This window comes from Streptomyces sp. NBC_01233, assembly GCF_035989305.1.
GTDB lineage: Bacteria > Actinomycetota > Actinomycetes > Streptomycetales > Streptomycetaceae > Streptomyces.
The window spans coordinates 6,045,065-6,157,069 of the sequence record NZ_CP108514.1 but is presented as its reverse complement, the minus strand read 5'-3'; the positions used below and the strand labels follow the sequence as shown (position 1 = coordinate 6,157,069).

Here is a 112,005-nt window from a genome sequence, read left to right as displayed (position 1 = left end):
CAGCCGCCCGATCGGGTTGCGGACCACCGGCGCGTAACGGCCGGCCAGCGTCCCGCCCGCGTCCGTCAGCTCCACCTTCGTCGCCCGGGCGTACTCCCACGGCGTGAACTTCTCCATCAGCTCCAGCGTGAGCGCCAGGTGCTCCGCCGGGTCCTTGATCCCGTTGAAGACGTCCAGCGGGCCGCCCGGGAGGCCCTCCCAGAACAGGATGTCCGCCCGGCCCGAGGTGGTCAGGGTCGGCATCACGAACAGCTCGCCCACGCCCGGGACCAGGTTGCAGCGCACGGCCTCCGTGTCCGGGTGCTCGGCGCGCGGCCCGAGCCCGTGCACGTACGAGACGGCCAGCGCGCGCTGCGGGGCGTCGTACGGGGACCGTGCCGCGTCCCGCCCGAACATCGACACCAGCTCGCCCTTGCCTGCGGCGACCAGCACCAGGTCGTACGTACGGGAGAAGTAGTCGAGGTCGGCGACGGACGCCCCGTGGATGACCAGCTGCCCGCCGCGCTGCGCGAAGGTGTCCAGCCAGCCGGCCATCTTCACGCGCTGGTCGACGGACTGCGCGTACCCCTTGAGACGGCCCAGCCAGTCGACGGCGCGGGCCGCGTCGGGGGCGGCGACGGAGACGCCGAGGCCCTCGATCTTCGGGGCCTGCTGCTCCCAGAAGTTGATCTGGAGGTCGCGCTCGTGCTGGAGCGCCGTGTCGAACATGCACTGCGTCGACATGACCCGGCCGGTGCGGATCTCGTCCGCCGTCCGGTTGGACATGAGGGTGACCTCGTACCCCTTCGCCTGGAGGCCGAGGGCGAGCTGGAGACCGGACTGGCCGGCTCCCACGACGAGTATCTTGCGCATCTCACGTTCTCGATTCGGGTCTACGGGGGTACGGGCGTGCGGGCCCACAAACCCGCGGGTGTGCGGGTCTGCGGGTCCGCGGGTCTATTCGGGAGTGGTGTCGAGGGCGTGGCCCACCAGGGCCAGCAAGGACTCGATCACGGTGTGCCGGCGCCTCGCGTCCATGATCACGACGGGCACGTGGGCCGGGACGCTGAGCGCCTCGCGCACGTCCTCGGGCTCGTACGACTGCGAGCCCTCGAAGTGGTTGACGGCGACGGCGTACGGGAGCCCGCAGCTCTCGAAGTAGTCGAGGGCCGGGAAGGAGTCGCGCAGCCTGCGGGTGTCGGCCAGCACGAGCCCGCCGATCGCCCCCCGCACCAGGTCGTCCCACATGAACCAGAACCGCTCCTGGCCCGGGGTCCCGTACACGTAGAGCACGAGGTCGTCGTCGAGGGTGACGCGGCCGAAGTCCATGGCGACGGTGGTGGTGTTCTTGTCCGGGGTGCCGGACAGGTCGTCGGTCGGGACGCTGGCCTGGGTCATCACCGCCTCGGTGCGCAGCGGAGTGATCTCGGAGACGGACGAGACGAAGGTGGTCTTGCCGACGCCGAAGCCACCCGCGACCAGCACCTTGACGGCGACGGGCGCGCGGGAACGGTCGTACTGCCAGGGCTGGACGGGCTCGTCGCCCACGGCCGGCGACACCGGCTGATCAGAGACGGCGAAGACCACTGAGCACCCTTTCGAGCAGCGCGCGTTCGGGACGGCCCGTACCGTGGCCGGTCCCGTAGACCCGTATCCGGCCCTGGTCGGCGAGGTCGCTGACGAGCACGCGGACCACACCGAGCGGCAGTTTCAGCAGCGCGGCTATCTCGGCGATCGTGCGCATGCGACGGCAGACCTCGACGATGGCGGGCATCTCGGGCATGCGGTCGGGCTTCTGCGGCTGCGACACCTTGGTGTCCAGGGTGGCGACGAAGGTCTCGACGTTCAGGACCTGCGTGAACCGGGTGCGGCCGCCCGTGAGGGAGTACGGGCGGACGCGGGCGGGGCGGCGGTCGGCGCCGCGTATCGGCAGCCGGTCGGAGGCCGTACTCCTCACGGGGTGTTCTCCATCGACTGGCGCAGCTCGCTGCGGACTTCGGGGGTCAGGACGTGGCCGGCACGGCCGACGAACAGGGCCATGTGGTAGGCGACGACGCTCATGTCGCAGTCGGGGGTGGCGTGCACGCCCAGCAGTGAGCCATCGCTGATGGCCATGACGAAGACGGAGCCGTGCTCCATCGCGACCATCGTCTGCTTGACGGAGCCGCTGTCCATGAGGGCGGCAGCGCCGGTGGTGAGGCTTCCGAGGCCGGACACGATGGTGGCGAGGTCGGCGGACGCCCCCCGCGGGCCCTTCGGCCTGGCCTTGGTCTGCGGCTCGCCCGCGCCGCCCGTCGCCGGGTCGGAGGACAGGAGCAGCAGCCCGTCCGAGGAGACGACGGCGACGGAGTTGACGCCGGGCACCTCCTCGACCAGGTCGGTCAGCAGCCATTGCAGGTTGCGGGCCTGGGTGCTCAGTCCGTACGTACTGGGCGCGGTCATGTGCGTGCCTCCTGTGCGGTGTCCCCCTGGTCGGTCTTGCTGTGCCCCTGCCCCTGGTCCTGCGCATGGTCCTGGGCGAGCTCGGCGGCGACGACGCGTCGTCCGTCCTGGGCTCCCTGGTAGAAACCGCCGAGCCGGCGCCGGAGTTCGTCGGCGTCGATCCGGCGCGGTGGCTCGGGCGGCCGTACGTCGTCCGCGGGCCCGGCGGTGACGGTGCGCGGGGTCCGCTTCGGCAGGCCCTTGTCGGTGACGGCGTCGTCGGTGTCGGCGGGGTGGCTGCCCTGCCGGGGAAGCCAGTTGCCTTCGGCGGGGGCATGCCTGTGCGGGTCCCCTGCGGGGGGCTCGGCGGTGAAGTCCTGGTCTGCGGGCACCTCCCCTGCCGGGGCCCCTGCGGGGGGCTCGGCAGGGAAGGTCTGCTCCGCCAGGTGCCCTGCCGGGGGCTCGGCCGGGAAAGCCTGGTCCGCAGGCGCGTCCCCTGCCGGGGGCTCCGCCGGGAAGACCTCGTCCGCGGGCACGTCCCCTGCCGGGGGCTCCGCCGGGAAGACCTCGTCCGCGGGCACGTCCCCTGCCGGGGGCTCCGCCGGGAAGACCTCGTCCGCGGGCACGTCCCCTGCCGGAGCCTCGGCCGCGAAGACCTCGTCCGCGGGCACGTCCCCTGCCGGGGGCTCCGCCGGGAAGACCTCGTCCGCGGGCACGTCCCCTGCCGGGGGTGCGGCGGTGAAGATCTGGTCCGCCGGGGGCAGTCCGGCCACGGCGGGCGGCTCGGCCGTGAAGACCTGGTCGGCCGGGGGCAGTCCGGCCTCGGCGGCAGCCGGGACGGAGGCCTCCGCGTCAGCGGTCGGCTCCGCGGCCTCGGCCGGGACGGCGGGGCCGCCGAGGGCCTCGGCCAGCGTCACCGGGGCCACCGTGGTGGTGGGCACGCGGAAGGCGGGCTCCGCCTCTGCGTCGGCCGAAGCCGCGACGGCGGGCTCCGCGGCGCCGTGGGCTGCGGAGGCATCGGCGTCGGAAGCGGGGACCACGGGCTCCGCGGGCGCGGCGGCGGACGCATCGTCCGCAGGGGGGACCACGGGCTCCGCGGGCGAGGCGGCGTCGGTCGGGAGCTCGGGCTCCGTGGCGGCGTCGGTCTCGGAAGCGGCCCGATCCGCGGCATCGGCAGCCGGGACGGCCGGTTCCGCGGCATCCGCCGAAGCCGGGGCAGCCGGTTCCGCGGTATCGGTGGAAGCGGGGGCGGCGGGTTCCGTGGGGTCCGGGGCGGCGTGGGTGCCGCGGCGGCGGGGCGGGAGGGTGTTCTCGTTGGCCTCGGCGATCACGCCCGGCAGGTGCAGCGCGGGCGCGCCCGGCGTGGCCAGGGTGTGGACCGGGGAGACCGGCGGGGTGGGGGGCAGCAGAGCCGCCGGGACGACCACCAGGGCCTCGGTCCCGCCGTGCCGCCCGGCGCGCAGTTCCGCGGTGACCCCGTGCCGCGCCGCGAGCCGCCCGGCCACGTACAGGCCGAGGCCCAGGCCGTGTTCGGCCTCGGGCTCCTCGTCGTACGCATCGGGCGTGGACAGCCGGGAGTTCAGCGATTCCAGCCGGTCCCCGGTGACCCCGATGCCCTCGTCCACGACGGACAGCACCACGTCACCGGAGTCCAGCGTCCAGCCGGACACCTTCACCTTGACGTCCGGCGGCGAGAACGTGGTCGCGTTCTCCAGCAGTTCGGCCAGCACGTGCGAGAGGTCGTCGGCCGCGTGCCCGGCGACCTGGGTGTACGAGGGCAGCGCCGCGAGGTCGACGCGCTCGTAGCGCTCGATCTCGCTGACGGCGGCCCGCAGCACGTCGACCAGCGGGACCGGCAGCACCTGCCCGTGGCCGTGCTCCTGCCCGGCCAGGACCAGCAGGTTCTCGTTGTGGCGGCGCATCACGGTCGCCAGGTGGTCGAGCTTGAACAGGGTCGCGAGCCGGTCCGGGTCCTGCTCCTTGGACTCCAGCTCCTCGATGACCGCGAGCTGGCGCTCGACCAGTCCCAGGGTCCGCAGCGACAGCGAGACGGAGGTCGTCGACATGACGCGGCGGTGCTCCTCCAGCCCCGCCCGCAGCTTCGCCAGCTCCTCGTCCAGCACGTCCCGGCTGGCGGTCAGCGCCTCGTTGCGGCCGATGATCCGGCGGCGGTCGGCGTCGAGCCCGGCGATCCGGGTGTGCAGGGAGACCGTCTGGTCGCGCACCGCGTTCAGGTGGCGCACGACCTCGGCGAACTCGTCGTTGCGGCCGGTGAACCGCACCGGTTCCACCGAGCCCTCCGGCGTCGCCAGCCGCGCCGCGCCGCGCCGCAGGACGGACAGCGGCCGGGTCAGCGAGCGGGCGACGGCCGTCGAGACGCCGACGGCGATCAGGAAGAGCACGCCGAGCAGGGCGACCAGGGTTTCGAGCCGGGTCACGTCGTCGTCGCGCAGGGAGGCCAGGGCGGAGGCCCGCTGGCCCGCGAGGGTGGCCTCCACGGTCCGCATCCGGTCGATCCGGGCGGTGAGCGCGCTGCCGACGGCGGCCCCGTCGGTCTTGCGGTCGGCCGGGGTCAGGGTGGGCCGGTCGGTGAGCCGCTTGAGGAAGTCGTCGGCCGTCTTGACCTCGGGGCCGGTGACGGTGGCGGTGAGGGTCTGGCGCACGTCGGGCCGCGCGGCCCGCGCGAAGTCGTCCAGGGCGGCCAGCTCCCGTACGCGCGAGCGCTGGGCGGCGGTGGTGAGTTCGTCGACCACGGCCGAGCCCGGGAGCTGATCGCCGCGGGGGACGGCCAGCGCGGCGAGCAGCAGTCCGCGGGTGGCCGAGGCCTGTTCCACGGCCTGGCCCAGCGGCGCGAGCGGGCGGGTGGTGGTGAGGGCGGCCTCGGCGCGCGGCGGCGTCAGCTCGGCGAGCCGGTCGCCCGGGGCGAGGAGTTCCGTGATGACGCCGGTGTAGGCCTGGTGGGCGGCAAGGGCGGTGCCCTTGCCGTCGACGGCCTCGGTACGGACGGCCGCGACGCGGGCGAGGGCCCTCGCCAGGGGCTCGTCGACCTCGGTCGCGGCCTCGGCGATCTGCCGGTCGGTGCGCAGGATGCGTTCCTGGAGGGCGCCCCTGGCGGCGCCGGGGCGGCCCTTGGCGGCGTACTCGACCACGGCGTCGCGCTCGTCGGCGAGGACGTGCGCGACGGTGAGGATCTGCCCGGTCTGCTCCGCGAGGGTGACCAGCCGCTGGGAGTCGTTCAGCTCCCTCGCGGCGGTGACGACGGCGGGTGAGCCTGCCGCGAGGACGGTGAGGCCGGCGACGGCGACACCGACGACCAGCCTGCGGCGCACGCGGACGCGACGTCCTGCGGGGGCCGGGCCGTCGGCGGCGGTGCCGTTCTTCCGAGACCGCTTCTTCTGCACCGGTGCTCGCAATCCTGTACGTGTGCTTGTGCTCGTCTACTCGTGTGGCCGAGGTAACGGCCGGTCAACAAGTAAACGCCCCCTGCCCCCTCGTACCGCCTCAGACCTTTGCAGCGTGTTGGGGAGAGAGCCGCACATCGCCCACCCGGCCACTCGAACGAGTGAACATCACGGATGAGTTGGCGACCAACTCGGGCACCCTGCCCCAGAGCGCCGCCGTGGACAGGTGGTTGAAAGATCGATACGGGCTTTGGCAGGATGCCCGCCCACACGTCCGTCCGCTTGCCGGCGCCCTGCCCGGGCCCTCCCGGCCCGGCCCCGGACGGTCCGCGTACGCGCCCGCCCACCTCCTCCCGCTTTGGTACGGACCTGCACGTGCGGCGCGGTCCCCGCCCGGCAGAATGGTGGCATGCGCATCGACCTCGCCTCGGCCCCCGGCAGTGAAGAACGCCCCAATGAGGACTGGGTGTCGGCCGCGATCCCCGCCTCGGGCGGCGGTGTCCTGGTCGCCCTGGACGGGGTCACCCCGCCGAGCGGCGAGGACGGCTGCGTGCACGGAGTTCCGTGGTTCGCGGCCCGACTCGGCGGCCGGTTGACCGAACTGTCCGGTTCGCGGCGGGACATGACGCTGGACCGGATCCTGGCCGAGTCGGTCCGCGCAACAGCCGAGGCCCACCGCGACACCTGTGACCTTTCTCACGTCCGCACGCCGCAGGCGACGGTCGTCGTGGTCCGCTGGGACGAGGCCTACGTGGAGCACCTCGTGCTCTCGGACTCCGTACTGCTCCTCCAGGCGCCCGGGGGCGAGGTGACGGCGGTGCTCGACGACCGGCTGGACCGGGTGCCGCGGGAGGTGCTGCGCTCGGTCGCGGCGACGGACGCGCTGCGGAACGCGGAGGGCGGCTTCTTCACGGCGGCCGCGGACCCGGCGGTGGCGGCGCGGGCGCTGACCGGGCGCACCCCGCGCGGGCAGGTGCGGGCGGTGGCCGCGCTCACGGACGGTGCGAGCCGGTGGACGGACACGTTCGGGGAGGGCGACTGGGCCGAGTGCCTGGCGGTGCTGCGGAAGGAGGGCGCGGAGGGCCTGATCGGCCGGGTCCGCGCCATCGAGTGCGATCCGGCCCGGCCGCCGGCCCGGTACAAGCGGCACGACGACGCGTCGGCGGTCTACGCCGAGCTGTAGGAGCGGGCGCGGGTCGAGCGGGCGCCCCTACTCGGCGCCCGCGTTCAGCTGGTTCAGCAGCCGGGCCAGTTCCGCCACCTCGCCGCGGTCCCAGTCGGCGAGCTTGCGCATGTACTGCTCGCGCCGTGCGCCCCGTACCCGCAGGAACCGCTCGCGACCCTCCACGGTGAGGCCGACCAGGAAGGCCCGGCCGTCGGCGGGGTCCGGCTCGCGGGCCACGAGGCCCAGGACCTCCAGGGCCCGCAGCTGCCGGCTCATGGTGGCCTTGCCGACCCCGAAATAGGCGGCGAGCTCGGTGGCCCGCTGCCGGCCGGCCGCCTCCAGGCGTACGAGGAGCCCGTACGCGGCGGGCTCCAGCTCGGGGTGGAGCTCGCGGGCCATCTCGCCGGAGGAGGCGCGGGCGCGCCGGAGGAAGACGGACAGCTCCCGCTCCAGGGCAAGGAACTCCTGGTCTTCGCTCCCGTGCACGTCCCGCTCCTTCGATGGTGTGTGGCACCTCGGTGGGTGAGGGGCCAGTATTTCGCAGGGCCCGCGCCGACGGCCCGGGACCCCGCCGGAGCGGGGAGCCGGGCCGTGTGGTGGGGCGCGAGGCGGGCGCACGCAGGGCGCGCAGGGGCGCGCTGAGCGTGGAGGGGGCACGCGGCGGGCCGTGCGCCTCCCCGTCACGCCGCGGCGGCGACCTCCATCTCCGCCTGTGCCAGGGCGAGCTCCAGCACCTGGCGCACGTCCGTCACCGGGTGCACCTCCAGCCCCTCCAACACCTCCGCCGGGACGTCGTCCAGGTCGGCCTCGTTCCGCTTCGGGATGATCACGGTGGTCAGCCCGGCCCGGTGCGCGGCCAGCAGCTTCTGCTTGACCCCGCCGATCGGCAGGACCCGCCCGGTCAGCGAGACCTCGCCGGTCATGGCCACGTCGGTGCGCACCTGCCGTCCGGAGAGCAGCGAGGCGAGCGCGGTCGTCATCGTGATGCCGGCGCTCGGGCCGTCCTTGGGCACGGCGCCCGCCGGGAAGTGGATGTGCACGCCACGGTCCTTCAGGTCGGCGACCGGGAGCTCCAGTTCCGCGCCGTGCGAGCGCAGGAAGCTCAGTGCGATCTGCGCCGATTCCTTCATGACGTCGCCGAGCTGGCCGGTGAGGGTCAGGCCGGCCGCGCCCGTCTCCGGATCGGCCAGCGAGGCCTCCACGAACAGCACGTCGCCGCCCGCGCCGGTCACCGCGAGGCCGGTGGCCACGCCGGGGACCGCGGTGCGCCGCTCGGCCGGGTCCTGGGCGGACTCGGGCACGTGGTGCGGGCGTCCGATCAGCCCGCGCAGGTCGTCGGCGCCGATGCTGAAGGGCAGCTCGCGCTCGCCCAGCTCGTGCTGGGAGGCGACCTTGCGCAGCAGGCGTGCGATGGACCGCTCCAGGGTGCGGACGCCCGCCTCCCGGGTGTACTCGCCGGCCAGCCTGCGCAGGGCGTCCTCCTCCAGGACCACCTCGTCGGCGCCGAGGCCGGCGCGCTCCAGCTGGCGCGGGAGCAGGTGGTCGCGGGCGATGACGACCTTCTCGTCCTCGGTGTAGCCGTCGAGGCGGACGAGCTCCATCCGGTCGGCCAGCGCCTCCGGGATGGCCTCCAGGACGTTGGCGGTGGCCAGGAAGACGACGTCGCTCAGGTCGAGCTCCACCTCCAGGTAGTGGTCCCGGAAGGTGTGGTTCTGCGCCGGGTCCAGGACCTCCAGCAGGGCGGCCGCCGGGTCGCCGCGGTAGTCGGAGCCCACCTTGTCGATCTCGTCGAGCAGCACCACCGGGTTCATCGACCCGGCCTCCTTGATCGCCCGGACGATCCGGCCGGGCAGGGCGCCGACGTAGGTCCGGCGGTGGCCGCGGATCTCGGCCTCGTCGCGGACGCCGCCGAGGGCGACGCGCACGAACTTGCGGCCCATGGCGTGGGCGACCGACTCCCCGAGGGAGGTCTTGCCGACGCCGGGCGGCCCGACGAGCGCGAGCACGGCTCCGCCGCGGCGGCCGCCGATGACGCCCATGCCGCGTTCGCTGCGCCGCTTCCTGACGGCGAGGTACTCGGTGATGCGGTCCTTCACGTCGCTCAGGCCGGCGTGCTCGGCGTCCAGCACCGCCCGGGCCCCCTGGATGCCGTACCGGTCCTCGGTGCGCTCGTTCCAGGGCAGTTCCAGCACGGTGTCCAGCCAGGTGCGGATCCAGGACCCCTCCGGGCTCTGGTCGCTGGCCCGCTCCAGCTTCTCGACCTCCTTGAGCGCGGCCTCCCGCACCTTCTCGGGGAGGTCGGCGGCCTCGACGCGGGCCCGGTAGTCGTCGGACTCCTCGCCGTCCTTCTCCCCGTTCAGCTCGCGCAGTTCCTTGCGCACGGCCTCCAGCTGCCGCCGGAGCAGGAACTCCCGCTGCTGCTTGTCGACGCCGTCCTGCACGTCCTTGGCGATGGACTCGGCCACGTCCTGCTCGGCGAGGTGGTCGCTGAGCGCCTTGATCGCGAGCTTGAGGCGGGCGACGGGGTCGGCGGTCTCCAGCAGTTCGACCTTCTGGTCGACCGTCAGGAACGGCGAGTACCCGGAGTTGTCCGCCAGCGCGGACACCCCCTCGATCTGCTGGACCCGGTCCACGACCTGCCAGGCGCCGCGCTTCTTGAGCCAGCTGGTGGCGAGCGCCTTGTACTCCTTGACGAGCTCGGCCACGGATCCCGGCAGCGGGTCCGGCACGTGCTCGTCCACGGTCTCGCCCTCGACCCAGAGCGCGGCCCCGGGTCCGGTGGTGCCGGCGCCGATACGGACCCGGCCGCGGCCGCGGATGAGCGCCCCGGGGTCCCCGTCGGAGAGCCGCCCCACCTGTTCGACCGTCCCGAGCACACCCGTCGCGGCGTACTTCCCGTCGATCCGCGGCACGAGCAGCACCTGGGGCTTCCCGCTGCCCGCCGCGGCCTGGGCCGCCTCCACGGCCCCGCGCACCTCGGCGTCGGACAGCTCCAGCGGAACCACCATTCCGGGCAGCACGACCTCGTCGTCGAGCGGCAGCACGGGCAGGGTGAGTGTGACGGACGTCGAAGCCATGATCTTCTCTCCGGCAGTGAAGTTGAGCTATGCCGACTCAATGCATGTGCGCCCCCCAATGTTCCCCAACCCCCGTTCGCCGGGGGCGAACAGGGGTGGGCAGGGCGGGAAGCGCGGGGAGGTCGTTCTCGTGGCGGCCGTCACACGGCGGAGATCCGGACGTCGCCCGAGGTGGTCTTCGCGGAGAGCCGGGAGGGGGCCGAGGGGTCCGCGGGCAGGGTGATGTCGCGGCCGCCGGAGGTGGTGGAGACGTCGACCCGGTAGGGAGCCGTGGGGACCTTCAGCATGACGTCGCCCGAGGTGGTCTCGGCGAGCACCGAGGACGGGGCCGCGGCGAAGTCCATGCGGGCGTCGCCCGATTCCGAGTGGACGTCCGCGCTCGGGCCGGAGAGGCCGGCCGCGGTGATGTCGCCCGAGGAGGTACGGATCTTCAGCGGGCCCGCGATGCGCTCGGCCCGGACCTCGCCGGATTCGGCCTGCACCTCGGCGGCCGCCACGCCCGTGACGGTGATGCGGCCGCTGCTGCTCTCCAGCTTGACCCTGGCCGAGGCCGGGACCTCCAGGCGGTAGTCGATGTAGCAGTTGCCGGAGCAGCCGTTGGAGAAGCTGAGCACGCCCCCGCTGACCTGCTGGCCGGGGGTGGGGACCGTGTCGCCGCGGTAGTGGACGGTGCGGCGGACCGTGACGCCGGGACCCGTCCCCGGGGCGACCTCGATCGAGCCCGCCCGGGCGTCCGTCACCTCGACCGCCGCGACCGCCTCGGTGATCGTGGTGTCGGCGGTCGCCGTCTTCTTCGGTCCGTCCGAGAAGGAGCAGCCGGCCAGCAGGAATCCGGCCCCGAGGACGGCAACCGCGGTGCGGACGAGACGGCGTGACGTGGCGTGAGAGGTCATGGACCGATCCTCGCGCGGCACCGCCGCCCGGCCGATGGGGCCGGTACCCGGACCCGGGTGGGGTTAACCCCCGGTCGGGCCCCGGGGCGGGGTCGCACGAAAGGATGGGACATGTACCGAACAGGTGATCACGGTCGTATTTGGGGTTTTCGCCGGGCTGAATTCCGTTTGGCGCCGTCCGGCGCCCGGCGCGGGGGCCCTGGTACGGCCGTCCCGCGCCCTGCAACGACGGCTCGCACAGGAGGTTGACGGCATGTCCGGATACGCGCGCTCTCCCGAGGAACCCTCCGCAAGCGCACAGAAGGTGGATCAGGCCGCGCAGAACATCAACGGCCTGTTCGCACACCTGCAGGGCTCGGTCCAGGCGATCGGGAACCAGTGGCAGGGCGATGCCGCGAAGGCCTTCCAGAGTCTCGCCGAGCAGATCCACTCCAACGGCACGAAGATCCAGGGCTCCCTCCGGACGGTCGGGGAGAACCTCAAGGAGGCCGGCTGAACCGCGGCCGCCAGGACCGGACCGCCCGGTCCTGCATCCCCTCCCACACCAGCCGGCTCGGCTGACCCGCACCCGCCGACGAGAGATCCAGGGAAACCCGATGACCATCCGAGTCACCTTCGCGCAGCTGCAGTCCACCCGGTCCGACGTCCAGGGCACGGCGACCAGGCTCCGGACCGAACTCGACGACATGAAGTCCCTCGTCGCCAAGCTCGCGGCCGGCTGTGAGGGCGAGGCTTCGGAGTCCTGGCAGCGAGTACAGAAGGACTGGGAGACGAGCACGCAGCAACTGCACCGGATCGTCAGCGCGACCCAGCAGGCGCTCGGGCAGGCGGCGGAGAACTACCAGGCCGCCGAGAAGAAGAACGCCGGTAGGTGGGGCTGATCAGCCCGCAGCCGGGAGGGCCCTGCCCGGGCCGGTCGCGACCGGGCGCAGCGGCGAGGGCATGCCCCACTCGCTCCAGGAGCCGTCGTACACGGCCAGCTCCTCGTATCCGGCGAGGTCGGCGCCGAGGGCCAGCACGCAGGCGGTCACCCCGGAGCCGCAGCTGAAGTAGAGGCGTTCGCGCCCGCCCGCGACCTCCTCGAAGGCCGCGCGGAGCTCCCCGGCCGGGCGCATCAGGCCGTCGGGGTCCTGGAGTTCGCCGAACGGCAGGTTGACCGCGCCGGGCATGTGCCCGCCGCGCAGGCCCGGGCGGGGCTCGGGGGCGGTACCGGCGAAGCGTCCGCGGGTGCGGGCGTCGACGACGGCCGCGGCCGGATCGGCCAGGGCCGCGGCGACGGCCTCGCCGCCGACCAGCAGCCCGGGACGGGGCCGTGCGGTGAAGGAGCCGCGCGGGCCCTCGTAGGCCGGGCCGGTGTCCTCGACGGGCAGGCCGGCGGCGGTCCAGGCGGGCAGTCCACCGTCGAGGACGGCGACCCGGTCGAAGCCCATGGCGCGCAGCATCCACCAGGCGCGGGCACTGGAGTAGATCCCGGCGCCGTCATAGACGACGACGGTGTCCGAGTCGGAGACCCCGAGCGCCCCCATGGCCCCGGCGAACTCCCGGACCCCGGGCATGGTGTGCGGGGCGGGGGCCTCGTGGTCGGACAGGGCGCCGTCGAGGTCGAAGGGCCGAGCCCCCGGAATTCGACGCTCCGCACCCCGGTGGGCACCGACGGACGCATCGAGAACCACCAGCCCGGCCGCCCCGAGCCGCCCGCCCAGCCAGTCCGCCCCGACGAGCGCCCCGGGCAGCGGTTCGGCCTCCGGCCCGGGCAGCAGTCCAACCTCCGGCCCGGCCCATGCCCCGGCCCATGCCCCGGTCCCCGACCCGCGCAGCGCTCCGGCGAGCGGTCCCGCCGGTTCGCCGGCCGCCTGTTCTCCCGGTGCCGGTTCGCCCACCGCTGCGGGCACGGGCTCCTGGGGCGTGGCGTTGTGGGGCGTGGGCATTCGGCACCTCCGGCTGGGCGACGCGGGTCGCCCCATCCTCCTGCGCCGCCCGGAGCGCCGGCCGGGCGGGTCAGCGGCATGCGCCCCGGTGGGCGTAGACCGCGATGCGGGCTCCGCGGACGGCGGTCATCGAGCACAGTTCGAACCGGGTGGCCAGGGTCTCCCGCTTGGCCGCCTCCCGCGGGTACGGGTCCAGGGGCTGACCGGGCGGGTCCAGCAGGGCGATCACCCGCGGTGAGGCGAGCAGGGCCGAGCGGATCCGGTCCGGGGACAGCTCGGTGCCCTGGAGGCTGTGCGAAGCGGCCGGGGTCCGGTCCAGGGCCACGTCGCGCAGTTCCGCGTAGGCCCCGGGCGAGGAGAGCAGCCACTCGCGCCGGCGCGAGGGCATGAACACCACCGCGTCCCCCGGCCGGGCCCGCTCCCGGACCGCGGCGGCCACCGCGAGGACGTCGTCCTTGCGGCTTTCCGGCGTACGGAGCCACACCGACCAGATCCCGAACGGCACGAGCAGCGCCCCGGCCAGCACCCACGGCCACCACCCGCGGGCCGCCGCCAGCCGGGCCCCGGCCAGCAGGGCGGGTCCGGCCAGCGCGTAGAGCACGTACCGGTCGACGTACCAGGGGTGCAGCAGGGAGATCACCATCAGCAGCCCGGGCGGCAGCAGGGTGAGGGGAAGCGCCACCCGAACGAGGTCCTTCGCGGCCCCCCGCGCGAGCAGCAGGGCCGCGCCGCCCACCACCCCGTACGCCGCCCAGTCCTGCCAGCTCGGCCGGCCGAGCCAGCCGAGCTGCTGCTCGGCCTGCCGGGCGCTCACCACGGCCAGCGGCAGCAGCAGGACGACCACGGCCGCGGCGCTCCACCGCCAGCCGCGCGAGCGCCCCGCGGTGAAGGCGTGGGCGAGCAGGGCCAGTACGGCGAACTCGTGCAGCCAGCAGCCGAGCAGCAGCACCACCGTGTACGCCACCCACCGCTCGCGCAGCATCAGGTAGGTCGCCCACACCACGGCGGCCGCGACCAGGGCGTAGGAGCGCCCCTCCTGGGCGTACATCTGCACGGGCGGGAGGACGGCGTACACGCAGCCGGCGATCAGCGCGGCCCGCTCGCCCACCAGCCGGTGGGCGACTGCGGCCACCCCGGCGGCCGCGAGCGCGGTGGCGGCGACGGAGGGCAGCCGCAGCGCCCACAGGCCGCCGTCCCAGAGCTGGAACACGCCGTGCATGAGCAGGTAGTACAGGCCGTGGACGGCGTCGACCCCGCCCAGCAACTCCCGGATCCCGCCGAGCGGCCGGTGGGCCACCTGCCAGGTGACGGACTCGTCGCGCCACATGCTGGCGCTCCGCTCCAGGCCCCAGAGGCCGAGGGCCACGGCGAGCAGCGGCGGCAGCAGTCGCCAGGGGGCGATCCGGCTGATGTCGGCCTCCGTGGGCTGTCGGAACGGGTGTGCGGACTCCATACTCGGGGTTGGACCGGTGTGACTGCGGAGGTGGGTGTGCGCACGTTCCGAGCGGTGGCGGCCTTGGTGCTGGGTGCGGCGCTGCTGACGGGGTGCGGACCGTCCGCCTCCGCGGACAACGACGACACGCCCCCGAAGGCCTCCACGGCGTCGGGCCCGGGCCCGACCGGGAGCGCCCCCGACTCTGGAACGGGCCCCGGCCCCACCGCGAGCCCCACGGCCGGCCGGCTCCCCGCCCCCGGCGAGACCCTGGTCCGCGTCACCCGCAGCGGTGGCTTCGCCGGCCAGACCCACACCCTCATCGTCAAGGGCGACGGCTCCTGGACCCTGCTGGACGCCAAGGCGAAGCAGCAGCGCACCGGCACGATGCCGGAGGCCGGGCTCGCCACCTTGCGCACCGCCCTCCAGGAGGCGGACTTCGCCCACCTGCCCAGGATCGCCACCGGCGGCCCCACGATCTACGACGGGTACCACTACGCGTTCGCACACGGCGGCTACGAGGTGGCGGGCGACCAGGGCTCCCTGCCGCCGGCCCTGACGAAGGTGGTGGACGCGCTGCCCTCCTTCACGGCCGGCTAGGACACCCGGGCCAGGGACAACCGGGGCCTAGGGCGCGGCCGGGGCCGGCAGGCCCGTCCCCGAGGCCGAGAGCTCCCGCAGCAGCCGGTCCAGGAACCCGCGCAGCCGGGCCGGCATGTCCACGTTCCCGGGCGCCAGCACCCACTGGATCTGCAGGCCGTCCATGACGGCGGTGATCTCCCGCCCGGCGGCCTCGCAGTCGGCGTCCGGGCGCAGTTCGCCGCGCGCGACGCCCGCCTCCAGCACGTCGACGGTGTGGCCGATCACCCGGGCGTAGCGCTGCTCGAAGTACGCGTGGGCGGGATGTCCGGGATCGGCGGCCTCGCCGACCAGGGTGTTGAACATCCGGACGATCCCGGGCCGCCGCTCGTTGTCCGCGGCGAGGCCCACGAGGGTGGTGAAGTACGCGGCGACCGACGCGGCGGGTTCGCCGAAGAGGCGCTCCACGTCGTGCCGCTCGCTCTGTGCGAGCACCGACAGCAGCAGGTCCTCCTTGCCGCGGAAGTGGTGCAGCAGCCCGCCCTGGGTGATCCCGCAGCCGGCCGAGATCCGGGCCAGCGAGGAGGCGTGGAAGCCCCACTGTGCGAAGTGCTCGACCGCGGTGTCGAGGATCTTCTGCCGGCGGGCGTCGCCCACGGCGTAGGTCCCGCGCCCGGCGCCCTTCGGAGCCGCTCGCCCCGTGTCCCGTGCCATGCGCACCACCCTAGACGCCGCCCCTCCCGGCCCTCACGGAGGGTGATCCAGGTCACTTTTCAAAAACCTATCGGGCACAAGGTTTTCGGCTCTACCGTGACGCCCACGCCGCCGATCCGCCCGGTCACGCAGTCCAGGAGCCCCGCCGTGAACGCAGTCCCCGAGTACCAGGACGCCTCCCTCCCCGTCGACCGGCGCGTGGCCGATCTGCTCTCCCGGATGACGCTGGAAGAGAAGGCCGGCCAGCTCTTCCACTCGATGCTGATGATGAACGCGGACGGCAGCCCCGTCACCGAGACCGACGGCTCGATGCTCCCCTTCACCACGCCCGAGCTGGTCGAGGACCGCAACCTGTCGCACTTCAACCTGCTCGGCACCTACGGGGCCTTCGAGATGGCCCGGTGGCAGAACGCCGTCCAGGAGATGGCCGCGGCCACCCGCCTCGGCATCCCGGTCACCCTCTCGACCGACCCGCGCCACGCCTTCACCGACAACATCGGCGCATCCTTCAACGCCGGCGCCTTCTCCGCCTGGCCGGAGGCCCTGGGCCTGGCCGCGATCGGTGATCCCGAGCTCGTCCACCGGTTCGCCGACACCGTCCGCCGCGAGTACCTCGCCGTCGGCTTCCGCGTCGCCCTGCACCCGCAGATCGACCTGGCCACCGAGCCCCGCTGGGCCCGCCAGACCGGCACCTTCGGCTCCGACGCCGACCTGACCGGCCGGCTCGTCCAGGCGTACGTACGCGGCCTCCAGGGCCCGGCCCTCGGCCCCGGATCGGTGTCCGCCATGGTCAAGCACTTCCCCGGCGGCGGCCCCCAGAAGGACGGCGAGGACCCTCACTTCGCACACGGCAAGGAGCAGGTCTACCCGGGCGGCATGCGCGAGCACCACCTGGAGCCGTTCAAGGCCGCGATAGCCGCCGGGTGCGCGCAGATGATGCCGTACTACGGCCAGCCGATGGGCACCGACTGGGAGGAGGTCGGCTTCGGCTTCAGCAAGGGCGTGGTCACCGGCCTGCTCCGGGAGGAGCTCGGCTTCGACGGCATCGTCTGCACCGACTGGGGGCTGCTCAACGACGCGACGATCTTCGGGCAGGTGCATCCGGCGCGCGCCTGGGGCGTGGAGCACCTGAGCGTGGCCGAGCGGGCGGCCCGCGCCCTGGAGGCCGGCTGCGACCAGTTCGGCGGCGAGCAGTGCCCGGAGGTCATCGTGGAGCTGGTCCGCTCGGGCCGCGTCGCCGAGTCCCGGATCGACGAGTCCGTACGCCGGCTGCTGCGCGAGAAGTTCACGCTCGGCCTGTTCGAGAACCCGTACGTGGACCCCGACGCGGCGGCCGAGACCGTGGGCCGGGCCGACTTCGCGGCCATGGGCGCCGCGGCCCAGCGCCGCCCCCTGACCGTCCTCACCAATCCGGACGGCCGGCTGCCGCTGAGCGGGCGGCCCAGGCTGTACGTGCGGGGCGTGGACGAGGCGGTGGCCGCCGGGTACGGCGAGGTGGTCGGCGGACCCGCCGACGCGGACCTGGCCGTCCTCCGCCTGCGGACCCCGTACGAGCCCCGGGAGAACCTCTTCGAATCCTTCTTCCACTCGGGCTCGCTGGCCTTCCCCGAGCCGGAGCTGGCCGAGATCCTGGCCCTCCTGGACCGGGTCCCGACCCTGGTCTGCATCAACCTGGAGCGGGCCGCCGTCATCCCGGAGATCGCCGAACGCGCGGCCGCCCTGATCGCCGACTACGGCGCCTCGGACGCCGCCCTGCTGGACGTGGCCTTCGGCCGCGCCGTCCCCGCGGGCCGCCTCCCCTTCGAGCTCCCGCGCTCGATGGAAGCGGTCGCGGCCTCCCGCCCCGATGTGCCGAACGACACCCACGACCCGGTCTTCCCGTACGGGCACGGACTGACCCTGTAGAGGGCCGCAGACGGCGGGGCACCTGACCGGTCCCGCCCGCCGGGTGCCGGGCCCGTGGGGGGTCCGGCACCCGGTACATATCATTCCGCTTACGCTGCTCCAGCACATATGCCATGTCCGAACCCCACGTAGCCGCAGGCCGGTGCCTCCTCTACGCTGCACCCCATTCACGCGGGATCTTCAGGGGCGGAAATGGAACAGACACACACCACACACAACGGCGCCGCGGCGACACCCGGCGCCCAGCGGCGTGTGCTCGTCGTCGAGGACGACCACACCATCGCCGAGGCCATCGCGGCCCGCCTGCGCGCCGAGGGCTTCCAGGTGCAGACGGCTGCGGACGGCCCTGCCGCCGTCGCCGCGGCCGAGAGCTGGCTGCCGGAGCTGCTGGTCCTGGACGTCATGCTGCCCGGCTTCGACGGGCTGGAGGTCTGCCGCCGGGTCCAGGCGCAGCGGCCGGTCCCGGTGCTGATGCTCACCGCGCGGGACGACGAGACCGACCTGCTGGTGGGGCTCGGGGTCGGCGCGGACGACTACATGACGAAGCCGTTCTCGATGCGCGAGCTCGCCGCACGGGTCCACGTGCTGCTGCGCCGCGTGGAGCGGGCCACGATCGCCGCGCACACCCCGCGCGGGGCCACCCTGCGCCTGGGCGATCTGGAGATCGACCACGCGCAGCGCCGGGTCCGGGTGCAGACCGAGGACGTGCACCTGACGCCGACCGAGTTCGACCTGCTGGTGTGCCTGGCCGGTACCCCGCGGGCGGTGCTCTCCCGGGAGCAGCTGCTGGCCGAGGTGTGGGACTGGGCCGACGCGTCCGGGACCCGTACCGTCGACAGCCACATCAAGGCCCTGCGGCGCAAGATCGGCGCGGAGCGGATCCGTACGGTCCACGGCGTCGGGTACGCCCTGGAGACCCCGGCCCAGCCATGAACGGCCCGCCGACCGGACCGAGGCAGCGGCAAAGGCAGCGGCAGCGGCAGCGGCCCGCCGGGGGGCTGCGGCCCTTCTCGCCGTTCTCGATCAAGACCAAGCTGGGCACGCTCGTGGTGGTCTCGGTCTTCATCACGACCGGCCTGCTGCTGGTGGCCCTGCGCACCGACACCGAGCTGCGCTTCATCACGGTCTTCTCGGTGATCGCCTCGATGCTGATCACGCAGTTCGTGGCGCACAGCCTGACGGCCCCGCTGGACGACATGACGACGGTGGCCCGGGCGATATCCCACGGCGACTACACCCGGCGGGTGCGCGGGGCGGGGCGCCGCGACGAGCTGGGCGACCTGGCCTCCACCATCAACCTGATGGCGGACGACCTGGAGGCCGTGGACCGGCACCGCAAGGAGCTGGTCGCCAACGTCTCGCACGAGCTGCGCACGCCGATCGCCGCGCTGCGGGCCGTGCTGGAGAACGTGGTGGACGGGGTCTCGGCCGCCGATCCCGAGACCATGCGCACGATGCTGAAGCAGACCGAGCGCCTCGGCGGGCTCGTGGAGACCCTGCTGGACCTGTCCCGGGTGGACAACGGCGTGGTCCCGCTGCGCGCCCGCCGCTTCGAGGTGTGGCCGTACCTGTCGGGGGTGCTGAAGGAGTCGCGGCTGGCGGCCGCCGGCCGGCCGGGGCTGCTCTCCGGCTCGGGCGGGCACACCCGCAACGACGTGCACCTGCACCTGGACGTCTTCCCGCCCGAGCTGTGGGCGTACGCGGACAACGAGCGCCTGCACCAGGTGGTGGCGAACCTGATCGACAACGCGGTCAAGCACAGCCCCCCGCACGGCCGGGTCACGGTCCGCGCCCGGGCCGGCGACGCGCCCGGTGGCCTGGTCCTGGAGGTACGGGACGAAGGACCCGGCATCCCGGAGGCGGAGCGCCACCGGGTCTTCGAGCGGTTCAACCGGGGCAGCGCCCGCGGGGGCGACGGCGGCACCGGACTGGGGCTGGCGATCGCCCGCTGGGCCGTGGAGCTGCACGGCGGGCGGATCGGAGTGGCCGAATCGTCACGCGGCTGCCGCATCCTCGTCACGCTTCCGGGCAGCTCGCAGGCTCCGTGTTGACGTAGGGTTCGAGTGGGAAGGACATGATCTCGGCCACACGTACCCGGGGTCCGTCAGGGGTGCGAAGCCAAGGGGGCCGCAACCTCGGTGCCCCCTACCCGAACCACACTTGTTTCCCGCCATTCCAGGCGGTGAAACCCGCCGTTCGATGTGACCTGCGCGACGGATGTCCCGCCCGGTCTGCATCTCACGGTCCAGGAGGCGTAGCCTTTATTCCCGCTGTCCATACCTTGTGAAGCGGAAGAGGGCGGTTGCCGCCGTGTCGCCACAGTCCCCCAGTAACTCGAGCACCACGACCGAAGCAGCAGAAGGCGGGAAGAACCCTGCCTCAGGCTTCGGCGCGAATGAGTGGCTCGTCGACGAGATCTATCAGCAGTACCTCCAGGACCCGAATTCGGTCGACCGGGCCTGGTGGGACTTCTTCGCCGACTACAAGCCGGGGGGCGTCGCCGCTCCGGTGAAGTCCGCCGGTGCGGAGAAGCCCACGCCGACGACGGACGGCGCCTCCGCACAGGCCGCCACCACCGTCGCCCAGGCCCCGCAGGTCGCCGACGCCGCCACGGGGGCGGCGAGCGCCGCGCCCGCGACCGCCGCCCCGGCTCCCGCGCCCACGCCTGTGTCAGCTCCTGCCCCTGCTCCTGCCACCCCCTCTGGTGCCCCTGCTGTGACTGTCACCTCCCAGGCCCCGGCCGCCGCACCGGCCGCGCCCGCCCCCTCCGCCGTAGCGCCCCAGAAGCCCGGTGCAGGCACCGGCTCCACTGGAGCGGCTGGCGCCGCGCCCTCTGCTGCCGCCACCGAGGCCCCCGCGGGCCCCGAGCTGGTGACGCTCCGCGGCCCGTCGGCTGCCGTCGCCAAGAACATGAACGCCTCCCTGGAAGTGCCGACGGCCACGTCCGTCCGCGCCGTCCCGGTGAAGCTGCTGTTCGACAACCGCATCGTCATCAACAACCACCTCAAGCGCGCCCGGGGCGGGAAGATCTCCTTCACGCACCTGATCGGCTACGCGATGGTGCAGGCGATCAAGGCCATGCCGGGCATGAACCACTCCTTCGCGGAGAAGGACGGCAAGCCGACCCTGGTCAAGCCGGAGCACATCAACTTCGGCCTCGCGATCGACCTGGTGAAGCCCAACGGCGACCGCCAGCTCGTCGTCGCCGGCATCAAGAAGGCCGAGACCCTCAACTTCTTCGAGTTCTGGCAGGCCTACGAGGACATCGTCCGCCGCGCCCGCGTCGGCAAGCTGACGATGGACGACTTCACCGGTGTGACGGTCTCCCTGACCAACCCCGGCGGCCTGGGCACCGTGCACTCCGTGCCCCGCCTGATGCCCGGACAGTCGGTCATCATGGGCGTCGGCTCCATGGACTACCCCGCCGAGTTCCAGGGCACCTCGCAGGACACCCTGAACAAGCTGGGCATCTCCAAGGTCATGACCCTGACCTCGACCTACGACCACCGGGTCATCCAGGGCGCGGCCTCCGGCGAGTTCCTGCGCATCGTCGCGAACCTGCTGCTCGGCGAGGACGGCTTCTACGACGCCGTCTTCGAGTCGCTGCGCATCCCGTACGAGCCGGTCCGCTGGAACCGTGACATCGACGCCAGCCACGACGACGACGTCACGAAGGCCGCCCGCGTCTTCGAGCTGATCCACTCCTACCGGGTCCGCGGCCACGTCATGGCCGACACCGACCCGCTGGAGTACAAGCAGCGCAAGCACCCCGACCTCGACATCACCGAGCACGGCCTCACCCTGTGGGACCTGGAGCGCGAGTTCGCGGTCGGCGGCTTCTCCGGCAAGTCGATGATGAAGCTCCGCGACATCCTCGGCGTGCTGCGCGACTCGTACTGCCGCACCACCGGCGTCGAGTTCATGCACATCCAGGACCCGAAGCAGCGCCGCTGGATCCAGGACCGCATCGAGCGCCCGCACACCAAGCCGGAGCGCGAGGAGCAGCTGCGCATCCTGCGCCGCCTGAACGCGGCGGAGGCCTTCGAGACCTTCCTGCAGACGAAGTACGTCGGCCAGAAGCGCTTCTCGCTGGAGGGCGGCGAGTCCGTCATCCCGCTGCTCGACGCCGTCATCGACTCGGCCGCCGAGGCCCGCCTCGAAGAGGTCGTCATCGGCATGGCCCACCGCGGCCGCCTGAACGTCCTGGCGAACATCGTCGGCAAGTCGTACGCGCAGATCTTCCGCGAGTTCGAGGGCAACCTCGACCCGAAGTCCATGCACGGCTCCGGCGACGTCAAGTACCACCTGGGCGCCGAGGGCACCTTCACCGGCCTGGACGGCGAGCAGATCAAGGTCTCGCTCGTCGCGAACCCCTCGCACCTGGAGGCGGTCGACCCGGTCCTGGAGGGTGTCGCCCGCGCCAAGCAGGACGTCATCAACAAGGGCGGCACGGACTTCACGGTCCTCCCGCTCGCGCTCCACGGCGACGCGGCCTTCGCCGGCCAGGGCGTCGTCGCCGAGACGCTCAACATGTCGCAGCTGCGCGGCTACCGCACCGGCGGCACCGTGCACGTGGTCATCAACAACCAGGTCGGCTTCACCGCCGCCCCGGAGTCCTCGCGTTCGTCCATGTACGCGACCGACGTGGCCCGCATGATCGAGGCCCCGATCTTCCACGTGAACGGCGACGACCCGGAGGCGGTCGTCCGCATTGCCCGTCTGGCGTTCGAGTTCCGCCAGGCGTTCAACAAGGACGTGGTCATCGACCTCATCTGCTACCGCCGCCGCGGGCACAACGAGTCCGACAACCCGGCCTTCACGCAGCCGCTGATGTACGACCTGATCGACAAGAAGCGCTCGGTGCGCAAGCTCTACACCGAGTCCCTCATCGGTCGCGGCGACATCACCCTGGAAGAGGCCGAGCAAGCGCTCCAGGACTTCCAGGGCCAGCTGGAGAAGGTCTTCGCGGAGGTCCGCGAGGCCGCCACGGCTCCGGCCGCCGGCGCCCCGGTGACGCCCGCGCAGACCGCGCAGGAGTTCCCGGTCGCCGTGAACACCGCGATCTCGCAGGACGTCGTCAAGCGGATCGCCGAGTCCCAGGTCACCATCCCCGAGGGCGTCACCGTCCACCCGCGTCTGCTGCCGCAGCTGCAGCGCCGCGCGACGATGATCGACGAGGGCACCATCGACTGGGGCATGGGCGAGACCCTGGCCTTCGGTTCGCTGCTGATGGAGGGCACCCCGGTCCGGCTGTCCGGCCAGGACTCCCGCCGCGGCACCTTCGGTCAGCGCCACGCGGTCCTCATCGACCGGGAGACGGGCGAGGACTACACCCCGCTGCTCTACCTGTCGGACGACCAGGCCCGCTACAACGTCTACGACTCGCTGCTCTCCGAGTACGCGGCCATGGGCTTCGAGTACGGCTACTCGCTGGCCCGCCCGGACGCGCTGGTCCTCTGGGAGGCCCAGTTCGGTGACTTCGTCAACGGCGCGCAGACCGTCGTCGACGAGTTCATCTCCTCGGCCGAGCAGAAGTGGGGCCAGACCTCCGGCGTCACCCTGCTCCTCCCGCACGGCTACGAGGGCCAGGGCCCGGACCACTCGTCCGCACGTCCCGAGCGCTTCCTCCAGATGTGCGCGCAGGACAACATGACGGTCGCCATGCCGACCCTGCCGTCGAACTACTTCCACCTGCTGCGCTGGCAGGTCCACAACCCGCACCACAAGCCGCTCATCGTCTTCACCCCGAAGTCGATGCTGCGTCTGAAGGCGGCGGCGTCGAAGGCGGAGGAGTTCACGACCGGTTCGTTCCGTCCGGTCATCGGTGACACCACGGTGGACGCGAACGCGGTCCGCAAGGTCGTCTTCTGCGCGGGCAAGGTCTACTACGACCTGGAGGCCGAGCGCGAGAAGCGCGGCATCACCGACACCGCCATCATCCGCATCGAGCGCCTGTACCCGCTGGCGGGTGCGGAGCTCCAGGCGGAGATCGCCAAGTTCCCGAACGCGGCGAAGTACATCTGGGCCCAGGAGGAGCCGGCGAACCAGGGTGCGTGGCCGTTCATCGCGCTGAACCTGATCGACCACCTCGACCTGGCGGTCGGCGCGGACGTCCCGGCGGGCGAGCGCCTGCGGCGCATCTCGCGCCCGCACGGCTCGTCGCCGGCGGTCGGCTCCGCGAAGCGCCACCAGGCGGAGCAGCAGCTCCTGCTGAACGAGGTCTTCGAGGCGTAGTCGCCGCGCGGCTCAGCAGTGGAAGGCCCGGCTCCCCTCACGGGGGCCGGGCCTTCCGGCATCCCGGGCCCGGCTTCCGGCTACCCCGGTTCTCCGCTACGGCTGTGGCTCGAAGTCCCAGTACGGCCTGGTCTGTTGCTTCGCCGAGATCGTGTGGACGTGCTGGGCGCCCAGGGTGCGGGTCAGGCCCTTGATGCCCGCGTCCTCGTGCTTCGCGGCCTCCGCGTGTTCCCGTACGGAACGGAGATCGGCCGCGAGCGCGATCTGCGCGCTCAGCGTCATCGGGTGGTCCGGGCCCAGCACCTGTTCCGCGGTGCGCAGGGTGTCCCGGCTCAGGTCCAGCGCGTCCTCCAGCCGGCCGGTGATGTTGCGGTGGCCGGTGGCGTTCAGGGCGCAGCCGAGGGTCCACGGGTGGCGGTCGCCGAGCGCGCCCCGCATGCCGACGAGGGCCTGCTCCGCCAGGGAGAGGGCCTCCGCGCGCTCGCCCTGGGCGCGGAGCACCAGTCCGAGGTTGCCGACCGTGCCGATGCTGTACGGGTGAGCGAGGCCGAGCTGCGACTGGTAGCCGCGGACCACGTCCTCGGAGATCCGGCGGGCCTCGCCGACGTCCCCGTACTCCCTGAGGTAGGTGGCGTAGTCGGAGGCGACCATCAGGGTCCACGGGTAGTCGACCCCGAAGACCCGCGTCGCCCGCTCCCACACGGTCCGCAGCCGCAGGCCCGCGCCGGGGATGTCCCCGGAACGGCGCAGGCACATGCCGAGGTTGTGCTCGGCGCGCAGGGTCTGCGGATGGCCCAGCCCCAGCACCTGCGTGTTCAGCTTGACCCCCTGTTCCTGCCGGGTCTGCGCCTCCCGGTACCGGCCCATCAGCCGCAGGCCCATGGCGCAGGCGATGCCGGAGGCGAGGGTGGAGATGTGCAGGGGCTTCAGGACCCGCTCGCGGCGGCGCAGGGTGTCCAGGTCGAGGTCGTAGGCGTCCTGGTAGCGGCCGAGCAGCCGGTAGGTGGCGGCGAGGTTGTTCTGGGCGTCCAGGGTGACCGAGTCGTCCTCGCCGAGCAGCTCCCGGTAGGTGCTCAGGCAGTGCTCGAAGATCTCCCGGGCCGGCTCGAACTTCGCGATGCACAGCAGGACGCCGCCGTACGCGCTGGTGGCGCGCAGGCTCTCCAGGTCCCGGTCGCCGCGCTCCTCGGTGAGCCGGCCGGACACGGCCTTGGTGAGGGTCTCGGCGCGCCGGAACAGGCCGAGGTTGCGCAGGGCGTTGCCGTACTGGTAGCTGAGCTCGCGCACCTTGGGGTGGTCCTCGCCGAGCACGGCCCGCCAGATCAGGTCGGTCTCCTCGGAGAGCCGCAGGCAGGTGCGGTACTCCCCGGCGAGGATCAGGTAGCGCAGGCAGCGCAGCAGGAAGTTCTGGATGCGCGGGTTGCCGCTGGTGAGCACCCCGGAGGTGGCCAGGTGCGGGACGAGTTCGGCGTAGCGGGGCCACAGCCTGGAGTCGGAGGGCCCGCCGGGGTCGGCGGCGGCGAGGACCTGCCGGACGGCCCGGGCCAGCGGTTCGGCCTCCTCCTCGGAGAGGTCCTCGCGGACGATGCCGTGGACCATGCGGTGCAGTTGCACGGTCTCCAGCCCGCCGCCGCCCTCCTCCAGGGGCAGGTCGGAGTACTCGAGCCGGACGACGGAGAACTGGACGAGCTTGTTGAGGGCGGCGTTCCACCGGATCTGGTCGTTGATCAGCCCGGCGAGCTCCTCGGGCACGTCGTCGGCGGGGAATTCGCGCAGCAGCCGCAGCGGCACCGGCCCGGGGGCGAAGAAGACGAACAGCCGGAGCAGGGAGAGGGCGTCGGGGAAGTTCTCCCGGACGTTGTTGAGGAGTATGGCGAGGGCGGTGGGGAAGGGCAGCGGGTAGTCCTCGGATACGGTGACGGCCTCGTGGGAGTCCATCCGGCGCTGCAGCAGGGCGAGGTAGTCGCCCACCGGGAGCGGGGAGTCGGCGAGCCAGCCGGCGGTCTGGTCGAGGGCGAGCGGGTAGTCCTCCAGGGCCTCGGCGAGCTGGTCGGCCTCGTCGGCGGTGAGGCGCAGGGCCCGCCGGCGGATGAAGGTGATCGACTCGGGGCGGGCGTAGAGCGGGACCTCGACGAGGCTGGTGTGCCGGGTGGCCCATTCGCGGTTGCGGGAGGTGATGATGACGTCGCCCGCGCCGGAGGGCAGCAGGTCGATGAGGTCGTCGGGGTTGTCGCAGCCGTCGAAGACCATCAGCCAGCGGCCGTACGGGGATCCGCGCCGCAGCGCTTCGAGGACGGCCCGGATCTGCTCGCCGTAACTGCCCGCGCCCCGGGGCAGCCCGAGGGCGGGGGCCAGGTCGGCGAGGCGTTCGCGCAGGGTGGGCCGGTCCTCGGCGGGGACCCACCACACCACGTCGTACTCGGAGGCGAAGCGGTACGCGTACTCGGTGGCCACCTGGGTCTTGCCGACGCCGGAGAGGCCGAGCAGGGTGACGGTGGACGCGCCGGCCGGCGCCTCGGTCAGGGCTTCGCGCAGGGTGCCGATGACGTCGTTGCGGCCGGTGAAGCGCGGGTTGCGGCGCGGGACCCGGCCCCAGATCTCGGGCGGGTCGTTGGGGAAGCGGGGTCCGCGGCGGCCGGTCTCGGTGCCGATCCGGTCGGTGGGCAGCTCCAGCCGGCGCAGCACGCGGTACTCGGCCTCGTACGCGTCCAGGCCCCAGAGGTCGGTCTTCTCCAGTACGGCCACGGCGCTGGGCAGCGGGGCGTCGGTGAGGCAGACGGCCGCGAACCGGTCGGGGTGGCGGTCGGTGACGGCGCGCAGGGCGGTGTTCCACTCCTCGTCGGCGTGGGTGCCGGCGGAGAAGTAACGCTCGCTGAGGACGAGGAGGACCCGGCTGCCGGAGCGGGCGAGGTCGTCGAGGGCCTGGGCGATGCCGGGGCTGTTCTGCGGGTCCCAGCGCTGGAGGGCGACGCGGTGGCCGTGTTCCTCCAGGCGGTGGCCGATCCACACGGCCCAGGGGCGGTTGAACCCGGCGAAGCTGATGACGAAGCGCTGCGGCTGGGCGTGCGGGTACGCGTGCGGGGTGATGCCCTGGTCCTGCCGACTACCGGTGGTCATGCGCCGTCTCCCTGGGCTCCGGGCAGTGGACGGGACTGAAAAGGTACCGCAGCGGTGCCGGTGGGCGCGGCCCCTCAACCGCGGGCGAACGGGGCGAGTTCGGGGTGCGCATCGCACCAGGCGCGGCGCTCCCGGTCGACGGCCCGGCGGGCCGCGGCGTGCTGGTCGCCGGGCGGCGGCAGCTCGTCCATGGCCCGCTCGGCGGCGGCCATCGCCTCGGTGAACTCCCGACCCGCGGCGGTCAGTCGGTCGTGGGCCCGCAGGGCCGGCAGGACGGCGGCCACCTGGGCGCGGATCCGGGCGTGCTGGGCCCAGGCGCCGCGGGCCCCGTAGAGGGCGGCGCGCTGCCAGTACCCGGCCAGGGCCAGGTGGGCGTAGGCGCCGTGCAGGAGTCCCTCCAGCGGGCGGGGGTCGCTGCGCCAGGGGGCCCAGTGGCGGGGCGTGCGGTCCGCGGTGTGCAGGGTCAGGACGTCGGCGAGGGCGGCGAGTTTGCCGTGCTGGACCTCGTGGACGAGGGTGGCGGCCAGGGCGGGCGGGGCCTGCGCGCGGGCCAGGACGGAGCCGGCGGCCGCGGGCAGGGTGGCGCCGTTGGAGCGGGAGCCGCCGGACAGCGGAACGACGGAGCGCAGCAGTTGTGCGGTCTCCTCCGCGCGGACGGTGTCGTACCGCAGGAGCAGGGTGAGTGCGCCGGACCACTGGGTGTCCCAGCGCTTGTGCCCCTTCGGCGTGAGCCGGCGGGCGGGGCGGACGGGCGCGGGCTGCGCGGGGCCGGGCGCCCGGTAGGGGTCGAGGTCGTCGAGGGCGGTCCGGCCCCCGGGCAGGGCGTGCAGGGGCACGGTGGCGGGGTCGTCGGGGTCCCAGGAGCGTTCGGTGAGGGCGAGCGGGCCGGGGCGGTCCGGGCGCAGCAGTCCGAGCGTGGGCAGGACGAGCCGGCCGTGCTGGGGCCGCAGGGTGTGGGTGAAGGCGATGCCGGCGCGCAGGGCGGCGGCGACGGCGAGGGCCCCGAGGTGGCCGAGGTCGGGCGGGGGGCCGTAGCAGGCGTGCAGCCGGCGCAGGGTCTCCTCGGCCCAGACCCCGGTGGCCGGGTAGTGCAGTACGTCGCGCACGGCGCCCGCGTCGCGGCGCTCGGCCTCCTCCAGCAGGGCCCAGTGGTCGGCGGCCTCCCCGGAGGTGCCGTCGGGGGCGGCGTCGAGGACCGCGCGCAGCAGGACGAGGCGTTTGGAGCGGCGCACGTCGCGGACCAGGCGGGTGCCTTCCGCGGAGGGCTCGGTGGAGGCGAGGGCGCGCAGGGTGCGGGAGGAGACGGTGAAGGCGGTGAGGGCGGTCGTCATGAGGCGACCGCCGGCGGGTGGGCGGCGGCCCGGGCGGCTCGCCGGGTGCCGGTCTGGGCGGTCTGGGCGGTCTGGGCGGCTCGCTCGGTGACGGTCTGCGCGGCGCGGTGGACGACGGTCGCGGGCACCGGCGCGGAGCCAGGGACAGCGGTCGCGGGGGGCGGCGCGGAGCCAGGGAGAGCGGTCGCGGGGGGCTGCGCGGCGCGGTGGACGGCGGCGGCGATGTGCCGGATCAGGACCTGGAGGTCGGCGCAGTACACGGACGGCTGCCGGAAGCCCTCGCCGGCGCGGTAGCGGTGCGGGTAGTGCCCGCCGCCGCACACCTCGACCAGCTCGCAGGCGCGGCATCCGGCGGCGAGGGCGTCCCGTCCGAGCTGGCGGGCGGCGAGGCCGGGGTGGTCGAGGAGCTCGTCGAAGCTGTGGGTGTCGAGGCTCATGCCGGTCGCGGCGGCGCCCTCGTACGCGGATTTCAGTGAATCGGCCTGTTCGATGGAGCCGTCGGTCTCGATCACGGCGGTGGCGGCGGGCGCGAGCCCGAGGGTCTCGGTGGCGGCGGGCAGGCCGAGCAGCAGGGCGATGATCTCCTCGAAGAGCCGGATCCGGGTGCGCCGCACACCGTCGTGCCACCAGCGCTCGAAGACGGCGAGCAGCCAGTCGGCGTACGGGGCCAGGCCCGGGTGGTGGCCGGGGGGCGGGGCGCTCCAGTTGGCGAGCGGCAGCAGCAGCCCGACGCTGGGCGGGGCGAAGGCGAGCAGGGACTCGTACGTCTCCACCGGGTCCTGGCCGAGGTCGACGACGCACAGCACCCCGGCGTAGCTGTCCGGATGCCGTGCCAGCAGCCGTAAGCCCCGGGCGGCCGCGCCGAAGCCGGGCTGCCCGGCGTGGTCCACGCGCCGGGCGTTGTGCGCGGGCAGTCCGCCGTCGAGGCTGACGCCGACGCGGATCCCGGCGGCGGCGAGCGCGGCGAGGCGGCCGCGGGTGAGCAGGGTGCCGTTGGTCTGGACGGTGGCGGTGACCCGGGTGCGCGGGGCCGCCCGGGCCACGGCGGCCCGTACGGCCTCGACGGGCCCGGCCAGCGCGGCGGGGGCGGTGAGCAGCGGTTCGCCGCCGTGCAGCACCAGGTCGACGCGGGGCAGGGCGTGGGCGGCGGCGTGTTCGGCGATCCGCTCGGCGGCGCGGGCGGCGGTGGCGGGGGTCATGGCGGGCGGCTGGCCGCGCCAGCCCTGGTCGGCCATCTCGTAGACATAACAATAGGTGCAGGCGAGGTTGCAGCGGCTGCGCGTCTTGAGTACGAACTGCCGGATCGGATGCGGCCGATGGCCCGCGGCCCGCTCCGCGGCCACGTCGAGCCGGGCATAGGGCCAGGGCGCGTACCGGGCGTGGCGCAGCCGCTGCGCCGCGGCGGGGTCCTGCTTCGGCTGGGCGGGGTCCTGGTGCGGGGCGGAGCCGGCGCCGCCGCGCGCGGGCGGCGCGGGCAGCACGGAGTCGCTCGTGACAGCTCGCCTCATCGCCCCGCCTCCCTCCCCCGTGCCTCCGGGAGGCAACCCCCGGCGGACGGTCCATCCCTGCCCTTCGGACGGTCCCGGCTAACGGCGGAAAGTGGTCAACTCGGTTCCAAGGTGGGGCGGATCAGACGCGCGCCGGTCAGGTCACCCCGGAGTCGTAGGCGTTGAGGATCTCGGCCGGATGCGTCACCCGCTCGACCATGCCCTCGATCACCTGGCCCAGCACGGGATGGTCGATCCCGCGCAGCGCGGCCAGGTCCAGCCCGGAGAGGTCGGGCAGACGCCCGGGACACGCCGGGGTCACCGCCTCCGCTTCCTGCCGCTTCGTCACCATGTGCCGCTGCTCCCCCTGTCGCGTCGCGGACCGGACGGTCCACTGCCCTTTCCCTCCGGCCGGTCCGCGGAAACAGCGCGCTCCGCTCGCCGCGCCGCCGTCACAGCCCGGCTTCCAGGGCCCGTACCCGGGCGCGGAGCACCTCCGTCCGCCCTTCGGCCTCGGCACCCGCGCCGGGCCGCGTCCACAGCTCCAGCGCGGAGCGGTAGGCGTCCAGGGCCGCCCGGGGACGGGCGAGGCGCTCCAGCACCTCTCCCCGCGACTCCTGTACGCGGGCCGCCAGTCGGACGGCGGTGCCGGCCGTGCCCTCGCTTCCGGCAAGGGCCGCAGGGGCCTCGTGGCCTTCGGGCCCGTCGCCTTCGTCGCGGCGTGCGCGGTCGGCCTCCAGGGCCGCCCGCCAGGCCCGCCGGTAGGAGTCGGCCGCCCGGTCGAGGCGCTCCACCGCCCGGGTGTGAGCGTGGATCTCCTGCTGCACGTCGCCGTGGTCCCGCCAGGCCCGGGCCCGCTCCAGCGGGCTGCGGCTGTGCCGGACGGCCAGTTCCAGCAGGTACTCCGCCTCCCGCAGGTCCACCGGGTCGCCCTCGTACGCGTGCCGCAGCCGCAGCCCGGTGGCCAGCCGCACCAGCCGGTGCGCGGCCCCCGGGTCCGACTGAGGGACCGCCGCCCTGCTGTCGCGCAGGACGCGTACGGCGGCCCCGGTGAACCGGCGCCCGTCGGCGGCCCGGCCCCGCTCCAGGAGCACCTCGCCCCACTCGGGCAGCAGCTCCTCGAAGGCCTCCCCGTCGCGGGGGATCAGCCGCCGGGCCCGCCCGTACGCCTCGGCCGCTTCCTCCAGCGCCGCCGGGTCGCCGTCCCGCACGTACCGCTCCCGGTGCACCCGGGCCAGGCACACCAGGGCGGCCACCCGCAGCTCCGGGTCCCCGCCGGCCCGCTCCAGGGCCGTGGTCAGCTGGCCGGCCGCCTCCTCCAGCCGCGTCGGCAGGTACCGCAGCGCGCCGGCCAGGTCCACCCGCACCCGGGCCTCGGCGACCCCGCCCGCGGCCGGGCCGACGCCCGTACCCGTGCCCGCGCCCGGCACGGCCAGCCGGGCCGCGGCCTCTTCGGCCAGGGCCGTGCGCGCGGCCGGGTCCTCGGTGCGGGGCAGGAGGGCCAGGAGGACCCGGCCCAGGGCCCGTTGCAGCTCGGGGTCCGGCCCGGGCTCCGAGGGATCCGGGTGCGTGTCCGGGTCCCCGTCGAGGGCCCCGCCGGGGGCGGCCGGGGGTCCCGCCAGGGGTTCCAGGGCAGCGCGGGCCTCCCGGAGCGCGCCCCCGTCCGCGCGCAGCCCGCTCAGCCGGATCAGGGTCTCGGCCCGCCGCACCGCGCAGTCCCGCCGCAGCTCCGGGTCGGCCGTGGCGCCCGCCGCCGCGAACGCCCGGTCCGCCTCGGCCAGCAGCTCCGCGTCGGGGCCGTGGGCCAGCGCCCGCTCGTACAGCACCCGGCCGAGGACCGCCCGCGCCGCCGGAGTCCGCAGCCCGGTCACGGCCCGTTCCGCCTCGGCGAGGAGTTCCGGGTCCCGCTGGGCGGCCCACAGCCGCAGCAGCGCGCCCGCCAGCTCGGTCTCCGCCTCCTCCGGCGGGTCACCGGGCGCCACCGGGGCCGTCACCGCCCGCCGCAGCACCGCAACGGCCTCGTGCAGGGCCCGCGCACCGCCGTCCACGCCCCCGTCCGCGGCCGCGTCCGCGTCCGCGAGCCGGTCCCGCGCGGCGCGCACCGCCCCGGCCCGCCCGAGTACGGGGACGGGAGCAGGCTCGCGCCGGGCCGGGCCCTGCTCCGGCATGCCGGGCAGGTAGCGCCGTACGACCTTGGCCGAAACCTGCGCGAAGGCCTGCGGGAGCCGCCCCTCGGGCACCCGCTCGGCCTCCTGCGGCCCGGGGTCGACCGCCGCCGGCGGCACCCCGGTGAGCTGGGAGACCGCGAGCGCGGGGAAGTTCCGTACGCCCCGACCGAAGTGCGCCAGCATGTACTCCGAGCAGTGCTTGAGCACCAGGGCGGCCTCGTCCCGTCCCAGTGGCCCCAGCAGCACGTCCTGCACCCCGGGGACGAATTCGTACCAGTGCCCCGACCCCGGCCCGCTGCGCCGCAGCAGCCCGCTCAGCAGTACCTCCGCCAGGTCGGAAGGCTCCGAGTCCGGCAGCATCGTGCGCTGCACCAGCCGCATCACGGGAAGCGTCAGCGGCGCCGCCGACAGGTACACCGCCAGCTGTACGGCCCGGGGCGCGGCCGAGGACCGGAACCGCGCCACCAGCTCGCGCGGCGGCCGCACCGCGCGCGGCGGCGGCACGGGCGCGGCCGGATGGTCGGCCAGCACCCGGCCCACCTCGGCCGGTACCGGCCCGGTGCCGAGTCCGGCGACGAGCCGGGCCCAGGCGCCGAGGGCGGTCGGGCTCGGCGGCAGCACGGGCACGGTCAGCCCGCCCGTGAGCCGTCCGGGCGGCAGCGGCCGGTCCGGCCGGAACTTCAGCTTCTGCCCGCCGCCCTCCAGCCGGGTGAGCGTGCCCCGTTCGGTCGGCAGCCAGCTGCGGCCCCACAGCCGCTGCGGCAGCGGCTGGACGACCATGCACGGGGTGCACTCGGCCCACCGGTACAGCAGCCGCTGCGCGGCGCCCTCGCGCCACAGCGGCCCGGCGCAATCGGATACCACCATGGTCAGAGCCCGGCCGGTCGGGTCCCGCAACTGGTCGCCGGAGCGCAGCCCGGAGCCGGGTACGGGGCTGCGCCCGAGGACCGCCGTACCGTCCGCGAGGCGGTGCAGGTAGTGCACCTGGACGTCCCGGAAGGCGCCCAACCGCTCGCACACCGAGCGCAGTTCATCGAACATGTCCTGCCACACGGCCATCGACGGCGACGCGTCCATCACCAGCCGTACGGTCGCCTCGCGCCGGCTCTCCGGCCGGAGCACCGGGATGACCAGGCCGAGGGCCCGGGCGCTGGCCTCGGCGGTGGCCGGTTCGTCGATCACCAGCCGGGTGGGCGGGCCGGGCGGGCGGTGCCGCTGGAGGGCGCGCAGGGCCCGCTGGATGTCCAGGATGCGCGGCAGCGCGGCGGCCCGGGGCACCCGTACGGGCACTCCGTACTCCTCGGGCGACTCCTCCGGCCGGTCCCCCTCGGCGCCTCCGGGGCGGCGCGCCCCGGATGCGTAGAGCCGGACCGGGTCATCGGCGTCCGCCTCTTCCCGTTCGGGCTCCACGGGCTTTCCGGCCGGATCCTCGGCGTCCGGGTCCGGTTCCGGCCCCCGCGCGCGCGGCGCGGCCGGCCCCGGCCCGCGGATGTGCCCGGCCAGCCACAGTGCGTCGGCGAGTTCCTCGGCGCTCGGGTCGAGCCCGGCGGCGCGCAGCAGCGCGGCCAGTTCGCGGACGCCGGGGACGGCCCGACGGGACTCGCAATCGGCTCCGGGGGCGGCAGGGGGAACGGAGGGCGGGGGTACGGCGGGCGGCGGCACGGCCCGTCACCTCGGGCGGTCGAGGCGCTGGATGAGCAGGTCCGCGAGGTCCTCCCGGGTGGGCGGGGAGGCGTAGTGGGTCAGGTAGACGGCGTTGAGCAGCTGGTCGGCGGCGACCAGTTCGGTCTGGGAACGGCTGAGGAACTCCCGGATCAGGTCCGCCCCGAGCCGGGCGGCCTCCTCCCCGAGGTGGGCGCGGACCATGGTGGCGAGCCGCTTCTCGCCGGGCTGCCCGAGCTTGAGCTGGATGCAGCGCCGCAGCAGGGCGGCCGGGAAGTCCCGCTCCCCGTTGCTGGTCAGGATGATGAAGGGGAACTCCCGGCAGCGGACCCGGCCGCCGCGCACGGTCGCCTTGGTCCCGTCGTCGGTGAGCACCTGCACCTCGGGCTCGGTGTCGGCGACCCGCTCCAGCTCGGGGAGCGCGAACTCCCCTTCCTCCAGCACGTTCAGCAGGTCGTTGGGCAGGTCGATGTCGCTCTTGTCGAGCTCGTCGATGAGGAGCACCCGGGGCCGCCCGGTGGGCAGCAGGGCCGTGCCCAGCGGTCCGAGCCGGATGTACTTCCCGATGCCGGGTGCCGTCCCGGTGCCGGGAGCCCCGCCCGGGGCCCCGTCGGCCACACCCGCGCCTGCGCCCACACCCGTGTCCGTGTCCGTGCCCCCGCCCCCGCTCGCCGCGAGCTGTACGTCCTGCAGCCGCGCGAGGGCGTCGTACCGGTACAGCCCGTCCTGCAGCACGGTGCGCGAGACCACCGGCCAGCGCAGCACCCGCCCCAGCTTCAACTCGTGGGCGACGGCGTGCGCGAGGGTGGACTTCCCCGTTCCGGGGAAGCCCGTCACGAGCAGCGGCCGCCGCAGGTACAGCGCCGCGTTGACGGCCTCCAGCTCCTCGGGCTCCGGCCGGTGCAGCTCGGCGGCCTGCCGGTGCGCCCCGAGCCGCCGGGCCACGTTGCCGTCGGCGGCCGCGGCCGGCCCGCCGGGCTCCGCCACCGGCCCGCCGTCGAAGTCCCGCCAGGGCGGCGGGTCGGGCAGGGCGTCGATCCCGTCATGGGGCTCACCGACCCCCCGGTATATGAGCCACTCGTCGTTCATTGCCCCTCCCTCACTCGAATCGGCCGGGCCCGGTGCCGTCACAGGTCGCCCTGCAGCGGTTCGTCGTCCGGCAGCGGCCGCGCCGGGTCCTCCCAGACCAGCCCGGTCCCGGCCGCCCAGTACGCGTCGGGGTCCGCCCCGTGCGCCCGCCCGCGCAGCGCCTGCAGCCGCAGCGGCAGCACCTCCGCCCGCCCGGCGTCGGCCAGTTCCTCCCGCAGCCCGCGGTGGAACGGCGCGCACGAGGCCCCCGGATCCGGCGGGGGCCGCCGGGTCACCACCACCCCGTACCCGGCCTCCTGCACCGCGTGCAGCGAGCCGAGCGTGGGCTCCTCGTCCGCCGCCCGGCAGTGCACCGGCACGGTGTTGTCGGGCAGTCCCGTCAGCCACTCGGTGGCGGGGCTGCGCGGGCGCCCCCGTACGCAGTCGGCCCGTTCGTCCAGCAGCGGTCCCGCCTGCACCCGCGCCCACCGGGCGGCCGCCCCGGGGTGCCCGCGGCCCTCGGGGCCCTCGGGATCCGCGGGGTGCGCGCGGCCCGCCGGATCCCCGGGATCCGCCGACTGTCCGGGATCCGCCGGGTGCCCGGCGCCGGTCCGCCCGCCGGGGTGACGCAGCACCACCGGCCGCTGCACGCCCAGCGGTACGCCGCCCGCCACGACCCACTCGTCCACGGCCAGCCCGAACAGCTCGGGGGCCACGGCCACTTCGAGCAGGGCCGCCGCCTCGTGGGTGTCGCAGCGCCGGAAGGCCTCGGCGAGCGGGACCCGCAACGCCTCCGGAAGGCCCGCCAGGGTGGCGCGTACGCCCGAGTCCACCGGGGTCACCCGCCCGGGGTGCGCCGGGCCGGCCAGTACGGAGACCCGCCAGTCGTAGACGTCCTCCCAGCCGTGCGCCCACACCTCCAGCAGCACCGAGGCCCCGGACGGCAGCCCGCCGGCCCGCCGTGCGGGGCCGCCCACCGCCCGGCCGGCCGAGGCCCGCCGGCGCCGCTCCCGCTCCGCGAGGCCCCGCTCGTGGCGCTCGCCGAGCTCCCGCCGCAGCGGGCGCCACAGCCGCTCGGCCGTGGCCCGGATCCAGTCCCACAGCTCCTCGTCCGCGCCCGGGGCCGACGGCTCCCGGTAGTCGGCCACGCTCACGTCCGTCGCGTACCGGAGCATGGCCGCGGCCTCCGCCGCCCCGCCGGGCGGGTCGTGCAGCAGCCCCAGCCCGTCGCGCCAGCTCAGCGGGGCGGGCGGCTGCGGGTCCGGCTCCTCCCCCCGGGCCGCTTCGACCAGGGCCCGTACGACCTCGGAGGAACCCGGCGGGGGCAGTTCGGCCAGCAGCCCGCACAGGGTGGTGCGCTCGCCGGGGGTGAGCCGGCCGCGGCCGCCGTACGGGGCGTCCTCCTCCGGCGGGAGCTCGCCGTGCACGTCCGTCCAGGTCCGGCGGTTGTCGAGGTCGCTGAGGTGCTGGTCGTAGTGGTGCAGGTCGTGGGCCTGCATGACGCGGCGGTAGAGCCCGACCTGGCCGCGCGCGGGCATCGGCAGCGTGCGCAGCTGCACGACGGACACGGCGAGCCCGCCGCCCGCCCCGTGCCGCCGGGCCTTGAGCACCCCGACGACCTCTCCGCGGGCCAGGTCCACCACGGGGCCGCCGGACATGCCGGGGTCGATCTCGTCGTCGTCGCCGAGCCGGATGGCCGCGCCGTTCCCGGCGCTGCCGCGCAGCCGGGTGGTGCGGCCGGTGATCTCGGGGGTGCCGAGGTCCTCGGTGCAGCCGAAGTAGGCGACCTCGTCGAAGCGGGGCCTGGACCGGTCGGTCAGCCAGACGCAGGCGTGCGACACCGGGGCCAGGACCCTGAGCAGCGCCAGGTCGGGCAGGTCCCACAGGGCGCCCCGGCGGGGGCGCCGCTCCTCCAGCCGCTCGGGCAGTACGCACTCCACGCGCCCGGTGACCGTACCGGTCGCCCCGTGGGCCCCGGAGGAGAAGGTGATGCCGACCTCGCGTCCCGTCAGACGCACCGCAGCACCCCCTTCGCCGACCACGTGCGCGCACGTCAGGACCCAGCCGGGGGCGATGAAGAAACCGCTCCCCCACGTGGGACCGGTCCGATGGCTGCCGGGGTTGTCATACCCGCCCGGGGGGGCGTGAACGCGTACGGTCGCGGCCTGGACGAGGGGCTCGAGGAGCTCGAAGGCGCGCGCCGAGCCGGTCGTGCGCCCGTCCCTCATCCACGCCCCCCGCTCGTTGGGCATCCAGGCTAGCCCCGGGGACGCCACGGGCGGGAGGCCTCTTCGGCTCCTCGGATTATCCTGGCGGGAAACACCCCCTGCACACCACATCACGGCACGGAGCCCGACTTGTACTTCACCGATCGCGGCATCGAGGAGCTGGAGAAGCGGCGCGGCGAGGAGGAGGTCACCTTCGAGTGGCTCGCCGAGCAGCTGCGCACCTTCGTCGACCTGAACCCGGACTTCGAGGTCCCGGTGGAACGCCTGGCCACCTGGCTGGCCCGCCTGGACGACGAGGACGACGACGCCGACGAGTGAGCACGGCGCGTACCCGCAGGACGCGGAGCCGAGGAGCGAAGAACGAGAACGGCCCGGCTGCCAGAGGCAGTCGGGCCGTTCTCGTCGTCGCGCCGGCCCGCCCGGGCAGGCGCGAGCAGGAGGTACGAGGCGCCGGATCAGGCGGCCTTGGTCTCCCAGAAGATGCGGTCGATCTCGGCGATGAGCTCGAGAGCCTTCGCGCCGGTCGCCGGGTCGTTGGACGCCTTGGCGGCCGAGAGGGCCTTCAGGGTGTCGTTGACCAGGGTGTGCAGCTGGGGGTACTTCTCGAAGTGCGGCGGCTTGAAGTAGTCGCTCCACAGCACCGAGACGTGGTGCTTGGCGAGCTCGGCGCGCTGCTCCTTGATGGTGATGGCGCGCGCGCGGAAGTCGGCGTCGTCGTTGGCCTGGTACTTCTCCTGCACGGCCTTGACGGACTCGGCCTCGATGCGGGCCTGGGCAGGGTCGTACACGCCGCACGGAAGATCGCAGTGGGCGGAGACCTTCGCCTTGGGGGCGAAGAGGCGGGAAAGCATGGAGTTTGTCCTCCTCGTGATCGTCTTCTCAAGGGGGAGATTACTCGCTGAACAACCGGATTTCGCGGGCGCCCCCATGGGCTTAGGACAAAAGTCCAGGGGCGCGGCCGGACCGGTGAGCGAATGTACGGACCGGTGCGGCAGCATGCGGGGGGACGAGGAGGACACGCATGGTGGAGTACGGGCGCCCGCGCAAGCGGTTCGGGGTGGTGGAGGTGACGGGGGCGTCGATGGTGCCCACGTTGACCAACGGGGACCAGGTCGTGGTCCGGTACGGGGCCGCCGTCCGCCCGGGTGACGTGGTGGTGCTGCGCCATCCCTTCCAGCAGGACCTGCTGGTGATCAAGCGGGCGGTGGAGCGCCGGCCGGGCGGCTGCTGGTGGGTACTGGGCGACAACCCGTACAACGCGACCGGTGACAGCACCGTCTACGGGCCGGTGCCCGGCGAGCTGGTGCTGGCGACGGCGGTGCTGCGCTTCCGGCCGCGCGAGGAGGATCAGCGTTCGCTGAGGGCCCGGCTGTCCTGGGCGGTGTCGGCGCTGCGCCCGCTGCGGGCGGACGCCTCGGCCTCCAGCCGCTTGCGGGCGCGGTAGGCGGCCACGTTCGCACGGGTGGCGCAGCGGTCGGAGCAGTAGCGCCGGGAGCGGTTGGTGGAGGTGTCGAGGTAGGCGTTGCGGCAGGGCGCCGCCTGGCACAGGCCGAGGCGGTCGGGGCCGTGCTCGGTGAGGGCGAAGGCCAGGCCCATGGCCGCCATGGCGGCGTAGCCCGCCGATGCGTTCGAGGGGTGCTCGGCGAGGTGGATGTGCCAGTCGGGGCGGCCGTCCTCGCCGATGGTCGTGTGCCCGGAGACCTGGGGGCTGACCGGGAACTCCATGAGCAGCGAGTTCAGCAGGTCGACCGCGAGGACGTGGTCACCGCCGTCGGCGGCTTCGAAGACGGCGCGCAGCCGGGCCCGTACGTTGCGGAAGCGGGTGACGTCGGTGTCGGTGACGCGGCGGGCCATCTGCACGCTTGCGCCGAACAGGGCACGGACGGCGTCCACGGAGGTGAGCTCGTCCTTGTTGCGGGCCGGCTCCTCGGTGTTGACCAGGCGCACGGCGAAGTCCGAGTAATGGGCCAGTTCCACTTGTAGTCCTTACGGCTGCGAATTAATGTCTCTGGTAACGGCTGAGATGTCTTCGAGGGTATTACGTACGGAGGGGTTCGTGAGGGCGAATACGGCGCATACGGCAGATACGGCTACCGGCACGGGGTACTGGCAGGCCTGGCAGGACAGCTGGGACCGGCAGCAGGAGTGGTACATGCCCGACCGCGAGGAGCGGTTCCGGGTGATGCTGGACATGGTCGAGGCCCTGGTGGGACCCACCCCCCGGGTGCTGGATCTCGCGTGCGGTACGGGAAGTATCACGGACCGCGTCCTCAAGAGGTTCCCGGGAGCCACCAGTACGGGCGTCGATCTCGACCCCGCGCTGCTGGCCATCGCCGAGGGCCACTTCGCCGGGGACGGGCGGGTCTCCTTCGTCACCGCCGACCTCAAGGACCCGCACTGGCGCGCCGCCCTCCCCCACGACTCCTACGACGCGGTGCTGACCGCCACCGCCCTGCACTGGCTGCACAGCGAGGACCTCGCCGTCCTGTACGGGCAGCTCGCGCCGCTGGTGGCCCCGGGCGGGGTGTTCATGAACGCCGACCACATGCCCGACCCGGCCACTCCCCGCATCGACGCCGCCGAGCACGCCCACCGGCACGCCGGGATGGACCGGGCCAAGACGGCCGGCGCGCTGGACTGGCGCGAGTGGTGGGACCTGGCCGCCGCGGACCCGGTCCTCGCGGAGCCGGTGAAGCAGCGCTTCGCGATCTACGGGGAGCACGCGGACGGCGACACCCCGCCCGAGGCCTGGCACGCCGCCGCCCTGCTCGGAGCGGGCTTCGAGGAGGCCCGTACCGTCTGGCGCTCCCCCTCGGACGCGCTGGTCCTAGGTCTGAAGTAGGGACCCCAGCACGTGTGAGGGGCGGTACGGGAATCCCGTACCGCCCCTCACCTGTCCGCCGGTGCGACCGGGGCACCCGAGCGCCGGAGCGCTAGAGCACCTTGGACAGGAACGCCTTCGTGCGGTCGTGGTGCGGGTTGCCCAGCACGTCGCGCGGGTTGCCCGACTCGACGACCACGCCGCCGTCCATGAAGACGAGGTTGTCACCGACCTCGCGGGCGAAGCCCATCTCGTGCGTGACCACGATCATGGTCATGCCCGACTCGGCCAGGTCCCGCATGACGTCCAGGACGTCACCCACCAGCTCCGGGTCGAGCGCCGAGGTGGGCTCGTCGAAGAGCATCAGCTTCGGCTCCATGGCGAGCGCGCGGGCGATCGCCACGCGCTGCTGCTGGCCGCCGGAGAGCTGGCTGGGGTAGTTCCCGCCCTTGTCGCCGAGGCCCACGCGGTCCAGCAGCTTGATGGCGCGCTCGCGCGCCACCGCCTTGGACTCGCCCTTGACCATGACCGGGGCTTCCATGACGTTCTCCATGGCCGTCATGTGCGGGAAGAGGTTGAAGCGCTGGAAGACCATGCCGATGTCCCGGCGCTGCGCCGCGACCTCGCTGTCCTTCAGCTCGTAGAGCTTGTCGCCCTTCTGGCGGTAGCCGACGAGCTGCCCGTCGACGTACAGCCGTCCGGCGTTGACCTGCTCCAGGTGGTTGATGCACCGCAGGAAGGTCGACTTGCCGGAGCCGGACGGGCCGACCAGACAGAAGACCTCACGCGGGGCGACCTCCAGGTCGATGCCCTTGAGGATGTGCGCCGCACCGTAGGACTTGTGGACACCCTCGGCCTTCACCATGGCAGTCGTCATCAGGCCACCGCCTTGCGGTTCGAGAAGCTGGACAGTTTCGCCTTGATCTTCTGGAGCGGCGTGGGCGGCAGCGAGCGGAGCGCACCACGGGCGTAGCGGCGCTCCAGGTAGTACTGGCCGACGCTGAACACGCTGGTCAGGGCGAGGTACCAGATCGATGCGACGAAGAACATCTCCATCACCGCGAACGACGTGGACGCGATGTCCTGGGCCGCGCGCAGCAGGTCGAAGTACTGCACGGCCACGACAAGCGACGAGGTCTTGAGCATGTTGATGAACTCGTTGCCCGACGGCGGCACGATCACCCGCATGGCCTGCGGCAGAACGACACGGCGCATGGTCTGCAGCCGGGTCATGCCGAGCGCGTGCGAGGCCTCGGTCTGGCCCTCGTCGACCGACTGGATGCCGGCCCGGACGATCTCCGCCATGTACGCGCCCTCGTTGAGGCCGAGACCCAGCAGGGCGGCCAGGAAGGGGGTCATGACCTGGGTCATCTCGTCCTTGTAGAACCCGAGGTTCAGGATCGGGAAGATCAGGGCGAGGTTGAACCAGATGAGGAGCTGCACGTACACCGGGGTGCCGCGGAACAGCCAGATGTAGAACCAGGCGATGGTGCTCGTCACCGGGTTCTTCGAGAGGCGCATGACGGCGAAGAGGACACCGAGCACCAGGCCCAGGGCCATCGAGGCGACGCTGATCCAGATCGTGTTGCCGACACCACGCAGGATGGTGGGGTCGAACAGCTTCTCCGGCACGGTCGCCCAGCGCACGTTGCCCTGCGAGAAGGCCATCGCGAGCGCCACGACCAGGCCGATGACGACCACGGCGCTGATCCAGCGGCCGTAGTGGCGGACCGGGATGGCGCGGATCGCCTCGGGGGGTACGGCCCCGGCCGGCGGGGTGTCCGCCGGGCCCGGGACCTTGTCGAGCTTGTCAGTCACAGTGACTGCCCTTCAGTGTGCTGCGGTGGTACGCGGAGGTCAGGAACCGGCGTTGATCTTGGCCTCGGTCACGGCGCCGGAGCCCGCGTTCCACTTGTCCAGGGCAGCCTTGTACGTGCCGTCCTTGATGACCGCGTCAAGGGCTTCCTTGAGCGCGTCGCGCAGCTCGGTGTTCTTCTTGTCCACCGCGATGCCGAAGAGACCGGCGTCGGTCGGGTTGGCGATGGCCTCGAAGTCGTTGCCGCCGCCGGCGGTCTGCGCGATGTACGCGGCGACCGGGGAGTCGTTCAGGTCCGCGGCGGCGCCGCCGGCCTTCACACGAGTCTGGGCCTCGGCATCGGTCGGGAAGGACTCGATCTTGAGCTCGCCCTTGCCGTCCGTCTTGCACTTCTCGGCCTGGGTCTTGGCGGAGTCCTCGTACGTGGTGCCGCGCTGCACGGCGACCGTCTTGCCGCACAGGTCGTCGAGGGTCTTGATGCCCTGGGGGTTGCCCTTCTTGACCAGGATGCCGGTCGAGGCGGAGAAGTAGTCGACGAAGTCGACACCGGCACCGGTCTTAGCGCCCTTGTCGTCCAGGCCCTCCTGACGGGCCTTGGTGTCGGTCAGCGAGGACATGACCAGGTCGCTGCGACCCGTCTGCATGCTGCCGATCAGGGTGTCGAAGGTGCCCGACTCGAACTTGAACTGCACGCCGAGCTGCTTGCTCAGGGCCGCCGCGACGTCGGGGTCGACGCCGACGATCTTGCCGCCCTCGGTGAACTCCATCGGCGCGTAGGTCGCGTCGGTGCCGACCTTGATGACACCGGCGTCCTGGATCTTCTTCGGGAGCTTCGAGAAGAGCGGCGCGCTGCTGTTGTTCGCCGCACCCGACGGGCTGGTCGAGGCCTTGTCGGTCTGGTCACCACAACCGGTGAGGATCAGGGCGCCTGCGACCGCGATCGCGCCGACCGCGGCGATCCGGGACCGTGCGGCGGTCGTACGACGGGTGGTGCTAGCGGTCATGGCTTGGTTCCTCCGGCAGTGGTGGAAAAGCATCGAAAAACGGTCGGACACGCACCATCGAGTGTCGCGACCTTGTGTGATTACGGCATCTTGCCATTCGGACTGAGACATTCAGGGTGCCCGTCAGGTCAAAATCGCATAACGGGCGGCGGGGGTGGCCCAACAGGACTACGGGGAAGGGGCTTCAAGGCCGCAGATACTGCCGTGACCTGGCCTTTTCGCCGCAGTTTCTACGGAGCGTCTCGCCCACCGGACATCAAGGTTTGGACTTTTCGCCAAAAGCGGGGCAAGCGGCCTACGATTGAGCGGGAATCGACTCGTCTGGGCGAGCGTTCTTCGGGTAGAACAGATCCTTACACCCCTCATCCGGGGCTCAGGGCGCGCGTGCGGCGCGCCCGCGCGTACGAACCTCCCCTCCGCGGAGACGGGCCAACCGTCGATGCGGAGTACGGACGCGGTGCCCGCCCACCCCTTAACCAGGAGTGGCCACCCTCAACGATTCAAAGGACTTAAGGGGTCACACACAGTGGCAGCGGAGATCATCAACCCTCGCAGTGACAGCGTCACGGACAACAACCCGGACGCGGTGTTCGCGCTGCACCGGGGCGGCAAGATGGCCATCCAGGCCACGGTGCCCGTCAACGACAAGGACGACCTGTCCCTCGCGTACACGCCCGGCGTGGCGAAGGTGTGCAGCGCCATCGCCGAGCAGCCGGAGCTGGTGAACGAGTACACCTGGAAGTCCAACGTGGTCGCCGTCGTCACCGACGGCACGGCCGTGCTCGGACTCGGTGACATCGGCCCCGAGGCGTCCCTCCCCGTCATGGAGGGCAAGGCCATTCTCTTCAAGCAGTTCGGTGGTGTGGACGCGGTTCCGATCGCGCTCGCCACCAAGGACACGGACGAGATCATCGAGACGGTCATCCGGCTCGCCCCGTCCTTCGGCGGGGTCAACCTGGAGGACATCTCGGCCCCCCGCTGCTTCGAGATCGAGCGGCGCCTCCAGGAGGCGCTGGACATCCCGATCTTCCACGACGACCAGCACGGCACGGCCATCGTGACGCTGGCCGCGCTGCGCAACGCCGCGAAGCTCACGGGTCGCACCCTCGGCGACCTGCGTGCCGTGATCTCGGGTGCGGGCGCGGCGGGCATCGCCATCGCCAAGATCCTGGTGGACGCGGGCATCGGCGACGTCTGCGTCACCGACCGCAAGGGCGTCGTGTCGGCGGACCGTTCCGACCTGACCGACGTCAAGGCGGAGATCGCGGGCCTGACCAACAAGACCGGCCAGACCGGTTCGCTGGAGCAGGCCCTCGCCGGCGCGGACGTCTTCATCGGCGTCTCCGGCGGTACGGTCCCGGAGGAGGCGGTGGCCTCGATGGCGAAGGACGCCTTCGTCTTCGCCATGGCCAACCCGATCCCGGAGGTCCACCCGGACGTCGCGCACAAGTACGCGGCGGTCGTGGCCACGGGCCGCTCGGACTTCCCGAACCAGATCAACAACGTGCTGGCGTTCCCGGGCATCTTCGCGGGCGCCCTCAAGGTGCGCGCGACCCGGATCACCGAAGGCATGAAGATCGCCGCCGCCGACGCCATCGCCGGCGTCGTGGGTGACGAGCTCGCCGCCGACTACGTGATCCCGTCGCCGTTCGACGAGCGCGTCGCGGAGGCCGTCGCCGCCGCCGTCGCCGCCGCCGCGAAGGCCGACGGCGTGGCCCGCCTGGCCTGACCGCCGCGCGAGCTGTACGGGCAGAGGCCCGGCCGGATCCCTCCGGCCGGGCCTCTGCTTTTTTGACGCGCCGCTCGCGCGGTGCGGCCCTGACGGGCCCTACCGGCCTCGCGCCGCTGCTCCGGGCTCCGCCCGTCGTTCCGGGCCGGCCCGCGATGGTGCGACGAAAGCCTCACCACCACGGTCACGAGAGGGCTGGAACCCTGCCCTACCGAGCGGTAGCGTCGCGGCATGTTCGCTGCCTACGCCGCCCGAATCGACCGTGACCAGCCGCTGAACGGCCTTGTACTGGGCGATCGCCCGGCACCGGAGGCCCGGCCCGGCTGGGTGACCGTGAACGTCAAGGCCGCCTCCCTCAACCACCACGACCTGTGGTCGCTGCGCGGGGTGGGCCTCGGCGAGGAAAGACTCCCGATGATCCTCGGCTGCGATGCCGCCGGGATCGACCAGGACGGCAACGAGGTCGTCCTGCACTCCGTGATCGGCCAGAGCGGCCACGGGGTCGGCCCCGACGAGCCCCGCTCGATCCTGACCGAGCGCTATCAGGGGACCTTCGCCGAGCAGGTGACCGTCCCCGCGTGGAACGTCCTGCGCAAGCCCGCCGAGCTGACCTTCGAGGAGGCCGCCTGCCTGCCGACGGCCTGGCTGACGGCGTACCGGATGCTGTTCACCAATGCCGGGGTCCGCCCCGGGGACTCCGTGCTCGTCCAGGGCGCCGGCGGCGGGGTGGCGACCGCCGCGATCGCCCTCGGCAAGGCGGCGGGCCTGCGGGTCTTCGCCACCAGCCGGGACGAGGCCAAGCGCAAGCGGGCCGTGGAGCTGGGCGCGGTGGAGGCGTACGAGCCGGGCGCGCGGCTGCCGCAGCGGGTGGACGCGGTGATCGAGACGGTGGGCGCGGCCACCTGGTCCCACTCGGTGAAGTCCCTGCGCCCCGGCGGCACCCTGGTGATCTCCGGCGCCACGAGCGGCGACCGCCCGGCGCACGCCGAGCTGACCCGGATCTTCTTCCTGGAACTGAAGGTGGTCGGCTCGACGATGGGCTCGAAGGACGAGCTGGAGGGCCTGCTGTCGTTCTGCGCCACGACCGGACTCCGGCCGGTCATCGACGAGGTGCTGCCGCTGGACCGGGCGCGCGAGGGCTTCGAGAAGCTCGCGGCGGGTGACCTCTTCGGGAAGATCGTCCTCAACCCGTAGACACACGCGCGTCAACGAAGGTTGACGACACCTCCCGCGTCAACCTAAATTGACAGGCATGACGGAAGCAACCGATCTCGCCGAGCGGGCCGGTGACCGCGACCCGCGCGTGGGCCTGCGTGCCGTGGCCGCCCTCCGCAGGCTGCTGGAGCAGCTGGAGGCGGTACAGGTACGCAGTGCCCGCGCGCAGGGGTGGTCCTGGCAGGAGATCGCGGCCGAGCTGGGCGTCAGCCGGCAGGCCGTGCACAAGAAGTACGGGAGGCTCTGATGTTCGAACGCTTCACGACCGACGCCCGGAACACCGTGACGGGGGCGGCGACCGAGGCCCGGCGGGCCGGGGCCGCGACCGTCACCGAGGAGCACCTGCTGCTCTCCCTGCTGGACCTGGGGGCCTTGGACCGGCTGGGGGTGGACCGCGCGGCGGTGGCCGCCGACCTGACGGCGGCCCGCCGCCGGGGCGGCATGTCCCGGGCGGACGAGGAGGCGCTGGCCGGACTCGGCATCGACCTCACGGAGATCGTCTCCCGCATCGAGGAGACCCACGGCCAGGGCGCGCTCGCGGCCCCCGCGCCGCGCAGGCGGACCCTGCGCGCCTCACTCCGCTCGGCCCTCGGCCGCGACGAGCCGGACGACCGCGCCGGCAGCTACCGGGTTCCCTTCGCCGAGGGCTCGAAGAAGGTCCTGGAACAGTCCCTCCGCATCGCCCTGGCCCGCAAGGACAACCACATCGGCACCCTGCACCTCCTGCTGGCCCTACTCTCCCGCCCCGGCACGGTGTCCGAGGTCCTGACGGACCACGGCATCACCTACGGAACGGCCGAATCGGGCCTGGCCGCCTGACACCCCAGCCCGGCGAATCCAGCCCACCTCCAGCCCCGCCGGCGTTTGAGGCGCGGGGGCTCGGGGGCGGAGCCCCCTGGGTGTCACCCCGGACGGAGTCTGGGGGAGGCGCGTGCAGCCGAGCCCCCTACCCGGCCCGCAGCGTCGCCCTCAGCCGAGCAACCGCAGCCGCCAGATCCGCACGGGCGTCGGCCACCTGCGCCGAGCTCACCCCGTGATCCCGCGCAGCATCCCGCACCTCGTCGCGGAAGCGGTCCAGCAGCCGGTCGAGATCCCTCGACGGGTCACCGCTGGGCGCCAGATCGTCGGCCCAGCCCGCCTCGGCCTCGGCCTCCGCCGCCGGGGCCGCGGCAGGCCCGGCCGCCGGACCGGACGGCGTCGCACCGCCGCCGAGCCACGCGCCGGCCAGGCTGCCCAGGACGCCGCCGGACTTGGCGAACTGCTCCTGCAGCTGGACCGCGATGCGCTGGACCTCCTCGCGGGCCCGTTCCTGCGCCTCCTTGGCCTGGCGGCGGGCCTGCTGCGCCTCCTCGCGGGCCCGGCGGCTCTCGTCCTTCGCCCGGCGCGCCTGTTCCTTCCACTCCTGCCTCGCCCTGCGCAGCTCCTCCTTGGCCGCCTTCCAGGACTCGTCCTCGACCTGGGTCGCGGACGCCGAGGCCGCCGCCCGCATCTCGCGCCGCAGGTCACCGGCCGCGCCCCGGACGTCGTTGCGGATCTCCGCGGCCAGTTCGGTGACCGAGTCGCGGATCTCCAGCTCCAGGTCGGCGAGTTCGCCGCTGCGGTCGGCCAGCTCGGCGCGGCCCGCCTCGGTGATGGAGTACACCTTGCGCCCGCCCTCGGTGGCGTACGTGACGAGGCCCTCGGCCTCCAGCTTGGCCAGCCGCGGGTACACGGTGCCCGCGGAGGGGGCGTACAGGCCCTGGAAGCGCTCCTCCAGCAGCCGGATCACCTCGTACCCGTGGCGCGGGGCCTCGTCCAGCAGCTTGAGGAGGTAGAGGCGGAGGCGGCCGTGGGCGAAGACGGGCGGCATGTCAGAGCACCTTCTTGTCGAGCGCGGGGGGAGCGGCGGCGGGCGCGGGGGCGTCGGCGTCGGCCTGCGGGCGGCGCAGCAGCGCGATGCCGCCGGAGACGGTGGTGGCCCGCAGGGTGCCGGTGCCGGAGCCGAGCGTGCCGGTGATCCGCTTGGCGCCCAGCTGGCCGGAGACCCGGAGGTCCTCGAAGGCGTTGGAGACGCCGCCGGTGGCGGTGTTGGCCTCCACGCGGGCGTCGGCGGGGTGCGGGAGGCGGATCGCGACCTGGCCGGACACGGAGTTCAGCGCGATGTCCACCGGGCGCGCGGCCGCCGGGTCGGGGTCCAGGTCGAGGAGCATGTCACCGCTGACCGAGTCGGCCCGTACGCTCACGCCCGCGCCGTCGACGACCGTCAGGCCGCCGGACACCGAGTGGAAGCGGAGGTCGCCGGTGACGGACTGGGCCTCGACGCCGCCGGAGACGGTGTGCGCCTTGACCCGGCCGGAGAGCCCGACCAGCGTGGCGTCGCCGGAGACCCCCGTGACATCGGTGCCGCCGGAGATGCCGGAGACGAAGGCGGTGGCGTCGACCGCGGCCACCTGGACCCGGGTGGCGGCGGGGACGGTGAGGGTGATCGCGGCGCTGCGCTCCCAGGCCTTGCGGCCGGCGGCGGAACCGGAGGACCAGGCCTTCCAGGGCTTCGACTCGAACCACTGCTTGAGGCCCTGGGACCCGTTCCAGGGCACGTCCTCGTAGGAGACGGTGAGGATGTCGCCGTCCTGCACCACGTACAGCGGCGGTCCGTCGACCTCGGTCACCTCCAGGCGGGCCGGGCCCTCCTCGGCGGCGACCACGTTCACCGTGCCGCTCACGACGCGTACGCGCAGCTCGGTCACCGGCGCCTCGAAGGCGACTTTCTGCGGTTCGGCGATGTGCCAGGTCGACTGCGAAGGCGACGGCCGGGACGACTGCTCTGCCATGGTGCTGATCCTCCTCGTGCGTTCACGGACCGGGCTCGACGCACGCAACATATCGCGTCTTCTCGAATAACACGATATATCGCGGCCAAGGGAAGTCAAGCCGTGTGCGGGCATGCCGAAAACGCCGGTGAGGCCGGGAAATCCGGCCCCGCCGGCGTTCGGCGCGGGTCAGGGGCGCATGCCCCGGGGGTCCGTCAGGCCGCCAGCAGGGGGCTCGCGTGGTGGTGGAGCCAGGCGCGGTACGGGGGCGTGCGCAGGGCCGCCTCGCGATAGGCGGCGCGGAGGTCCTCGTAGACCTCCGCGTGGGCGCCGGGCCGGGTCGCCAGCAGCAGGCGGACGGCGAGGGGGTCCCCCGACAGCGGCCGGATCGCCATGTCCTCGCGAGGCCCGGACGTCGGCTGGCAGGGCGCGACCGCCTCGCCGGAGATGATCAGCGAGGTCGCCGTGTGGTAGTCGGCGTGGAGGACGGGCGGGTCGAGCCCGGCCCCGGCGAAGACCCGCCGCAGCCCGTCCCACTCGCCGTCGACCGAGGGGTCCACCATCCACCGGTCGGCGGCCAGGTCCCGTAAGGAGACCACCGACTGCCCGGCGGCCGGATGGTCCCGGGGCATCGACACGAACTGCGGCTCCCGCTCCATCAGCACGTGCATCTGCAGCCCGGGCGGCACCCGCAGCGGGCTGCCCTCCACCTCGTGGACGAACGCCACGTCCAGCTGCCCCGAGGCCACCATCCGCAGGAGCGCGTTGGCGGACACGTCCACCACCAGCGAGGTCTCGGTGTCCGGCAGCCGCCGGTGCAGCCGGCGCAGCCATCCCGGCAGCGCCCGGCTGGCCGTGGAACCGATGCGCAGCCGCGGCCCGCGGGCCTGCGCCCGGGCCTCGGCCACCAGCGCGGCCATCTCGGCGAGCAGCGGCCGGGCCCGGCCCAGCACGGTCCGGCCGAAGGGAGTGGGCCGGCAGCCGGTCCGCTCGCGCAGGAACAGCTCGCCGTCCAGGGCCCGTTCGATGCGGCGCAGCTGGGTCGTCAAGGAGGGCTGGCTCACGCCGAGTTGCCGGGCGGCCTTGTGCAGGCTGCCGGTGTCGGCGATGGCGCACAGCGCGCGCAGGTGCCTGACCTCGAGCTCCATGACCCGAGAGTAGGCCGGTCCCGGTGGACCGCACCAGCCACTGATAGCCCCCCGAATCCCGCCATTCTCACGCTAGTTGGGCTGTCGAAATCTTCCCGATAGGCCGGCGCTATCGGGGAGTGACATCATCCGCCGGGCCAGTGAACTCCCGCAGACTCCGGTACCGAACGACCCACCCCCCACCGCACCGGACGAGTAGGAGCTCCCCCACATGCGCCACTCCCGTAAGGCCGTTCTGGCCACGACCGTCGGCCTCGGCCTCGCCGCCGCCCTCGGTGTCACCCCCACCGCCAGCGCCGCTCCCGCCCCCGTCGGCAATGCCGCCGGCTACGCCGCGTACGCGGGCTCGCAGGAGAACGAGGCCGCCAACCGCGCCTTCTTCGAGGCCGTGCAGCGCTCGGTCGCCGAGCAGCGCGCCGCGAACCCCGGCGTCCTGGCCGTGACCGTCACGTACAACACCCGGAACGCGCCCAGCTTCCGCACCCAGATAGCCCGCTCCACGCAGATCTGGAACAGCTCGGTGAGCAACGTCAGGCTGCAGGAGGTGTCCTCCGGCGGGAACTTCTCGTACCGCGAGGGCAACGACTCACGCGGCTCGTACGCGAGCACGGACGGGCACGGCCGCGGCTACATCTTCCTCGACTACCGGCAGAACCAGCAGTACAACTCCACCCGGGTGACCTCGCACGAGACCGGCCACGTGCTGGGCCTCCCGGACCACTACTCGGGCCCGTGCAGCGAGCTGATGTCGGGCGGCGGCCCGGGCACCTCGTGCCAGAACGCCACCCCGAACTCCGCCGAGCGGACGCGCGTCAACCAGCTCTGGGCCAACGGCTTCGCCTCCGGCCTGGGCACGAAGGAACTCGCCGCCAAGAGCTGAGTCACCGCTCCTCGGGGTCCACGTAATCGCGGCATTCCGGGTTCCGGCAGGGGCCGCGGCCCCACACCGGAATGAAGATCCCGAGCGACTTGCGCCGCCTGACCACCGTGTCGACGCGGCGCCCGCACGCCGGGCACGTCTGCTGTTCGTGCCCGGCCTGCGGGGCGATCGTCTCGTGCGCGCGCTGCTGCTGTTCACCGGCCATACCTCCACGGTAGGCCGGTTCGGCGCTTTTGGGGCCGCAGCGGACCGGGGGGCCGGCGGGGTCAGCGCTTGACGGCGTACGAGGTGACGGTCTGGCCGCCGCCGAGGATCTTGACCCCGGTGAGCTCCAGGGGGCGCACCCCGAATCCGGCCCGCGACATCGGCATGCCGGTGCCCAGGAAGATCGGGTAGGTCTTGACGATGAACTCGTCGATCTCGTCGATCAGCTGGGCCGCGAGGTCGGCCCCGCCACAGAGCCAGATGCCGAGCCCGTCCCGGGCCTTCAGCTCGCGGACCTCGGCCGCGACGTCCCCGGAGACCAGCTCGACCTGCGGGTCCGGCGAGGCGATGAGGCTGCGGGAGACGACGTACTGCCCGGGCAGGTGGCCGTAGGGGCTGGTCATGCCCTGCTTGAGGCCGGGCTCGTACGTGTTGCGCCCCATGAGCACCGCGTCGAAGCGCTTCGGCTCGGCATCGGCCAGCCCCAGCGCCACGCGGCCCTGGGCCGAGATGGTCTCCGGGTACTCGGCCTTGAGGAAGTCGATGAACTCGGCATCGAGGTGTGCGTAGAAGAAATCGCCGTCGCCGTCCGGGGCCCCGATGAAGCCGTCGACCGACGTGGCGATGAAGTACGTGAGCTTGCGCAAGCGATTCTCTTCCGTTCGACAGTGCCCCCGCACCGGAGTCACGTCAAGGAAAGTACTGCGCATGGAGTGGTTACGCAAGCCCCCACGCGGCTCCGGTGCGATTCCGGCGCGAATCCGGCACGGTCCCCGCGCACCCCGGCCCGCCTAGCCGCGCGGCTTGCGCCACATCGGCCACATCAGCGGCCCCTCCGGCAGCCGCACCGCCTCCCCCGTGAACTCCCATCCGAGCCGCTCGTACAGCCCCTTGCTGCGCTCGCTGCTCGCCTCCAGGTACGCCGGCACGCCCTCGCGGTCGCAGCGCTCCAGCACCGGCCGCATCAGCTCGCCGCCCAGGCCCTGCCCCTGCCGGCCCGGGGCGACCGCGATCATCAGCAGGTACTCGTGCTCCTCCGCCGTCGGGTGCACCGCGCCCGTCAGCCGGCCGACCAGCTCGCACCGCTCGTTGTCCGGGTCGGCCACCGCGCGCATCCGCGCCGGGATCTCGTCCTCCCCCTCGGGCTCGCCCGCCGGGATCCGCAGCCACAGCGCGGCCGCCGAGCCGTCCACCGCGTAGTCGATCCGGCCGTCGGCCAGCGCCACGTCCACGAAGACGCCGAGGAACTTCCCGTGCACCGCGGCCCGGTGCTCCGGGTCCGGGAAGACCCAGCTGCTCACCGGGTCCGTGCGGAAGGCCTCGTCGAGCAGCCGCGCCACCGCGTCCCGGTCCGACTGATCCGCCTGACGTATCTCCAGCGCCACTGGTCACACCCTTCACTCACGCGTCAACAACCGTGAGCGATCCTAGAGTTGACGCGGAGCCGCGGTAAGACCCGTTCCGGCACCGTGCCGTGCCGGAACAGGCCTTGCCGTGTCCTGCCGACCGCGCCGGGCTCACCGCGTGCGGCGCGTCACGAACTCCGCGAGTGCCAGCAGCCCGCCCGCCGCCGCGAGGTCCGGTACGGCGCGGGACAGCTGCTGGACCGCCCGTCCCATCCGGTCCGCGGCATGGGCCTGCGCCCAGTCGCGCCCGCCGGCCCGGTCCACCGCGTCCGCCGCGTCGCGCACGTCGTCCCCCGTCATGGGACCCGCGTACAGGGCGGCCAGCTGCTCCCCCGCCGCGGTGCCCGAGGTGAGGGCGGCCACGACCGGGAGGGACTTCTTGCGGGCGATCAGGTCGGCCCCGGCGGGTTTGCCGGTGTGCCCCGGATCCCCCCAGATGCCGATCAGGTCGTCGATCAGCTGGAAGGCCAGCCCGGCCTCCCGGCCGAAGGCGTCCATGGCGTCGACCTCGTCCGGCCCGGCCCCCGCGTACAGCGCGCCGAGCGCGCACGCGCAGCCCAGCAGCGCCCCGGTCTTGGCCGTGGCCATGGCCAGGCACTCGTCGAGCGAGACGTCCGGACGCTGCTCGAAGGCACAGTCCGCCTGCTGGCCGGCGCACAGCTCGATGACGCACGCGGCGAGCCGGGACGAAGCCGCCGCGGAGGCCGGATGGGGATCCTCCGCAAGCTGCCGGAGCGCGAGCGCCATCATGGCGTCGCCCGTGATGATCGCGTCCGGAATGCCGAAGACGGTCCAGGCGGTGGCGCGGCCGCGCCGCCGGACGTCCTTGTCGATGACGTCGTCGTGCAGCAGCGTGAAGTTGTGCGCCAGCTCCACGGCCACCGCCGCCCGTACGGCGTCGTCGCCCTTGCCCGCCCCCGGCCCGGCAAGGGCCTGGGCCGCGGCCAGGACCAGGGCCGGCCGGATGGCCTTGCCGGCGTTGCCCTCGGCGGGGGTGCCGTCCTCGCGCTCCCAGCCGAAGTGGTACATCGCCACCCGGCGCATCCCCCCGGGCAGGCTCTCGACCGTCCGGCGCAGCTCCGGGTTGACCGTTCCCCTCGTCCGTTCCAGGAGGGCGGCGGCCTCCTGGCCCTCACCGGTCGCGGTGGCGTTCACCGTACTCAGCGCCAGCGGCCGATCTCGACGTTCTCCAGCACGCCGAGCGCGTCCGGCACCAGCACGGCGGCGGAGAAGTAGGCGGTGACCAGGTACGAGATGATCGCCTGCTCGCTGATCCCCATGAAGCGGACCGACAGGCTCGGCTCGATCTCGTCCGGGATCCCCGGCTGGTGCAGGCCGATCACGCCCTGCTCGTCCTCACCGGTGCGCATGCACAGGATGGACGTGGTCCGGGCGTCGCTGATCGGGATCTTGTTGCTCGGGAAGATCGGCACTCCGCGCCAGGACGGCACCCGGTTGCCGTTGATCTCCACCGACTCCGGGTAGAGCCCCCGCTTGTTGCACTCGCGGCCGAAGGCGGCGATCGCCTTGGGGTGGGCCAGGAAGAGCTTGGAGCCGCGCCGCATGCCGAGCAGCTGGTCCATGTCGTCGGGGCCGGGCGCGCCGTCGTGCGGCTGGATGCGCTGGTCGTAGTCGGCGTTGTGGAGCAGGCCGAAGTCGCGGTTGTTGAGCATCTCGTGCTCCTGGCGCTCGCGCAGCGCCTCGACCGTGAGCCGCAACTGCTGCTCGGTCTGGTTCATCGGGTGGTTGTAGAGGTCCGCGACGCGGCTGTGCACCCGCAGGACCGTTTGTGCAATGGAGAGTTCGTACTCGCGCGGGCGCGCCTCGTAGTCCACGAAGGTGCCGGGGAGGACGGCCTCGCCCTGGTGGCCGGCGGAGAGGTCGATCGCGGCCTCGCCGTACTTGTTGGTGCGCCGGGCGGGCAGCGTCCGTACGTTCTCCAGGTGCTCGCGCAGCGAGTCGACCCGGTCGGCGAGCAGCTGGAAGTCCTGGCGGGTCAGGACCAGCGCGGTGCCGGCGGTGGCGGCGCGGGCGGTGTACTCCCAAATCGATTCTTCATCGACGAGGGAGTCCTCGCCGAAGTACGCGCCGTCGGCCACGGTCTGCAGGACCGCGTCGTCGCCGTAGGGGCCCGGGCCGATCTGGTCGATGCGGCCGTGGGCGAGCAGGAACACCTGGTCGGCGGGGCTGCCGAAGGCGGTCAGCTCGTGGCCGGCCTCGAAGTCGATCTGGCGGCACCGCTGGGCCAGTTCACCGAGGACGTCGAGGTCCTCGTAGTCGCGTAGCAGCGGGAGCTCGCCGAGCTCGGCGGGGATCACCTGGACCTGGGTACCGGTCTTGACGAACTCGACGACGCCGTTGCCGACCGAGTAGCTCAGCCGGCGGTTGACGCGGTACGTGCCGCCCTGCACCGACACCCACGGCAGCATCTTCAGGAGCCACCGCGAGGTGATCTCCTGCATCTGCGGCGCGGACTTGGTCGTGGTTGCCAAGTTCCGCGCGGCCGTCGTCCCGAGACTGCGCTGTGGTGCCTGGGCCTCGGGTTCGGAACCCGCCTGGACCGACATGTATATCCCTTTCGATCACTCCATGGATCTGCAGGATCAGCCTTTCAGTGCAGAACGTGATGGGACCATTACACAAAAGGGTGGGACTACTCCGTCCGCGTGCGGGGCACTCTTTGGGACCCCTCTCCTCCCCCAGCAGCCCCGCGAGCCCCTCACACCCCATCGATTTCGGCCAGGCAGCCGGCGCGCGCCGACCTTAATTTGCACACAAGATGCAAGTTTCCTACGGTGTACCCATGCGGCTGACCCGATTCACCGACCTGGCGCTGCGCGTCCTGATGCGCCTGGCGGTCGAGGAGACCGAACTCCCGACCACCCGTGACGTGGCGGCGACCATGGAGGTCCCGTACACCCACACGGCCAAAGTGGTCGCCAGGCTGCAGCATCTCGGCCTGGTCGAGGCGCGGCGCGGCCGCGGCGGCGGGCTCACCCTGACCCCCGCCGGGCGGGCCGCCTCGGTGGGCGCAGTGGTGCGCGAGCTGGAGGGCGCGGGCGACGTCGTGGACTGCGACGGCACCACCCCCTGCCCGCTGCGCGGGGCCTGCCTGCTGCGCGGGGCGCTGCGCAGGGCTCAGGAGGCCTTCTTCGCCACACTGGACCCGCTGACGGTGAACGACCTGGTGGCGGCCCCGACCGGACCGCTCCTGCTGGGCATTTCCGGCCGGGCGCCGACGGGGGCCGACGGGCCCTGACAACCCGGCCGGATGGCCGGTTCCCGCCGCCCGACGACCTGCCGGGACCACCCCGCCAAGACTTCCGAACAGAAGTCCGCACGAGCTCACGCCTCCATCGGCCGCATATTTCCGCGACCATAAATACGCATCTCAGATACCAATTCATCGCCCACGCAAGGAGTCCCGATGCTTTCCGAGAAGTCGACCGCGACCGTACGCGCCACCCTGCCCGCCGTCGGGGCGGCGATCGGCGAGATCACGGAACTCTTCTACACGAAGCTCTTCGCGGCCCACCCGGCGCTGATCCGGGACCTCTTCAACCGCGGCAACCAGAACGCCGGCCTCCAGAAGCAGGCCCTCGCCGGGTCCATCGCCGCCTTCGCCGTCCACCTCGTGGAGCACCCGGACACCCGCCCCGACGTGATGCTCGGCCGCATCGCCCACAAGCACGCCAGCCTCGGCGTCACCCGCGAGCAGTACGCGGTCGTCCACGAGCACCTCTTCGCGGCCATCGCAGAGATCCTCGGCGAGGCCGTCACCCCCGAGGTCGCCCAGGCCTGGGACGAGGTCTACTGGCTGATGGCGGGTGCCCTCGTCGCCATCGAGGAGCGCCTCTACGCCGAGCAGCAGGTCACCGCCGGGGACGTGTGGCGCGAGTGGACCGTCACCGGCCGGGTGGAGGAGACGGCCGACTGCACCACCTTCCGGCTGACCCCCGCGGACGGCGCCCCCGCACCGGCGTTCAAGCCCGGACAGTACGTCTCGGTCCAGGTCGAACTCCCGGACGGCGCCCGCCAGATCCGCCAGTACAGCCTGTCCAGCCCGCCCGGCTCCCCGGTCCGCGCGATCACCGTCAAGCGGGTCCGGACCGCGGTGGAGGCGGGGCACGACACGCTGGTCACCTTCGGCGGGGCGTACTCGAACCACCTGCGGGCCACCGCGGCCGCCGGGCGGCTGCTGGGCCTGCGGACCGTCGGCGTCGTGCGCGGCGACGAGCTCGCCGGCCGGCCCCTGAACGACTCCCTCGCCCGCTGCGCGGCGGACGGCATGCGGCTGCACTTCGTGTCCCGGTCGCGCTACCGCGCCAAGGCCGACCCGCAGGCGCTGGCACTGCTGCTGGACGAGGCCGGCGCGAGCGGGGCGTACGCCGTCCCGGAGGGCGGCAGCAACGCCCTCGCCCTGGCGGGTTGCGCGGAGCTGGGCCACGAGCTGCGGAGCGCGGCCGACGTGGTGGCCGTGGCCTGCGGCACCGGCGGGACCCTGGCGGGTCTGGCGGCCGGCCTCGCCCCCGGCCAGCGGGCGCTGGGCGTCCCCGTCCTGGCGGGCGGCTTCCTGTCTGCGGAGATACGTTCCCTCCAGACCGAGGCGTACGGCGGCCCGGTCGGCGACTGGTCCCTGGCCGAGGACTTCCACCACGGCGGCTACGCCCGCGTCCCGGCCGTCCTGGAGGCCTTCGCCGCCGACTTCGAGTCCCGGCACGGCCTCCCGGTGGAGCGGATCTACGTGGCCAAGCTGCTGTGGGCCCTCACCGCCCTCACCGCCTCCGGCACCTTCCCGCACGGCACCACCCTGGCCGCGATCATCACGGGCCGCCCGTAGCCGGGCGTCCCGACCTCGCCCGGGGCCGGGGGCGGAGCCCCGGGCAACGGCGCCGCGCCCGGCGCGGTGGCGCCCGGCGCGGTGGCGCCCGGCGCGGTGGCGCCCGGCGCGGTGGCGCCCGGCGCGGTGGCGCCCGGCGCGGTGGCGCCCGGCGCGGCCGCGCCGGGGGACCTGCCGAGCGACCCCGCAGGGGCTACGTCGACTCCCGGTACGCCGCCGCCTCCTCCAGGTCCAGCCTGCGCAGCAGGGCCCGCAGCATCTCGTCGTCGATCCGCCGGCGGTCCCGCAGCGCGACGAAGACCTCCCGCTCCGCCTCGATCATGTCCCGCGCGAGCCTGCGGTAGACGTCGTCCGCCGACTCCCCCGTCAGCGGGTTGACCTCGCCCAGCCGTTCCCACACCGCGTTGCGCCGCCGCTCCAGCACCGTGCGCAGCCGCTCCGCCAGCGGCGGCGGCAGGGTGCTGTTCTCCGGTTCCTCCAGCAGCTCCGCCAGCCGCTCCTCCGCCGCCCGCGAGGCCTCGCTCTGGGCCTGCGCCTCCGCCAGCGTCTCGGCCTGCACGTCCTTGGGCGGCAGCTTCAGCACCCTGATCAGGGGCGGCAGCGTCAGCCCCTGCACCACCAGCGTCCCGATGACGGTCGTGAAGGTCAGGAAGAGGATCAGGTTCCGGTGCGGCACCGAGATCGGCACGGAGAAGGCGATGGCGAGCGAGACCACTCCGCGCATCCCGGCCCATCCCACGATCACCGGGGCCTTCCAGTCGGTATCCGGCTCCCTCGACCGGATCCGCGGGGAGATCCAGCGCGGCACGAAGGTCGCCGGGAACACCCACAGGAACCGGGCCACCACCACCGCGAGGAACACGGCGATCGCGTACCAGGCCGCGTGCAGGCCCTCGTACTCCCCCAGTCCCTTCAGGACCACGGGCAGCTGGAGCCCGATCAGTGCGAAGACCACCGACTCCAGCACGAAGGCGACCACCTTCCACACCGCCTCCTCCTGGAGCCGGGTGGCGAAGTCGACCTGCCAGTTCCGGTGTCCGAGGTACAGCGCGACCACGACCACGGCCAGCACCCCGGAGGCGTGCACCCGCTCGGCCGCCGCGTACGCCACGAAGGGGATCAGCAGCGAGAGCGTGTTCTGGAGCAGCGGTTCCTTGAGCCGCGTGCGCAGGTGGTGGATCGGCACCATCAGCAGCAGGCCCACGCCGATCCCGCCCACCGAGGCCAGCAGGAACTCCGCGATCCCGCCCGCCCAGCCGGCGCCCACCCCGACCGCCGCGGCCAGCGCCACCTTGTAGGCGGTGATCGCGGTGGCGTCGTTCACCAGGGACTCGCCCTGCAGGATCGTCGTGATCCGGTTCGGCAGCCGGAGCTTGCGGGCGATCGCGGTCGCGGCGACCGCGTCGGGCGGCGCGATCACCGCGCCCAGCACCAGGGCCACCGGCATGGACAGCCCCGGCACCAGCAGGTACGCCGCGTACCCGACGGCGAGCGTCGCGAAGAGCACGTAGCCCACCGAGAGCATCGCGATCGGCCGGATGTTGGCACGCAGGTCCAGGTACGAACTGTCCACGGCGGCCGTGTACAGCAGGGGCGGCAGCAGCAGCGGCAGCACGATGTGCGGGTCGAGGGCGTACGAGGGCACGCCCGGGAGGTACGCGGCCAGCAGGCCCGCGGCGACGAGCAGCAGCGGCGCGGGCACGGGCGTACGGCGGGCCAGTCCCGCGACGGCTGCGCTGGCCGCGACGAGCGCCACCAGCGGCAATACCTCCATCGAAGATCCACCTCATCCGTCACGTGCCCGCACCGCGGCTCTACGCTGGTCATCATGAGCGAGTGCACCCATGTTGCCGAACTGCCGCGCCCCGAGCCGGTCCCCTCTGCACAGACCTGTCCCGAATGTCTGGCGCTCGGCAGCCATCCCGTGCAACTGCGGATGTGCCTCGGGTGCGGGCACGTGGCCTGCTGCGACTCCTCCCCCTACCGGCACGCCACCGCGCACCATCAGGAGACCGGCCATCCGGTGATGCGGAGCTTCGAACCGGGTGAGACCTGGCGATGGTGTTTTGTCGACGGTTCGATCGTCTGAAGCGGGGTAGGTCAACCCTCCGCCGGTTCCCCCGATTTGGGCCCCGCAGACCCCTAGCCACTGTGCGTACCCATGGGCTTACCATCAGTCACTGGCCGTAGGCGGGTGTCCAAGCGGGCGCCAAGAGGGGTGCCGCGACACGATCGCCCGGATCGCGATAGCGTCACCGGCGAACAGAGCTCGTACCACCTTGGAGGTGAGGGTGTCCCAGATCGCAGGCGAGCCCGGGACTCAGGACTTCGTGGAAGTCCGGCTGCCCGCTGCGGGTGCCTACCTGTCGGTGTTGCGCACGGCCACGGCCGGTCTCGCAGCACGTTTGGACTTCACCCTCGACGAGATCGAGGACCTCCGCATCGCGGTGGACGAGGCCTGCGCGATCCTGCTCCAGCAGGCCGTGCCGGGCTCCGTCCTCAGCTGCGTGTTCCGGCTGATCGACGATTCGCTGGAGGTGACCGTCTCGGCGCCGACCACCGACGGGCGCGCACCGGAGCGTGACACGTTCGCGTGGACGGTCCTGTCGGCGCTGGCCGGCAAGGTCGAGGCCATGGTCGAGGAGAACCGGACGGTGAGCATCAGCCTCTACAAACAGCGCGGCGCGGGACCAGGCCCGGCGTGAGCGGCGGGGAGATCCCGGTGCGGGGCGGGGATCGGCCCCGGGTACGGCACGAGGTCGACGGCGGCATCCCGGAGCAGCAGCACGCCCGGCCGCACCCGGCTGACGCGGATGCGGAAGACGGCTTTTTGGACTCGGCGGAGCGACGGGCGGGCCCTATGAGCGAGAACCAGCACGACCAACCACAGCCACCGGAGGCCACGGCCCCCGTGGTGCCGGCGGCGCCGGTGTTCCCGGTGACCCCGGCGCTGCCGGATCCGCGCGACCGCAGCGGCGCGCGGGCCCTCTTCATCGAACTGCGGGCGCTGCCCGACGGGTCGGCGGAGAAGGCGGAGCTGCGCAACCGGCTCGTACGGATGCACCTGCCGCTGGTCGAACACCTGGCCAGGCGGTTCCGCAACCGCGGCGAGCCGCTGGACGACCTGACCCAGGTCGCCACGATCGGCCTCATCAAATCGGTGGACCGGTTCGACCCCGACCGCGGGGTCGAGTTCTCCACGTACGCCACGCCCACGGTGGTCGGCGAGATCAAGCGCCACTTCCGCGACAAGGGCTGGGCGGTTCGGGTGCCCCGGCGCCTGCAGGAGCTGCGGCTCTCGCTGACGACGGCCACGGCCGAGCTCTCCCAGCAGCACGGCCGCTCCCCCACGGTGCACGAACTGGCCGAACGGCTGGGGATCTCCGAGGAGGAGGTGCTGGAGGGTCTGGAATCGGCCAATGCCTACAGCACGCTCTCGCTGGACGTCCCGGACACCGACGACGAGTCGCCGGCGGTCGCGGACACCCTGGGCTCGGAGGACGAGGCCCTGGAGGGCGTCGAGTACCGCGAGTCCCTCAAGCCGCTGCTGGAGGGGCTGCCGCCGAGGGAGAAGCGGATCCTGCTGCTTCGGTTCTTCGGCAACATGACCCAGTCGCAGATCGCCCAGGAGGTCGGCATCTCCCAGATGCACGTCTCCCGGCTGCTGGCCCGCACCCTGGCCCAGCTCCGCGAGAAGCTGCTGGTGGAGGAGTAGGACCAGACGCCGGACGTCCGGTTATCGGGCCTGCTCGCCGGGCCCGATACCGAGCGCCTCGGTCGCCGTCGGGTTCACCTGGAGCGCCACGACGGCCACGGCGGCCACGGCCAGCGCCACCGCGGCGGCGACCATCGCGCCGCCGGTGCTGTAGAGGGTCCAGGCCACCGGCAGCGCCATCAGCTGCGTGATCAGCGCCGGGCCGCGGCTCCAGCGGCGGCCCAGGCGCAGCCCGCGGGCGGCGATCAGCGGCAGCGCGGCGAGGGCGAGCAGGGTGAGCCCGCCCGTCTCGGCCTGCTGCGGGGAGTCGGGGTCGCCGGCGATGCCCACGAACAGCATGTAGACGCCGAGGCCGGCCAGTGCCAGGCCTTCCAGCGCGGTGAGCGCGGCGGCGGCGGTCAGCCGGCGGGGCAGCCCGGCGGTCGGGGCGGCGGTCGGGGCGGGGGCCTGCGCAGGCTGCTTCTTACTCACTCCAGCAGGGTAGCGGCGGGCCCCGGACCCCGGAGGGGACGGGCAGTAGGGTCGCCATGAGAAGGGGTGGGTAGTCTGGCGCTCATGCGTGCACTTCTCGTGGCCAACCCAGCAGCGACGACCACCAGTGCGCGCACGCGCGACGTCCTGACCCATGCCCTGGCCAGCGAGATGAAGCTGGAGGCGGTGACCACCGAGTACCGCGGGCACGCCCGGGACCTGGGTCGCAAGGCCGCGCACGAGGGGCTCGACCTCGTCGTCGCCCTCGGCGGCGACGGCACGGTCAACGAGGTGGTCAACGGGCTCCTGCACGACGGGCCCGATCCGGACCGGCTGCCCCGGCTGGCGGTGGTGCCCGGCGGCTCCACCAATGTGTTCGCGCGCGCCCTGGGGCTGCCCAACGATGCGGTCGAGGCGACCGGCGCCCTGCTGGACGCGCTGCGCGAGCGACGGGAGCGGACGGTGGGGCTGGGCCTGGCGGCCGGCACCCCGGGCACGGAGGACGAGTCGGTCCCCGCGCGCTGGTTCACCTTCTGCGCGGGCTTCGGCTTCGACGCGGGAGTGGTGGGGCGGGTCGAGCAGCAGCGGGAGCGCGGCAAGCGTTCGACGCACGCCCTGTATGTACGACAGCTGATGCGCCAGTTCTGGGAGGAGCCGAACCGGCGGCACGGCACGGTCACGCTGGAGCGCCCGGGCGCTGATCCGGTGACGGATCTGGTGCTGTCGATAGTGTGCAACACCTCACCGTGGACGTATCTGGGCAATCGTCCGCTTTACGCCTCTCCGGAGGCATCGTTCGATACCGCGCTTGACGTATTGGCGCTCGACCGTTTGTCAACTCCGGCCGTCGCGCGCTACGCGACACAGCTCCTGACCTCCACTCCTGAGCGGGGTCCGCACGGCAAGCACGCGGTGTCTCTGCACGATCTGACCGACTTCACCTTGCATTCGAAGGTGCCACTTCCGTTCCAGATGGACGGGGACCACCTCGGACTGCGGACCAGCGTTCGGTTCACAGGCGTACGCCGTGCACTGCGTGTGATTGTGTGAGTGGAAGAGCCCGAAGGCCTTTCACTCGAACGTTTACACGCCGGTCCACCCTCGCGATGTAGGGCTGTGACCTAGTAGACACCGACGAATCAAAAAAAACTTTCCGGAAGGGGTTGTATCCCCGTCCGAGGTTTGCGAATCTCTTCATGGCGATCGGGACAGCCCGCACAACCCGGCACCCACACAGATCGCCAGAACCCCTCCACGAATCTCTGACTGATCACCCGCGTGAAACCGGGCGGTCGACCTTCCCTCACGGGGGGATTCGTGAAAGCGTTCACATTCACAAGCAAAGTGCCCGCAATACAAGGAGATGGAGCAGCCATGGACTGGCGTCACAACGCCGTTTGCCGCGAGGAAGACCCGGAACTCTTCTTCCCCATCGGCAACACCGGTCCTGCGCTGCTGCAGATCGAGGAAGCCAAGGCCGTCTGCCGCCGTTGCCCCGTCATGGAGCAGTGCCTGCAGTGGGCGCTCGAGTCCGGTCAGGACTCCGGCGTCTGGGGCGGTCTCAGCGAGGACGAGCGCCGCGCGATGAAGCGCCGCGCCGCTCGCAACCGGGCGCGCAACGCCAGCGCCTGACAACGACTTTCGAGCCTCGACGCGCAGCGCGTAGTACCCGAATAAGCGCTCAGCAACGTGCTCTTGAGCCCCGGACCGATCACCCTTCGGTCCGGGGCTCAGTGCTGTCCCGGTCACGCCGAGTGACATTCACCCGGCCCGCCGCACGTCACCCCGGGTGACGGAGCGTTACCGTCACGACTACTTCTGCGGGCTCGACGGCAGGTCGAGGACGACCTTGGTCCCGCGCGGCTGCGCCCGGACCATGTCGAACGTTCCGCCGAGCTCCCCCTCCACGAGGGTCCGTACGATCTGCAGCCCGAGGTTGCCGGCCCGCTGGGGATCGAATCCCTCGGGCAGGCCGCTGCCGTCGTCGAGCACGGTGATCAGCAGTCGCCCGTCGGTGCGGCCGGTTCCGGTGCGGGTCGCGGCCACCTCCACGGTGCCCCGCTCGCCCTGGGTGAAGGCGTGCTCCAGGGCGTTCTGCAGGATCTCGGTGAGCACCATCGACAGCGGAGTGGCAACCTCCGCGTCCAGGATGCCGAACCGGCCGGTGCGCCGGCAGTCGACCTTGCCCGGGGAGATCTCCGAGACCATCGCGATCACGCGGTCGGCGATCTCGTCGAACTCGACCCGCTCGTCCAGGTTCTGAGAGAGCGTCTCGTGCACGATCGCGATCGAACCGACGCGGCGCACGGCCTCGTTGAGCGCCTCGCGGCCCTGCGGAGAATCCATTCGGCGGGCCTGGAGCCGCAGCAGCGCGGCCACCGTCTGGAGGTTGTTCTTCACCCGGTGGTGGATCTCCCGGATGGTCGCGTCCTTGGTGATGAGTTCACGTTCGCGACGGCGCAGTTCGGTGACGTCGCGGCAGAGCACCAGGGAGCCGATCCGGGTCCCCTTCGGCTTGAGCGGGATCGCGCGCAGCTGGATGACCCCGCCGTTCCCCTCGATCTCGGTCTCCCTGGGGGCCCAGCCGCTGGCGAGTTTGACCAGGGCCTCGTCCACCGGGCCGCGGGAGGGGGCGAGTTCGGCGGTGGTTTTGCCGAGGTGCTGCCCGACCAGGTCGGAGGCAAGGCCGAGCCGGTGGTAGGCGGAGAGCGCGTTCGGGGACGCGTAGGTGACCACGCCGTCGGCATCGAGGCGGATCAGGCCGTCCCCGACGCGCGGGGAGGCGTCCATGTCGACCTGCTGGCCGGGGAACGGGAAGGAGCCCGCGGCGATCATCTGGGCCAGGTCGGAGGCGGACTGGAGGTAGGTCAGCTCCAGCCGGCTCGGTGTACGCACGGTGAGCAGGTTGGTGTTGCGCGCGATCACTCCCAGTACCCGCCCCTCGCGGCGGACGGGGATCGACTCGACTCGGACCGGCACCTCCTCGCGCCACTCCGGGTCGCCCTCGCGCACGATCCGGCCCTCGTCGAGGGCGGCGTCCAGCAGCGGACGGCGGCCGCGCGGAACCAGGTGGCCGACCATGTCGTCCTGGTACGAGGTGGGGCCGGTGTTCGGGCGCATCTGGGCGACCGAGACGTACCGCGTGCCGTCGAGGGTGGGCACCCACAGCACGAGGTCGGCGAAGGACAGGTCGGAGAGCAGTTGCCACTCCGAGACCAGCAGGTGGAGCCACTCCAGGTCGGTTTCACTGAGAGCGGTGTGCTGGCGTACGAGGTCGTTCATGGAGGGCACGTTGCGAGCGTACCCCGGGTACGCGCGATGACTTTCCCCACGACGGTACTCAGGAGTATCCAGGAGGGCCGCGGGCCGCGTACTGTTGGAGGAAGCGACGGGTTTATATGTCCCGTCCTTGGATGGACAGAACAGAATGGTCTAGTCCACAATTGACTAAACTTCCGCCCTCCCCGCACAGGAGGACGGATCGAGGTAAGCCGCGCGCTCTGCCCTGACCGCGCAGGCACCTCCCACCGGCCGTCGGGAACCGCACACCTGTCGGCCGTAAGTACTCCGGGCTACGGTGCCGGATGGGCTGAGGGTCCCGTCCTGCACCGTGGCCCAGAGGAATTTTCGGGCGGATTTCCGGGCCGGAGGCCCCGGTCGGCGACTACGCCGGCGGCCAGGCCAGCAGGGCCCGCGCCGCGACCGCCTCCAGCTCACCGCGGCTCGCCCCGTCACGTGATTGCTGGGACATCCCCTGGAGCACGGCCCCGGCGTACCGGGCCAGCGCCCGTGCGTCCGTGTCCGCGGGCAGCACCCCGGTGGCCACGTCGGCCCGGATCCGACTCTCGAACATCTCCAGGTTGGCGTTGCGCCGGTCACGCAGGGCCGCCGCCACCTCGTCCGCGGTGGTGTTGATCGCGGCGCTGATCACCATGCAGCCGCGCGGGTGGGCCGGGTCGGTGTAGACCTCGGCCGCCTCGCGCAGGATGCGTTCGACGGCGGCCCGGGCGGTGGGCTCCTCGGCGAGCGCCACGCTCGCGAAGTCCCCGTACCGGCCCCCGTACACGGTCACGACCTCGTCGAAGAGCTTGCGCTTGTCGCCGAAGGCCGCGTACAGGCTGGGCGCGCTGATGCCGAGCAGTGCGGTCAGGTCGGAGATGGAGGTCGCCTCGTAACCGCGCTCCCAGAAGGCGGTCATCGCCTTGTCGAGGGCGGCGTCGCGGTCGAAGGAACGGGGTCTGCCGCGCTGTCCGGTCACCATGGCCGCATTCTATAGCGGGCGCTAGGGAATCTGATACGGTCCTTTCTGTAGCGACCACTATCGATTTCGGAGGGGGGCGCGTCATGGGCGTGCTCAAGGGAAAGACGGCACTGGTCACGGGCGGCAGCCGGGGCATCGGGCGGGCCGTGGCCGAGCGGCTGGCGCGGGACGGGGCGCTGGTCGCCGTCCACTACGGGCACAACGAGGCGGCGGCGAAGGAGACGGTGGCGGCGATCGGGGCCGCCGGAGGGCGGGCCTTCGCCATCGGGGCCGAACTCGGGGTCCCCGGCGACGCACAGGCCCTGTGGGCCGCGTACGAGGCCCACCCCGCACACGCCGAGGGCGTGGACATCCTGGTCAACAATGCGGGCGGGGTGACCTTCGCGGGGATCGAGGGGACGGACGAGGAGGCGTACGACCGCGCTCACGCCCTCAACGCCAAGGCGCCGTTCTTCGTGATCAAGCACGGGCTGACGCGGCTGCGGGACGGGGGCCGGATCGTGAACGTGACCGGCACCCCCGAGATCGCCCTGCCGGCGATCCTGGCGACGGTCATGGCGAAGGGCGCGGCGAACGCGATGACCCGCTCGCTCGCCGCCGAGCTGGCTCCGCGCGGGATCACCGTGAACTCGGTGGGCCCGGGAATCATCGAGACGGACCTGAACGCGGGCCTGCTCGCGGACCCGGCGACCCGGGCCCACCTGGCCGCCCGCTCCGTCTTCCACCGGGTGGGCACGGCGGAGGAGGTCGCGGACGTGGTGGCCTTCCTGGCCTCGACCGACTCCCGCTGGGTCACGGGCCAGCACCTCGACGCGACGGGCGGGCTGCAGCTCTCGCTGATCTAGGGGTGTCCTCCGGGAGCGCGACCCGCCTCTCCGGGGTTCCGTCGGGCCCGTCGCACCGCGGTCCGCCGGGCGGTCGTCCGGCGGGCCGGGCGCCCGGATCCGGACCACCATGGATATCGACGAGACCCCCGCCGACCGCGCCGGCCTCTGCTAGATTGGTCTATACCACACCACCACTCCAGATCGGCAGGCCCCGCGTGGAAGTTGTCATCGTCCCGGACGCCAAGGCAGGCGGCGAGCTCATCGCGGAGGCCATGGCCGCCCTGGTGCGCCGCAAGCCCGACGCCCTGCTCGGCGTGGCGACCGGCTCTACCCCGCTGCCCATCTACGAAGCCCTCGCCGCCAAGGTCAAGGCCGGTCAGGTCGACGCCTCCGAGGCCCGCATCTGCCAGCTCGACGAGTACGTCGGCCTGCCGGCCGGGCACCCGGAGTCCTACCGCGCCGTCGTGCTGCGCGAGGTCGTCGCGCCCCTCGGCCTGTCCGAGGCCTCCTTCATGGGCCCCGACGGCTCGGCGCAGGACCTCGTCGGCGCGTGCGAGGCATACGACCGGGCCCTCGCCGAGGCCGGCGGCGTCGACCTCCAGCTGCTCGGCATCGGCACGGACGGCCACATCGGCTTCAACGAGCCGTGCTCCTCCCTCGCCTCCCGCACCCGCATCAAGACGCTGACGGAGCAGACCCGCGTGGACAACGCGCGCTTCTTCGACGACGACCTGGCCCAGGTGCCGCACCACGTCATCACCCAGGGCATCGGCACCATCCTCGACGCCCGCCACCTGGTGCTCCTGGCCACCGGCGAGGGCAAGGCCGAGGCGGTCGCGCAGACCGTCGAGGGCCCGCTGTCCGCGCTGGTCCCGGCGTCCGCGCTGCAGCTGCACCGGCACGCGACCGTCGTCGTGGACGAGGCCGCCGCGTCGAAGCTGAAGCTGGCGGACTACTTCCGGCACACGTACGCCAACAAGCCCGCCTGGCAGGGTCTGTAAGCAGCGGGGCCACGGCCCCGGGGCCGCCAGGGCCGGGCCCCTCCGCCATGGGGGCCCGGCCCTGCCGTGCCGACGCCGCCGTCGGCCACCCCGCCCGCCCGCGGCGGCACGTCCGCCCGGCACGTCGGCTCGCCCGCCCGCGGTGGCACGGGGCCCTGCCCGGCCCCGCCGCGCCACGCGCCGGCGAGCCCCGCCCCGGCAGCTACAGGGCCCTCGTCCAGGGCGAGGCCTTCGCGCTGCGCTACCCCTCCACCGGGTACACCCGGTTCGACCTGGACACCCCCAAGGCCATGCCGCTCGGCTCCGACGTCGGCCAGACGGAGATCGTGTACGCGCACCTCGGCGGGGTCAGGGACAGCCACGAGCTGCTCTTCCAATCGTCCATGGGGCCGAGCGAGGACACCTCGCCGGAGCGCTGCCGGATGGCGGCGGGCGCCAACGCCCTGTCCCCCAAGCTGGACGCCGCCCAGGTGAGGAGGCAGATCGTGCCGGGTCTGGTCCTGTGCGGCATCACCAAGCAGAACAAGCTCGCGATGACGGAGGTCACGAGCGTGAGCGACGACGAGGGCCGGCCCGGCTTCCGGACCAGGCCGACCTTCTGGGAGATGCCCTGACACAGCGGTGCCCCCGGCCCTGAGGGCGGATTCTTGGGGTCCTCGCAACACCTGACGGTCTACGTGCTCGTCAGTAGATCACGCAGGCGCTCGGCTGGGGTTTTCCAGCCGAGCGTTTTGCGGGGCCGGCCGTTGAGTTGCTGGGCGACGTGTTCGAGGTCTTCGGGGCTGTGCACGGACAGGTCGGTGCTCTTGGGGAAGTACTGCCGTAGCAGGCCGTTGGTGTTCTCGTTCGATCCGCGCTGCCAGGGTGAGTGCGGGTCGCAGAAGTAGACCGGCACGCCTGTGGCCACGGTGAACTGCTTGTGCGCGGCCATCTCGCAGCCCTGGTCCCAGGTCAGCGAGCCGCGCAGGTGCCCGGGCAGGGTCTGGATCAAGGGCACCAGCACGTCGCGGACCTCCTCGGCCGTATGCCCGCCGGGCAGATGCCCCAGCATGACGTAGCGGGTGGAGCGCTCGACCAGGGTGACGATCGCGCTCTCGCTGCGGGGGCCGACGATCAGATCGCCCTCCCAGTGACCGGGCACTGCCCGGTCCTCGACCTCGGCAGGACGCTCGGAGATCATCACCATCTCGTCGACGAACCGGCGCGTGCGCTGGTCCGGGCTGCGGTGCGGCTTGCGGCGAGTGCGCCCGGTGCGCAGCGCGGCCGCGACTTCGCGGCGCAGTCCGCCACGGGCCTGGACGTAGACCGCCTGGTAGATCGTTTCCGGGCTCACGCGCATGCTCTCGTCGTCGGGGAACTCGATGACCAGAGCGTGGCAGATCTGCTCGGGTGACCACTGTTCCTGCAGCTTTTCCGCGACGAACCGGCGGAGCGGGCCGTCCTGGGCGAGCTTGGAGTCCTTGGGGCGCGACCGGCTCCTCGCCCATGCCCGCTGGGCCCGGTGCGGCCGGTAGACGCCATCGACCGACCGGGCGTCGATCTCGCGCTTGATCGTGGACGCCGGTCGGCCCAGTGCCCGTCCGATCGCGCGCAGCGACCGGCCTTCACGGTGCAGATCAGCGATCAGCTCTCGCTCGGTCACCGTGAGAAACCTGGGGTGCAGTTCGGCCTCGACCGTTGCGAGGGACGACCTTGAAGAGGTGGCGGCGATGGTGGTCACACCGGTCTTGTAGTCGATGCGGCGCCCGTCAGGATGCAGGCGCGAGTGGCCGATCTGCCGGATACCGCGGTCCCAGTCCTCAGCGGTGCGCTCATGGACGCCGGCCTGCGCGGCGGCATCACGGCGCCGGACTCCCGCAGCACGCAGCCGCTCGTACTCCGCCCGACCGGGGTGGCCGGGCCTGCGAGGCTTGCCGCGACCACGGACTCCGGCCCGGCGTGCCCACCCGAACGCCGTGTTGCGGTTCACTCCGACTGCACGAGCCGCAGCAGTGATGCTGCCGTTCTCCCTGTCCAGCGCCTCGAAGAACCTCGCCTTCAGCACCTCGAAATCCACGATCCCCGCAACTCCCTGAACTCCAGGGTGTTGCGTGGATCATTAGAACCCGCCGAGGGCCGGGGGCACCGTGGTGCGCGCTCGGACCGGGTCACACCCCTGCGATGACCTCGGCGGCGGCACGGCCGCAGACGCGCGAGGCGCCGTGCGTGGCGATGTGCAGGGCTCCGCGCGGAGCGGCCTGCGGCAGGCCCATCTCGACCACGACCGTGTCCGGGCGGGCCGCGACCAGTGCGTCCAGGGCCTCGGTCATCCACGGGTGGCGGTGCGCGTCGCGGACCACCGCGACGACGGTACGGTCCCCCGCCGCCGCCAGGATGTCCGCGGCCGCGGCGCCTTCCGGGTAGCGGCCCGAGGCGGTTCCGGGTACCAGTGCGGCCAGTTCGCCCGCCACGCCCCAAGGGGTCTCGTCGCCCACCGCGATGTTCGCCACCGGGGTCAGGGTCGCGACGTACGGGTTGCGGACCGGGCTCGCCGAGCCGGTGACGGCCAGGGCGCGGCGGGCCGCCGTCAGGCCGATACCGGACGCGCGGCTCCCCTCCGGCCGCGCGTCCGGCCGGGCCATGGGGGTCCCCCCGGACGGAGTCTGGGGGAGGGTCCATGCGGCGAGCGCGCGGACCCGGGCGGCGGCGTCGGCGAGGCGCTCTTCGGGGAGCGCGCCCTCGCGGACGGCCGCGACCAGCGCGTCGCGCAGCCGCAGGACGGTGGCTTCGTCGGCGAGTCCGCCGCCGACGCAGATGGCGTCGGCGCCCGCCGCGATGGCGAGGACCGAGCCGCGCTCGATCCCGTACGTCCCGGCGATGGCGTTCATCTCCATGCCGTCGGTGACGATGAGGCCCTCGTAGCCGAGCTCCTTGCGCAGCAGGCCGGTCAGGACCTGCGGGCTGAGCGTGGCCGGGCGGGTCGGGTCGAGGGCGGGCACCAGGATGTGCGCGCTCATCACGGCCTTGGTACCGGCCTCGATGGCCGCCTTGAAGGGGACGAGCTCGCGGGCCTGGAGGGTGTCCAGGTCCACGTCGATGCGCGGCAGGGCGTGGTGCGAGTCGACGTTGGTGTCGCCGTGGCCCGGGAAGTGCTTGGTGCACGCGGCGACGCCGGCGGCCTGGAGGCCCTCGACGTAGGCGGCGGTGTGCCGGGCGGCGAGCTCGGTGTCGGCGCCGAAGGACCGTACGCCGATGACGGGGTTGTCCGGGTTGGAGTTGACGTCCGCGGACGGGGCCCAGTTGAGGTTGACCCCGCACTCGGCGAGGCGGCGGCCCAGCTCGCGGGCGACGTCCCGGGTGAGGCCGGTGTCGTCGACGGCGCCGAGGGCCAGGTTGCCGGGGAAGGACGAGCCGCCGCGGACCTCGAGGCGGGTGACGTCGCCGCCCTCCTCGTCGATGGCGACCAGGACGTCGTCCCGCTCGGTGCGCAGCTGCGCGGTCAGCGCGGCGAGCTGTTCGGGCGAGGCGATGTTGCGGCCGAACAGGCCGACCGCGGTGAGGCCTTCGCCGACCCGGCGGAGCAGCCAGGCCGGGGCCGTGGTGCCCTCGAAGCCGGGCTGGAGGACCGCGAGGGCGTCCCTCGTGACCGTGTCGGTGCGGTGCGCAAGGACAGTCATGGCGGCCGTTATCCCTTCACGGCGCCGGCGGTCATGCCGCCGACGGCCTTGCGCTGGAGGAAGATGAAGATGAGCAGGACCGGGACCGCGAAGAGCGAGGACGCGGCCATGGTGGCGCCCCAGTCGTTGCCGAAGGCCGACATGAACTCGGTCAGCCACAGCGGCAGGGTCTGCGCGCTCTTGTCCTTGTTCAGGATCAGGACCATGGCGAACTCGTTCCAGGCCGTGATGAAGCCGAAGAGCGAGGTGGACATCAGGCCGGGGGCCAGCAGCGGGAAGATCACCTTGCGGAAGGCCTGGCCGCGGGTGCAGCCGTCGATCTGGGCCGCCTCCTCCAGGGTCACCGGGACGGCGGCGATGAAGCCGCGCAGGGTCCAGATGGTGAAGGGGAGGATCATCACGAAGTAGATCGCGGTGAGCAGCGGGAGGCTGTTCAGCATCTCGCCGTCGCGGGCGATCATGTACATCGCGATGACCATGACCTCCCAGGGGGCCATCTGGGCCATCATCACGGTGAGGACGAGGCCCTTGCGGCCCTTGAACCTCATCCGGGCGATGGCGAAGCTCGCGGCGAGGGCGACGAGCAGGGCCAGCGCGACGGCGCCGACGGTGACCAGGACGCTGTTGGTGACGTACGTCCAGAAGTTGGAGACCCCGGTGGCCTTGGTGAAGTTGTCGAGCGTCGGGGTGAAGACGAAGACCGGGTCCTTCGTGAGCATCTGGCTCGACGGCTTGAGGGCCGAGGAGAACATCCAGTACACGGGGAAGACGAAGACCAGGGCGAGGAGGAGCGCGCCGAGGTTCTTGGCGACGGCTGCGGGGCGGACCGGCCGGCGCTTGCGGAGCTGCTGCGCGGGCTTCGGCGCGGTGGTGGTGGTGCTGCTCACTGCTCCTCCTCCTGCTTCAGGATCAGGCGGAAGTAGAAGGACATGACGACGACGAGGATCAGGATCGTCAGGACGGAGATCGCGGCGGCGAGGCCGTAGTGGGCCTGGCTCTGGCCCTCGACGTAGGCGAAGACCGGGAGGATCTCGGAGGCGCGGTCGGGGCCGCCCTTGTTCATCGCGTAGACCTGGGTGAAGGCCTTGAACACCCAGATCACCTCGAGGAACGTGGTGATGAGGAAGAACGGCTTGAGGTTCGGGAAGACGATCTTCCAGAAGGTCTGCCAGCCGCTGGCGCCGTCCATCCGGGCGGCCTCGTACAGCTCGGCGCCGACCGTGGTCAGTCCGGCGTACATGTTGAGGGCGACGAAGGGGATGGAGCCCCAGACCACCAGGACGGTGACGATCGTCAGGGTCGAGAGGCCCGTCTGCATCCAGTTGTGCTGCTCGTATCCGGCGAAGCCGGCGGTGCGCATCACCCAGTTCATGACGCCGAACTGCTCGTCGAACAGCCACTTGAAGACCTGTACGGAGGCGACGATCGGCATGGCCCAGGCCATCACCAGCGCCATCGACAGGACCAGCCGCATCTTCTTGCCGAGCCGGTTCAGCAGGATGCCGATGAGGCTGCCGAGCACCATGATCAGTACGACGTTGGCCGCGGTGAAGGCGAAGCTGCGGACGACCACGGTCCAGAAGTCCGCGTCACCGATCAGCTCGGTGTAGTTGGAGAACCCCGCGAAGGGGTACTTCCGCTGGATGAACTCGATCTTGTTGATGTCCTGGAAGGACAGGATCACGTTCTTGATCAGCGGGTACAGCAGCAGTGTCGCGAGGGCGAGCACCGCCGGCGCGACCAGCAGGTAGGGCAGCCACCCCGAGGGGAGCGACTTTCTGCCCCCGCGAGGAGACGTGGGACCGGGAGCGGTCGGGGACGCGGACTTCTGGGGCCGTCCGGCGGACTTCTGTGGTGCGTCCTGTGGAGCGGCGGTCATCGCTCCCTGGGAGTGCACGGTCATGGCGTGGCTTCCTCGCGGTTGACTGTGGAGTCAAATGCGCGACCGGGGGCACGGCAGGCGGCGTGGCGCCTGCCGTGCCCCCGGTGCGATCACACTGCTGGGTGGTGCGGGAACTGCGGGGTGGGACTACTTGTTGATGCGGCTCGCGATTTCCTTGTCCGCGTCCGCGCCCGCCTTGGCGGCGTCCTCACCGTTCAGGACCTTGGTCATGAACTCCTTGATGGGGTTCGGCTCGGTCTCGACGTTCGCCCAGCCCGCGGTGACCGGAGTGATCTTGCCGTTGACGCCGGCCTTGCCCATGGCCTCGGCGAAGGAACCGGCGGCCGGGGTGAAGTTCGCGCCGGCCTGGTTCGGCAGCAGGGCGCCCTTGGTCTCGGCGGCGTACTTGGTCATCTGGTCCTTGCCTGCGGCGAGGGCCAGCCACTCCTTGGCGAGCTCCTTGTTCTTGGAGCGCTCGGCGACCGCGAGGTTCGAGCCGCCGAGGAAGACGGTGCTGGTCTTGTCAGCGGTCTTGCCCGGGATCGGGAAGTAGCCGAAGTCGGCCTCCTTGCCCGCGTCCTTCAGGGCCTTCTCGGCACCGCCGGCCTCCCAGCCGAGACCGATCCAGGAGGCGACGCCGCCCTTGGGGACGATGTCGGTGGACTGCTGCGGGTTGGCCTCGTCCTTGTCCTTGGGGGCGGTGGAGAAGGACTGGAGCTTCTTGTAGAACTCCACGGCGGAAGCGGCCTGCGGGGTGCCCAGTCCGCCCTTCCACTTGGCGCCGTCCTTGACGGCGAGGTCGCCGCCCTCGTCCCAGACGAAGCCAGCGAGGACGTACCAGCTCTGGCCGGGCAGGTAGATCGGCTGCGAGGCCGGGTCGGCCGCCTTCAGCTTCTCCAGACCGGCGATCCACTCGTCGCGGGTCTTCGGCGGGGTGACGCCGGCCTTCTCGTAGGCCTTCTTGTCGTAGATGACGACGCGGTTGGCGGCGTACCACGGAGCGGAGTAGAGCTTGCCGTCGATCTCGGCCGAGGCGAGCATGCTCTTCTGCCAGGCGTCGGCGCCGAGCTTGGCCTTGTCCTTCGTCAGGTCGGCGAGCCCGCCGGTGACCGCGTAGCCGGCGGTCTGCGTGTTGCCGAGCTCGAGGACGTCCGGCGGGTTGTTCTCGGAGAGGGCCGTGGTGACCTTCTCCTGGATGCCGGTCCACTTCTGCTCTTCGACCTTGACCGTGACACCGGGGTGCTTGGCCGAGAACTCCTTGTTGACCTCGTCGATCCAGGCCTTGGGAGCGGAGCCGTCCATCACCCAGACGGTGATCTCCTTGGCGCCACCCGCGTCGGTCTTCGCCTTGTCGTCGCCGCCGTTGCCGCACGCCGCGACTCCGACCATCATGCCCGCGACACTGACCGCCGCGATGAGCTTGCGCTTCACGCCACCCTCCTCAGGGATGCCTGCCTGCACTTCCCTCGCCCGCCGCGGTGACATACGCGAAGTACTGCCGTGGGGCCGGGATCTGATCCATATTGGTTTAGACCAGTAGCTGGAGCTTGGCCTAGACCTTTAGGGGTGTCAAGGGTCTAATGAGCGGGTGCCCGGTCCGTTATCGGACCGACACCTGGGGAGAGAGAAGGCCTGTCCCCCCACTCGTGTCACGATGTGACCGCACATATCGGAGGAGCCGGTGACGGCAGCGAAACTGGAGTCGGGAAGGCGGGCGGCGATGGCCACCGAAGGGGCGACCACGGAGCCGGACGGCGGGGCAGCAACCCGCACGGCACGTGTTCCCAAGTACTACCGACTCAAGCGGCACTTGCTCGACATGACCGAGACGCTGCCACCCGGCACCCCGGTGCCGCCGGAACGCACGCTCGCGGCCGAATTCGACACCTCGCGGACCACCGTCCGGCAGGCCCTCCAGGAACTGGTCGTAGAAGGGCGACTGGAGCGGATCCAGGGCAAAGGCACCTTCGTCGCCAAGCCCAAGGTCTCCCAGGCGCTCCAACTCACCTCGTACACCGAGGACATGCGGGCCCAGGGACTGGAACCGACCTCCCAGCTCCTCGACATCGGCTACGTGACCGCCGACGACACCCTCGCCGGACTGCTCAAGATCACCACCGGCGGACGGGTGCTGCGCATCGAGCGGCTGCGCCTGGCCAGCGGAGAGCCGATGGCCATCGAGACGACGCACCTGTCGGCCAAGCGCTTCCCGGCCCTGCGCCGTTCGCTCGCCAAGTACACCTCCCTCTACACGGCCCTCGCCGAGGTCTACGACGTCCACCTGGCCGAGGCCGAGGAGACGATCGAGACCTCACTGGCCACCCCGCGCGAGGCCGGACTGCTCGGCACCGACGTCGGCCTGCCGATGCTGATGCTGTCGCGGCACTCCCTGGACGCCGACGGGGAACCGGTGGAGTGGGTGCGGTCGGTGTACCGCGGCGACCGGTACAAGTTCGTCGCCCGGCTCAAGCGCCCCGCCGTCTGACGGCCGGCGCCGCCGTCCGGCGCCGGTCCGACAGCCCTCCGGCGGCCGTCCCCCTATACCGGCAAGCGGAATACCGGAATACGGACGGGGTCTTACGTTCACCGGGCAATCCCCCGTAGATTCCCTGCGCTTACGCAGATGATCGACGAGGGGACGAGGGTCATGCCTGAACCGGAAGCAACAGGGACAGAACGGAACACGGCGAGTCCGGACACCACACCGGGCTCGCCTTCTCCGAAGTCCATCGCCGTGTGGGTGCTCGTCGGACTCGTCGGCGCCATCGGCTGGGGCGTGCTGGCGCTCTCGCGCGGCGAGGAGATCTCGGCCGCCTGGCTGCTCGCCGCCGCGCTGGGCTCGTACGCCATCGGCTACCGCTTCTACGCGCGCTTCATCGCACACCGCGTGCTCAAGGTGGACAAGACGCGGGCCACCCCCGCCGAACGCCTTGACAACGGTGTCGACTTCCATCCCACCGACCGCCGGGTCCTCTTCGGCCACCACTTCGCCGCCGTCGCCGGCGCCGGCCCGCTCGTCGGACCGGTGCTCGCCGCGCAGATGGGCTACCTGCCGGGCACCATCTGGATCGTCGCGGGCGTCATCTTCGCCGGCGCCGTGCAGGACATGATCACGCTGTTCTTCTCCACCCGGCGCGACGGCCGCTCGCTCGGCCAGATGGCCCGGGACGAGATCGGCCCCGTGGGCGGAGCCGCCGCCCTGGTCGCCGTGTTCGCCATCATGATCATCCTGCTGGCGGTGCTCGCGCTGGTCATCGTCAACGCCCTGGCGCACTCCCCCTGGGGCGTCTTCTCCATCGGCATGACGATCCCGATCGCCCTCTTCATGGGCTTCTACCTGCGCGTGCTGCGGCCGGGCCGGGTCACCGAGGTCTCCTCCATCGGTGTCGCCCTGCTCCTGGTGGCCATCGTCGCGGGCGGCTGGGTCGCCGAGTCCTCCTTCGCGGACACCTTCACGCTGGAGAAGGAGACGCTGGTCATCTGGATGGTCGCCTACGGCTTCATCACGTCGGTGCTGCCGGTGTGGATGCTGCTCGCGCCCCGCGACTACCTCTCCACCTTCATGAAGATCGGCACCATCGCACTGCTGGCGCTGGGCGTGGTCATCGCGATGCCGATGCTGAAGATGCCCTCGGTCACGGACTTCGCCTCGCGCGGCGACGGCCCGGTCTTCGCCGGCTCGATGTTCCCCTTCGTCTTCATCACCATCGCCTGCGGCGCCCTGTCCGGCTTCCACTCGCTGGTCGCCTCGGGCACCACCCCGAAGATGATCCAGAAGGAGACCCAGGTCCGGGTCATCGGCTACGGCGCGATGCTGACCGAGTCCTTCGTCGCCGTCATGGCGATCATCGCGGCCTGCATCATCGAGCCCGGCCTCTTCTTCGCGGTGAACTCCCCCGGCGGGGTCATCGGCACCACGGTCGAGTCCGCCTCGCAGGCGGTGACCGACTTCGGCTTCGCCATCTCCCCCGAGGCGCTGGCCCAGGCCGCGAAGGACGTGGAGGAGGCCAGCCTGCTGTCCCGTACGGGCGGCGCGCCGACCTTCGCACTCGGAATGTCGGAGATCTTCTCGTCGGTGATCGGCGGGGCCGGCATGAAGGCCTTCTGGTACCACTTCGCCATCATGTTCGAGGCGCTGTTCATCCTCACCACCCTCGACGCGGGCACCCGCGTCGGCCGGTTCATGCTCCAGGACACCCTCGGCAACCTGCACAAGTCCTTCAAGGACGTCAGCTGGAAGCCCGGCGTCTGGCTGGCGAGCGCGATCGTCGTCGGCGCCTGGGGCTATTTCCTGTGGGTGGGCATCAAGGACCCGCTGGGCGGCATCAACCAGCTGTTCCCGCTCTTCGGCATCGCGAACCAGCTGCTCGCCGCGGTCGCCCTGGCCGTCTGCACCACCCTGCTGGTCAAGTCCGGCCGCCTCAAGTGGGCCTGGGTGACGGGCGTCCCGCTGGCGTGGGACGTGGCCGTGACGCTCACCGCCAGCTACCAGAAGATCTTCTCCGACAATCCGAAGATCGGCTTCTTCGCGCAGCGCAGCACCTACCAGGAGGGCATCGACGCCGGGAAGGTGCTCAAGCCCGCGAAGAACATGGACGAGATGCACACCGTGGTCACCAACGCCACGGTGGACGGGGTGCTGTCGGCCCTCTTCGCCCTGCTGATCATCATCGTGCTGCTGGACGCGGCCCGCACCTGCCTGAAGGCCGTCCGCAAGCCGGAGTCGGTGAGCCTCACCGAGGTCCCGTGGACCGAGTCGAAGATCGTCGCCCCGGCCGGGCTGATCCCGACCGCCGAGGAGCGGGCGGAGCTCGCCGCGGCGGGCCTCGACTCGGGCGGCGGGCGGGTCAAGGAGACACTGTCCTCATGAGCGGCCCCACGAGCGGCTTCAGCCGCCTCACGGGCGGCCCCCGCGGCCTCCCGCGGCTGCGCGGCGCGCTGGCCCGGGCCCGGTACTACGTACGGGAGTTCTCCGGGGAGGCGGCGTACGACCGGTACGTCGCCCACGCCCGCTCCCACGACCCGGACGCGGCGGTCCCGACCCGCCGGGACTTCGAACGCGCGCGCACGGACGCGCGCGAGGCGGACCCCCGCAAGGGCTTCCGCTGCTGCTGAGTCACACCGGAGGGCCCCGCCGAAACCCGGCGGGGCCCTTCGCGCGCCTCCGGCACACTCGACCGCATGGACATCACGATCAGGCCTGTGCAGCCTGCCGAGTACGCGGAACTGGGCGAGATCACCGCCCAGGCCTACCTCGCCGACGGGCACCTGGACTTCAACGAGGACGACGGCTACCTGAACGTGCTGCGCGACGTGGCCGGCCGGGCCGCCCTGGCCGAGGTGCTCGTCGCCGAGCGGGACGGGCTGATCCTGGGCGGCGTGACCTTCGCCGCACCCGGGAGCCCGCTCGCCGACATCGCCGGCCCGGACGAGGCCGAGTTCCGGATGCTCGCCGTGGCCCGCGAGGGGCGCGGCCGGGGCGCCGGCGAGGCTCTGGTGCGGGCGTGCATCGAGCGGGCGCGGGCGATCGAGGGCGTGTCCGGCATGGTGCTCTCCACCCAGCACAGCATGACCGGCGCCCACCGGATCTACGCGCGACTGGGCTTCGTACGCGTTCCCGAGCGGGACTGGGCGCCGATCCCGGGCCTGACACTCCTCGCGTATCGGCTCAACCTGTAGCCACGCCGACACTACATGTGGGGGTTGCCGCAGACGGCCGCCCCCACATGTATGCTCAAGGCTGCTGTCGCCGCAGGGGAATTCGGTGTGAATCCGGAACTGTCCCGCAACGGTATGAAGTGTCCGCCTACCGGACACCAAGTCCGATGACCTGCCGACAGCGCGCCCGGCTCGACCGAACCGGGTGCCGACACGTCCGGGCCTCGCGGTTGGGCCGGTGGACGCCATGCGGTGTGTACGCGTTGCTGCCACGCCCGCATGCGCCCGCTCGCGCCCCGCTCCGCCGATGACCGGGCCGAGCGAGGGAGAGCTCCCGCCGTGACCATCGCGCCTTCCGCACCGCGCGCCGAGTCCGTTTCTGGCGACAACACCGAGGGCCCGGGGGCCACGCTGCTGCGTACCCTCACCGAACTTACGGCGGACCTCCCCGACACCGACCCCGGGCGCGTCGCCGCCGCCGCGCTCCGCGGCCGCAGCTCCGCCGCCGACGAGGCCGAACTGCGCGGTCTCGCCACCGAGGCCGCCGCCGGTCTGATCTCCGAGGACCCCGCGTACTCGAAGCTCGCCGCCCGGCTGCTGACGCTGGCCGTGCGCGACGAGGCCGCGAGCCAGGGCTCCACCTCCTTCTCGGCCTCGGTCGAGGTCGGCCACCGCGAGGGCCTCATCGCCGACCGCACCGCCGAGTTCGTGCGCACGCACGCGAACCGGCTGGACGCGCTGGTCGAGCACACCCTCGCCGAGGGCGCCGACGACCGCTTCGGCTTCTTCGGCCTGCGCACCCTGCACAGCCGCTACCTGCTGCGGCACCCGATCACCCGTCAGGTCATCGAGACCCCGCAGTACTTCATGCTGCGCGTGGCCTGTGGCCTCGCCGCGGACGAGAGCGTCCAGGCCGTCGAGGAAGTGGCCTCGCTGTACCGGCTGATGAGCCGCCTCGACTACCTGCCCTCCTCCCCCACCCTCTTCAACTCCGGCACCCGGCACCCGCAGATGTCCTCCTGCTACCTGCTGGACTCCCCGCTGGACGAGCTCGACTCGATCTACGACCGCTACCACCAGGTGGCGCGCCTGTCGAAGCACGCGGGCGGCATCGGCCTGTCCTACTCCCGCATCCGCGCCCGCGGTTCCCTGATCCGCGGCACCAACGGCCACTCCAACGGCATCGTGCCGTTCCTGAAGACCCTCGACGCCTCCGTCGCCGCCGTGAACCAGGGCGGCCGCCGCAAGGGCGCCGCCGCCGTCTACCTGGAGACCTGGCACGCGGACATCGAGGAGTTCCTGGAGCTCCGCGACAACACCGGCGAGGACCAGCGCCGTACGCACAACCTGAACCTCGCCCACTGGGTCCCGGACGAGTTCATGCGCCGCGTGAACTCGGACGCAGAGTGGTCGCTGTTCTCCCCGGCCGACGTGCCCGAGCTGGTCGACCTGTGGGGCGACGAGTTCGACGCCGCCTACCGCAAGGCCGAGGCGGAGGGCCTGGCCCGCAAGACCATGCCCGCCCGCGACCTGTACGGCCGGATGATGCGCACCCTCGCGCAGACCGGCCAGGGCTGGATGACCTTCAAGGACGCCTCCAACCGCACGGCGAACCAGACCGCCGAGCCGGGCACGGTCGTGCACTCCTCGAACCTGTGCACCGAGATCATCGAGGTCACCAACGACGGCGAGACGGCCGTCTGCAACCTCGGCTCGGTCAACCTCGGCGCCTTCGTCGTCGACGGGGAGATCGACTGGGAGCGGATGGACGAAACCGTCCGCACCGCCGTGACCTTCCTCGACCGCGTGGTGGACATCAACTTCTACCCGACCGAGCAGGCCGGCCGTTCCAACGCCCGCTGGCGCCCGGTGGGCCTGGGCGCGATGGGCCTCCAGGACGTCTTCTTCAAGCTGAAGCTCCCCTTCGACTCCCCCGAGGCGAAGGCCCTCTCCACCAAGCTCTCCGAGCGCATCATGCTCGCGGCGTACGAGGCCTCGTGCGACCTGGCCGAGCGCAGCGGCCCGCTGCCGGCCTGGGAGCAGACCCGCACCGCTCGCGGCGTCCTGCACCCGGACCACTACGACGTGGAGCTGAACTGGCCGGAGCGCTGGGACGCGCTGCGCGCCCGCGTCGCCGAGAGCGGCATGCGCAACTCCCTGCTCCTCGCCATCGCCCCGACGGCCACCATCGCGTCGATCGCCGGCGTGTACGAGTGCATCGAGCCGCAGGTCTCCAACCTCTTCAAGCGCGAGACGCTCAGCGGTGAGTTCCTCCAGGTGAACGGCTACCTGGTGGAGGAGCTGAAGGCGCTCGGCGTGTGGGACGCCCAGACCCGCGAGGCGCTGCGCGACTCCTCCGGCTCGGTCCAGGGCTTCGGCTGGATCCCGGCGGAGGTCCGCGAGCTGTACCGCACGGCGTGGGAGATCCCGCAGCGCGGCCTGATCGACATGGCGGCGGCCCGTACGCCGTTCCTGGACCAGTCGCAGTCGCTGAACCTGTTCCTGGAGACGCCCACCATCGGCAAGCTCAGCTCGATGTACGCGTACGCCTGGAAGCAGGGTCTGAAGACCACGTACTACCTGCGCTCGCGCCCCGCGACGAAGATCGCCCGCGCCGCGTCCGCGTCCGCCGTCCCGGCCGCCGCCACCCCGCTCCCGCAGGCCGTCGACGCCGACGCTCTGGCCTGCTCCCTTGAGAACCCCGAGTCCTGCGAGGCCTGCCAGTAATGAGCTCCACCGACAAGAAGAACCTCCTGGACCCGGGCTTCGAGCTCACGCTCCGCCCGATGCGCTACCCGGACTTCTACGAGCGCTACCGGGACGCGATCAAGAACACGTGGACCGTGGAGGAGGTCGACCTCCACTCGGACGTCGCGGACCTCGCGAAGCTGACGCCGGCCGAGCAGCACATGATCGGCCGCCTGGTCGCGTTCTTCGCGACGGGTGACTCGATCGTCTCGAACAACCTGGTGCTGACGCTCTACAAGCACATCAACTCCCCGGAGGCGCGCCTGTACCTGTCGCGCCAGCTGTTCGAAGAGGCCGTGCACGTCCAGTTCTACCTGACGCTGCTCGACACCTACCTGCCCGATCCGGACGACCGGGCGGCCGCGTTCGACGCGGTCGAGGAGATCCCCTCGATCCGCGAGAAGGCCCAGTTCTGCTTCAAGTGGATCAACGAGGTCGAGAAGCTGGACCGGCTGGAGACGAAGGCCGACCGCCGCCGCTTCCTGCTGAACCTAATCTGCTTCGCCGCGTGCATCGAGGGCCTGTTCTTCTACGGCGCCTTCGCGTACGTGTACTGGTTCCGCTCGCGCGGCCTGCTGCACGGCCTGGCCACCGGCACCAACTGGGTGTTCCGTGACGAGACCATGCACATGAACTTCGCCTTCGAGGTCGTGGACACGGTCCGCAAGGAGGAGCCGGAGCTCTTCGACGACGCCCTCCAGCAGCAGGTCACCGACATGCTCAAGGAGGCCGTGGAGGCGGAGCTGCAGTTCGGCCGCGACCTGTGCGGCGACGGTCTGCCGGGCATGAACACCGAGTCGATGCGCGAGTACCTGGAGTGCGTCGCGGACCAGCGTCTGGTCCGCCTCGGCTTCGCACCGGTGTACGGCTCGCAGAACCCGTTCTCCTTCATGGAGCTGCAGGGCGTCCAGGAGCTGACCAACTTCTTCGAGCGCCGTCCGTCGGCCTACCAGGTCGCGGTCGAGGGCACGGTCGACCTGGACGAGGACTTCTAGGGTCCCCGGTCGGGACGCGGTAACGCCGCGAAGCCGGGATGCGGTACACCACCGCGTCCCGGCTTCTCGCGTTTGCGGCGCCCGATGGTCCGGCTGCCCGTGTGCACGGTCGCCCCGGCTCAGTGGGCGACGGGGCCCCAGTGCATCCCGGCATGCCGGGTGCGGGGCCGGCGGACGGTGGGCGGCAGGCCGCCCGCCTTCTGGCGCGGCAGCCACACGAGCCGGGTCTCGACGGCCCGCAGTTGCCGGTCGATCCGACGGTCGCGCAGGAGCCCGTACAGGCTGGGGGCGAGCACCAGCGCGGCGACGGCAAGGACGGTGAGGTAGCTCAGGAACGTGTTCATAAGTCCACTGTCCTCCTGCGGGGAAAACTCGCACAGTGGCAGGACTGTCATGAAAGAGCGAATTACTGCCACACTGGAGGCATGCTGACCAACGTGGCCGTGGCCCTCCTCGACGAGATCGCCCCCTTCGAGTTCGGGATCTTCTGCGAAGTCTTCGGAATCGACCGCAGCGATCACGGACTGCCGGTGTACGACTTCGCCGTGTGCGCGGCGCAGGAAGGCCCCCTGGCCATGTCCGGCACCGGCTTCACGGTCTCCCCCGAACACGGGCTGGAGCGGCTGGAGAGCGCCGACCTGATCTGCGTGCCCGCCTTCCGCGACGCGGGCGACCGTACGTTCCCGCAACCGCTCCTGGAGGCGCTGCGCCGCGGGGTGGACCGGGGGGCGCGGGTGGTCAGCGTGTGCAGCGGCGCGTACGTGCTCGGGGCGGCGGGGCTGCTGGACGGCCGGCACTGCACCACGCACTGGATGCACGCCGCGACCCTGGCCCGGCGCTTCCCGCGGGCGCTGGTCGACCCGGACGTGCTCTACGTCGACGCGGGACCGGTCATCACGTCCGCCGGCACCGCCTCCGGCATCGACGCCTGCCTGCACCTCGTCCGCCAGGAGCACGGGGCCGAGGTGGCCAACACCATCGCGCGGCGGATGGTCGTACCGCCCCACCGGGACGGCGGGCAGGCCCAGTACATCGAGCGGCCGCTGCCGCGCACCTCCTGCGACACCGTGGGCGAGGTGATCGAGTGGATGGCCCGCCACCTGGAGGAGGAGATCACCGTCGAGCAGCTCGCGGAGCGCGCACACATGTCACCGCGCACCTTTGCCCGCCGCTTCCTCCAGGAGACCGGCACCACCCCGTACAAGTGGGTGCTGCGGCAGCGGGTCCTGCTGGCCCAGGAACTGCTGGAGTCGACCGACGAGACGGTGGACTCGATCGCCGGCCGCGCCGGCTTCGGCAACGCGGCCGCCCTGCGCCACCACTTCCTGCGGACCCTGGGCACCACGCCGAATTCCTTCCGGCGCGCCTTCCGGGGCCCGCAGGCCGCCTAGCCGGCCGAGGGGCTACGCGTTCGGGACGGTCTCGTAGCGTGGGGTGCCCTCTTCCATCTGCCGCAGGGCGTCCTTGCGGTCCCGCTTCGAGAGGCGGTCGATGTAGAGGTAGCCGTACAGGTGGTCGGTCTCGTGCTGGAGGCAGCGGGCGAAGTAGCCGGTGCCCCGCACCTTGATCGGGTTGCCCTGGGCGTCCTGGCCCTCGACCTCGGCGTAGTCCGGGCGGGCGAGAGAGGCGTACGCCGTCGGGACCGACAGGCAGCCCTCGTTCGAGTCGTCCAGCACCCGGGTGCCCGCGGGCAGCTCGACGAGCTTCGGGTTGACGACGACACCGGTGTGCCGCACACCGTCGTCGTCCGGGCAGTCGTAGACGAAGACCTTCGCGTCCACGCCGATCTGGTTCGCGGCGAGGCCCACGCCCTCGGCGGCCTTCTGGCTGGCGAACATGTCGTCGATCAGCTGCGCCAGCTCGTCGCCGAACTCGGTGACGTCCTTGCACTCGCTGTGCAGGACCGGGTTGCCGACGACGGTGATCGGGCGGGCGGTGCCGCGCTCACGGTGGGCGAGCTCGCGCTCCGCACAGTCCTCCGTGTCCACTACGTACCCGTCGTTCACGACCTCGACAACCTCGTTCTCCTGCTGCGACATGTCCGCCGTACGCCTTCCGTAAGTCCAAGTCACCGGTGGTCGCCAATGGCCACCGATGTGCCCGTACAGCCTACGGCCCGGCTCAGCAGACTTCTTCGAGATCCCGCCACTCACGGGTGCCCGGGCTGTCCGCGACCCAGCCGTCGAGCAGTCCGCGCACCAGTCCGGCCGGCGCCGCGATACCGCATTCACGCTCGGGCACCCACAGGGAGCCGGAGCCGGCCGTACGGTGCCCCAGCGGTCCGGGGTGGCCCGGCTCGCTGTGGTCGTGCGGATCCAGGTGCTCGCCGTCGCCCTCGTCGCTGGGCATCTCGCTCTCCGAGCAGGTCCGGCACAGCAGCCGCACCGACGAGGACCAGTCCTCGGCGGCGAAGCCCGCGTCCGAGGCCAGCTGCTCCAGCGCGTCGCGGTCCGCTTCGGTGGCCGCCTCCAGCAGCACCACCCAGGTCGGCACCGGCGACGGCGCCCACAGCTCGATCTCGTCGAAGACGGGGTACGAGGGACCGGCCGCGGTGACCCGCTCTCCGTGCGGGACCCCGTCGTGGAGCACGACCTCGCCCCAGCGCCGCCCCGAGGAGGGCAGCGGGATCGACAGGACCTCCAGCCGGGCCGGATCCAGCCGGCGGCCCCAGACCACCTCGGCCTCGCCCTCCGGCGAGAGCCGCACGGCGGCGCTGCCGAGCTCCATGCCGACCGGTTCGCCACTGCCCTTGCCGCCCGCACCGTGCGCGTCGCCGGGCACCTTCAGCCCGTACGCCTGCCAGGCGCGCCGGGCCAGCGGCCAGTCCTGCAGCGCGGTCGCGGCGATGCCGACGTTCCACCAGTCCGGGGCGCCGGTCTCGCGGTCCAGCAGGGCCACGGCGCGCAGTCCCGCGGACCGTGCCTGCTCCCAGTCGTGCCGGAACTTGTGCAGCAGGGCCAGATTGAACCAGGACTCGGACAGCCAGGGCTCCAGATCCGCGGCTCTGGTCAGGAGCGCGCCCGCGTCCTCGTACCGCCCGTCACCGATCAGCGTGAACGCGCGGTCGGTGGCCTGCCGCCACGAGGCGGAGGGCCGATGCCGTACCTTCCCGAAGATCCTCACGATTCCCGCCTGCCTGGGGGCACCCTCCCAGCGGTGGCTGGGGGACAACGGTGCAGCCTTGCGGACACTCTTACTGGCATCCAACCATGCCCACTCGGACGGCCGCTCATTACCCATGGGTTATCCCGGTCGGACAGGAACAACTCTGTCACGTCCACCCCTGGCCAGAACCCTCGCCAGACACTCCACGACCTCCGGCTGGTAATCGTGCCCGGTGCCCAGGCGGAGCTGCTCCAGGGCGGCCAGTGAGCCGCCCGGGTGACGGCTCCCGCCGCCCAGGTCGTCGTACGCGTTCACCGTACGCACGATGCGGGCCAGCACGGGCTGCTGCCGGTACGGGTCCGCCTGCCGCTCCACCACCACGGCGACCTCGGCCGGCACCCCGGTCTGCCGGGCCACCTCCCCGCCCAGCCCGGCGATCCGGCGGGCCTCGGCGGCGGGCAGCCCGGCGGTGGCCCCGTCCGGGACCGGGTCGACGAGCGAGAGCTGGCCGATGTCGTGCATCAGGGCGGCGTACTCCAGCACCGTGAGCTCCCGCTCCGACAGACCCAGCTCCCGGCCGACGGCGCAGCTCAGGGCGGCGACCCGGCGGGCGTGGCCGGGCCGGGTGTAGCCGGCGATCTCGGTGGCGCGGGCCAGGGAGGTGATGGTCTGGCGGTAGGTGGTGCGGACCGCGGTGATCCGGTGGAAGGACAGCTGGGTCAGCAGCAGGGGCACGCTGAAGACGGGTACGGCCCACAGGCCCGCGACGGCCGCACCGAGCGCCATCACGACCCCGGTGGCGCAGATCGCCGCGCCGACGCCGAGCTGGGCGCGCAGCTCGGCGCGCAGCAGGGGGCCGTACGGCCAGTCGGTGCGGGCCCCGGCCAGCGCGGCCGCGAGGACGGCGTCGCACAGGGCGGTGAGGCCGAGGAGGCAGAGCAGGAAGACGACGAGGTACGGGCCCTGGCCCACCCGTTCCTCCAGTCGGCCGGAGTTGTAGAGCGGCTGGAAACAGACGGCGGCGAAGCCGACGGTCAGCACCCGGCGGGACAGGTGGTCGAGGGCCGGGCCGCGGCCCCGGGCGATGTGCGGGACGATCCCGGCGAGGGCCGCCGCGACGACGACCGCGACGATCTGGAGCGCCCCGTGGCAGGTGGGCTGGCCCGCGTTCTGGCCGAGCAGGGCGTAGGCGAGTGCCCCGGCGGAGCCGAGCGGCGCGGGCAGCCGGTCGACGGAGCCGTCCCGCCGGTCCCGGCGGGCGAGCTCGCCGACGGCGATCAGCGCGCCGAACGCCAGGGCGGCACCGGGCTCGACGACACCGTTCCACAGGGTGTGCCCGAGGGCGACGACGGTGAGCACGGCCGCGGCTCCCCGCACCGTCCACACGGCCGCGCCCCTCATCCGCCCGCCCCGGCGCCGTCCGCGTCGCGACGGGGCCGTCCGGCGGCGGGCGGAGCCTTGCTCCCGGGGTTATCGCCCCCGGCGCGGGCCGCGTCCTGCGCGGGCAGGGCGCGCAGCGCGGTCCGCGCGGCCGATCGGGCCGTGCGGGCACCCTCGGCAAGGGGGCCGCCGTTCCCCTCGGCCGGGCCGGGAGCCGCCCGGACCCTGTCGGCAGGCGGAGCCGGCACGGCCGGGCCCTGGCCCTGGCCCGGCGGTACCGACGGCCCCGGCCCCGGCGTGCCGGCACCCGCGACCCCGGCGGGAGCGTTTGCGCTGATCACCTGGAGGTCCTCGTCCGAGGTGACCACCGGGTGCCATCCGTGCCGGCGAATGGCGCCCGCCAGGGCCCGCACCATCGCCGGGTCGAAGTGGGCCCCCGCACACCGGTCCAGCTCGGCCAGGGCCACCGGCACCGGCCGGGCCCGGCTGTAGGAGCGGGTCGAGGTCATCGCGTCGAAGGCGTCGGCCACCGCCACCACCCGGGCCAGTACCGGGATCTGCTCGCCGGTCAGCCCGTACGGGTAGCCGGAGCCGTCGACCCGCTCGTGGTGGTGCAGGATCGCGGACCGGGCCTCGCCGAGGAAGCCGATGCCGCGCACCATCTCGTGCCCGTACTCGGGGTGCAGCTCGATGATCCGGCGTTCCTCCGGGGTGAGCGGCCCGTCCTTGCGCAGCAGCCGGGTGGGGACGCCCAGTTTGCCGACGTCGTGGAGGATCCCGGCGGTCCGCACGACCTCCATCCGGTCGTCTGCCATGCCCAGCTCGCGGGCGATCAGCGCGGAGGCCTGGCCGACCCGTTCGCTGTGGCCGCGGGTGTAGCGGTCCTTGATGTCGACGGCCTGGACGAGGGCGCGGATGGTGGCCCGGTGGGCGGCCCGCTCGCGGTGGTACTGGGCGAAGACCCAGCAGGAGACGTACATCGGCAGCAGGACGAGCAGTGCTGCCGGAAGCCCGTACGGGCTGCGCCACATGACGGCCATCATCAGTCCGGCGAGGCCGTGGACGCAGTGCGGGACGAGGGAGAGGGTGAGCAGTCCGCGCCAGGCGGTGGCGGCGGGCCGGCGTTCGGCGGTGGCCAGGATCCCGCCGTCGAGGGCGGTGAGCACCAGGCAGAAGACGACGGCCGCTGCCGACGCGGGGAGCACCACGTAGGGGAAGTCCGCCACCCACCCGGGGGGACCGGACCCCACGGAAGGCCCTCCGCCGAGGGCGGCCGGACCGCGCAGCAGCCCGTACGCCTGGCCGGCGGCCCAGGCGGCCATGGCCTGCTGCGCGCCGTGCCACACCCGGCGCACCCGGGCGGGCCGCTCGGCCACGGTCCCCGCGAATCCGCCGGGCAGCGCCACGAGCGCGGCGGCGGCGGGCGGCAGGAGGAAGACGGCGGCGAGCACCACGGGGAAGAAGGAGCCGATGCCCTCGGGCACCCGGCTGCCCGGCAGCGGGCAGGTCTTCACGAGTTCGCAGCCGAGGTAGAGCAGGGCGAGCAGGACGACGGCCGCCCAGGGCGTACCGGAATCCGTGAGGGCGGGGGCGACGCACGCCGCGGCCGCGAGGACCGCGCACAGGATGTATCCGCGCGCCACCGGCGGAAGTACCCGCATGGCGCTCTCCTCCCCTGGGCGGTTCAAGCCGGGTACCGAATCACACCGGTACCGAATGGGGAGAATAAGTGGGGCCCCGAGCGAGGTGGGCCACATTTTCGTATTGCGCCATGTGGACGCCCCCGGATTAGCACATTCGGGTGAACGAAGTGCCCTTCCGGGGGCGGTTGTTCCGTGTTTCGCCGATCAGGTCAGCCGGGGGCGGGGTTGTCGGCGGTGACGTCGTGATCGGGCACCGCCTGCCCCGACCGGATCAGCTCGATCCGGCCCATCACCTTCGACCGCAGGTCGCTCGGCACGTCGTCCGACCCGCAGCAGCGCTTGACCAGCTTCTTCACGGCCTGCTCCAGGCCGTACTTCTCCAGACAGGGATTGCACTCGCCGAAGTGGGTCTCGAACTTCGTGCAGTCGCTGTCGGGCATCTCATGGTCGAGGAACTCGTACAGGTGGTCCAGGACCTCAGAGCACTCTGTCTCGTGCGGCTCTCCGCAACTCATGAGCCCGAGCCTTTCCGGTCGTTCGACTCTCCCGCGCCGGCGGGAACCAGCCCGCGCTCGCGGGCATAGTCCTCCAGCATTCCGCGGAGTTGACGGCGGCCACGGTGCAGTCGCGACATGACCGTACCGATGGGTGTACCCATGATGTCCGCGATCTCCTTGTACGCAAAGCCCTCTACGTCGGCAAGGTAGACCGCGATGCGGAACTCCTCGGGAATCGCCTGGAGCGCTTCCTTCACGTCCGAATCGGGCAGGTGGTCGAGCGCCTGCGACTCGGCGGAGCGCAGTCCGGTCGACATGTGCGACTCGGCGCGCGCCAGCTGCCAGTCCTCGATCTCCTCCGCGGCGCTGCGCTGGGGCTCGCGCTGCTTCTTGCGGTAGGAGTTGATGAACGTGTTGGTCAGGATGCGGTACAGCCACGCCTTCAGGTTGGTGCCCTCGCGGAACTGGTGGAAGGACGCGTATGCCTTCGCGTACGTCTCCTGGACCAGGTCCTCGGCGTCGGCCGGGTTGCGCGTCATGCGCAGCGCGGCCGAGTACATCTGGTCGAGGTAGCCGAGGGCGTCCCGCTCGAAGCGCGCATTGCGCTCCGGGGTCGTCTCCTCCGCGTGGCCTTCGTCGGTCCCAGCGACAGGACCCACCTCCTCCGACTGCGTGGCGGCTCCGAAAGCGGATCCGCTCGAATCGGAGAATAGTCGACCATCCCGGCCCTCCGCCGCCCGAAGCGTGCTGCGCTTGGGGGCAGGAAGAACAGTCCAGTCCAGGTCAGCGGCCTGCCGACGGTTCTGACTGATGACCTGGGTCATGCGCTCCCTCTCCTCCGACAAGTTCCCGTACGTACCGACATCCGAGACAACAGAAGGGCCGGGCAGCGCATTCCCGCGCACCGGACGGGTTTTCGGACCTTCCGCTTCCTCCCCGCTCCCGCTACTTCCCGGCCGGGAGCGCCAGCAGCCATTCCGTGACCGCCCCGGTGATCTTCCCGAGGGCCTCGTCCTGGGTGAGGTCCGCCTTCTTCGGGATGGCGAAACCGTGATCGCCGTACGGGATCTCCACCAGCGCGTGCTCTCCCGCGGGGAACTCCGCGGGACGCCCGAAGGGGTCCCGGCCGCCCTGGACCACGAGCGTGGGCCGGCCGGCCCCGGTGAGCTCCGCGGCGCGGGACTTCTCCGGCCGGCCCGGCGGGTGCAGCGGGAACGCCAGCGCCAGCACCCCGGCGGCGCCCAGCTCGACGGCGGTCCGGCAGGCCACCCGGGCCCCGGCGCTGCGACCGCCCGCGACCACCGGCAGCCCGGGCTTCGCGAGCGCGGGCCACAGTGCGCGCCATCCCTCGTCCAGCACCTTGGGCGCGGCGGCGACCTTCTTCCCGGCGACCCGCCAGGGCTGTTCGACCAGCGCGACCGTGATCCCGCGGGCGGGCAGGGCGGCGGCCAGCGCCTGCAGGTCGCGGGCCTCGATGCCGCCGCCGGCGCCGTGGCTCACGGCGAGCACCAGCTTCGCCGCGCGGGCGGTGTGCCAGGTGATGCGGGCCTCGCCCGCCGGGGTGTCTACGGTCTCGGTACGCGTGGTCATGCACCCCATCCTGCCCGGGGCGGCGCCTAGAAGAGGGTCGCCTCCTCCGGCGCGGCCAGCTCTTCCAGCAGCTCCGGCCCGTTGTTGCGGACGCTGCTCACGGCGGTGGACACCGGGTAGGCCCGCATCAGCCCGCCCGGCGGCGGCGCCAGCAGCTCCCGCAGGGAGCCCTCGGTGTCGGTGTTCGCGGGGTCCAGCCAGGCGTCCCAGCGGTCCGGGGGCAGCATCAGCGGCATCCGCGGGTGGATCTCGGACAGCGAGCGCGGCCCTTCGGCCGGGGGTACGCCCAGGGGTCCCGTCTCGGCCTCGGTGGTGATCACCGAGCAGGTGACCCACCACGCGAGCGGGTGCTCGTCGGGCAGCGTCCGGTCGCGCCAGAACTCGTATATCCCGGCCATGGCGAAGACGGAGCCGTCGGAGGGGAGCACGAACCAGGGCTGCTTGCGGGCCCGTTTCCTCTTCCCCTCCACCTCCAGCTGCCGCTCGTCGTGGGCGGTGACCCATTCGTAGTAGCCGTCGGCGGGGACGATGCAGCGGCGCTGCGCGAAGGGGCGGCGGAAGGACGGCTTCTCGTGCAGGGTCTCGGACCGGGCGTTGATCATCCGGGCGGCGCCGTCGGGGTTCTGCGCCCAGGAGGGGACCAGGCCCCATTTCAGGGTGCGCAGCTGGCGAACCGGACGCGGGTGCGAAGCGTCCTTGAGGGGACGGTCGAGGACGACGTGGACCTCTTTCGTCGGGGCCACGTTCCAGTCGGGGGCCAGGGCCTCCTCCGGCTCCCACTTCTCGATGCCGAAGGCCTCCACGAGGTCCTCGGGCCCACGACTCGCCGCATACCGTCCGCACATGGCTGCCACACTGCCATGTCACCCCGTCACCACCGCAAGGAGTCCGCCACCTCATGGACAGCAGCACGACGGCCGGCCTGTGGGACCGGCTCACGGGCATACAGACCCCGCCCGACCGGTGGCTGGTGATCGTGACCGGCCTGGTCGCGCTGGCCGCCGTGGGGCCCCGGCCGCTGTGGCGGCTCTCACGCAACGCCATCACCATCGCGCACGAGGGCGGGCACGGCCTGCTGGCGCTGCTGACCGGACGGCGCCTCAGCGGGATACGGCTGCACTCGGACACGAGCGGGGTCACCGTCAGCCGGGGCAAGCCGACCGGGCTCGGCATGATCCTGACCGCCGCCGGCGGGTACACGGCGCCCTCGCTGCTCGGGCTCGGCGGGGCGGCACTGCTCTCCGCGCACCGGATCACGCTGCTGCTGTGGGCGGCCACCGCCCTGCTGGTGGTGATGCTGGTGATGATCCGGAACGCGTACGGGGCGCTGACCGTGGTGCTGACGGGCGGGGCCTTCCTCCTGGTGTCCTGGCTGACCCCGGCCGAGGTGCAGGCCGCCTTCGCCTACCTGGTGGTGTGGTTCCTGCTGCTCGGCGGGGTCCGGCCGGTCTTCGAGCTGGGGGCCAAGCGCAGGAATGGCGGAGCCCCGGATTCCGATGCCGACCAGCTGGGCCGTCTCACCCATCTGCATCCGGTGGTGTGGCTGCTGTTCTTCCACATCGTCGCGCTGTGTTCACTGGTCGGCGGCGGCCGCTGGCTGCTCACCCTGTGACCACCCCGTGAGACCGGGGGGCGATCAAGATCTGGGGCCGGAGGAAGCCACTAAAGTGGGGGCCATGACCGAGACCCCCGCGCTCCCTGCCCTCTGGCCCGCTCCGCTCGCCGATGGGACCGTCCACGCCACCGTCACGGTGCCGGGGTCCAAATCGGTCACCAACCGCGCCCTCGTGCTCGCCGCGCTCGCCGCCGAGCCGGGCTGGGTGCGCCGCCCGCTGCGCTCGCGCGACTCCCAGCTGATGTCCGACGCGCTGCGCGCGCTGGGCGTCGGCATCGAGGAGACCGTCTCCTCCAGCTCCGCCGGTGACGGCGAGAGCGGAGAGGCCTGGCGGATCATCCCGGCCGCCCTGTACGGACCGACGACCGTGGACGTCGGCAACGCCGGCACCGTCATGCGCTTCCTGCCGCCCGTCGCCACCCTCGCCGACGGGGACGTCCGCTTCGACGGTGACCCGCGCTCCTACGAGCGCCCGCTCGGCCAGGTCATCAGCGCCCTGCGCACGCTCGGCGCCCGGATCGACGACGACGGCCGGGGCGCGCTGCCCATGACCGTCCAGGGCGGCGGGGCCCTGGAGGGCGGCACGGTCGAGATCGACGCCAGCAACTCCTCGCAGTTCGTCTCCGCGCTGCTGCTCTCCGCCCCGCGCTTCAACCAGGGCGTCGAGGTCCGGCACGTGGGCGCCACCCTGCCGTCGATGCCGCACATCCGGATGACCGTGGAGATGCTGCGCGCTGCGGGCGCCCAGGTCGACACCCCCGAGGCCGGCGGCGAGAAGAACGTGTGGCGGGTTTCCCCCGGCGCGCTGCTCGGCCGCGACATGGTCGTGGAGCCGGACCTGTCCAACGCCCAGCCCTTCCTGGCGGCGGCCCTGATCACCGGCGGCACGGTCACCGTCCCGGACTGGCCGCGCCGCACCACCCAGCCCGGTGACGCACTGCGCCGGATCTTCACGGAGATGGGCGGCTCCTGCGAGCTCACCGACGCAGGCCTGGTCTTCACCGGCACCGGCAGGATCCACGGCATCGACGTGGACCTGAGCGAGGTCGGCGAGCTCACCCCGGGCATCGCGGCGGTGGCGGCCCTGGCCGACTCCGAGTCGGTGCTGCGCGGGGTCGCGCACCTGCGGCTGCACGAGACGGACCGGCTGGCCGCGCTGACCAAGGAGATCAACGCGCTCGGCGGCGACGTCACCGAGACCGCGGACGGGCTGCGCATCCGGCCGCGCCGGATGCACGGCGGCGTCTTCCACACGTACGACGACCACCGGATGGCCACCGCTGGCGCGGTGATCGGCCTGGCGGTGGAGGGCGTACAGATCGAGAACGTGGCGACGACCGCGAAGACCCTGCCGGACTTCCCGAAGATGTGGACGGACATGCTCGCCGGGGACGCCGGTGGTTCCGGGACGCCCGGAGCGGGTGCGGGAGCGTAGGGCCCGTCATGCGCAGGTACGGCAAGCACACCGACGAGGACGACATCCGCCGGCGCCCGAACCCCAAGGGCAACCGGCCGCGGACCAGCATCCGGCCCAAGCACGAGGACGCGTCCGAGGGCTTCGTCCTGACCGTCGACCGAGGCCGGCTGACCTGCCTGGTCGAGGGCCGGTCCGTGCACGCGATGAAGGCCCGCGAGCTCGGACGCAAGGCCGCGGTGGTCGGCGACCGGGTCTGGATCGTCGGTGACCTGACCGGCAAGAAGGACACCCTGGCCCGCATCGTGCGGATCGAGGAGCGCAAGTCCGTCCTGCGGCGCACCGCCGACGACGACGACCCGTACGAGCGGGTGGTCGTCGCCAACGCCGACCAGCTGGCCATCGTCACGGCCCTGGCCGACCCGGAGCCGCGGCCCCGGATGATCGACCGCTGCCTGGTGGCGGCGTACGACGCCGGGCTGGAGCCGCTGCTGGTGCTCACCAAGTCCGACCTGACCTCCGCGGACAAGATCCTGGAGATCTACTCGACCTTCGGGCTGAAGTACGTGGTGACCAATCGCGAGGAGCTCGCGACGGGCGACGCGGCCGACCGGGTGCGCGAGTACCTCAACGGCCGGATCACCGCCTTCGTCGGCCACTCGGGCGTCGGCAAGACCACGCTGGTGAACTCGCTGGTCGCCGAGGGCCGCCAGCGCGCCACCGGAGTGGTCAACGCGGTGACCGGCCGCGGCCGGCACACCACCACCTCGGCGCTCGCGCTGCCGCTGCCGGGCGGCGACGGCTGGGTCATCGACACCCCGGGCGTGCGCTCCTTCGGCCTGCACCACGTGGACCCGTCCCGGGTGATCCTGGCCTTCCCGGAGCTGGTGCCGGGAACGGAGGGGTGCCCGCGCGCGTGCAGCCACGACGAGCCGGACTGCGCGCTCGACAAGTGGGTGGAGGACGGACACGCGGACCCGGCGCGGCTGTATTCGCTGCGGCGGCTGCTGCAGACGCGGGAGCGTCGCGAGGGCGACTGACGGTCCGGAGGGGCCTGCTGTGTTTGTCGAGGGCCCTGTAGGGATAGATGCATAATCCCACCAAGTGACGTGATGTCATGTGACGCGGGGAGGCATTCGACATGGCGTGGCTGCTGGTCGTGGTCGCGGGACTTCTGGAGACCGGTTTCGCGGTCTGCCTCAAGCTCTCCCACGGATTCACCCGGCTGTGGCCGACCGTCGCCTTCGCGTGCTTCGCGCTCGGCAGCTTCGGTCTGCTGACGCTTGCCCTCAAGAAGCTGGACGTGGGACCGGCGTACGCGGTCTGGACGGGCATCGGCGCCGCCGGGACCGCGATCTACGGCATGGTCTTCCTCGGCGACCTGGTCTCCACCCTCAAGCTCGTCTCGATCTCGCTGGTCATCCTGGGGGTCATCGGACTCCAGCTGTCCGGGTCGGCACACTGAGCTGCCGGAGCAGCCCGAGCAGTTCGGCCGCCCCCGGCTCCTCCCCCGGGGCGATCACGTAGGAGAGGGCGAGGCGCACGGCGAGCTCGCACCGCTGCGGGCCCTCCCCCGGCGTGAGCGCGGCGGCCGCCCGGTCGCGGACGGCCCGGGCCAGCTCACCGGGCCCTGGCGCCCGGCGTCCCGCGGCGGGCAGGCCCGCGTCCCAGCTGCCGGTGAGCAGGGCCCGTACGAGGGGATGGGCGCGGGCCGCGCGTACGGTCCACTCCGCGACGGCGGCGAGCCGCTCGGCGGCCTGCGCCGGGGCGGACAGGGCCCGGTCCACGCCGTCGAGGTACCGGTCGGCCTCGCGCCGGACCAGGGCGCTGCCCAGGCCCGCCTTGCCGCCGAACTCGTTGTAGAGGGTCTGCCGGGACACCCCGGCGGCCGCGGCCACGTCGACCATCCGCACGGCCGGCCAGGGGCGCGCGGAGAGCGCCGCTCCCGCCGCCTCCAGTAAGGACTCCCGGGCTGCCGGCATCCCTCGCCTCCCCGATGGGCTCTCCGGCCAGAGTTGACGGGCCGACAGATCCTGTCAAGGGCGCGTCGGGGCCGCACTGTGGACGTCGTTCGCCCGGGTCCGGGAGTCTCGATACTGTTCGGGCATGCCCGAGTATGACGATGACCTGCGCCTTGCCCTCGAACTCGCCGACGCGGCGGACGCCGCCACGATGGAGCGGTTCCGCGCCCTCGACCTGAAGGTCGAGACGAAGCCGGACATGACCCCGGTGAGCGAGGCGGACCAGGCCGCCGAGGAGATCATCCGGGCGGGCATCGCGGCCGCGCGTCCCGGCGACGCGATCCTGGGCGAGGAGTACGGCCTGCAGGGCAGCGGCCCGCGCCGCTGGGTCGTGGACCCGATCGACGGCACGAAGAACTACGTGCGCGGGGTGCCCGTGTGGGCGACGCTGATCTCCCTGATGGCCGAGGGCGCCGACGGCGCCTTCCGGCCGGTGGTCGGCGTGGTGTCCGCGCCGGCGCTGGGCCGCCGCTGGTGGGCGGCCGAGGGGCAGGGGGCGTACGCGGGCGGTGCGCTCGGCGAGAGCGCCGCGCCCACGGGGATTCGCGTGTCCCAGGTGGCCGGGCTGGGCGACGCCTCGTTCGCGTACTCCTCGCTGAGCGGCTGGGAGGAGCAGGGCCGGCTCGCCGGGTTCCTGGACCTGACCCGCGCGTGCTGGCGTACCCGCGGCTACGGGGACTTCTGGCCGTACATGATGGTCGCGGAGGGCTCGCTGGACCTGTGCGCCGAGCCCCAGTTGAACCTCTGGGACATGGCCGCCATCGCGGTCGTGGTCCAGGAGGCGGGCGGCCGGTTCACCAGCCTGGACGGGGTGGACGGCGTGCACGGCGGGAACGCGGCGGCCTCGAACGGGCTGCTCCACGAGGAGATGCTCGGCCTGCTGCGCCCGCGCACCTGAGGCTCTGCGCTCCTGGGGCCGCGCGCTCGTGAGGCCCCTGTGCGCCGGGGGGCCGGGGAACCGCAGCCGGGAGCATGTGTGCGCCTGCACGCTCCTTTGCGCGCCTTCTTGCTGACCCTCCGTGTCCATGGGAATCTGAGACTCCCCACGCTTGTGCGCTTGTGAAGCCTTTCTCTAAGGGCGACTTCACGGGCACACCCACCCAAGCGGGGGGCTCACCCCAGGAGGTGGCTCTCTTCATGCTCGTCCGTGACGCAATGAGCACCGTGATCCTCACCCTCGGACCCGCACACACCCTCCGGCAGGCGGCCTGCCTCATGTCCGGCCGGCGCGTCGGCGCGGCCGTCGTCCTCGACCCCGACCACAGCGGAATCGGCATCCTGACCGAGCGCGACATCCTCAACTCGATCGGCGCGGGCCACGATCCCGACCGGGAGTCCGTGGGCGCGCACACCACCAACAACGTCGTCTTCTGCACTCCGGACGCCACTGTGCAGGAGGCCGCCGAGGCGATGGCGCACGGCGGCTTCCGGCACCTGATCGTGCTGGAGAACGGCGGCCCCGTGGGCATCGTGTCCGTGCGCGACGTCATCCGCTGCTGGGCGCCGGCCCGGCGCACGGTCTCCGCGCAGGCACCTGGGTACGTGGGCACGTAGGCACCCCTTCACGAACGGCGCCGGGCCGGAACCCTCCGAGGAGGGTTCCGGCCCGGCGTCACGCGACGGCAAGCGATCCGTTTCAGCCGCGGAGGGCCTGGACCGCGGCCTCCAGCCGCTTGCCGAAGTCGCCGTCCGCCTGGCGGAAGTTGTTGATGGCGCGCTCGACGATGTCGTCACGCGAGACCTTGGCGATGAAGCCGGACAGGTTCTCGACCAGACGGGCCTTCTCGTCCTCCGAGTAGAGGCGGTAGAGGTTGCCGGCCTGCACGAAGTCGTTGTCCTCGCTGTGCACGGCGGCGGCGTGGTTGCCCGTGCCACCGGTCACGTCGATGGGCTGCCACAGCGGGCGGTCGCTCTGGTGCGGGCCGCCGAAGCTGTTGGGCTCGTAGTTCTTCGCACCCTTGTGGCGGCCGTCGTACAGGTAGCCGTCGCGGGAGTTGGTGCGCGCCTCGGTGGCGTGCGGACGGTTCACCGGCAGGTGGTCGGCGTTGATGCCGACGCGGTAGCGGTGGGCGTCGCCGTATCCGAAGAGGCGGCCCTGGAGCATCTTGTCCGGCGAGGGGCCGATGCCGGGGACGAAGTGCGCCGGGGAGAAGATCGACTGCTCGACCTCGGCGAAGACGTTCTCCGGGTTGCGGTTGAGCTCCAGCTTGCCGATCTCGATCGGCGGGTAGTCCTCGTGCGGCCACACCTTGGTGAGGTCGAACGGATTGAAGCGGTACTGGGCCGCCTCGGCCGCGGGCATGATCTGGACCTGCACGGTCCAGGTCGGGAAGTCGCCGCGCTCGATGGACTCGCGCAGGTCGCGCTGGTGGGAGTCGGGGTCCTCACCGGCGAGCTGGTTGGCCTCGGCCTGGGTGAGGTTCTTGATGCCCTGGTCGGTCTTGAAGTGGTACTTGACCCAGAAGACCTCGCCGGCCTCGTTGTTCCACTGGAACGTGTGCGAGCCGTAGCCGTTCATGTGGCGGTAGGACGCCGGGATGCCGCGGTCGCCGAACAGCCAGGTCACCTGGTGGGTCGACTCGGGGGACAGACCCCAGAAGTCCCAGACGTTGTCCGCCTCCTGCGAGCCCGTGTACGGGTCGCGCTTCTGGGTGTGGATGAAGTCGGGGAACTTTATGGCGTCCTTGATGAAGAACACCGGGGTGTTGTTGCCGACGAGGTCGTAGTTGCCCTCTTCGGTGTAGAACTTCAGCGCCCAGCCGCGGGGGTCGCGCACCGCGTCGGCCGAGCCGAGGTTGCCCGCGACGGTGGAGAAGCGCAGGAAGGTCTCGGTCTCCTTGCCGACCTCGGACAGGAACTTGGCGCGGGTCCACTGGGAGACGTCGCGGGTCAGCGTGAAGGTGCCGTAGGCACCGGCGCCGCGGGCGTGCACCACGCGCTCCGGGATGCGCTCGCGATTGAAGTGCGCGAGCTTCTCCAGCAGCAGCTGGTCCTGGACCAGAACGGGACCCCCGACGCCGGCGGTCTCGCTGTTCTGGTTGTCGGCGACCGGAGCCCCGGCCTCCGTGGTGAGCGGTCCCTGCGTCACGTGCGCCTCCTGCGTCATTCCTGGATGTCCTGTCCTTGGCGTTCGCCGTACCCGATCCTACGATGGACTTTGTCTAAGTCAAGTAAGCATCCAAGTCCGCACCGGTTCGGGAGTTACACCGAATCCCCTCACTGTTAGGCTGATGTCTATGAGTGACCTGCTGGAACGACTCCGCGGACGCGGCTGGCGCATGACGGCGCAGCGGCGTGTCGTGGCCGAGGTGCTCGACGGTGACCACGTGCACCTGACGGCCGACGAGGTGCACGCGCGTGCCGTGGCGAAGCTGCCCGAGATCTCGCGGGCGACCGTCTACAACACGCTGGGCGAGCTCGTCACCCTCGGCGAGGTCCTGGAGGTTTCCACGGACCGGCGCGCCAAGCGGTACGACCCGAACGCGCACCGACCCCACCAGCACCTGGTCTGCGCCCAGTGCGGCGCGATCCGCGACGTCCACCCGGCGGGCAACCCGCTGGCCGACCTGCCGGACACGGAGCGCTTCGGCTTCGTCGTGTCCGCGGTCGAGGTGACCTACCGCGGGGTCTGCCCGAACTGCGCGGCCGCCTGATCCCGGAACGCGCGGAGGGCCCGGACCCCACGGGGCCCACGGGGGTCCGGGCCCTTCTGCTTGCCGCTCCCGCTTGCCGCTTCGCCCCCGGAAACGACTCAGGGCCCGGATCCATTGGATCCGGGCCCTGGGCCTTCAGTAGCGGGGACAGGATTTGAACCTGCGACCTCTGGGTTATGAGCCCAGCGAGCTACCGAGCTGCTCCACCCCGCGTCGGTAAACCCAACGTTACGTGAGGCCCCCCGGCAGATGCAAATCGGTTAACCGGCCAGCCCACGGTGCAGGAGAGCGGTCAGCGTCTCGACCACTTCGCCGTCGTCGGGCGCCGCCCCGCCGGCCATCGCGGCGTACCCGAGCATCGGGATCATCGCCCCCATCGCCGCGGCGACCAGCTCGGGCTCCCCCGGCGGCTCCCGGCCGGCCCTGGCACCGGACGGCACGGTGTGGTGGTCGGCCCAGGTGCCCTCGTCGGAGCCCCCGGACCCGGCGGCGGTCACCCAGGACCTGCTGGCGGAGCTGTGCGGCGGGGAGCGGATGCCGCTCGCCCTCGTCCGGGCGGCCACGCGCATCGACCGTCCGCTGCCGATGCACCGGCTGGCGGAGCTCCCCGTCTGGCACGACGACCGCACCGTCCTGCTCGGCGACGCGGCCCCCCGGTGGGCGCCGGACAGGGCGCGTCGATGGCGATCGAGGACGCGGTGGCCCTGGCTCGCTGCGTGCCATCGGTGCCGGGCGTCCGCAACGCCCTGGCCGAATACACCCGCCTGCGCCGCCCCCGCGTGGCCTGGATGACCAAGGCAGCGGCGTCGAACCGCGACGCGAAGACGCCGGGCACGGTGCAACGCCGCGTCAACGACCTCCTGATGCCCCTGATCCTCCGCCACGCCTACCCCCGAGCCACCACCTGGCTCTACCGCTGACCAAGCCCGACCCACCCCCGCCGCACCATCCAGCCCCGCCGGCGCTTGAGGCGCGGGGCGGGGCAGAGCCCAGGACGCGGCGCCGCAGCCACAGAGACGGCGGAGCCCCCGGCCGGGTCAGGCCGAGAGTTCCTCCGCCAGAGCCTCCCGCAGCCGTGCCGCCCGCTCCGAAACCTCCGCCGGGCCCAGCTCCATGGCCCGCACGCACCACTTCTGCCCCTCCGCCAGGTCCCCGTGCCGGGCCGCCAGCAGCCCCAGCCGAAGCGCCGCACGGCCGTGGCCCGCCACCGCCGCCCGCGTCCACCACAGCGCGGCCTCCGGCTCGCTCCCCTCGCGGGCGAGCAGCAGCCCCAGGTTGAACGCCCCGTTGCGGGAACCGGCCTCGGCCGCCTCCCGGTACCACCGTGCGGCCACCGCCATGTCACCGCGGGCGGCCGCCAGCATGCCGACCCGTACCTGGGCCCGGCGGTGCCCCAGCTCGGCGGCCCGCTCGTACCACTCCTCGCTCTCGGTGCGCGGGGCGCCGCCCACCGGCTCGCCCAGCGCGACCGGCTCCGGCGGCGGGGCCAGCGACTCCAGCAGCGCGGCCAGCCGGAAGGCCGCCTCCGCGCTGCCGCCGCCCGCCGCGCACCGCAGGTGCCGCTCGGCCGCCCGCTCCTCGCCGTCGCGGACGAGCGCGATGCCGACCTGCAGCGCGGCGTCCGTGTGCCCGGCCGACGCGGCCCGCTCGTACCACTTCAGCGCCGTGCGGTCCTCGTCCCGGCTGGCGAAGAGGATCCCGAGGTTGAACGCGGCGTCGACGCTGCCCGCCTCGGCCGCCTTCGAGAACCACGGCTCGGCGCCCGCCGCGTCCCCGACCTGCAGCAGCATGATGGCCAGCGCGTTGGCCGCCTCGCGGTGTCCCGCGTAGGCCGCCCGCCGGTACCACTGCTCGGCCTGCGCGGTCCGGTCCTGTGCGGCGCACAGCAGAGCAAGGTTGTACGCCCCGTTCTGGTCGCCCGCGTCCATGGCGGTCCGGTACCAGCGCTCCGCGGTCTGGGTCTCCCCGCGCGCGGCGTGCAGGGCGCCCAGCGCGTTCGCGGCGTTGCCGTCGCCGTCCTGGGCGGCGCGGTGCCACCAGGTCGCCGCGCTCTCCTCGTCCCCGGCGTCGCGCAGCAGGAAGCCGAGCGCGCACGCGGCGCGGGCCTCCCCCTGCTTGGCGGAGGTCAGGTACCAGCGCCCGGCCTCCTTGAGCTCGCCGCGCGCCTCCAGCAGGGCGCCCAGGTGAAGGGCCGCGCGCCGGTGCCCGCGCGCGGCGGCCTGCCGGTACCACTGCTCGGCCTCGGTGGGGTCGCCCTTGCGCAGGTGCCTCGCCAGCCGGTACGCGGCTTCGCGGTGCCCCTGTTCGGCGGCGGCGCGGAACCACCGCTCGACGCCCTTGTCCCCGCGGTGCTCCAGCAGGTCGGCCAGCCCGTACGCGCCCAGCGCATGGCCGGATTCCGCCGCCTGCCGCATCCAGTACTCGGCAGCGGGCTCGTCGCCGCGCTCGCGGAAGTGGCGGCCGAGGGCGTGCGCGGCCGGTGCGGATCCGGCCACGGCCGCGACCCGCCACCAGCCCGCGGCCTCTTCGGGGTAGCCGCGCTGGTGCAGGAGCACACCGAGGTTGTTCGCGGCGGCCCGGTCCCCTTCGCCGGTGGCACCGCGCAGGTACGGCTCGGCCCCGTCGAGGTCACCGCGGCGCAGCAGCAGCGCACCGAGCACGCTCATGGCGCCGGGGTCGCCCTTGTCGGCGGCCACCCGGTGCCGGGCCTCCAGCTCGGCGTCGCTCGCCGCGTCGGTCTCGGCGAACAGTTCCTGCGCGAAATCCGCATCGGTCAGCGCGGTCTGCGCGTCGGCTACCGGAACCGCCCCCTGGGCCTCTGCGCCCGATTCGGTCTCCGCCCTCACAAACCGCCCTGTCTCCAGCAGAGTTGACCTGTCCCCCATAAATCCCATCGTCGCATCACCTGCTACCCGCGTACACCTGGTATGTCGCAGCCAGTGAGGTCACTACAGCGTTTTGTCGACATGCCCACAGTGGGGTAAGTCAAACACGCTCCTACCCCAACTCACCCGCCCCAGCTAACGCGTGTCCACCCCGGGCATGACGAAGGCCCGGATCCCATGGATCCGGGCCTTCATCTTCAGTAGCGGGGACAGGATTTGAACCTGCGACCTCTGGGTTATGAGCCCAGCGAGCTACCGAGCTGCTCCACCCCGCGTCGGTGAAACCACAGTATCACGACGCGGGACAGAGCCATTACCCGTGGATCATCAGCCGCTCGGCTGGGGCGGCGCCGTCTTCGCCTCCGCGTCGATCGCCCGCTTCAGCGCCGACTTGATCTCGTCCTGGGCCTTGCCGAAGGCCGCCCAGTCGCCGGCCTGCCTGGCCTTCTCGGCGTCCTCGATGGCCTTCTGCGCGTCGGCGAGGGCCGCCTTGACCGTCGGGTCCTGGTTGGCCGGGGGCGTGACGGTGCCCTCGCCCGGCGGCTGGACCGGGGGCACCGGCGTGGTCGGGGCCTCGGCTCCGAAGACCACGTTCAGCGCCTTCTCCAGCGTGTCCTCGAAGGCCGTCTGGCCGCCGTAGGTCACCAGCACCTTGCGCAGCAGCGGGTACTTCAGCCCGGAGCTGCGGACGTACACCGGCTCCACGTAGAGCATGCCGCCGTCGAGCGGCACCGCGAGCAGGTTGCCGTACTCGATCTCCGAGTCACCACCGCGCAGCAGGCGGATCGACTCGGCGATCTTCGGTTCGGACTGGAACTTGCTCTGCACCTGACCGGGGCCGTCCGGCGGCTTGCTGGTCGGCATCTTCAGGATTCTGATCTTGCCGTAGTCCGGGGTCCCCGGATCGGCGTTGACCGCCATGAAGGCACTCAGGTTGGGCCGCTCGTTCGGCGTGAACGTCGTGGTGAGCGAGAAGACCTGGTCCTTCTCCTTCTGGCCCGGCATCTTCAGCGACAGGTAGTACGGCGGAACCGCCGTGCCGGCCTTGGTCGTCGGGTCGTCCGGGACCGCCCAGGCCTCACTGCCGCTGAGGAAGGTCTGCGGGTCCGTGACGTGGTACCGGGTCAGCAGCTCGCGCTGGACCTTGAAGAGGTCCTGCGGGTAGCGGAGGTGGTCCATGAGCGGCTTGGCGATGTCGCTCTTGGCCTTCACCGTGCCGGGGAACGCCTTCATCCAGGTCTTCAGGACCGGGTCCTCGGTGTCCCACTGGTACAGGTTGACCGAGCCGTCGTACGCGTCGACGGTGGCCTTCACCGAGTTGCGGATGTAGTTGACCTGGTTCTCCTGGGCCACCACCGCGCGCTGGCTGTTGGTCAGCGAGTCGGCGGTGCTCTGGCCCAGCGTGGTGCGCGAGGCGTACGGGTACCCGTTGGTCGTCGTGTAGGCGTCGACGATCCACACGACCCGCTTGCCGATCACGGCCGGGTACGGCGCGCCGTCGATGGTCAGCCACGGGGCGACCGCCTCGACGCGCTGCTTGGGCGTGCGGTTGTAGAGGATCCGCGAGCCGTCGCCGATGGCGCCCGAGTAGAGGATCTGCGGTTCGCTGAAGGAGAGCGCGTAGGCGGCCCGGTTCACCGGGTTGTCGAGGCTGACGCCGGAGTCGCCCTTGTAGCTCGTCTCCTTCTCGCCCTTGTCGTCCGAGTAGTCGAGCTCCTTCTGCGGTCCGCCGACGATCGAGTACTGCTTCGTCTGCTCGCCGTAGTAGATGCGCTGCTCGAAGTCCGTGCCGAACATGCCCTTGGAGGGCAGGTCGGACTGGGTGAAGTCCGGGGCCCCCTGGTCACCGACGGTGGTGCCCTTGGCCGCGACCACGCCGTAGCCGTGTGTGTACTTGAAGTGGTCGTTGATCCAGTTGTTCTTCGGGATGCCGCCGATGTTCAGCTCGCGCAGCCCGATGACCGTGTCCTGGCCGGTGTACCGGTCCACGGCGAGCGTGGACGGGAAGGCGTAGTAGCCCTTGACCTGCTGGAGCTGCTGGAAGGCGGGCGAGACGATGTTCGGGTCCAGGAGCCGGATGCTGGCCGTGGTGTCGGCCTGCGGGCGCAGCTTGGTCCGGTCCGCCGTCTGTGGGGAGCCCGGGTAGTCCGTGACCTCGGAGCCGGCGATCCCGTAGGCGTCGCGCGTGGCCTTGATGTTCTTCTGGACGTACGGCGATTCCTTGGCCTGCTCGTTCGGCTGGACCTGGAACTTCTGCACGATCGCCGGGTACAGCCCGCCGATCAGGATCGCCGAGAGCACCATCAGGCCGAAGCCGATCACGGGCAGCTGCCAGGTGCGGCGCCACAGCGTCGCGAAGAACAGCACGGCACAGATCGCGGCGATGGCGACGAGGATCGTCTTCGCCGGCAGGTACGCGTTGGCGTCGACGTACCGCAGGCCCGTCCAGTTGTCCGCGGCCTTGAAATCGCTGGACTTCACGGCGAGCCCGTACCGGTCGAGCCAGTACGCGACCGCCTTGAGCGTGACGAAGAGGCCGAGCAGCACCGACAGGTGCCCGGTGGCGGCGGCGGTGGCCCGGGCGCCCGGGCTGGTCACGCGCAGTCCGCCGTACAGGTAGTGCACGACGGCCGCGGCGATCACCGACAGCACGACCGCGGCGAAGCCGAAGCCGAGCAGGAAGCGGTACCAGGGCAGGTCGAAGGTGTAGAAGGACACGTCCATGTGGAACTGCGGGTCCTTCGTTCCGAAGGTCACCCCGTTCACGTACATGAGCCAGGTCTTCCACTGACCGGCCGCCGAGGCGCCCGCGATCAGCCCGACGATCACGGCGATGCCCAGGAGCAGCCACTTCTTGTACGGGGCGATGCTCATCCGGTAGCGGTCGAGGCTCTGCTGTTCCATCGACATGGCGCTGAGCGGCGGCCGCAGCCGGTGGGCCAGCCAGATGTTGAACCCGACGGCACCGGCCATCAGCAGGCCGAAGACGGCGAAGAGACCGATCTTCGTCCACAGGGTGGTGGTGAAGACGGTGGAGTACTTCACGGAGCGGAACCAGAGCCAGTCCGTCCAGAACCCCGCGAACATGATGAAGAGCATGGCCAGGACGGCCAGCACGCCCAAGGTCATAAGGAGAGTGCGGGCCCGCCGGGACGGGCGGCCGACTCTCATCCGTGGCCCGGAAGGGCCTCCGCCGCGGTCCGGCATCTGGAAAGCCAAGGTGGCCACCTCGAAAGTCGCTGAGTCTGGTATTGAACGGGACCCCCGATCGTAGAGCCCATTCATGCAACTTACTGAGGCTCCGGTCAGTTCCCGGTATGGGGCGGAAAGGAGGCAGGATGTTGTCCATGTCCAACGTTTCGCCTTCCACCGGCACCCCCATGGCGGCCGGCCCGCTCACCCGCGCCTGTCTCGAGATCGACGAGTACGCGGCCGGCCTCGGCTGGGACAAGCCCGCGCGGCTGTTCGCGCTGGTCGACACCGCCCGGCTGAAGAAGCAGGAGCCCCGGCTCGCGAGCCAGCTCGGCCTCGACCAGGACGACGCCGGCAAGGCCTCCCTCACCCCGATCGAGCAGGACGAGGTCCCGGCCGGAACCCCCCTCGACAAGTTCCTGGGCACCATCGCCTGGCCCGACGCCGTCGTCGGCTGCGCGCTGACGGTGGAGCGGCTGATGCTGCCGCCGTCCGCGGAGGCCTCCGTACCGGAGGGGCTGAGCGACAAGCAGCTGGCGACGTGGGTCGCCGGTCACCCGGAGCGGCAGGAGGTCCGCCTCACCGTGGCCGTGCTGCGCGACGGCTCGCGCGAGTCGGCCGTACGCCTGCGCGAGAAGGACTCCTCGACCGATGTCCTCACCGGCGGGGGCCTGGTGCCCGGGCTGGCGGAGGCCCTGGCCGCGACCTTCTCGTAGGACCGCAGGGGGAGGACCGGTCAGGGCTTGACGCTGCACTGCGTCAGCCCGGCCGTGTCCCCCTTGCTGATCTTCTCCAGTGCCTTGGTGGCGTCGTCGATCGTGGAGACCTTCACCAGGGTCAGGCCGTCGGGCACGTTCGTGGCCGCGGAGGCGCAGTTCTCGGCGGGCGTCAGGAAGTACTCGGCGCCGGCCTGGCGGGCGCCGATGGTCTTCATCTGGATGCCGCCGATCGGGCCGACCTTGCCCGCGTCGTCGATGGTGCCGGTGCCCGCGACGAACTTGCCGCCGGTCAGGTCCTCGGGGGTCAGCTTGTCGACGATGCCGAGGGCGAACATCAGGCCGGCGCTGGGGCCGCCGACGTCCGCGAGCTTGATGTCGATCGTGAACGGGAAGGTGTGGTCGGATCCGGCCCGGATGCCGACGACGGCGTGACCGTCGCCCTCCGCCTTGCCCGCGTTGATCGTCACCTTCGAGGAACCGGCGGGCTCGTGGTTCGCCTTCGCCACCTCGGCCGCCTCCGCGGCGGGCACGATGGTGAACTCGACCGGCTCGCCGGGCTTGTGCTTGGTGACGAGCTTGGCCACGTCCTCGGGAGCGGTGACGGGGGTGCCGTCCACCGCCTTGATCACGTCACCGGCGTGCAGCTTGCCCTCGGAGGGGCTGCCCTTGACGACGGAGGCGACGATCACACGGGCGGTGACCGGAACGCCGAGCTCCTTCAGGGCCGCCACCTTGGCGCTCTGCTGGGACTGGCTGAACTCCTCGGCGTTCTCCTGAGTGGATTCCGCGTCCGTCTTGCCGTCCGGGTAGAGGTTCTCGTGCGGCACGACGATGTTGTCGCCGGACATCCACCCGTACACCGCTTCCACCAGGTTCATGTTGTAGTCCGCGCCGGTGACGCGGACCGTCGTCATGTTGAGGTGACCGCTGGTCGGGTAGGTCTTGCGCCCCGAGATGTTGAGTACGGGCGCACCGTGCGAGTCGCCGAGCGTGTTCACGGTCGGGCCGGGGCTCATCTCGGAATACGGGACCTTGATGAACACCCCTGCGCAGAGCAGCGCGAACAGCACGAGGGTGGAAGCGAGCATCGTCGCAGTGCGGCGTGGCATGGATCCGACAGTACGGGACGGCCCCGGCGGGCGGCCCTCGGGGCCGGTCCGTACGGGGTCCGTACGCGAAACTCTCAGGGGATTCTCAGCGGAGCCCCGTCAGACGGCGTCGGAACCGGAATGGGCCTCTGCCTTCGCCCTGACCTGATCGGCGTTGCCCATGGCCTCGCGGAACCGCGCGTAGCCGGCGAGCTCGGATATGTCACCTTGCGTGCGGTCGCGTGCCGCCCAGCTGCCCCATATCGCCGCACCTATCGCGGCGAACAGCGGAATCAGCAACCACGCCAAAGACGCCATGGGCGTGCCTCCCTACCCCGAACTACGTTTCGTTGGTGGCTTCAACGCTCGTGCCCGTGGGGGGGTTACGCAAATCGAGGGCGTGTTGCGCGGCCGAACGGGTGCGAGGCTACCCCCTTGCGGGGGCCGCTCCACGACCGGGGTTCAGCAGGCGCCTAGCAGGCGCCGACCCACTCCTCGGTGCCGTCGGCGAAGGTCTGGTGCTTCCAGATCGGGACCTCGTGCTTGAGGTCGTCTATGAGCATCCGGCAGGCCTCGAAGGCCTCGCCGCGGTGCGGGCAGGAGACGGCGACGACGACGGCCAGGTCGCCGACGGCGAGGTCGCCCACGCGGTGCACGGCGGCCAGTGCGCGGACGGGGAACTTGGCCACGACGCGCTCGGCGACCCGGCGCATCTCGGCCTCGGCCGTCGGGTGGCAGGAGTAGCCGAGCGAATCGACGTCCGCCCCGCTGTCGTGGTTGCGCACCGTGCCGACGAAGAGCGTCGTCCCTCCCGTCGCGTCGTCGCCGACGGCCTGGAAGACCTCGTCGATCGAGAGCGGGGTTTCACGGATCTCGAGCAGCCGGATCGGGTCCTGAGCGGCCTGCTCGCCGGGGTGGTCGAAGTGCGGTGCCATGCCTTCATCGTGCCCTAGTGGCTGACGAGGCGAAATAGCAGTTTCGCCCGTGCCGGACCCGACCCCTTGGGAGCCTCCTACGATTCCCCGCGAAACCAGGCCCGCCGAATACAGCCCCGCCGGCACAATCCAGCCCCGCCGGCGTTCGAGGCGCGGGGTCCGGGGCGGCGCCCCGGTCTTTGAGGCGCCGGGGTCCGAGGGCAGCGCAGCGCCCCCTGCGGGTCGGGCAGGCGGCCCGACCCGCAGGGTCAGATCCCGCGCCGCTTGCGCGCCAGGCGGACCGCCGCGGCCGCGCCCAGCAGGGCCACCGTCGCGCCCGCCGCACCGGCGGCCGTGGCGGCGTCCCTGCGGCCCAGCCGTCGGCCCGCGACCGTGTGGCGCCCCGAGACCTCCTGGAGGAGCTCGGCGAGCACCTCCTCGTTGGTCCAGCGCGGCCGCCACCCCGCCGCGTGCAGCCCGCTGACGCTGACCACCCAGGGGTGCATCGTGTACGCGAGGTCCCCGGCCGGGGACGGGGTGAGGCCGATCCGGTGCAGCCGGGCCGCCGCACCCAGCGCGACCGCCGAGGGGAGCTCCATGCGCCGGATGCCGCTCAGCTCCTCGACCTCCTCCTGCTCCAGCCACCCCTCGCAGCCCACGGCCAGCTCGCCCTCGACCTTTTCCAGGGCCGCGTACTCCAGGGCGCTGACCAGGTCCTCCACGTGGCAGAACTGCCACTTCGGGCGGGATCCCGCCACCACGAGCAGCCGTGGGGACTCGAAGTAGCGCGTCAGGGCGGTGTCGGTGCCGCCGACCAGGACCGCCGGGCGGATCACGGTGACGTTCAGGCCCGGGTGCGCGCGGGGGGCCCGGCGGCCGAGGCGCTCGATCTCCAGCAGGTCGCCGACGCCGGTGGCCTCCGCGGTCGCCCGCAGCTCGGAGTCCTCCGACAGCGGGATGTCGTTGTCCGGCAGGGCCCCGTAGACCATCGCCGAGGTGCAGAGCACGACCCGGTGCACGCCGGCCGCGGCGGCCGCGGTGAGGACGGTCTGGGTCCCGCGCACGTTGTACGCCGTACGGGCCGCGGGGTCCGTCTCCAGGTCGAGGTCGAGGGCGAGGTGGACGACGACGTCCGCGCCGCGCAGCTTCTCGGCGATCGCGGGGTCCCGTACGTCCAGGATGTGCCACTGCGCGGCCGCGCAGTCGCCCCGCCGCTCGTCGATGGCGACGACCTGCTTGACCTCGTCGGAGGCGGCCAGCCGGCTCACGAGGGCCGCGCCGACCCCCGACGCGGCGCCGGTCACGGCGATCACGGGACCTCGCACGGCCGGGTTTCGCGGCTGGCGAACGCCCTGGGCGCTGTCGCCGTGGTCAGGGCGGTCTTCGTCGTCGTTCATCGCGCGAAACTGCGGATCTGGGGAACTCACCGGGCGTCTCCAGCGGTTGTCTTCAGTAGGGACGCGCCGTGACGCGTGCCCACCAGGTGATGTCCATCCTGCCGCAGCCCAGGAGTCGGCGGAGCACCGAGCCCGTATGCGGGCCAGGTGTCTACGCTGGGTGGTTGTCGGACCATTGCCCGTCGGCACCCGCCGGCGGCCCTACGAGCCGAGGAAACCCGTGAGCGACACCCCATTCGGATTCGGCCTTCCGCCGGAGGAGCCGGAGAACGGCGACGAGGGCAAGAAGAAGGGCAGTCAGGGCGGTCAGGGCGGCCCGAATCCGTTCGGGTTCCCGGGCATGGGCCTGCCGGGCGGCGCCGGCGGCCCCGGTGGCGCGGACAATCCGTTCGCCGCGATGTTCGGTTCGATGAACCCGAACGACCTCGGTGCGGCCTTCCAGCAGCTCGGCCAGATGCTGAGTTACGAGGGCGGTCCCGTGAACTGGGACATGGCCAAGGACATCGCGCGCCAGACCGTCGCGCAGGGCACGACGGACGGCGTGAAGGACACGAGCGTCGGCATCGCCGAGAAGTCGGCCGTCGAGGAGGCCGTGCGCCTCGCCGACCACTGGCTGGACGGCGTGACCTCGCTGCCCTCGGGCGCCACCACCTCCGTGGCGTGGAGCCGCGCCGAGTGGGTCGAGGCGACCCTTCCGGTGTGGAAGGACCTCGTGGACCCGGTCGCCGAGCGCGTCGGCGCGGCCATGGGCAGCGTCCTGCCCGAGGAGATGCAGGCCATGGCGGGCCCGCTGCTCGGGATGATGCGCTCCATGGGCGGGGCCATGTTCGGCCAGCAGATCGGCCAGGCCGTGGGCACGCTCGCGGGCGAGGTCGTCGGCTCGACCGACATCGGCCTGCCGCTGGGCCCGGCCGGCAAGGCCGCGCTGCTGCCGCTGAACATCGAGGCCTTCGGCAAGGACCTGAGCGTCCCCTCGGACGAGGTGCGGCTGTACCTGGCCCTGCGCGAGGCGGCGCACGCCCGGCTCTTCGCGCACGTGCCGTGGCTGCGCTCGCACCTGTTCGGCACGGTCGAGGGCTACGCCCGCGGCATCAAGGTCGACACCTCGAAGCTGGAGGACGTGGTCGGCCAGCTGGACCCCTCGAACCCGGAGCAGCTGCAGGAAGCGCTGCAGGGCGGCATGTTCCAGCCGCAGGACACCCCGGAGCAGAAGGCCGCCCTGGCCCGCTTGGAGACGGCGCTCGCGCTGGTCGAGGGCTGGGTCGACGCGGTGGTGCACGAGGCCGCCAAGCCGCGGCTGACCTCGGCGGACGCGATGCGCGAGACCATGCGCCGGCGGCGCGCCTCGGGCGGCCCGGCGGAGCAGACCTTCGCGACGCTGATCGGCCTGGAGCTGCGTCCGCGCCGGCTGCGCGACGCCTCCCGGCTGTGGGCCTCCCTTACGGACGCGCGGGGTGTGGACGGCCGCGACGGGCTGTGGGAGCACCCGGACATGCTGCCGACGGCCTCCGACCTGGACGACCCGGACGGCTTCGTGCACCGGGAGCAGCTGGACTTCTCCGAGATCGACAAGATGCTCGGCGAGGCCGCCGAGCAGCGCGACCAGCGTGACCGGCGCGACGAGGACGGTGACGAGAAGAAGTGAGCCTGTACGACGACGCGGTCCTCGTCCTGAAGGGCTACGAGGGCCAGCCCGAGCTGCGTGACGTCTATCTGGAGCACCTGGCCGCCCATCCGGACGGGATGTACAAGCCGTGCACGGCCGGGCACATCACCGGCAGCGCGCTGGTGATCGACCCGGTCGGGGAGCGCGTACTGCTGACCCTGCACAAGAAGCTGGGCGTGTGGCTGCAGATGGGCGGCCACTGCGAGCCCGGCGACGACACGCTCGAGGCGGCGGCGCTGCGCGAGGCCCGCGAGGAGTCGGGCATCGCGTCCGGGCTGAGCCTGCTGCCCGGCGGCCCGGTCCGCCTGGACCGGCATCCGATCCCGGCGCCGTGCCACTGGCACCTGGACGTGCAGTACGCGGCGCTGGCTCCGGCCGGCGCGGTGGCGGAGATCAGCGAGGAGTCGCTGGACCTGCGCTGGTTCCCGTACGAGGAGGTGGCGGCGGTGGCCGACACCTCGGTGGTACGGCTGCTGGAGGCGACCTTGGCGCGGCTCGGGGGCTGAGCCCGGGCACGACGAAGGGGCGGTCCCTCGCGGGGCCGCCCCTTTCGCCTGTCCGGGATCAGTTCCAGGCGTTGTTCTGGTTCTGGGCGTGGGAGCCGTGCTGGCCCATGCCGAACTGCGCCGCGACGCCCTGGCCGAGCTGGGCGTTCTGCGGCGGCAGCACCTCGCTGGGCTGCACCAGCGCGAAGCCGGTGCCGAGGAAGCTGAGCTCCCAGCCCTCGCCGGTGTTGCCGCGCCGCCGCCAGACTCCGCTGGAGTGCGTCTGGGCCTGCATCTGCACCCGGAGCGAGGTCGACCATGCGACGATCGCGTCCGCGTCGACATTGACGTACTTGTCGGGCGTGACGTTCATCATCAGCGGCTGCCCGGAGGTCATCAGCGCGACCTTGCCGCGGCCGGTGATGTTGAGCTGGTACTTGCCGGAACCAGAGATTCCGTACTGGCTGTCCACCGCGATGACCTCGGTGTGCAGCGTGGAGTCCAGGGCCAGGACGTAACTGCTGTCGACCGTGAGGCCTTCCTGGTCCACGTCCACGACGTGCACGTACTGGGCCAGGTTGGCCAGGTAGACCGTGCCCTGCCCGGAGCAGCGCATGAGGTCCAGGCCCTCGCCGGTGCGGCGGCGGGCGCCCCGCTGGCTGGTGCTCTGGTACTCGCCGTCGAAGTCGATGAGGCCCTGGTAGGCGACCATCGCGCCCTTGCGGGCGAGTACGTCGTCGGAGCCGGTCAGCGAGACCCGCAGGAGCTGCGGGTTCTGGATGGCGTACCGGTCCTGGGACTGGGCCTCGGCGTGGGCGAAAAGTGCGCTCTGCATGATGTGTCCGCTCCCCCTCAGCCCCGGACCCGGAGCCGGTCGGTGCTGTCC

General features: G+C 72.3%; 103 protein-coding genes, 2 tRNA genes, 1 pseudogene and 1 riboswitch (2 of these 107 only partly in view). Of the genes and pseudogenes, 44 read left to right on the top strand and 62 right to left on the bottom strand.

Annotated elements, in window-relative coordinates; all coding sequences use genetic code 11:
- The 5 genes from OG332_RS29475 to OG332_RS29455 form a co-directional block, all read right to left on the bottom strand.
- On the bottom strand, nt 1–852 hold the 5' portion of the coding sequence (locus OG332_RS29475; RefSeq protein ID WP_327416296.1) for a styrene monooxygenase/indole monooxygenase family protein. The gene continues 423 nt to the left of window position 1, outside the view; only the first 852 of its 1,275 coding nucleotides appear in the window; the start codon lies at nt 850–852; its stop codon lies off the left edge, out of view.
- A gap of 84 nt (nt 853–936) precedes the next feature.
- A complete protein-coding gene (locus tag OG332_RS29470) occupies nt 937–1,566 on the bottom strand; it encodes a GTP-binding protein (RefSeq protein WP_327416295.1) in 630 nt (209 codons plus the stop codon).
- Nucleotides 1,547–1,936 carry a DUF742 domain-containing protein gene (locus tag OG332_RS29465; RefSeq protein WP_327416294.1) on the bottom strand — a complete coding sequence of 130 codons (390 nt, stop codon included), beginning with the start codon at nt 1,934–1,936 and terminating at the stop codon, nt 1,547–1,549. The genes OG332_RS29470 and OG332_RS29465 overlap by 20 nt, the downstream gene beginning before the upstream one ends.
- Nucleotides 1,933–2,421, bottom strand: a complete 489-nt coding sequence (locus OG332_RS29460) for a roadblock/LC7 domain-containing protein (protein ID WP_327416293.1) — start codon at nt 2,419–2,421, stop codon at nt 1,933–1,935. The genes OG332_RS29465 and OG332_RS29460 overlap by 4 nt, the downstream gene beginning before the upstream one ends.
- The gene (locus tag OG332_RS29455; protein WP_327416292.1) at nt 2,418–5,801 is read right to left on the bottom strand and encodes a sensor histidine kinase; all 3,384 of its coding nucleotides are present in this window, start codon (nt 5,799–5,801) and stop codon (nt 2,418–2,420) included. Before OG332_RS29455 ends, OG332_RS29460 begins: the two co-directional genes overlap by 4 nt.
- Nucleotides 5,802–6,210: 409 nt before the next feature.
- Here OG332_RS29455 and OG332_RS29450 point away from each other — a divergent pair, with 409 nt between their 5' ends.
- Nucleotides 6,211–6,984: a protein phosphatase 2C domain-containing protein gene (locus OG332_RS29450; protein WP_327416291.1), complete on the top strand. Its 774-nt coding sequence runs from the start codon at nt 6,211–6,213 to the stop codon at nt 6,982–6,984.
- Between the two features lie 27 nt (nt 6,985–7,011).
- Here OG332_RS29450 and OG332_RS29445 read toward each other — a convergent pair whose 3' ends face one another.
- The 3 genes from OG332_RS29445 to OG332_RS29435 form a co-directional block, all read right to left on the bottom strand.
- Nucleotides 7,012–7,452, bottom strand: a complete 441-nt coding sequence (locus OG332_RS29445; protein ID WP_327416290.1) for a MarR family winged helix-turn-helix transcriptional regulator — start codon at nt 7,450–7,452, stop codon at nt 7,012–7,014.
- A gap of 194 nt (nt 7,453–7,646) precedes the next feature.
- Nucleotides 7,647–10,043 (bottom strand): endopeptidase La, encoded by a 2,397-nt coding sequence (gene lon, locus OG332_RS29440; RefSeq protein WP_327416289.1) that lies wholly within the window; start codon nt 10,041–10,043, stop codon nt 7,647–7,649.
- A gap of 140 nt (nt 10,044–10,183) precedes the next feature.
- Nucleotides 10,184–10,936, bottom strand: coding sequence for a DUF4097 family beta strand repeat-containing protein (locus OG332_RS29435; protein WP_327416288.1), 753 nt, complete (start codon nt 10,934–10,936; stop codon nt 10,184–10,186).
- Between the two features lie 253 nt (nt 10,937–11,189).
- On the opposite strand from OG332_RS29435, the gene OG332_RS29430 reads away from it, so the two are divergent.
- Both OG332_RS29430 and OG332_RS29425 read left to right on the top strand, forming a co-directional pair.
- Nucleotides 11,190–11,432, top strand: a complete 243-nt coding sequence (locus OG332_RS29430) for a WXG100 family type VII secretion target (protein ID WP_327416287.1) — start codon at nt 11,190–11,192, stop codon at nt 11,430–11,432.
- Between the two features lie 100 nt (nt 11,433–11,532).
- Entirely contained in the window at nt 11,533–11,817 is a 285-nt protein-coding gene (locus OG332_RS29425) for a WXG100 family type VII secretion target (RefSeq protein WP_327416286.1), read from the top strand.
- Here the strand turns inward: OG332_RS29425 and OG332_RS29420 are convergent, their stop codons facing one another.
- Nucleotides 11,818–12,864: a sulfurtransferase gene (locus OG332_RS29420; protein ID WP_327416285.1), complete on the bottom strand. Its 1,047-nt coding sequence runs from the start codon at nt 12,862–12,864 to the stop codon at nt 11,818–11,820.
- Nucleotides 12,865–12,934: 70 nt separating this feature from the next.
- A complete protein-coding gene (locus tag OG332_RS29415; protein ID WP_327416283.1) occupies nt 12,935–14,317 on the bottom strand; it encodes a glycosyltransferase family 39 protein in 1,383 nt (460 codons plus the stop codon).
- A gap of 36 nt (nt 14,318–14,353) precedes the next feature.
- On the opposite strand from OG332_RS29415, the gene OG332_RS29410 reads away from it, so the two are divergent.
- Nucleotides 14,354–14,896, top strand: a complete 543-nt coding sequence (locus tag OG332_RS29410; RefSeq protein WP_327416282.1) for a hypothetical protein — start codon at nt 14,354–14,356, stop codon at nt 14,894–14,896.
- A 27-nt stretch (nt 14,897–14,923) separates the two neighbouring features.
- On the opposite strand, the gene OG332_RS29405 is transcribed toward OG332_RS29410, so the two are convergent.
- Nucleotides 14,924–15,589, bottom strand: a complete 666-nt coding sequence (locus tag OG332_RS29405) for a TetR/AcrR family transcriptional regulator (RefSeq protein WP_327416281.1) — start codon at nt 15,587–15,589, stop codon at nt 14,924–14,926.
- A gap of 147 nt (nt 15,590–15,736) precedes the next feature.
- Here OG332_RS29405 and OG332_RS29400 point away from each other — a divergent pair, with 147 nt between their 5' ends.
- The 4 genes from OG332_RS29400 to OG332_RS29385 all read left to right on the top strand — a co-directional run bounded on the left by OG332_RS29400 (nt 15,737) and on the right by OG332_RS29385 (nt 23,728).
- Nucleotides 15,737–17,494 (top strand): glycoside hydrolase family 3 protein, encoded by a 1,758-nt coding sequence (locus OG332_RS29400; RefSeq protein WP_327416280.1) that lies wholly within the window; start codon nt 15,737–15,739, stop codon nt 17,492–17,494.
- A 192-nt stretch (nt 17,495–17,686) separates the two neighbouring features.
- Nucleotides 17,687–18,427, top strand: coding sequence for a response regulator transcription factor (locus tag OG332_RS29395; protein WP_327416279.1), 741 nt, complete (start codon nt 17,687–17,689; stop codon nt 18,425–18,427).
- On the top strand, nt 18,424–19,545 hold the full coding sequence (locus tag OG332_RS29390; protein WP_327416278.1) for a HAMP domain-containing sensor histidine kinase: 1,122 nt from the start codon (nt 18,424–18,426) through the stop codon (nt 19,543–19,545). Before OG332_RS29395 ends, OG332_RS29390 begins: the two co-directional genes overlap by 4 nt.
- A 259-nt stretch (nt 19,546–19,804) precedes the next feature.
- Nucleotides 19,805–23,728, top strand: coding sequence for a multifunctional oxoglutarate decarboxylase/oxoglutarate dehydrogenase thiamine pyrophosphate-binding subunit/dihydrolipoyllysine-residue succinyltransferase subunit (locus OG332_RS29385; RefSeq protein ID WP_327416277.1), 3,924 nt, complete (start codon nt 19,805–19,807; stop codon nt 23,726–23,728).
- 96 nt (nt 23,729–23,824) lie between these two features.
- Here the strand turns inward: OG332_RS29385 and fxsT are convergent, their stop codons facing one another.
- The 7 genes from fxsT to OG332_RS29350 all read right to left on the bottom strand — a co-directional run bounded on the left by fxsT (nt 23,825) and on the right by OG332_RS29350 (nt 36,789).
- Nucleotides 23,825–26,845, bottom strand: a complete 3,021-nt coding sequence (fxsT, locus tag OG332_RS29380) for an FxSxx-COOH system tetratricopeptide repeat protein (RefSeq protein ID WP_327416276.1) — start codon at nt 26,843–26,845, stop codon at nt 23,825–23,827.
- A gap of 74 nt (nt 26,846–26,919) precedes the next feature.
- A complete protein-coding gene (locus OG332_RS29375; RefSeq protein ID WP_327416275.1) occupies nt 26,920–28,176 on the bottom strand; it encodes an HEXXH motif domain-containing protein in 1,257 nt (418 codons plus the stop codon).
- The gene (locus OG332_RS29370; protein WP_327416274.1) at nt 28,173–29,684 is read right to left on the bottom strand and encodes an FxsB family cyclophane-forming radical SAM/SPASM peptide maturase; all 1,512 of its coding nucleotides are present in this window, start codon (nt 29,682–29,684) and stop codon (nt 28,173–28,175) included. Before OG332_RS29370 ends, OG332_RS29375 begins: the two co-directional genes overlap by 4 nt.
- 136 nt (nt 29,685–29,820) lie before the next feature.
- Complete coding sequence (gene fxsA, locus OG332_RS29365; protein ID WP_327416273.1) at nt 29,821–30,015, bottom strand: FxSxx-COOH cyclophane-containing RiPP peptide; 195 nt, start codon at nt 30,013–30,015, stop codon at nt 29,821–29,823.
- 100 nt (nt 30,016–30,115) lie between these two features.
- On the bottom strand, nt 30,116–33,493 hold the full coding sequence (locus OG332_RS29360; RefSeq protein ID WP_327416272.1) for an SAV_2336 N-terminal domain-related protein: 3,378 nt from the start codon (nt 33,491–33,493) through the stop codon (nt 30,116–30,118).
- Between the two features lie 6 nt (nt 33,494–33,499).
- The gene (locus tag OG332_RS29355) at nt 33,500–34,582 is read right to left on the bottom strand and encodes an AAA family ATPase (RefSeq protein WP_327416271.1); all 1,083 of its coding nucleotides are present in this window, start codon (nt 34,580–34,582) and stop codon (nt 33,500–33,502) included.
- Between the two features lie 38 nt (nt 34,583–34,620).
- Nucleotides 34,621–36,789 carry a VMAP-C domain-containing protein gene (locus OG332_RS29350; protein ID WP_327416270.1) on the bottom strand — a complete coding sequence of 723 codons (2,169 nt, stop codon included), beginning with the start codon at nt 36,787–36,789 and terminating at the stop codon, nt 34,621–34,623.
- 129 nt (nt 36,790–36,918) lie between these two features.
- Here OG332_RS29350 and OG332_RS29345 point away from each other — a divergent pair, with 129 nt between their 5' ends.
- Nucleotides 36,919–37,107: a DUF6104 family protein gene (locus OG332_RS29345; protein WP_030709801.1), complete on the top strand. Its 189-nt coding sequence runs from the start codon at nt 36,919–36,921 to the stop codon at nt 37,105–37,107.
- Between the two features lie 137 nt (nt 37,108–37,244).
- Here OG332_RS29345 and sodN read toward each other — a convergent pair whose 3' ends face one another.
- Nucleotides 37,245–37,640 (bottom strand): superoxide dismutase, Ni, encoded by a 396-nt coding sequence (sodN, locus tag OG332_RS29340; RefSeq protein ID WP_030709803.1) that lies wholly within the window; start codon nt 37,638–37,640, stop codon nt 37,245–37,247.
- Nucleotides 37,641–37,810: 170 nt separating this feature from the next.
- On the opposite strand from sodN, the gene sodX reads away from it, so the two are divergent.
- Nucleotides 37,811–38,233, top strand: coding sequence for a nickel-type superoxide dismutase maturation protease (sodX, locus tag OG332_RS29335; protein ID WP_327416269.1), 423 nt, complete (start codon nt 37,811–37,813; stop codon nt 38,231–38,233).
- Here the strand turns inward: sodX and OG332_RS29330 are convergent.
- Nucleotides 38,137–38,766 (bottom strand): CGNR zinc finger domain-containing protein, encoded by a 630-nt coding sequence (locus tag OG332_RS29330; RefSeq protein WP_327416268.1) that lies wholly within the window; start codon nt 38,764–38,766, stop codon nt 38,137–38,139. The two genes, sodX and OG332_RS29330, sit on opposite strands and share 97 nt — an antisense overlap.
- Before the next feature lie 79 nt (nt 38,767–38,845).
- Here OG332_RS29330 and OG332_RS29325 point away from each other — a divergent pair, with 79 nt between their 5' ends.
- Complete coding sequence (locus OG332_RS29325) at nt 38,846–39,631, top strand: class I SAM-dependent methyltransferase (protein WP_327416267.1); 786 nt, start codon at nt 38,846–38,848, stop codon at nt 39,629–39,631.
- A 91-nt stretch (nt 39,632–39,722) separates the two neighbouring features.
- On the opposite strand, the gene OG332_RS29320 is transcribed toward OG332_RS29325, so the two are convergent.
- Genes OG332_RS29320 through OG332_RS29310 form a run of 3 tightly spaced genes read right to left on the bottom strand, consistent with a single transcriptional unit; the run spans nt 39,723 to nt 42,430 of the window.
- On the bottom strand, nt 39,723–40,487 hold the full coding sequence (locus tag OG332_RS29320; protein WP_327416266.1) for an amino acid ABC transporter ATP-binding protein: 765 nt from the start codon (nt 40,485–40,487) through the stop codon (nt 39,723–39,725).
- Nucleotides 40,487–41,428 carry an amino acid ABC transporter permease gene (locus OG332_RS29315; protein ID WP_442816229.1) on the bottom strand — a complete coding sequence of 314 codons (942 nt, stop codon included), beginning with the start codon at nt 41,426–41,428 and terminating at the stop codon, nt 40,487–40,489. The genes OG332_RS29320 and OG332_RS29315 overlap by 1 nt, the downstream gene beginning before the upstream one ends.
- Nucleotides 41,429–41,467: 39 nt before the next feature.
- Complete coding sequence (locus tag OG332_RS29310; RefSeq protein WP_327416265.1) at nt 41,468–42,430, bottom strand: ABC transporter substrate-binding protein; 963 nt, start codon at nt 42,428–42,430, stop codon at nt 41,468–41,470.
- 526 nt (nt 42,431–42,956) lie between these two features.
- Between OG332_RS29310 and OG332_RS29305 the strand changes: the two genes are divergently transcribed.
- The 4 genes from OG332_RS29305 to OG332_RS29290 all read left to right on the top strand — a co-directional run bounded on the left by OG332_RS29305 (nt 42,957) and on the right by OG332_RS29290 (nt 46,193).
- The gene (locus tag OG332_RS29305) at nt 42,957–44,159 is read left to right on the top strand and encodes an NAD(P)-dependent malic enzyme (protein WP_442816228.1); all 1,203 of its coding nucleotides are present in this window, start codon (nt 42,957–42,959) and stop codon (nt 44,157–44,159) included.
- A gap of 231 nt (nt 44,160–44,390) precedes the next feature.
- Complete coding sequence (locus OG332_RS29300) at nt 44,391–45,353, top strand: zinc-binding dehydrogenase (protein ID WP_327416264.1); 963 nt, start codon at nt 44,391–44,393, stop codon at nt 45,351–45,353.
- Between the two features lie 58 nt (nt 45,354–45,411).
- The gene (locus OG332_RS29295) at nt 45,412–45,621 is read left to right on the top strand and encodes a helix-turn-helix domain-containing protein (protein ID WP_030013034.1); all 210 of its coding nucleotides are present in this window, start codon (nt 45,412–45,414) and stop codon (nt 45,619–45,621) included.
- Nucleotides 45,621–46,193, top strand: a complete 573-nt coding sequence (locus OG332_RS29290; protein WP_327416263.1) for a Clp protease N-terminal domain-containing protein — start codon at nt 45,621–45,623, stop codon at nt 46,191–46,193. Before OG332_RS29295 ends, OG332_RS29290 begins: the two co-directional genes overlap by 1 nt.
- A 127-nt stretch (nt 46,194–46,320) precedes the next feature.
- Here the strand turns inward: OG332_RS29290 and OG332_RS29285 are convergent, their stop codons facing one another.
- The 3 genes from OG332_RS29285 to OG332_RS29275 all read right to left on the bottom strand — a co-directional run bounded on the left by OG332_RS29285 (nt 46,321) and on the right by OG332_RS29275 (nt 49,311).
- Nucleotides 46,321–47,223, bottom strand: coding sequence for a PadR family transcriptional regulator (locus OG332_RS29285; RefSeq protein ID WP_327416262.1), 903 nt, complete (start codon nt 47,221–47,223; stop codon nt 46,321–46,323).
- 1 nt (nt 47,224) lies between these two features.
- A complete protein-coding gene (locus OG332_RS29280) occupies nt 47,225–48,184 on the bottom strand; it encodes a DUF4097 family beta strand repeat-containing protein (protein WP_327416261.1) in 960 nt (319 codons plus the stop codon).
- 194 nt (nt 48,185–48,378) lie between these two features.
- Complete coding sequence (locus OG332_RS29275) at nt 48,379–49,311, bottom strand: LysR family transcriptional regulator (RefSeq protein ID WP_327416259.1); 933 nt, start codon at nt 49,309–49,311, stop codon at nt 48,379–48,381.
- A 211-nt stretch (nt 49,312–49,522) separates the two neighbouring features.
- Between OG332_RS29275 and snpA the strand changes: the two genes are divergently transcribed.
- A complete protein-coding gene (gene snpA, locus OG332_RS29270; protein WP_327416258.1) occupies nt 49,523–50,191 on the top strand; it encodes a snapalysin in 669 nt (222 codons plus the stop codon).
- A 1-nt stretch (nt 50,192) separates the two neighbouring features.
- Here snpA and OG332_RS29265 read toward each other — a convergent pair whose 3' ends face one another.
- The 5 genes from OG332_RS29265 to OG332_RS29245 form a co-directional block, all read right to left on the bottom strand.
- A complete protein-coding gene (locus OG332_RS29265) occupies nt 50,193–50,396 on the bottom strand; it encodes a hypothetical protein (protein ID WP_327416257.1) in 204 nt (67 codons plus the stop codon).
- Nucleotides 50,397–50,457: 61 nt separating this feature from the next.
- Nucleotides 50,458–51,042: a dihydrofolate reductase family protein gene (locus OG332_RS29260; RefSeq protein WP_327416256.1), complete on the bottom strand. Its 585-nt coding sequence runs from the start codon at nt 51,040–51,042 to the stop codon at nt 50,458–50,460.
- Between the two features lie 144 nt (nt 51,043–51,186).
- Nucleotides 51,187–51,780, bottom strand: coding sequence for a GNAT family N-acetyltransferase (locus OG332_RS29255; protein ID WP_327416255.1), 594 nt, complete (start codon nt 51,778–51,780; stop codon nt 51,187–51,189).
- Between the two features lie 132 nt (nt 51,781–51,912).
- Nucleotides 51,913–52,965, bottom strand: coding sequence for a family 2 encapsulin nanocompartment cargo protein polyprenyl transferase (locus tag OG332_RS29250; RefSeq protein WP_442816380.1), 1,053 nt, complete (start codon nt 52,963–52,965; stop codon nt 51,913–51,915).
- Nucleotides 52,962–54,368 carry a family 2B encapsulin nanocompartment shell protein gene (locus OG332_RS29245; RefSeq protein ID WP_327416254.1) on the bottom strand — a complete coding sequence of 469 codons (1,407 nt, stop codon included), beginning with the start codon at nt 54,366–54,368 and terminating at the stop codon, nt 52,962–52,964. Before OG332_RS29245 ends, OG332_RS29250 begins: the two co-directional genes overlap by 4 nt.
- A gap of 236 nt (nt 54,369–54,604) precedes the next feature.
- On the opposite strand from OG332_RS29245, the gene OG332_RS29240 reads away from it, so the two are divergent.
- Together OG332_RS29240 and OG332_RS29235 are read left to right on the top strand one after the other, a co-directional pair.
- Entirely contained in the window at nt 54,605–55,060 is a 456-nt protein-coding gene (locus OG332_RS29240; protein WP_327416253.1) for an RrF2 family transcriptional regulator, read from the top strand.
- Nucleotides 55,061–55,228: 168 nt separating this feature from the next.
- Nucleotides 55,229–56,641, top strand: a complete 1,413-nt coding sequence (locus OG332_RS29235) for a pyridoxal-phosphate dependent enzyme (RefSeq protein WP_327416252.1) — start codon at nt 55,229–55,231, stop codon at nt 56,639–56,641.
- Nucleotides 56,642–56,834: 193 nt separating this feature from the next.
- Here the strand turns inward: OG332_RS29235 and OG332_RS29230 are convergent, their stop codons facing one another.
- The gene (locus OG332_RS29230; protein WP_327416251.1) at nt 56,835–58,415 is read right to left on the bottom strand and encodes a Na+/H+ antiporter; all 1,581 of its coding nucleotides are present in this window, start codon (nt 58,413–58,415) and stop codon (nt 56,835–56,837) included.
- 54 nt (nt 58,416–58,469) lie between these two features.
- On the opposite strand from OG332_RS29230, the gene OG332_RS29225 reads away from it, so the two are divergent.
- The 3 genes from OG332_RS29225 (at nt 58,470) to OG332_RS29215 (ending at nt 60,356) form a co-directional block, all read left to right on the top strand.
- Nucleotides 58,470–58,730, top strand: coding sequence for a UBP-type zinc finger domain-containing protein (locus OG332_RS29225; protein ID WP_327416250.1), 261 nt, complete (start codon nt 58,470–58,472; stop codon nt 58,728–58,730).
- A 202-nt stretch (nt 58,731–58,932) separates the two neighbouring features.
- Nucleotides 58,933–59,346, top strand: coding sequence for an anti-sigma regulatory factor (locus tag OG332_RS29220; protein ID WP_327416249.1), 414 nt, complete (start codon nt 58,933–58,935; stop codon nt 59,344–59,346).
- 11 nt (nt 59,347–59,357) lie between these two features.
- Nucleotides 59,358–60,356 carry an RNA polymerase sigma factor SigF gene (locus OG332_RS29215; RefSeq protein ID WP_327419406.1) on the top strand — a complete coding sequence of 333 codons (999 nt, stop codon included), beginning with the start codon at nt 59,358–59,360 and terminating at the stop codon, nt 60,354–60,356.
- A 21-nt stretch (nt 60,357–60,377) separates the two neighbouring features.
- On the opposite strand, the gene OG332_RS29210 is transcribed toward OG332_RS29215, so the two are convergent.
- Entirely contained in the window at nt 60,378–60,827 is a 450-nt protein-coding gene (locus OG332_RS29210; protein ID WP_327416248.1) for a hypothetical protein, read from the bottom strand.
- 84 nt (nt 60,828–60,911) lie between these two features.
- Between OG332_RS29210 and OG332_RS29205 the strand changes: the two genes are divergently transcribed.
- Nucleotides 60,912–61,877, top strand: coding sequence for a diacylglycerol/lipid kinase family protein (locus tag OG332_RS29205; protein ID WP_319731296.1), 966 nt, complete (start codon nt 60,912–60,914; stop codon nt 61,875–61,877).
- 324 nt (nt 61,878–62,201) lie between these two features.
- Nucleotides 62,202–62,459, top strand: coding sequence for a WhiB family transcriptional regulator (locus tag OG332_RS29200; protein ID WP_003953983.1), 258 nt, complete (start codon nt 62,202–62,204; stop codon nt 62,457–62,459).
- Nucleotides 62,460–62,639: 180 nt separating this feature from the next.
- Here OG332_RS29200 and OG332_RS29195 read toward each other — a convergent pair whose 3' ends face one another.
- Together OG332_RS29195 and OG332_RS29190 are read right to left on the bottom strand one after the other, a co-directional pair.
- Nucleotides 62,640–64,109 carry a sensor histidine kinase gene (locus OG332_RS29195; protein WP_327419405.1) on the bottom strand — a complete coding sequence of 490 codons (1,470 nt, stop codon included), beginning with the start codon at nt 64,107–64,109 and terminating at the stop codon, nt 62,640–62,642.
- 382 nt (nt 64,110–64,491) lie between these two features.
- Nucleotides 64,492–65,088, bottom strand: a complete 597-nt coding sequence (locus tag OG332_RS29190; RefSeq protein ID WP_327416247.1) for a TetR/AcrR family transcriptional regulator — start codon at nt 65,086–65,088, stop codon at nt 64,492–64,494.
- Between the two features lie 83 nt (nt 65,089–65,171).
- Between OG332_RS29190 and OG332_RS29185 the strand changes: the two genes are divergently transcribed.
- The 3 genes from OG332_RS29185 to OG332_RS29175 all read left to right on the top strand — a co-directional run bounded on the left by OG332_RS29185 (nt 65,172) and on the right by OG332_RS29175 (nt 67,530).
- The gene (locus tag OG332_RS29185; RefSeq protein ID WP_327416246.1) at nt 65,172–65,933 is read left to right on the top strand and encodes an SDR family oxidoreductase; all 762 of its coding nucleotides are present in this window, start codon (nt 65,172–65,174) and stop codon (nt 65,931–65,933) included.
- A 197-nt stretch (nt 65,934–66,130) separates the two neighbouring features.
- Entirely contained in the window at nt 66,131–66,916 is a 786-nt protein-coding gene (gene nagB / locus OG332_RS29180; protein ID WP_327416245.1) for a glucosamine-6-phosphate deaminase, read from the top strand.
- A 47-nt stretch (nt 66,917–66,963) separates the two neighbouring features.
- On the top strand, nt 66,964–67,530 hold the full coding sequence (locus OG332_RS29175; protein WP_327416244.1) for a hypothetical protein: 567 nt from the start codon (nt 66,964–66,966) through the stop codon (nt 67,528–67,530).
- A 59-nt stretch (nt 67,531–67,589) separates the two neighbouring features.
- On the opposite strand, the gene OG332_RS29170 is transcribed toward OG332_RS29175, so the two are convergent.
- From OG332_RS29170 to OG332_RS29150, 5 genes are all read right to left on the bottom strand, one after another.
- Nucleotides 67,590–68,783: an IS30 family transposase gene (locus OG332_RS29170; protein ID WP_327419355.1), complete on the bottom strand. Its 1,194-nt coding sequence runs from the start codon at nt 68,781–68,783 to the stop codon at nt 67,590–67,592.
- A 280-nt stretch (nt 68,784–69,063) separates the two neighbouring features.
- On the bottom strand, nt 69,064–70,572 hold the full coding sequence (locus OG332_RS29165; protein WP_327416243.1) for a glycoside hydrolase family 3 protein: 1,509 nt from the start codon (nt 70,570–70,572) through the stop codon (nt 69,064–69,066).
- Nucleotides 70,573–70,580: 8 nt separating this feature from the next.
- Nucleotides 70,581–71,459 carry a carbohydrate ABC transporter permease gene (locus tag OG332_RS29160; protein ID WP_266934342.1) on the bottom strand — a complete coding sequence of 293 codons (879 nt, stop codon included), beginning with the start codon at nt 71,457–71,459 and terminating at the stop codon, nt 70,581–70,583.
- Complete coding sequence (locus OG332_RS29155; RefSeq protein WP_327416242.1) at nt 71,456–72,475, bottom strand: carbohydrate ABC transporter permease; 1,020 nt, start codon at nt 72,473–72,475, stop codon at nt 71,456–71,458. The genes OG332_RS29160 and OG332_RS29155 overlap by 4 nt, the downstream gene beginning before the upstream one ends.
- A 126-nt stretch (nt 72,476–72,601) precedes the next feature.
- On the bottom strand, nt 72,602–73,885 hold the full coding sequence (locus OG332_RS29150; RefSeq protein ID WP_327416241.1) for an extracellular solute-binding protein: 1,284 nt from the start codon (nt 73,883–73,885) through the stop codon (nt 72,602–72,604).
- 289 nt (nt 73,886–74,174) lie between these two features.
- On the opposite strand from OG332_RS29150, the gene OG332_RS29145 reads away from it, so the two are divergent.
- The 6 genes from OG332_RS29145 (at nt 74,175) to OG332_RS29120 (ending at nt 81,855) form a co-directional block, all read left to right on the top strand.
- Nucleotides 74,175–74,939: a GntR family transcriptional regulator gene (locus OG332_RS29145; protein ID WP_030709888.1), complete on the top strand. Its 765-nt coding sequence runs from the start codon at nt 74,175–74,177 to the stop codon at nt 74,937–74,939.
- A 138-nt stretch (nt 74,940–75,077) separates the two neighbouring features.
- Complete coding sequence (locus tag OG332_RS29140) at nt 75,078–77,324, top strand: carbon starvation CstA family protein (RefSeq protein WP_442816227.1); 2,247 nt, start codon at nt 75,078–75,080, stop codon at nt 77,322–77,324.
- A complete protein-coding gene (locus tag OG332_RS29135; RefSeq protein WP_327416239.1) occupies nt 77,321–77,569 on the top strand; it encodes a YbdD/YjiX family protein in 249 nt (82 codons plus the stop codon). The genes OG332_RS29140 and OG332_RS29135 overlap by 4 nt, the downstream gene beginning before the upstream one ends.
- A 66-nt stretch (nt 77,570–77,635) precedes the next feature.
- Nucleotides 77,636–78,133, top strand: a complete 498-nt coding sequence (locus OG332_RS29130) for a GNAT family N-acetyltransferase (RefSeq protein ID WP_327416238.1) — start codon at nt 77,636–77,638, stop codon at nt 78,131–78,133.
- 41 nt (nt 78,134–78,174) lie between these two features.
- Nucleotides 78,175–78,306: riboswitch (cobalamin riboswitch) on the top strand.
- Between the two features lie 145 nt (nt 78,307–78,451).
- Complete coding sequence (locus OG332_RS29125; RefSeq protein ID WP_327416237.1) at nt 78,452–80,839, top strand: ribonucleoside-diphosphate reductase subunit alpha; 2,388 nt, start codon at nt 78,452–78,454, stop codon at nt 80,837–80,839.
- Nucleotides 80,839–81,855, top strand: coding sequence for a ribonucleotide-diphosphate reductase subunit beta (locus OG332_RS29120; RefSeq protein WP_327416236.1), 1,017 nt, complete (start codon nt 80,839–80,841; stop codon nt 81,853–81,855). Before OG332_RS29125 ends, OG332_RS29120 begins: the two co-directional genes overlap by 1 nt.
- A 119-nt stretch (nt 81,856–81,974) precedes the next feature.
- Here the strand turns inward: OG332_RS29120 and OG332_RS29115 are convergent, their stop codons facing one another.
- Nucleotides 81,975–82,199, bottom strand: coding sequence for a hypothetical protein (locus OG332_RS29115; protein WP_327416235.1), 225 nt, complete (start codon nt 82,197–82,199; stop codon nt 81,975–81,977).
- 81 nt (nt 82,200–82,280) lie between these two features.
- On the opposite strand from OG332_RS29115, the gene OG332_RS29110 reads away from it, so the two are divergent.
- Nucleotides 82,281–83,246, top strand: coding sequence for a helix-turn-helix domain-containing protein (locus OG332_RS29110; protein WP_327416234.1), 966 nt, complete (start codon nt 82,281–82,283; stop codon nt 83,244–83,246).
- Nucleotides 83,247–83,258: 12 nt separating this feature from the next.
- Here OG332_RS29110 and def read toward each other — a convergent pair whose 3' ends face one another.
- The 8 genes and pseudogenes from def to OG332_RS29070 form a co-directional block, all read right to left on the bottom strand.
- Complete coding sequence (gene def, locus OG332_RS29105) at nt 83,259–83,894, bottom strand: peptide deformylase (protein WP_319722992.1); 636 nt, start codon at nt 83,892–83,894, stop codon at nt 83,259–83,261.
- A gap of 82 nt (nt 83,895–83,976) precedes the next feature.
- A complete protein-coding gene (locus OG332_RS29100; RefSeq protein WP_327416233.1) occupies nt 83,977–84,978 on the bottom strand; it encodes a tetratricopeptide repeat protein in 1,002 nt (333 codons plus the stop codon).
- Nucleotides 84,979–85,098: 120 nt separating this feature from the next.
- Nucleotides 85,099–86,361, bottom strand: a complete 1,263-nt coding sequence (locus tag OG332_RS29095) for an HD-GYP domain-containing protein (protein WP_327416232.1) — start codon at nt 86,359–86,361, stop codon at nt 85,099–85,101.
- Nucleotides 86,362–86,591: 230 nt separating this feature from the next.
- A pseudogene (locus OG332_RS29090) lies at nt 86,592–88,001 on the bottom strand (HD-GYP domain-containing protein); the annotation flags it as partial.
- Nucleotides 88,002–88,192: 191 nt separating this feature from the next.
- Nucleotides 88,193–88,498: a mycothiol system anti-sigma-R factor gene (rsrA, locus tag OG332_RS29085; protein WP_030032336.1), complete on the bottom strand. Its 306-nt coding sequence runs from the start codon at nt 88,496–88,498 to the stop codon at nt 88,193–88,195.
- The gene (locus tag OG332_RS29080) at nt 88,495–89,139 is read right to left on the bottom strand and encodes a sigma-70 family RNA polymerase sigma factor (protein ID WP_030709911.1); all 645 of its coding nucleotides are present in this window, start codon (nt 89,137–89,139) and stop codon (nt 88,495–88,497) included. Before OG332_RS29080 ends, rsrA begins: the two co-directional genes overlap by 4 nt.
- A 286-nt stretch (nt 89,140–89,425) precedes the next feature.
- On the bottom strand, nt 89,426–90,070 hold the full coding sequence (locus tag OG332_RS29075; RefSeq protein ID WP_327416230.1) for an alpha/beta hydrolase family protein: 645 nt from the start codon (nt 90,068–90,070) through the stop codon (nt 89,426–89,428).
- 26 nt (nt 90,071–90,096) lie between these two features.
- Nucleotides 90,097–90,915, bottom strand: coding sequence for an SOS response-associated peptidase (locus OG332_RS29070; RefSeq protein WP_327416229.1), 819 nt, complete (start codon nt 90,913–90,915; stop codon nt 90,097–90,099).
- A 53-nt stretch (nt 90,916–90,968) separates the two neighbouring features.
- On the opposite strand from OG332_RS29070, the gene OG332_RS29065 reads away from it, so the two are divergent.
- From OG332_RS29065 to OG332_RS29050, 4 genes are all read left to right on the top strand, one after another.
- Nucleotides 90,969–91,682 (top strand): M50 family metallopeptidase, encoded by a 714-nt coding sequence (locus tag OG332_RS29065; protein ID WP_327416228.1) that lies wholly within the window; start codon nt 90,969–90,971, stop codon nt 91,680–91,682.
- Nucleotides 91,683–91,746: 64 nt separating this feature from the next.
- Nucleotides 91,747–93,120, top strand: coding sequence for a 3-phosphoshikimate 1-carboxyvinyltransferase (aroA, locus tag OG332_RS29060; RefSeq protein ID WP_327416227.1), 1,374 nt, complete (start codon nt 91,747–91,749; stop codon nt 93,118–93,120).
- Nucleotides 93,121–93,128: 8 nt separating this feature from the next.
- Nucleotides 93,129–94,139 carry a ribosome small subunit-dependent GTPase A gene (gene rsgA / locus OG332_RS29055; RefSeq protein WP_327416226.1) on the top strand — a complete coding sequence of 337 codons (1,011 nt, stop codon included), beginning with the start codon at nt 93,129–93,131 and terminating at the stop codon, nt 94,137–94,139.
- A gap of 101 nt (nt 94,140–94,240) precedes the next feature.
- The gene (locus tag OG332_RS29050) at nt 94,241–94,564 is read left to right on the top strand and encodes a DMT family transporter (protein ID WP_030011402.1); all 324 of its coding nucleotides are present in this window, start codon (nt 94,241–94,243) and stop codon (nt 94,562–94,564) included.
- On the opposite strand, the gene OG332_RS29045 is transcribed toward OG332_RS29050, so the two are convergent.
- A complete protein-coding gene (locus tag OG332_RS29045) occupies nt 94,530–95,081 on the bottom strand; it encodes a TetR/AcrR family transcriptional regulator (RefSeq protein ID WP_327416225.1) in 552 nt (183 codons plus the stop codon). The genes OG332_RS29050 and OG332_RS29045 overlap by 35 nt on opposite strands.
- Nucleotides 95,082–95,205: 124 nt before the next feature.
- On the opposite strand from OG332_RS29045, the gene hisN reads away from it, so the two are divergent.
- Both hisN and OG332_RS29035 read left to right on the top strand, forming a co-directional pair.
- Nucleotides 95,206–96,018 (top strand): histidinol-phosphatase, encoded by an 813-nt coding sequence (gene hisN, locus OG332_RS29040; protein WP_327416224.1) that lies wholly within the window; start codon nt 95,206–95,208, stop codon nt 96,016–96,018.
- 239 nt (nt 96,019–96,257) lie between these two features.
- Nucleotides 96,258–96,674: a CBS domain-containing protein gene (locus tag OG332_RS29035; RefSeq protein ID WP_327416223.1), complete on the top strand. Its 417-nt coding sequence runs from the start codon at nt 96,258–96,260 to the stop codon at nt 96,672–96,674.
- A gap of 82 nt (nt 96,675–96,756) precedes the next feature.
- Here OG332_RS29035 and OG332_RS29030 read toward each other — a convergent pair whose 3' ends face one another.
- Nucleotides 96,757–98,226, bottom strand: a complete 1,470-nt coding sequence (locus tag OG332_RS29030) for a catalase (protein ID WP_327416222.1) — start codon at nt 98,224–98,226, stop codon at nt 96,757–96,759.
- Between the two features lie 130 nt (nt 98,227–98,356).
- Between OG332_RS29030 and OG332_RS29025 the strand changes: the two genes are divergently transcribed.
- A complete protein-coding gene (locus tag OG332_RS29025) occupies nt 98,357–98,773 on the top strand; it encodes a Fur family transcriptional regulator (protein ID WP_031144892.1) in 417 nt (138 codons plus the stop codon).
- Nucleotides 98,774–98,912: 139 nt separating this feature from the next.
- Here OG332_RS29025 and OG332_RS29020 read toward each other — a convergent pair.
- Both OG332_RS29020 and OG332_RS29015 read right to left on the bottom strand, forming a co-directional pair.
- A tRNA-Met gene (locus OG332_RS29020) sits at nt 98,913–98,986 on the bottom strand.
- A gap of 47 nt (nt 98,987–99,033) precedes the next feature.
- The gene (locus OG332_RS29015) at nt 99,034–99,336 is read right to left on the bottom strand and encodes a hypothetical protein (protein ID WP_327416221.1); all 303 of its coding nucleotides are present in this window, start codon (nt 99,334–99,336) and stop codon (nt 99,034–99,036) included.
- 117 nt (nt 99,337–99,453) lie between these two features.
- Here OG332_RS29015 and OG332_RS29010 point away from each other — a divergent pair, with 117 nt between their 5' ends.
- On the top strand, nt 99,454–99,693 hold the full coding sequence (locus OG332_RS29010) for a hypothetical protein (RefSeq protein ID WP_327416220.1): 240 nt from the start codon (nt 99,454–99,456) through the stop codon (nt 99,691–99,693).
- A 117-nt stretch (nt 99,694–99,810) separates the two neighbouring features.
- Here the strand turns inward: OG332_RS29010 and OG332_RS29005 are convergent, their stop codons facing one another.
- The 3 genes from OG332_RS29005 to OG332_RS28995 form a co-directional block, all read right to left on the bottom strand.
- On the bottom strand, nt 99,811–101,667 hold the full coding sequence (locus OG332_RS29005) for a tetratricopeptide repeat protein (RefSeq protein ID WP_327416219.1): 1,857 nt from the start codon (nt 101,665–101,667) through the stop codon (nt 99,811–99,813).
- Nucleotides 101,668–101,859: 192 nt separating this feature from the next.
- Nucleotides 101,860–101,933: transfer RNA gene (locus OG332_RS29000), tRNA-Met, on the bottom strand.
- A gap of 52 nt (nt 101,934–101,985) precedes the next feature.
- Nucleotides 101,986–104,865, bottom strand: coding sequence for a UPF0182 family membrane protein (locus OG332_RS28995; protein WP_327419404.1), 2,880 nt, complete (start codon nt 104,863–104,865; stop codon nt 101,986–101,988).
- Between the two features lie 131 nt (nt 104,866–104,996).
- On the opposite strand from OG332_RS28995, the gene OG332_RS28990 reads away from it, so the two are divergent.
- A complete protein-coding gene (locus OG332_RS28990; RefSeq protein WP_327416218.1) occupies nt 104,997–105,566 on the top strand; it encodes a PPA1309 family protein in 570 nt (189 codons plus the stop codon).
- Nucleotides 105,567–105,586: 20 nt separating this feature from the next.
- Here the strand turns inward: OG332_RS28990 and OG332_RS28985 are convergent, their stop codons facing one another.
- From OG332_RS28985 to OG332_RS28970, 4 genes are all read right to left on the bottom strand, one after another.
- Entirely contained in the window at nt 105,587–106,678 is a 1,092-nt protein-coding gene (locus OG332_RS28985; protein ID WP_327416217.1) for a YlbL family protein, read from the bottom strand.
- A 99-nt stretch (nt 106,679–106,777) separates the two neighbouring features.
- The gene (locus OG332_RS28980) at nt 106,778–106,975 is read right to left on the bottom strand and encodes a hypothetical protein (RefSeq protein WP_327416216.1); all 198 of its coding nucleotides are present in this window, start codon (nt 106,973–106,975) and stop codon (nt 106,778–106,780) included.
- 155 nt (nt 106,976–107,130) lie between these two features.
- Nucleotides 107,131–107,592 carry a molybdenum cofactor biosynthesis protein MoaE gene (locus OG332_RS28975; protein ID WP_030709935.1) on the bottom strand — a complete coding sequence of 154 codons (462 nt, stop codon included), beginning with the start codon at nt 107,590–107,592 and terminating at the stop codon, nt 107,131–107,133.
- Nucleotides 107,593–107,840: 248 nt separating this feature from the next.
- Complete coding sequence (locus tag OG332_RS28970; RefSeq protein WP_327416215.1) at nt 107,841–108,998, bottom strand: SDR family oxidoreductase; 1,158 nt, start codon at nt 108,996–108,998, stop codon at nt 107,841–107,843.
- A gap of 190 nt (nt 108,999–109,188) precedes the next feature.
- Here OG332_RS28970 and OG332_RS28965 point away from each other — a divergent pair, with 190 nt between their 5' ends.
- Both OG332_RS28965 and OG332_RS28960 read left to right on the top strand, forming a co-directional pair.
- Nucleotides 109,189–110,613, top strand: a complete 1,425-nt coding sequence (locus OG332_RS28965; protein ID WP_327416214.1) for a zinc-dependent metalloprotease — start codon at nt 109,189–109,191, stop codon at nt 110,611–110,613.
- Nucleotides 110,610–111,140, top strand: a complete 531-nt coding sequence (locus tag OG332_RS28960; RefSeq protein WP_327416213.1) for an NUDIX hydrolase — start codon at nt 110,610–110,612, stop codon at nt 111,138–111,140. The genes OG332_RS28965 and OG332_RS28960 overlap by 4 nt, the downstream gene beginning before the upstream one ends.
- A gap of 58 nt (nt 111,141–111,198) precedes the next feature.
- Here the strand turns inward: OG332_RS28960 and OG332_RS28955 are convergent, their stop codons facing one another.
- Nucleotides 111,199–111,954 (bottom strand): AIM24 family protein, encoded by a 756-nt coding sequence (locus tag OG332_RS28955; protein ID WP_327416212.1) that lies wholly within the window; start codon nt 111,952–111,954, stop codon nt 111,199–111,201.
- A 17-nt stretch (nt 111,955–111,971) separates the two neighbouring features.
- Nucleotides 111,972–112,005 carry the 3' portion of an AIM24 family protein gene (locus OG332_RS28950; protein ID WP_327419403.1) on the bottom strand. Its footprint extends 647 nt past the window's final position, so 34 of the gene's 681 nt are visible here — the last part of the coding sequence; its start codon lies off the right edge, out of view; it ends in the stop codon at nt 111,972–111,974.

Excerpts from the sequence above, each read along its gene's own strand:
- OG332_RS29460 (WP_327416293.1), bottom strand. The coding sequence starts at position 2,421 with ATGACCGCGCCCAGTACGTACGGACTGAGCACCCAGGCCCGCAACCTG.
- OG332_RS29450 (WP_327416291.1), top strand. The coding sequence starts at position 6,211 with ATGCGCATCGACCTCGCCTCGGCCCCCGGCAGTGAAGAACGCCCCAAT.
- lon (WP_327416289.1), bottom strand. The coding sequence starts at position 10,043 with ATGGCTTCGACGTCCGTCACACTCACCCTGCCCGTGCTGCCGCTCGAC.
- OG332_RS29435 (WP_327416288.1), bottom strand. The coding sequence starts at position 10,936 with ATGACCTCTCACGCCACGTCACGCCGTCTCGTCCGCACCGCGGTTGCC.
- OG332_RS29430 (WP_327416287.1), top strand. The coding sequence starts at position 11,190 with ATGTCCGGATACGCGCGCTCTCCCGAGGAACCCTCCGCAAGCGCACAG.
- OG332_RS29425 (WP_327416286.1), top strand. The coding sequence starts at position 11,533 with ATGACCATCCGAGTCACCTTCGCGCAGCTGCAGTCCACCCGGTCCGAC.
- OG332_RS29420 (WP_327416285.1), bottom strand. The coding sequence starts at position 12,864 with ATGCCCACGCCCCACAACGCCACGCCCCAGGAGCCCGTGCCCGCAGCG.
- OG332_RS29415 (WP_327416283.1), bottom strand. The coding sequence starts at position 14,317 with ATGGAGTCCGCACACCCGTTCCGACAGCCCACGGAGGCCGACATCAGC.
- OG332_RS29405 (WP_327416281.1), bottom strand. The coding sequence starts at position 15,589 with ATGGCACGGGACACGGGGCGAGCGGCTCCGAAGGGCGCCGGGCGCGGG.
- OG332_RS29395 (WP_327416279.1), top strand. The coding sequence starts at position 17,687 with ATGGAACAGACACACACCACACACAACGGCGCCGCGGCGACACCCGGC.
- OG332_RS29390 (WP_327416278.1), top strand. The coding sequence starts at position 18,424 with ATGAACGGCCCGCCGACCGGACCGAGGCAGCGGCAAAGGCAGCGGCAG.
- fxsT (WP_327416276.1), bottom strand. The coding sequence starts at position 26,845 with ATGACCACCGGTAGTCGGCAGGACCAGGGCATCACCCCGCACGCGTAC.
- OG332_RS29375 (WP_327416275.1), bottom strand. The coding sequence starts at position 28,176 with ATGACGACCGCCCTCACCGCCTTCACCGTCTCCTCCCGCACCCTGCGC.
- OG332_RS29370 (WP_327416274.1), bottom strand. The coding sequence starts at position 29,684 with ATGAGGCGAGCTGTCACGAGCGACTCCGTGCTGCCCGCGCCGCCCGCG.
- fxsA (WP_327416273.1), bottom strand. The coding sequence starts at position 30,015 with ATGGTGACGAAGCGGCAGGAAGCGGAGGCGGTGACCCCGGCGTGTCCC.
- OG332_RS29355 (WP_327416271.1), bottom strand. The coding sequence starts at position 34,582 with ATGAACGACGAGTGGCTCATATACCGGGGGGTCGGTGAGCCCCATGAC.
- OG332_RS29350 (WP_327416270.1), bottom strand. The coding sequence starts at position 36,789 with ATGAGGGACGGGCGCACGACCGGCTCGGCGCGCGCCTTCGAGCTCCTC.
- sodN (WP_030709803.1), bottom strand. The coding sequence starts at position 37,640 with ATGCTTTCCCGCCTCTTCGCCCCCAAGGCGAAGGTCTCCGCCCACTGC.
- sodX (WP_327416269.1), top strand. The coding sequence starts at position 37,811 with ATGGTGGAGTACGGGCGCCCGCGCAAGCGGTTCGGGGTGGTGGAGGTG.
- OG332_RS29320 (WP_327416266.1), bottom strand. The coding sequence starts at position 40,487 with ATGACGACTGCCATGGTGAAGGCCGAGGGTGTCCACAAGTCCTACGGT.
- OG332_RS29310 (WP_327416265.1), bottom strand. The coding sequence starts at position 42,430 with ATGACCGCTAGCACCACCCGTCGTACGACCGCCGCACGGTCCCGGATC.
- OG332_RS29300 (WP_327416264.1), top strand. The coding sequence starts at position 44,391 with ATGTTCGCTGCCTACGCCGCCCGAATCGACCGTGACCAGCCGCTGAAC.
- OG332_RS29295 (WP_030013034.1), top strand. The coding sequence starts at position 45,412 with ATGACGGAAGCAACCGATCTCGCCGAGCGGGCCGGTGACCGCGACCCG.
- OG332_RS29290 (WP_327416263.1), top strand. The coding sequence starts at position 45,621 with ATGTTCGAACGCTTCACGACCGACGCCCGGAACACCGTGACGGGGGCG.
- OG332_RS29285 (WP_327416262.1), bottom strand. The coding sequence starts at position 47,223 with ATGCCGCCCGTCTTCGCCCACGGCCGCCTCCGCCTCTACCTCCTCAAG.
- OG332_RS29280 (WP_327416261.1), bottom strand. The coding sequence starts at position 48,184 with ATGGCAGAGCAGTCGTCCCGGCCGTCGCCTTCGCAGTCGACCTGGCAC.
- OG332_RS29275 (WP_327416259.1), bottom strand. The coding sequence starts at position 49,311 with ATGGAGCTCGAGGTCAGGCACCTGCGCGCGCTGTGCGCCATCGCCGAC.
- snpA (WP_327416258.1), top strand. The coding sequence starts at position 49,523 with ATGCGCCACTCCCGTAAGGCCGTTCTGGCCACGACCGTCGGCCTCGGC.
- OG332_RS29265 (WP_327416257.1), bottom strand. The coding sequence starts at position 50,396 with ATGGCCGGTGAACAGCAGCAGCGCGCGCACGAGACGATCGCCCCGCAG.
- OG332_RS29245 (WP_327416254.1), bottom strand. The coding sequence starts at position 54,368 with ATGTCGGTCCAGGCGGGTTCCGAACCCGAGGCCCAGGCACCACAGCGC.
- OG332_RS29240 (WP_327416253.1), top strand. The coding sequence starts at position 54,605 with ATGCGGCTGACCCGATTCACCGACCTGGCGCTGCGCGTCCTGATGCGC.
- OG332_RS29235 (WP_327416252.1), top strand. The coding sequence starts at position 55,229 with ATGCTTTCCGAGAAGTCGACCGCGACCGTACGCGCCACCCTGCCCGCC.
- OG332_RS29230 (WP_327416251.1), bottom strand. The coding sequence starts at position 58,415 with ATGGAGGTATTGCCGCTGGTGGCGCTCGTCGCGGCCAGCGCAGCCGTC.
- OG332_RS29225 (WP_327416250.1), top strand. The coding sequence starts at position 58,470 with ATGAGCGAGTGCACCCATGTTGCCGAACTGCCGCGCCCCGAGCCGGTC.
- OG332_RS29205 (WP_319731296.1), top strand. The coding sequence starts at position 60,912 with ATGCGTGCACTTCTCGTGGCCAACCCAGCAGCGACGACCACCAGTGCG.
- OG332_RS29200 (WP_003953983.1), top strand. The coding sequence starts at position 62,202 with ATGGACTGGCGTCACAACGCCGTTTGCCGCGAGGAAGACCCGGAACTC.
- OG332_RS29195 (WP_327419405.1), bottom strand. The coding sequence starts at position 64,109 with ATGAACGACCTCGTACGCCAGCACACCGCTCTCAGTGAAACCGACCTG.
- OG332_RS29190 (WP_327416247.1), bottom strand. The coding sequence starts at position 65,088 with ATGGTGACCGGACAGCGCGGCAGACCCCGTTCCTTCGACCGCGACGCC.
- OG332_RS29185 (WP_327416246.1), top strand. The coding sequence starts at position 65,172 with ATGGGCGTGCTCAAGGGAAAGACGGCACTGGTCACGGGCGGCAGCCGG.
- OG332_RS29175 (WP_327416244.1), top strand. The coding sequence starts at position 66,964 with ATGGGGGCCCGGCCCTGCCGTGCCGACGCCGCCGTCGGCCACCCCGCC.
- OG332_RS29165 (WP_327416243.1), bottom strand. The coding sequence starts at position 70,572 with ATGACTGTCCTTGCGCACCGCACCGACACGGTCACGAGGGACGCCCTC.
- OG332_RS29155 (WP_327416242.1), bottom strand. The coding sequence starts at position 72,475 with ATGACCGTGCACTCCCAGGGAGCGATGACCGCCGCTCCACAGGACGCA.
- OG332_RS29145 (WP_030709888.1), top strand. The coding sequence starts at position 74,175 with ATGGCCACCGAAGGGGCGACCACGGAGCCGGACGGCGGGGCAGCAACC.
- OG332_RS29140 (WP_442816227.1), top strand. The coding sequence starts at position 75,078 with ATGATCGACGAGGGGACGAGGGTCATGCCTGAACCGGAAGCAACAGGG.
- OG332_RS29135 (WP_327416239.1), top strand. The coding sequence starts at position 77,321 with ATGAGCGGCCCCACGAGCGGCTTCAGCCGCCTCACGGGCGGCCCCCGC.
- OG332_RS29130 (WP_327416238.1), top strand. The coding sequence starts at position 77,636 with ATGGACATCACGATCAGGCCTGTGCAGCCTGCCGAGTACGCGGAACTG.
- OG332_RS29120 (WP_327416236.1), top strand. The coding sequence starts at position 80,839 with ATGAGCTCCACCGACAAGAAGAACCTCCTGGACCCGGGCTTCGAGCTC.
- OG332_RS29115 (WP_327416235.1), bottom strand. The coding sequence starts at position 82,199 with ATGAACACGTTCCTGAGCTACCTCACCGTCCTTGCCGTCGCCGCGCTG.
- OG332_RS29110 (WP_327416234.1), top strand. The coding sequence starts at position 82,281 with ATGCTGACCAACGTGGCCGTGGCCCTCCTCGACGAGATCGCCCCCTTC.
- def (WP_319722992.1), bottom strand. The coding sequence starts at position 83,894 with ATGTCGCAGCAGGAGAACGAGGTTGTCGAGGTCGTGAACGACGGGTAC.
- OG332_RS29095 (WP_327416232.1), bottom strand. The coding sequence starts at position 86,361 with ATGAGGGGCGCGGCCGTGTGGACGGTGCGGGGAGCCGCGGCCGTGCTC.
- rsrA (WP_030032336.1), bottom strand. The coding sequence starts at position 88,498 with ATGAGTTGCGGAGAGCCGCACGAGACAGAGTGCTCTGAGGTCCTGGAC.
- OG332_RS29075 (WP_327416230.1), bottom strand. The coding sequence starts at position 90,070 with ATGACCACGCGTACCGAGACCGTAGACACCCCGGCGGGCGAGGCCCGC.
- OG332_RS29070 (WP_327416229.1), bottom strand. The coding sequence starts at position 90,915 with ATGTGCGGACGGTATGCGGCGAGTCGTGGGCCCGAGGACCTCGTGGAG.
- OG332_RS29065 (WP_327416228.1), top strand. The coding sequence starts at position 90,969 with ATGGACAGCAGCACGACGGCCGGCCTGTGGGACCGGCTCACGGGCATA.
- aroA (WP_327416227.1), top strand. The coding sequence starts at position 91,747 with ATGACCGAGACCCCCGCGCTCCCTGCCCTCTGGCCCGCTCCGCTCGCC.
- rsgA (WP_327416226.1), top strand. The coding sequence starts at position 93,129 with ATGCGCAGGTACGGCAAGCACACCGACGAGGACGACATCCGCCGGCGC.
- OG332_RS29050 (WP_030011402.1), top strand. The coding sequence starts at position 94,241 with ATGGCGTGGCTGCTGGTCGTGGTCGCGGGACTTCTGGAGACCGGTTTC.
- OG332_RS29045 (WP_327416225.1), bottom strand. The coding sequence starts at position 95,081 with ATGCCGGCAGCCCGGGAGTCCTTACTGGAGGCGGCGGGAGCGGCGCTC.
- hisN (WP_327416224.1), top strand. The coding sequence starts at position 95,206 with ATGCCCGAGTATGACGATGACCTGCGCCTTGCCCTCGAACTCGCCGAC.
- OG332_RS29035 (WP_327416223.1), top strand. The coding sequence starts at position 96,258 with ATGCTCGTCCGTGACGCAATGAGCACCGTGATCCTCACCCTCGGACCC.
- OG332_RS29030 (WP_327416222.1), bottom strand. The coding sequence starts at position 98,226 with ATGACGCAGGAGGCGCACGTGACGCAGGGACCGCTCACCACGGAGGCC.
- OG332_RS29025 (WP_031144892.1), top strand. The coding sequence starts at position 98,357 with ATGAGTGACCTGCTGGAACGACTCCGCGGACGCGGCTGGCGCATGACG.
- OG332_RS29010 (WP_327416220.1), top strand. The coding sequence starts at position 99,454 with ATGGCGATCGAGGACGCGGTGGCCCTGGCTCGCTGCGTGCCATCGGTG.
- OG332_RS29005 (WP_327416219.1), bottom strand. The coding sequence starts at position 101,667 with ATGGGATTTATGGGGGACAGGTCAACTCTGCTGGAGACAGGGCGGTTT.
- OG332_RS28995 (WP_327419404.1), bottom strand. The coding sequence starts at position 104,865 with ATGCCGGACCGCGGCGGAGGCCCTTCCGGGCCACGGATGAGAGTCGGC.
- OG332_RS28990 (WP_327416218.1), top strand. The coding sequence starts at position 104,997 with ATGTTGTCCATGTCCAACGTTTCGCCTTCCACCGGCACCCCCATGGCG.
- OG332_RS28985 (WP_327416217.1), bottom strand. The coding sequence starts at position 106,678 with ATGCCACGCCGCACTGCGACGATGCTCGCTTCCACCCTCGTGCTGTTC.
- OG332_RS28980 (WP_327416216.1), bottom strand. The coding sequence starts at position 106,975 with ATGGCGTCTTTGGCGTGGTTGCTGATTCCGCTGTTCGCCGCGATAGGT.
- OG332_RS28975 (WP_030709935.1), bottom strand. The coding sequence starts at position 107,592 with ATGGCACCGCACTTCGACCACCCCGGCGAGCAGGCCGCTCAGGACCCG.
- OG332_RS28955 (WP_327416212.1), bottom strand. The coding sequence starts at position 111,954 with ATGCAGAGCGCACTTTTCGCCCACGCCGAGGCCCAGTCCCAGGACCGG.